Annotated in this window: 100 protein-coding genes, 5 tRNA genes and 2 pseudogenes (1 of these 107 cut by a window edge); 30 read left to right on the forward strand and 77 right to left on the reverse strand. The window is 64.2% G+C overall.

Annotation, left to right across the window (positions count from 1 at the left end; translation table 11 throughout):
• Nucleotides 1-252: 252 nt before the first annotated feature.
• On the reverse strand, nucleotides 253-1,059 hold the full coding sequence (locus tag ACP69S_RS07750; RefSeq protein ID WP_425996002.1) for a CPBP family intramembrane glutamic endopeptidase: 807 nt from the start codon (nucleotides 1,057-1,059) through the stop codon (nucleotides 253-255).
• A 366-nt stretch (nucleotides 1,060-1,425) separates the two neighbouring features.
• On the opposite strand from ACP69S_RS07750, the gene ACP69S_RS07755 reads away from it, so the two are divergent.
• The 4 genes from ACP69S_RS07755 to ACP69S_RS07770 all read left to right on the forward strand — a co-directional run bounded on the left by ACP69S_RS07755 (nucleotide 1,426) and on the right by ACP69S_RS07770 (nucleotide 4,414).
• On the forward strand, nucleotides 1,426-2,142 hold the full coding sequence (locus ACP69S_RS07755; RefSeq protein ID WP_425996003.1) for a hypothetical protein: 717 nt from the start codon (nucleotides 1,426-1,428) through the stop codon (nucleotides 2,140-2,142).
• A 54-nt stretch (nucleotides 2,143-2,196) separates the two neighbouring features.
• A complete protein-coding gene (locus ACP69S_RS07760; RefSeq protein ID WP_425996004.1) occupies nucleotides 2,197-2,601 on the forward strand; it encodes a hypothetical protein in 405 nt (134 codons plus the stop codon).
• A 580-nt stretch (nucleotides 2,602-3,181) separates the two neighbouring features.
• Nucleotides 3,182-3,700, forward strand: coding sequence for a DUF2867 domain-containing protein (locus ACP69S_RS07765; protein ID WP_425996005.1), 519 nt, complete (start codon nucleotides 3,182-3,184; stop codon nucleotides 3,698-3,700).
• Nucleotides 3,701-3,949: 249 nt separating this feature from the next.
• Nucleotides 3,950-4,414: a hypothetical protein gene (locus tag ACP69S_RS07770; protein ID WP_425996006.1), complete on the forward strand. Its 465-nt coding sequence runs from the start codon at nucleotides 3,950-3,952 to the stop codon at nucleotides 4,412-4,414.
• 273 nt (nucleotides 4,415-4,687) lie between these two features.
• Here ACP69S_RS07770 and ACP69S_RS07775 read toward each other — a convergent pair whose 3' ends face one another.
• Both ACP69S_RS07775 and ACP69S_RS07780 read right to left on the reverse strand, forming a co-directional pair.
• The gene (locus tag ACP69S_RS07775; protein WP_425996007.1) at nucleotides 4,688-5,122 is read right to left on the reverse strand and encodes a hypothetical protein; all 435 of its coding nucleotides are present in this window, start codon (nucleotides 5,120-5,122) and stop codon (nucleotides 4,688-4,690) included.
• A 303-nt stretch (nucleotides 5,123-5,425) separates the two neighbouring features.
• On the reverse strand, nucleotides 5,426-5,806 hold the full coding sequence (locus ACP69S_RS07780) for a winged helix-turn-helix transcriptional regulator (RefSeq protein WP_425996008.1): 381 nt from the start codon (nucleotides 5,804-5,806) through the stop codon (nucleotides 5,426-5,428).
• 79 nt (nucleotides 5,807-5,885) lie between these two features.
• On the opposite strand from ACP69S_RS07780, the gene ACP69S_RS07785 reads away from it, so the two are divergent.
• Together ACP69S_RS07785 and ACP69S_RS07790 are read left to right on the forward strand one after the other, a co-directional pair.
• Entirely contained in the window at nucleotides 5,886-6,959 is a 1,074-nt protein-coding gene (locus ACP69S_RS07785; protein ID WP_425996009.1) for an SDR family oxidoreductase, read from the forward strand.
• 325 nt (nucleotides 6,960-7,284) lie between these two features.
• A pseudogene (locus tag ACP69S_RS07790) lies at nucleotides 7,285-8,113 on the forward strand (IS5 family transposase).
• 85 nt (nucleotides 8,114-8,198) lie between these two features.
• Here ACP69S_RS07790 and ACP69S_RS07795 read toward each other — a convergent pair.
• Nucleotides 8,199-9,515: a lipase family alpha/beta hydrolase gene (locus ACP69S_RS07795; protein ID WP_425996010.1), complete on the reverse strand. Its 1,317-nt coding sequence runs from the start codon at nucleotides 9,513-9,515 to the stop codon at nucleotides 8,199-8,201.
• 267 nt (nucleotides 9,516-9,782) lie between these two features.
• Here ACP69S_RS07795 and ACP69S_RS07800 point away from each other — a divergent pair, with 267 nt between their 5' ends.
• Complete coding sequence (locus tag ACP69S_RS07800) at nucleotides 9,783-10,130, forward strand: hypothetical protein (protein WP_425996011.1); 348 nt, start codon at nucleotides 9,783-9,785, stop codon at nucleotides 10,128-10,130.
• A 1,016-nt stretch (nucleotides 10,131-11,146) separates the two neighbouring features.
• Here ACP69S_RS07800 and ACP69S_RS07805 read toward each other — a convergent pair.
• The 7 genes from ACP69S_RS07805 to ACP69S_RS07835 all read right to left on the reverse strand — a co-directional run bounded on the left by ACP69S_RS07805 (nucleotide 11,147) and on the right by ACP69S_RS07835 (nucleotide 18,539).
• Nucleotides 11,147-11,287, reverse strand: coding sequence for a hypothetical protein (locus tag ACP69S_RS07805; RefSeq protein WP_425996012.1), 141 nt, complete (start codon nucleotides 11,285-11,287; stop codon nucleotides 11,147-11,149).
• Between the two features lie 1,378 nt (nucleotides 11,288-12,665).
• Entirely contained in the window at nucleotides 12,666-13,964 is a 1,299-nt protein-coding gene (locus ACP69S_RS07810; protein ID WP_425996013.1) for an ISNCY family transposase, read from the reverse strand.
• Between the two features lie 392 nt (nucleotides 13,965-14,356).
• A complete protein-coding gene (locus ACP69S_RS07815) occupies nucleotides 14,357-15,163 on the reverse strand; it encodes an MBL fold metallo-hydrolase (protein WP_425996014.1) in 807 nt (268 codons plus the stop codon).
• Nucleotides 15,160-15,948 (reverse strand): TatD family hydrolase, encoded by a 789-nt coding sequence (locus tag ACP69S_RS07820; RefSeq protein ID WP_425996015.1) that lies wholly within the window; start codon nucleotides 15,946-15,948, stop codon nucleotides 15,160-15,162. The genes ACP69S_RS07815 and ACP69S_RS07820 overlap by 4 nt, the downstream gene beginning before the upstream one ends.
• Entirely contained in the window at nucleotides 15,945-16,949 is a 1,005-nt protein-coding gene (locus ACP69S_RS07825; protein ID WP_425996016.1) for a DNA polymerase III subunit delta', read from the reverse strand. The genes ACP69S_RS07820 and ACP69S_RS07825 overlap by 4 nt, the downstream gene beginning before the upstream one ends.
• Entirely contained in the window at nucleotides 16,950-17,576 is a 627-nt protein-coding gene (gene tmk / locus ACP69S_RS07830; RefSeq protein ID WP_425996017.1) for a dTMP kinase, read from the reverse strand.
• Nucleotides 17,577-17,630: 54 nt separating this feature from the next.
• Complete coding sequence (locus ACP69S_RS07835) at nucleotides 17,631-18,539, reverse strand: septal ring lytic transglycosylase RlpA family protein (protein WP_425996018.1); 909 nt, start codon at nucleotides 18,537-18,539, stop codon at nucleotides 17,631-17,633.
• Between the two features lie 105 nt (nucleotides 18,540-18,644).
• On the opposite strand from ACP69S_RS07835, the gene ACP69S_RS07840 reads away from it, so the two are divergent.
• The 4 genes from ACP69S_RS07840 (at nucleotide 18,645) to ACP69S_RS07855 (ending at nucleotide 20,667) form a co-directional block, all read left to right on the forward strand.
• Nucleotides 18,645-18,734 (forward strand) — tRNA-Ser (locus ACP69S_RS07840).
• 58 nt (nucleotides 18,735-18,792) lie between these two features.
• A complete protein-coding gene (locus tag ACP69S_RS07845; RefSeq protein ID WP_425996019.1) occupies nucleotides 18,793-19,704 on the forward strand; it encodes a class I SAM-dependent methyltransferase in 912 nt (303 codons plus the stop codon).
• Nucleotides 19,701-20,441, forward strand: coding sequence for a pseudouridine synthase (locus ACP69S_RS07850; RefSeq protein ID WP_425996020.1), 741 nt, complete (start codon nucleotides 19,701-19,703; stop codon nucleotides 20,439-20,441). Before ACP69S_RS07845 ends, ACP69S_RS07850 begins: the two co-directional genes overlap by 4 nt.
• On the forward strand, nucleotides 20,434-20,667 hold the full coding sequence (locus ACP69S_RS07855; protein WP_425996021.1) for a sulfurtransferase TusA family protein: 234 nt from the start codon (nucleotides 20,434-20,436) through the stop codon (nucleotides 20,665-20,667). The genes ACP69S_RS07850 and ACP69S_RS07855 overlap by 8 nt, the downstream gene beginning before the upstream one ends.
• Here the strand turns inward: ACP69S_RS07855 and ACP69S_RS07860 are convergent.
• Together ACP69S_RS07860 and ACP69S_RS07865 are read right to left on the reverse strand one after the other, a co-directional pair.
• The gene (locus ACP69S_RS07860; protein ID WP_425996022.1) at nucleotides 20,639-21,586 is read right to left on the reverse strand and encodes a YihY/virulence factor BrkB family protein; all 948 of its coding nucleotides are present in this window, start codon (nucleotides 21,584-21,586) and stop codon (nucleotides 20,639-20,641) included. The genes ACP69S_RS07855 and ACP69S_RS07860 overlap by 29 nt on opposite strands.
• Nucleotides 21,587-21,817: 231 nt before the next feature.
• Complete coding sequence (locus ACP69S_RS07865; RefSeq protein WP_425996023.1) at nucleotides 21,818-22,945, reverse strand: CaiB/BaiF CoA transferase family protein; 1,128 nt, start codon at nucleotides 22,943-22,945, stop codon at nucleotides 21,818-21,820.
• A gap of 826 nt (nucleotides 22,946-23,771) precedes the next feature.
• Between ACP69S_RS07865 and ACP69S_RS07870 the strand changes: the two genes are divergently transcribed.
• On the forward strand, nucleotides 23,772-25,097 hold the full coding sequence (locus ACP69S_RS07870; RefSeq protein ID WP_425996285.1) for a diguanylate cyclase domain-containing protein: 1,326 nt from the start codon (nucleotides 23,772-23,774) through the stop codon (nucleotides 25,095-25,097).
• Between the two features lie 8 nt (nucleotides 25,098-25,105).
• Nucleotides 25,106-25,744, forward strand: coding sequence for a DsbA family oxidoreductase (locus tag ACP69S_RS07875; protein WP_425996024.1), 639 nt, complete (start codon nucleotides 25,106-25,108; stop codon nucleotides 25,742-25,744).
• Here ACP69S_RS07875 and ACP69S_RS07880 read toward each other — a convergent pair.
• Together ACP69S_RS07880 and ACP69S_RS07885 are read right to left on the reverse strand one after the other, a co-directional pair.
• A pseudogene (locus ACP69S_RS07880) lies at nucleotides 25,741-26,616 on the reverse strand (isocitrate lyase/PEP mutase family protein). The gene ACP69S_RS07875 and the pseudogene ACP69S_RS07880 sit on opposite strands and share 4 nt — an antisense overlap.
• Nucleotides 26,617-26,676: 60 nt before the next feature.
• On the reverse strand, nucleotides 26,677-28,746 hold the full coding sequence (locus ACP69S_RS07885) for a ComEC/Rec2 family competence protein (RefSeq protein WP_425996287.1): 2,070 nt from the start codon (nucleotides 28,744-28,746) through the stop codon (nucleotides 26,677-26,679).
• A gap of 115 nt (nucleotides 28,747-28,861) precedes the next feature.
• Here ACP69S_RS07885 and gltX point away from each other — a divergent pair, with 115 nt between their 5' ends.
• Both gltX and gltA read left to right on the forward strand, forming a co-directional pair.
• A complete protein-coding gene (gltX, locus tag ACP69S_RS07890) occupies nucleotides 28,862-30,283 on the forward strand; it encodes a glutamate--tRNA ligase (protein WP_425996025.1) in 1,422 nt (473 codons plus the stop codon).
• 67 nt (nucleotides 30,284-30,350) lie between these two features.
• Entirely contained in the window at nucleotides 30,351-31,631 is a 1,281-nt protein-coding gene (gene gltA / locus ACP69S_RS07895) for a citrate synthase (RefSeq protein WP_425996026.1), read from the forward strand.
• 61 nt (nucleotides 31,632-31,692) lie between these two features.
• On the opposite strand, the gene ACP69S_RS07900 is transcribed toward gltA, so the two are convergent.
• From ACP69S_RS07900 to sidA, 20 genes are all read right to left on the reverse strand, one after another.
• Complete coding sequence (locus tag ACP69S_RS07900) at nucleotides 31,693-31,959, reverse strand: EscU/YscU/HrcU family type III secretion system export apparatus switch protein (protein ID WP_425996027.1); 267 nt, start codon at nucleotides 31,957-31,959, stop codon at nucleotides 31,693-31,695.
• A complete protein-coding gene (locus ACP69S_RS07905; RefSeq protein WP_425996028.1) occupies nucleotides 31,956-33,689 on the reverse strand; it encodes a flagellar hook-length control protein FliK in 1,734 nt (577 codons plus the stop codon). Before ACP69S_RS07905 ends, ACP69S_RS07900 begins: the two co-directional genes overlap by 4 nt.
• Nucleotides 33,690-33,756: 67 nt before the next feature.
• Nucleotides 33,757-34,944: a lipid-A-disaccharide synthase gene (gene lpxB / locus ACP69S_RS07910; protein ID WP_425996029.1), complete on the reverse strand. Its 1,188-nt coding sequence runs from the start codon at nucleotides 34,942-34,944 to the stop codon at nucleotides 33,757-33,759.
• Entirely contained in the window at nucleotides 34,941-35,783 is an 843-nt protein-coding gene (gene lpxI / locus ACP69S_RS07915) for a UDP-2,3-diacylglucosamine diphosphatase (protein WP_425996030.1), read from the reverse strand. The genes lpxB and lpxI overlap by 4 nt, the downstream gene beginning before the upstream one ends.
• A 9-nt stretch (nucleotides 35,784-35,792) precedes the next feature.
• On the reverse strand, nucleotides 35,793-36,587 hold the full coding sequence (gene lpxA / locus ACP69S_RS07920; RefSeq protein WP_425996031.1) for an acyl-ACP--UDP-N-acetylglucosamine O-acyltransferase: 795 nt from the start codon (nucleotides 36,585-36,587) through the stop codon (nucleotides 35,793-35,795).
• Nucleotides 36,584-37,060, reverse strand: coding sequence for a 3-hydroxyacyl-ACP dehydratase FabZ (gene fabZ, locus ACP69S_RS07925; protein ID WP_425996032.1), 477 nt, complete (start codon nucleotides 37,058-37,060; stop codon nucleotides 36,584-36,586). The genes lpxA and fabZ overlap by 4 nt, the downstream gene beginning before the upstream one ends.
• A gap of 2 nt (nucleotides 37,061-37,062) precedes the next feature.
• Entirely contained in the window at nucleotides 37,063-38,082 is a 1,020-nt protein-coding gene (gene lpxD / locus ACP69S_RS07930; protein ID WP_425996033.1) for a UDP-3-O-(3-hydroxymyristoyl)glucosamine N-acyltransferase, read from the reverse strand.
• Between the two features lie 48 nt (nucleotides 38,083-38,130).
• A complete protein-coding gene (locus ACP69S_RS07935; protein ID WP_425996289.1) occupies nucleotides 38,131-38,760 on the reverse strand; it encodes an OmpH family outer membrane protein in 630 nt (209 codons plus the stop codon).
• Between the two features lie 2 nt (nucleotides 38,761-38,762).
• A complete protein-coding gene (gene bamA, locus ACP69S_RS07940; protein WP_425996291.1) occupies nucleotides 38,763-41,126 on the reverse strand; it encodes an outer membrane protein assembly factor BamA in 2,364 nt (787 codons plus the stop codon).
• Between the two features lie 17 nt (nucleotides 41,127-41,143).
• Nucleotides 41,144-42,628, reverse strand: coding sequence for an RIP metalloprotease RseP (rseP, locus tag ACP69S_RS07945; RefSeq protein WP_425996034.1), 1,485 nt, complete (start codon nucleotides 42,626-42,628; stop codon nucleotides 41,144-41,146).
• 19 nt (nucleotides 42,629-42,647) lie between these two features.
• Nucleotides 42,648-43,847 carry a 1-deoxy-D-xylulose-5-phosphate reductoisomerase gene (dxr, locus tag ACP69S_RS07950; protein WP_425996035.1) on the reverse strand — a complete coding sequence of 400 codons (1,200 nt, stop codon included), beginning with the start codon at nucleotides 43,845-43,847 and terminating at the stop codon, nucleotides 42,648-42,650.
• The gene (locus ACP69S_RS07955) at nucleotides 43,835-44,683 is read right to left on the reverse strand and encodes a phosphatidate cytidylyltransferase (protein ID WP_425996036.1); all 849 of its coding nucleotides are present in this window, start codon (nucleotides 44,681-44,683) and stop codon (nucleotides 43,835-43,837) included. The genes dxr and ACP69S_RS07955 overlap by 13 nt, the downstream gene beginning before the upstream one ends.
• Nucleotides 44,661-45,440: a polyprenyl diphosphate synthase gene (gene uppS / locus ACP69S_RS07960; protein WP_425996037.1), complete on the reverse strand. Its 780-nt coding sequence runs from the start codon at nucleotides 45,438-45,440 to the stop codon at nucleotides 44,661-44,663. Before uppS ends, ACP69S_RS07955 begins: the two co-directional genes overlap by 23 nt.
• Before the next feature lie 45 nt (nucleotides 45,441-45,485).
• Nucleotides 45,486-46,052, reverse strand: coding sequence for a ribosome recycling factor (gene frr / locus ACP69S_RS07965; RefSeq protein ID WP_425996038.1), 567 nt, complete (start codon nucleotides 46,050-46,052; stop codon nucleotides 45,486-45,488).
• 23 nt (nucleotides 46,053-46,075) lie between these two features.
• A complete protein-coding gene (gene pyrH / locus ACP69S_RS07970; protein WP_425996039.1) occupies nucleotides 46,076-46,822 on the reverse strand; it encodes a UMP kinase in 747 nt (248 codons plus the stop codon).
• 210 nt (nucleotides 46,823-47,032) lie between these two features.
• Nucleotides 47,033-47,971, reverse strand: a complete 939-nt coding sequence (gene tsf, locus ACP69S_RS07975) for a translation elongation factor Ts (protein ID WP_425996040.1) — start codon at nucleotides 47,969-47,971, stop codon at nucleotides 47,033-47,035.
• A gap of 94 nt (nucleotides 47,972-48,065) precedes the next feature.
• Nucleotides 48,066-48,965: a 30S ribosomal protein S2 gene (gene rpsB / locus ACP69S_RS07980; protein ID WP_425996041.1), complete on the reverse strand. Its 900-nt coding sequence runs from the start codon at nucleotides 48,963-48,965 to the stop codon at nucleotides 48,066-48,068.
• Between the two features lie 216 nt (nucleotides 48,966-49,181).
• On the reverse strand, nucleotides 49,182-49,973 hold the full coding sequence (locus ACP69S_RS07985; protein WP_425996042.1) for a MerR family transcriptional regulator: 792 nt from the start codon (nucleotides 49,971-49,973) through the stop codon (nucleotides 49,182-49,184).
• A gap of 462 nt (nucleotides 49,974-50,435) precedes the next feature.
• Nucleotides 50,436-53,867, reverse strand: coding sequence for a DNA polymerase III subunit alpha (gene dnaE, locus ACP69S_RS07990; RefSeq protein WP_425996043.1), 3,432 nt, complete (start codon nucleotides 53,865-53,867; stop codon nucleotides 50,436-50,438).
• Nucleotides 53,868-53,891: 24 nt separating this feature from the next.
• Nucleotides 53,892-53,993 carry a cell division inhibitor SidA gene (sidA, locus tag ACP69S_RS07995; protein WP_425996044.1) on the reverse strand — a complete coding sequence of 34 codons (102 nt, stop codon included), beginning with the start codon at nucleotides 53,991-53,993 and terminating at the stop codon, nucleotides 53,892-53,894.
• A gap of 143 nt (nucleotides 53,994-54,136) precedes the next feature.
• Between sidA and ACP69S_RS08000 the strand changes: the two genes are divergently transcribed.
• Complete coding sequence (locus tag ACP69S_RS08000; protein WP_425996045.1) at nucleotides 54,137-55,096, forward strand: nucleoside hydrolase; 960 nt, start codon at nucleotides 54,137-54,139, stop codon at nucleotides 55,094-55,096.
• Between the two features lie 119 nt (nucleotides 55,097-55,215).
• On the opposite strand, the gene ACP69S_RS08005 is transcribed toward ACP69S_RS08000, so the two are convergent.
• The 27 genes from ACP69S_RS08005 to ACP69S_RS08135 all read right to left on the reverse strand — a co-directional run bounded on the left by ACP69S_RS08005 (nucleotide 55,216) and on the right by ACP69S_RS08135 (nucleotide 78,796).
• The gene (locus ACP69S_RS08005; protein ID WP_425996046.1) at nucleotides 55,216-55,902 is read right to left on the reverse strand and encodes an ABC transporter ATP-binding protein; all 687 of its coding nucleotides are present in this window, start codon (nucleotides 55,900-55,902) and stop codon (nucleotides 55,216-55,218) included.
• On the reverse strand, nucleotides 55,895-57,175 hold the full coding sequence (locus ACP69S_RS08010; RefSeq protein WP_425996047.1) for a lipoprotein-releasing ABC transporter permease subunit: 1,281 nt from the start codon (nucleotides 57,173-57,175) through the stop codon (nucleotides 55,895-55,897). Before ACP69S_RS08010 ends, ACP69S_RS08005 begins: the two co-directional genes overlap by 8 nt.
• On the reverse strand, nucleotides 57,175-58,503 hold the full coding sequence (gene proS, locus ACP69S_RS08015) for a proline--tRNA ligase (protein ID WP_425996048.1): 1,329 nt from the start codon (nucleotides 58,501-58,503) through the stop codon (nucleotides 57,175-57,177). The genes ACP69S_RS08010 and proS overlap by 1 nt, the downstream gene beginning before the upstream one ends.
• A 331-nt stretch (nucleotides 58,504-58,834) precedes the next feature.
• Nucleotides 58,835-59,095 carry a DUF1467 family protein gene (locus ACP69S_RS08020; RefSeq protein ID WP_425996049.1) on the reverse strand — a complete coding sequence of 87 codons (261 nt, stop codon included), beginning with the start codon at nucleotides 59,093-59,095 and terminating at the stop codon, nucleotides 58,835-58,837.
• Complete coding sequence (gene mce, locus ACP69S_RS08025; protein ID WP_425996051.1) at nucleotides 59,095-59,514, reverse strand: methylmalonyl-CoA epimerase; 420 nt, start codon at nucleotides 59,512-59,514, stop codon at nucleotides 59,095-59,097. Before mce ends, ACP69S_RS08020 begins: the two co-directional genes overlap by 1 nt.
• Nucleotides 59,515-59,621: 107 nt before the next feature.
• Nucleotides 59,622-61,301, reverse strand: coding sequence for a ribonuclease J (locus ACP69S_RS08030; RefSeq protein WP_425996053.1), 1,680 nt, complete (start codon nucleotides 61,299-61,301; stop codon nucleotides 59,622-59,624).
• Entirely contained in the window at nucleotides 61,301-62,080 is a 780-nt protein-coding gene (locus ACP69S_RS08035) for a type III pantothenate kinase (RefSeq protein ID WP_425996293.1), read from the reverse strand. Before ACP69S_RS08035 ends, ACP69S_RS08030 begins: the two co-directional genes overlap by 1 nt.
• The gene (locus tag ACP69S_RS08040) at nucleotides 62,077-62,838 is read right to left on the reverse strand and encodes a biotin--[acetyl-CoA-carboxylase] ligase (protein ID WP_425996055.1); all 762 of its coding nucleotides are present in this window, start codon (nucleotides 62,836-62,838) and stop codon (nucleotides 62,077-62,079) included. The genes ACP69S_RS08035 and ACP69S_RS08040 overlap by 4 nt, the downstream gene beginning before the upstream one ends.
• A 1-nt stretch (nucleotide 62,839) precedes the next feature.
• Nucleotides 62,840-64,279 (reverse strand): NADH-quinone oxidoreductase subunit NuoN, encoded by a 1,440-nt coding sequence (gene nuoN, locus ACP69S_RS08045; protein ID WP_425996057.1) that lies wholly within the window; start codon nucleotides 64,277-64,279, stop codon nucleotides 62,840-62,842.
• A 7-nt stretch (nucleotides 64,280-64,286) separates the two neighbouring features.
• Nucleotides 64,287-65,771: an NADH-quinone oxidoreductase subunit M gene (locus tag ACP69S_RS08050; RefSeq protein WP_425996059.1), complete on the reverse strand. Its 1,485-nt coding sequence runs from the start codon at nucleotides 65,769-65,771 to the stop codon at nucleotides 64,287-64,289.
• Nucleotides 65,772-65,781: 10 nt separating this feature from the next.
• Nucleotides 65,782-67,866: an NADH-quinone oxidoreductase subunit L gene (gene nuoL / locus ACP69S_RS08055; RefSeq protein ID WP_425996061.1), complete on the reverse strand. Its 2,085-nt coding sequence runs from the start codon at nucleotides 67,864-67,866 to the stop codon at nucleotides 65,782-65,784.
• 8 nt (nucleotides 67,867-67,874) lie between these two features.
• Nucleotides 67,875-68,180, reverse strand: a complete 306-nt coding sequence (gene nuoK / locus ACP69S_RS08060) for an NADH-quinone oxidoreductase subunit NuoK (protein ID WP_425996063.1) — start codon at nucleotides 68,178-68,180, stop codon at nucleotides 67,875-67,877.
• The gene (locus ACP69S_RS08065; RefSeq protein WP_425996065.1) at nucleotides 68,177-68,794 is read right to left on the reverse strand and encodes an NADH-quinone oxidoreductase subunit J; all 618 of its coding nucleotides are present in this window, start codon (nucleotides 68,792-68,794) and stop codon (nucleotides 68,177-68,179) included. Before ACP69S_RS08065 ends, nuoK begins: the two co-directional genes overlap by 4 nt.
• An 83-nt stretch (nucleotides 68,795-68,877) precedes the next feature.
• A complete protein-coding gene (gene nuoI, locus ACP69S_RS08070) occupies nucleotides 68,878-69,369 on the reverse strand; it encodes an NADH-quinone oxidoreductase subunit NuoI (RefSeq protein ID WP_425996067.1) in 492 nt (163 codons plus the stop codon).
• 5 nt (nucleotides 69,370-69,374) lie between these two features.
• Nucleotides 69,375-69,614: a hypothetical protein gene (locus tag ACP69S_RS08075; RefSeq protein WP_425996069.1), complete on the reverse strand. Its 240-nt coding sequence runs from the start codon at nucleotides 69,612-69,614 to the stop codon at nucleotides 69,375-69,377.
• Complete coding sequence (nuoH, locus tag ACP69S_RS08080; protein WP_425996071.1) at nucleotides 69,614-70,681, reverse strand: NADH-quinone oxidoreductase subunit NuoH; 1,068 nt, start codon at nucleotides 70,679-70,681, stop codon at nucleotides 69,614-69,616. Before nuoH ends, ACP69S_RS08075 begins: the two co-directional genes overlap by 1 nt.
• Before the next feature lie 6 nt (nucleotides 70,682-70,687).
• A complete protein-coding gene (nuoG, locus tag ACP69S_RS08085) occupies nucleotides 70,688-72,748 on the reverse strand; it encodes an NADH-quinone oxidoreductase subunit NuoG (RefSeq protein WP_425996073.1) in 2,061 nt (686 codons plus the stop codon).
• A 4-nt stretch (nucleotides 72,749-72,752) separates the two neighbouring features.
• A complete protein-coding gene (nuoF, locus tag ACP69S_RS08090) occupies nucleotides 72,753-74,072 on the reverse strand; it encodes an NADH-quinone oxidoreductase subunit NuoF (protein ID WP_425996075.1) in 1,320 nt (439 codons plus the stop codon).
• Nucleotides 74,073-74,075: 3 nt separating this feature from the next.
• Nucleotides 74,076-74,342, reverse strand: a complete 267-nt coding sequence (locus ACP69S_RS08095; protein WP_425996077.1) for a hypothetical protein — start codon at nucleotides 74,340-74,342, stop codon at nucleotides 74,076-74,078.
• Nucleotides 74,339-74,566, reverse strand: a complete 228-nt coding sequence (locus tag ACP69S_RS08100; protein ID WP_425996079.1) for a hypothetical protein — start codon at nucleotides 74,564-74,566, stop codon at nucleotides 74,339-74,341. Before ACP69S_RS08100 ends, ACP69S_RS08095 begins: the two co-directional genes overlap by 4 nt.
• The gene (gene nuoE, locus ACP69S_RS08105; RefSeq protein ID WP_425996081.1) at nucleotides 74,566-75,252 is read right to left on the reverse strand and encodes an NADH-quinone oxidoreductase subunit NuoE; all 687 of its coding nucleotides are present in this window, start codon (nucleotides 75,250-75,252) and stop codon (nucleotides 74,566-74,568) included. The genes ACP69S_RS08100 and nuoE overlap by 1 nt, the downstream gene beginning before the upstream one ends.
• 3 nt (nucleotides 75,253-75,255) lie before the next feature.
• Nucleotides 75,256-75,588 (reverse strand): nuclear transport factor 2 family protein, encoded by a 333-nt coding sequence (locus tag ACP69S_RS08110; protein ID WP_425996083.1) that lies wholly within the window; start codon nucleotides 75,586-75,588, stop codon nucleotides 75,256-75,258.
• Nucleotides 75,585-76,835, reverse strand: coding sequence for an NADH-quinone oxidoreductase subunit D (locus ACP69S_RS08115; RefSeq protein ID WP_425996084.1), 1,251 nt, complete (start codon nucleotides 76,833-76,835; stop codon nucleotides 75,585-75,587). Before ACP69S_RS08115 ends, ACP69S_RS08110 begins: the two co-directional genes overlap by 4 nt.
• On the reverse strand, nucleotides 76,832-77,233 hold the full coding sequence (locus ACP69S_RS08120; RefSeq protein WP_425996296.1) for a hypothetical protein: 402 nt from the start codon (nucleotides 77,231-77,233) through the stop codon (nucleotides 76,832-76,834). The genes ACP69S_RS08115 and ACP69S_RS08120 overlap by 4 nt, the downstream gene beginning before the upstream one ends.
• 2 nt (nucleotides 77,234-77,235) lie before the next feature.
• Entirely contained in the window at nucleotides 77,236-77,847 is a 612-nt protein-coding gene (locus ACP69S_RS08125) for an NADH-quinone oxidoreductase subunit C (RefSeq protein WP_425996086.1), read from the reverse strand.
• Nucleotides 77,844-78,449 carry a NuoB/complex I 20 kDa subunit family protein gene (locus tag ACP69S_RS08130; protein WP_425996088.1) on the reverse strand — a complete coding sequence of 202 codons (606 nt, stop codon included), beginning with the start codon at nucleotides 78,447-78,449 and terminating at the stop codon, nucleotides 77,844-77,846. Before ACP69S_RS08130 ends, ACP69S_RS08125 begins: the two co-directional genes overlap by 4 nt.
• Complete coding sequence (locus tag ACP69S_RS08135; RefSeq protein WP_425996090.1) at nucleotides 78,419-78,796, reverse strand: NADH-quinone oxidoreductase subunit A; 378 nt, start codon at nucleotides 78,794-78,796, stop codon at nucleotides 78,419-78,421. The genes ACP69S_RS08130 and ACP69S_RS08135 overlap by 31 nt, the downstream gene beginning before the upstream one ends.
• 200 nt (nucleotides 78,797-78,996) lie before the next feature.
• Here ACP69S_RS08135 and ACP69S_RS08140 point away from each other — a divergent pair.
• From ACP69S_RS08140 to ACP69S_RS08150, 3 genes are all read left to right on the forward strand, one after another.
• Nucleotides 78,997-79,073: transfer RNA gene (locus ACP69S_RS08140), tRNA-Asp, on the forward strand.
• A gap of 71 nt (nucleotides 79,074-79,144) precedes the next feature.
• Nucleotides 79,145-79,221 (forward strand) — tRNA-Asp (locus ACP69S_RS08145).
• 112 nt (nucleotides 79,222-79,333) lie between these two features.
• Nucleotides 79,334-80,347, forward strand: coding sequence for an LLM class flavin-dependent oxidoreductase (locus tag ACP69S_RS08150; protein WP_425996092.1), 1,014 nt, complete (start codon nucleotides 79,334-79,336; stop codon nucleotides 80,345-80,347).
• A 4-nt stretch (nucleotides 80,348-80,351) separates the two neighbouring features.
• On the opposite strand, the gene ACP69S_RS08155 is transcribed toward ACP69S_RS08150, so the two are convergent.
• The gene (locus tag ACP69S_RS08155) at nucleotides 80,352-81,551 is read right to left on the reverse strand and encodes a glycosyltransferase family 4 protein (RefSeq protein ID WP_425996298.1); all 1,200 of its coding nucleotides are present in this window, start codon (nucleotides 81,549-81,551) and stop codon (nucleotides 80,352-80,354) included.
• 298 nt (nucleotides 81,552-81,849) lie between these two features.
• Between ACP69S_RS08155 and ACP69S_RS08160 the strand changes: the two genes are divergently transcribed.
• Entirely contained in the window at nucleotides 81,850-83,103 is a 1,254-nt protein-coding gene (locus ACP69S_RS08160; RefSeq protein ID WP_425996094.1) for a nucleotide disphospho-sugar-binding domain-containing protein, read from the forward strand.
• Here ACP69S_RS08160 and ACP69S_RS08165 read toward each other — a convergent pair.
• The 5 genes from ACP69S_RS08165 to clpX form a co-directional block, all read right to left on the reverse strand.
• A complete protein-coding gene (locus ACP69S_RS08165; RefSeq protein ID WP_425996096.1) occupies nucleotides 83,100-84,266 on the reverse strand; it encodes an esterase-like activity of phytase family protein in 1,167 nt (388 codons plus the stop codon). The two genes, ACP69S_RS08160 and ACP69S_RS08165, sit on opposite strands and share 4 nt — an antisense overlap.
• Before the next feature lie 18 nt (nucleotides 84,267-84,284).
• Nucleotides 84,285-84,359: transfer RNA gene (locus ACP69S_RS08170), tRNA-Val, on the reverse strand.
• Between the two features lie 109 nt (nucleotides 84,360-84,468).
• Nucleotides 84,469-84,747, reverse strand: a complete 279-nt coding sequence (locus ACP69S_RS08175) for an HU family DNA-binding protein (protein WP_425996098.1) — start codon at nucleotides 84,745-84,747, stop codon at nucleotides 84,469-84,471.
• Nucleotides 84,748-84,896: 149 nt separating this feature from the next.
• A complete protein-coding gene (gene lon / locus ACP69S_RS08180) occupies nucleotides 84,897-87,296 on the reverse strand; it encodes an endopeptidase La (protein ID WP_425996100.1) in 2,400 nt (799 codons plus the stop codon).
• Nucleotides 87,297-87,685: 389 nt separating this feature from the next.
• Nucleotides 87,686-88,948: an ATP-dependent protease ATP-binding subunit ClpX gene (gene clpX, locus ACP69S_RS08185; RefSeq protein ID WP_425996102.1), complete on the reverse strand. Its 1,263-nt coding sequence runs from the start codon at nucleotides 88,946-88,948 to the stop codon at nucleotides 87,686-87,688.
• A 345-nt stretch (nucleotides 88,949-89,293) separates the two neighbouring features.
• Here clpX and ACP69S_RS08190 point away from each other — a divergent pair, with 345 nt between their 5' ends.
• Entirely contained in the window at nucleotides 89,294-89,965 is a 672-nt protein-coding gene (locus ACP69S_RS08190) for an HAD-IB family hydrolase (protein ID WP_425996104.1), read from the forward strand.
• 65 nt (nucleotides 89,966-90,030) lie between these two features.
• On the opposite strand, the gene ACP69S_RS08195 is transcribed toward ACP69S_RS08190, so the two are convergent.
• The 6 genes from ACP69S_RS08195 to ACP69S_RS08220 all read right to left on the reverse strand — a co-directional run bounded on the left by ACP69S_RS08195 (nucleotide 90,031) and on the right by ACP69S_RS08220 (nucleotide 96,111).
• Nucleotides 90,031-90,657 carry an ATP-dependent Clp protease proteolytic subunit gene (locus ACP69S_RS08195; protein ID WP_425996106.1) on the reverse strand — a complete coding sequence of 209 codons (627 nt, stop codon included), beginning with the start codon at nucleotides 90,655-90,657 and terminating at the stop codon, nucleotides 90,031-90,033.
• 172 nt (nucleotides 90,658-90,829) lie between these two features.
• On the reverse strand, nucleotides 90,830-92,188 hold the full coding sequence (gene tig, locus ACP69S_RS08200) for a trigger factor (RefSeq protein WP_425996300.1): 1,359 nt from the start codon (nucleotides 92,186-92,188) through the stop codon (nucleotides 90,830-90,832).
• A 190-nt stretch (nucleotides 92,189-92,378) separates the two neighbouring features.
• Nucleotides 92,379-92,463 (reverse strand) — tRNA-Leu (locus ACP69S_RS08205).
• 13 nt (nucleotides 92,464-92,476) lie between these two features.
• Nucleotides 92,477-93,976 carry an NAD(P)H-hydrate dehydratase gene (locus ACP69S_RS08210; RefSeq protein ID WP_425996108.1) on the reverse strand — a complete coding sequence of 500 codons (1,500 nt, stop codon included), beginning with the start codon at nucleotides 93,974-93,976 and terminating at the stop codon, nucleotides 92,477-92,479.
• 10 nt (nucleotides 93,977-93,986) lie between these two features.
• Nucleotides 93,987-94,556: a histidine phosphatase family protein gene (locus tag ACP69S_RS08215; RefSeq protein WP_425996110.1), complete on the reverse strand. Its 570-nt coding sequence runs from the start codon at nucleotides 94,554-94,556 to the stop codon at nucleotides 93,987-93,989.
• Nucleotides 94,557-94,560: 4 nt separating this feature from the next.
• On the reverse strand, nucleotides 94,561-96,111 hold the full coding sequence (locus ACP69S_RS08220; RefSeq protein ID WP_425996112.1) for an acetyl-CoA acetyltransferase: 1,551 nt from the start codon (nucleotides 96,109-96,111) through the stop codon (nucleotides 94,561-94,563).
• Between the two features lie 235 nt (nucleotides 96,112-96,346).
• Here ACP69S_RS08220 and ACP69S_RS08225 point away from each other — a divergent pair, with 235 nt between their 5' ends.
• The 3 genes from ACP69S_RS08225 to ACP69S_RS08235 all read left to right on the forward strand — a co-directional run bounded on the left by ACP69S_RS08225 (nucleotide 96,347) and on the right by ACP69S_RS08235 (nucleotide 100,625).
• The gene (locus ACP69S_RS08225; RefSeq protein ID WP_425996302.1) at nucleotides 96,347-96,685 is read left to right on the forward strand and encodes a P-II family nitrogen regulator; all 339 of its coding nucleotides are present in this window, start codon (nucleotides 96,347-96,349) and stop codon (nucleotides 96,683-96,685) included.
• A gap of 45 nt (nucleotides 96,686-96,730) precedes the next feature.
• Entirely contained in the window at nucleotides 96,731-98,140 is a 1,410-nt protein-coding gene (gene glnA, locus ACP69S_RS08230; RefSeq protein ID WP_425996114.1) for a type I glutamate--ammonia ligase, read from the forward strand.
• Between the two features lie 301 nt (nucleotides 98,141-98,441).
• The gene (locus tag ACP69S_RS08235; RefSeq protein WP_425996116.1) at nucleotides 98,442-100,625 is read left to right on the forward strand and encodes a TonB-dependent receptor; all 2,184 of its coding nucleotides are present in this window, start codon (nucleotides 98,442-98,444) and stop codon (nucleotides 100,623-100,625) included.
• A gap of 60 nt (nucleotides 100,626-100,685) precedes the next feature.
• Here ACP69S_RS08235 and ACP69S_RS08240 read toward each other — a convergent pair whose 3' ends face one another.
• Nucleotides 100,686-101,087 (reverse strand): putative quinol monooxygenase, encoded by a 402-nt coding sequence (locus ACP69S_RS08240; protein ID WP_425996118.1) that lies wholly within the window; start codon nucleotides 101,085-101,087, stop codon nucleotides 100,686-100,688.
• A gap of 10 nt (nucleotides 101,088-101,097) precedes the next feature.
• Nucleotides 101,098-101,451, reverse strand: a complete 354-nt coding sequence (locus tag ACP69S_RS08245) for a Kazal-type serine protease inhibitor family protein (RefSeq protein ID WP_425996120.1) — start codon at nucleotides 101,449-101,451, stop codon at nucleotides 101,098-101,100.
• A 165-nt stretch (nucleotides 101,452-101,616) separates the two neighbouring features.
• Here ACP69S_RS08245 and ACP69S_RS08250 point away from each other — a divergent pair, with 165 nt between their 5' ends.
• The 5 genes from ACP69S_RS08250 (at nucleotide 101,617) to ACP69S_RS08270 (ending at nucleotide 110,611) form a co-directional block, all read left to right on the forward strand.
• Nucleotides 101,617-103,086 (forward strand): amidohydrolase, encoded by a 1,470-nt coding sequence (locus ACP69S_RS08250; protein ID WP_425996122.1) that lies wholly within the window; start codon nucleotides 101,617-101,619, stop codon nucleotides 103,084-103,086.
• Complete coding sequence (locus tag ACP69S_RS08255; RefSeq protein ID WP_425996123.1) at nucleotides 103,086-104,453, forward strand: amidohydrolase family protein; 1,368 nt, start codon at nucleotides 103,086-103,088, stop codon at nucleotides 104,451-104,453. Before ACP69S_RS08250 ends, ACP69S_RS08255 begins: the two co-directional genes overlap by 1 nt.
• A gap of 135 nt (nucleotides 104,454-104,588) precedes the next feature.
• Nucleotides 104,589-106,673: a DNA topoisomerase IV subunit B gene (gene parE / locus ACP69S_RS08260; RefSeq protein ID WP_425996124.1), complete on the forward strand. Its 2,085-nt coding sequence runs from the start codon at nucleotides 104,589-104,591 to the stop codon at nucleotides 106,671-106,673.
• An 892-nt stretch (nucleotides 106,674-107,565) separates the two neighbouring features.
• Nucleotides 107,566-107,997 carry a hypothetical protein gene (locus ACP69S_RS08265; RefSeq protein WP_425996126.1) on the forward strand — a complete coding sequence of 144 codons (432 nt, stop codon included), beginning with the start codon at nucleotides 107,566-107,568 and terminating at the stop codon, nucleotides 107,995-107,997.
• Nucleotides 107,998-108,292: 295 nt separating this feature from the next.
• Nucleotides 108,293-110,611, forward strand: a complete 2,319-nt coding sequence (locus ACP69S_RS08270) for a DEAD/DEAH box helicase (protein WP_425996128.1) — start codon at nucleotides 108,293-108,295, stop codon at nucleotides 110,609-110,611.
• Nucleotides 110,612-110,663: 52 nt separating this feature from the next.
• Here the strand turns inward: ACP69S_RS08270 and ACP69S_RS08275 are convergent, their stop codons facing one another.
• A complete protein-coding gene (locus ACP69S_RS08275) occupies nucleotides 110,664-111,845 on the reverse strand; it encodes an NAD(P)/FAD-dependent oxidoreductase (protein ID WP_425996130.1) in 1,182 nt (393 codons plus the stop codon).
• A 118-nt stretch (nucleotides 111,846-111,963) separates the two neighbouring features.
• Between ACP69S_RS08275 and ACP69S_RS08280 the strand changes: the two genes are divergently transcribed.
• Nucleotides 111,964-113,017: the 5' portion of an Hsp70 family protein gene (locus ACP69S_RS08280; RefSeq protein ID WP_425996132.1), read on the forward strand. It continues 284 nt past the right edge of the window; the window shows 1,054 of its 1,338 coding nt (coding positions 1-1,054); it begins with the start codon at nucleotides 111,964-111,966; its stop codon lies beyond the right edge, outside the window.

Consider the following 113,017-nt stretch of genomic DNA (forward strand, 5'->3'; position numbering starts at 1 on the left):
GCGTCGCTTTCGCGGCCAAGGGTTTTGGTCTCATCTTCGTTCCTTCGTCACTACGATGAGACCAAAACCCTCCTCTAAACGGAACCCTCAATCTGTCTCAAAGGCGCTGACGGCGGACACCCTAGCAAGATCCTCATCGAACTGCCTCCGTTTGCAAAGCGAGTGGAAGTCCACCCGATGTGTGGGGCGAGATGGGGGAAATGCAACCTCGCTCCAGTGAACCCTCGATTGGAATGCTGGCGGCTTCCAAACCTAATCGCGAAGCTTGACCGATCGCCGGAGTGACGTTGGCCCCCAGACGAGCACCACTGCGACAGCCAGAGCGCCTATGATGAGGTAGCTGGCGATCTGGTAGTGCGGGGCATAGTGCGATCCAGCCGCAGGAAAGGTGGCGGACCTTCCGGCGTTCAGCAGAGCGTGAAAAAGTACGGCAGCCAAAATGCTCTTCGCCGTATTGTTGAACAGCCATACTATCAACACCCGCACGCCCGCTGCGCCCAGTGCCCACCAAGCCATATCGGTCGTAGTTGCACCGACAGCAGCCATTGAGGGCAGATGGGCCAACCACCACGGTATCGCCAAGATCAGTGCAGCACCCAGCGCGCCACAGCGCGATTGGAGTGGCTCAGTTGCATAGCCGGTCCAGCCGACTTCCTCGCCAATGGCCAAGAGGAAGAATACCGCCAACAACGGCACGCTATTAGCTAATTTGACCTCAGCGACGCCTTCGACGCCGGATACCTGAACAAGGACCCACGTCAGCAGATAGATGAGCGGCGGCAGACCTAAGGTGGCAAATAGCCACCTTAGGTCACAAAGGCCCTTCAGTTCAGAGGTCTGCTTGAGCAGTTTGCCCGCTCCTCGCCACCCCTTCTCGGTTGCCACGAGAATGAGCGCGGCGATCATCGGGACGAAGGCAAGGCCGAGGTCCGCGACCGGTATTTTCATAACCCCCACGACGCCGAGGGATCGACCCGCCCACCCGATGGGGATTGCCAGGGCGAAGAGGAGGACAAAGAATTTCAGCGGCGATCGGGTGGCTGGGAGGACAGGAGTCATGCTCGCCACTTTAGATGGCTGGTGCGGCGTAGACCCTGACTCATTCCTGCGGCTCGCTCGTCAGCTGCAACATTGCCGGCAAGCAGACCTTCCCAGTCCGCCGTGGGTCGTTCGTGGCCGTCGTCGCCGGCACCGAAGGTCCGGAGTCTGGAGCGACCCCAAGTTCTGCTTGTGGCGCAACACGGCCGAAGTCGGACCTCGCTGCCGATATCAATTGTCGGTCTCGGGTAACACACACCCTGAAATGATGGGGATGCACCGCTACCGGCAATGTCCGCCGCCCGCGCCGACAACGGACATGCTGATCGTCTGTTTGGGGTGGTTTGCGGACCTTGGCCTTTCGGCGCGAAGCGGTAACATCGCCGCATGGACCGCTCCTCGATCACTGCTGGAAACACCTTCCCGGTGGTCGGCTCAGCCGCGATCGCCGTGATCGCCCTCGCGCTTTTTGGCTGCACGCCTCGCGAGGAGGTTCGTGAGGCTAGTTGCCCCGCGTTTGCTCATGTCGATCACGCTGCTCTGCCGACACACCTGAACGACGATCCGGCCAACGACACCTTCGATGCGCTGTGGACGCGATGGTCGCAGCGGCGACCTGACATCGCTTGGCGCACGCGCAAGACCGACACGGCGATCCGGCTTGAGACCAGCGATGGAATGATCTCGCATCCCGCTCGGAGAGAGGTCGCCGTCAGGCGATCCTCTCATGGCTGGGAAGTCTACGCGCGATCCTCAAGTTTGGCCGGCCCGGTGATAAGTTGGAGTGCGTGGGTGCCGGTAAGCGTTTCCACCAACACCGCATCGCGGCTCGACACGCTATTGACCGATCCATGCCTATGGAGCGCGCCGCGCTATGTGGATGGCATGGTCCGGCTGAAGAACGGGCGATACGACTCCCGTCCAGATGGACCAACAACACTCTACGACGTGACAGCCGGCAAGCAGCGATGGGGCGGGATGCAGGTCTCTTGGACCGTCGGTGCGCCAGGGGCTCTACGGGGCGCTCTTCTTACCGAGGCCTTCAAAATCCCGGATCATTCCTTGGACGAGATCGGCCCAGATGGGTGGATCGACAAGCCATGATCGGTGCCCCGGAAGAAGACCTAGCCAACTGCCGACAAGGGTGGTGAGCGGACGATGCCTGCGACGCGCTACAAGGACGGGTTGGCCAAGGCGGGGAAAAGCGGCGTGAACAGTAGCGGCATGCTCTACACCGATGCCGGCCTGGTTAGCTTCCTTGTCTACGTCTTTTGGGGCGGCTGGGTGGTGACCCTGGCCGGAGAGGCATTGTCGATCATGGTGATGCGCCAGCCTGGGCGCTTGGTCGTAGGCCTTGCCTTGGCAATCGGATGTTTGGCACCGTTAGCCTACGTGCTGCTTTGGGCACTGTTGGACAGGTTTGCGCCGATCCAACCCAGTTCGTCAGATGCCTCAACGTACGTTGTGATGGCGGGACTGGCAGGCTGCGTGTTCGCCGCGCCGCTCGCGGCGCTGGTGCATGTGCGCGCGCGACGCGATGTAAAAACGCCCCATCCTGACTAGGAGAACGGGCGTCGATCGCGGTGGCGCGGTGGCTCGATGGCACGGTCCGACTTGGGTCGGGTGCAGAAATGAGGGCCGCGCCTGGAACCGGACCTTGGGCCTGCTGACCCAGAGCGGACCTTGCGAAGGTCAGTGAAGGGTGGAAGCCTGAACTCTGCAGATCTGGTTGACACTGGATGACAAATGTAATCTAGGGTGGCCATCCTCAGCGAGAGCCGGGGGCATAGATGATCGTTCGAAACGTCCTCATAGGTCTTGTGGCTGACAACACCCTCCGGCGGAACCACGAAATGCACCCGACGCCCGAAATGTTGGCCCTTTTGCGGTTCGGATCAAGCCGCTTCCCTGCAGATCCGGACCGTGTGCGCCTCGTCGTGCGCCGGGACGCAGGGACGCTGACCAAACTTGACCTAGAGTGCTGGGCGACGCTGCCACGACGGAGCCAAGTCAGCGACTTTCACTGCGTCCGTGGCACTCTCTTGACCCCAGATCAGAGCGACGGGGAGCGGGAGGAGCAGGCGCCGAGACTGGAGCCTATCCTGGCGGTAGTGGCGGCTCGCGATCATGATGAGAGGCTCCCATGAAGGCGATCACCTGCGGATTCCCCATCCACACCCGCTTGCCGAGCTATCTGGAACCAGTCACATTCTGGGACGCCTATACCGTGGATCTCGTCCGGCCCGACCAGACTATGGAGCAGGTCTATCTCGGCATTTTCGGCTACCTTCCGGCAGTGTTTAAGTTCTTGTTGCGGCTACGGAATCGCATCGTCTCGGTGTTCGGCCTTAGCGGTCCAACAGCGGCTGAGCTCCACCAGATCGAGATCAAGTCCAATTATCGGGTTGGCGAAAAAATCGCGTTGTTTACGCTTCTGGAGTCGGCCCAGGACGAAATCATCGCCGGCGGCGACGCCAAGCACCTCGACTTCCGGGTCTCCGTTCTGCGTCACCGCCAGGGCGGTCGCACCCACGTGATCGTGACCACCGTAGTGAAAACCCACAACCTGTTCGGGCGCTGCTACCTCTTCCTAATCAAGCCGTTTCATCGCTACGGGGTGAAGCGCCTGATGTCCGATGCGAGCGCCGCTGGAAGGATTTGAAGCCGCCGCCTGCGGACTGGCTGCCTTCGCGCCCCACCGGGCCTGTCAGGTTAATCCCCCCGGCTCTGTCAGCCCAAACTGATTGCCGGCACTGGCAGAACTGGCAGCCATGGGTCGCAGAACTTACGGCCGCGCCGGACACTCACCCTGGACGCAGCGCCAGAAATTGGACAGGGCGACAGTCTGTTCAGGGTGGAAAGCGGACGAACCAATGCTAAAGCTCACCCTCCGACCAAGGGCGATTAAAGCATGCTGAAGAAATTCTTCGAAAGCTTCAGGACTCCCAAGTGTGAGGACCCATTCTTCGGAACGCTTCTTTTTATGAAGGCCGCTCGTGGGTACCAGTCTTACTGGGAAGGCGAAAAAATCTTCGTTTCGGGTGATGGCGCCGTGGAAATTGGATTGTCCATCGACACGTCGTCTGAATCAGATGGACCTTCTGAGAAGCAACGCGATTTCTTTAGCTGGGTCGAGGCGAATTTCGGTTCGATCTGCTTGGCTATTGATAAGCATCTACAGGCGGATCCGTGGTCTGGACACGTGACCATTAAGCCATTCGCTCAAGAGTTCACTGTCAGTCACCTTTCCATCCCTCTGTGCAACCAAACAAATGAGGAATGGGAGATTTCGTTCGATTCCGGTTCCGACCCAGAGCACCTCTATGCAGCGACGCTCACTGGGCTGACCGTCACGAACATCGCGATGGACGGGTAAAGTCCGCAACGGGTCGGGTGCAGAAATGAGGGCCGCGCCTGGAACCGGACCTTGGGCCTGCTGACCCAGAGCGGACCTTGCGAAGGTCAGTGAAGGGTGGAGGCTGTGTGAAAACGTCGGGCAGAAGCCGCTCACGAAAGAAAACTTTCGCGTCCCGATCGGCCGCCATGCGCGACAAAGCGCCAGATCAGCCATTTCGTGACCCGGTCAACGGGCTCATCCAGGTCCGAAACGGGTTTTTACACAGCCTCGGTGGGAAGCGGACATCAGCCCTCAAGCGAAAGCCAGTGGCCACGCTTCTGGGTCGTTTTGAGCACAGCTCTGACGCTTACGCTTCGGCCGATGCTGGCGAGTGCGCGAAGAGGGTCGGAACAGCCCGCTTGCGAGCTGTCTCGGCTGGCTCAATACAAATCGGCGCGCAACACCTGTCCAACTGCTGGCGCGGGCCACAAACACAAGGGCCGCAAGTTCAACAGCAAGCGCGAAATCGACTGCCGCCGCCAACGGAATGAGTTCGGGCGCCACGACCGCGAAACCAGCAAGCATCAATGCCGCGACCACATACGCAGCCACGGCAATCGGACCCCGATTTAGGCTTTCCGCAGGCCTCTCCACCAAGGCCTTATAAAGCGCATCACCAAGCCACGTGCCCCTGCCGGACAGCACAAGGCCGAATGTCATCGCGAAAAGTAGGGTCAGGATGATCATGGTCGAGCTCCCTAAGCAGCAGGTGGTGATGAAGCTTTGCGTTGCAAGGGAGGCGTATTCCATTCCTAGCATTGACCATTGACGCCCGTCGCCGTGCCTTCAACCGGCTGAAGCGCGAAATGGCAACCTGTTTGGCGGCAGCCAAAGCGGCCTCATTCGAAGGTCCGCTCAGGGTCGGAAGCGGAAAGAAGCGCAAAGGCGGCATCCGGAACTTCGCACTGTGTCCAAGGTCCGGTTCCTGGAGCGATCCCAATGTCTGCTCGTGGCGCTCTGACGAACCCGGATCAATTGAGCAGAGGCTGGTCAGCGCCTTCGTGAGTTCGTCCTGGCCTTCAGTGCGTCAAGAGCGTCGCCATTCTCGCGACCCCAGGCGTAGAGCAGCTCCACCGGTTCGACGAAGCGCTGGCCGAGCGGGGTTAGACCATAGTTTACGCCCGGCGGAACCGTGTCGTGCACCTGCCGCTCGACCAAGCCGCTGACCTCCATGTTGCGTAGCGTCTGGGTCATCATCTTCTTGGACACGCCGGGTAGGCTGCGCAGCAGTGCGCCTGAGCGGCAGCGACCGCCATGCCGGGCATGCAGGGTGTGGAGCACCATGCTGGTCCATTTAGTGGCGAACAGCTCCAGCACCCGGCGCGGCGCGCAGTCCTCGCGCCAGGCTTCGTCCGGGGTTCCGCTGTCCATGGGCTGGGCACCTTTTGGTGCCGTCTGGTGAACGGCCGCCATCATCGCCAAATACGCCTCCTGACGAAGGAGCAATGTCATGACGCATAGCGCATTGGTGGTCGGAGCGACAGGCATCGTGGGGCAGGCCACGGCGCGCCTGCTGGTCGAGGCGGACTGGTCGGTTCTGGGCTTGTCGCGCAGTCCGCTGGTGCAGGCCGGCGTCACCCGGGTCACGGCCAATCTCCATGACGCGGCCGCCCTGGCCGGAGTCTTGGCCGACGCCCGGCCCAGCCGCGTCTTTATCACGACCTGGGCGCGCCAGGACACTGAGGTCGAGAACATCCGGGTCAACAGCGCCATGGTCCGCAATCTGTTGGACGCGCTTAGGCCCGGCGGCTCGGTGCGCCACGTAGCCCTGGTCACCGGACTGAAGCACTATCTGGGTCCGTTCGAGTCTTACGGCCAGGGCGTCCTGCCCCAGACGCCCTTCCGCGAGGATCAAGGCCGGCTAGAGATCGACAACTTCTACTACGCCCAGGAGGACGAGGTCTTCGCCGCGGCCGCCCGAGATGGCTTCACCTGGAGCGTCCATCGCCCGCACACCGTGATCGGCTACGCCGTCGGCAACGCCATGAACATGGGCCAGACGCTGGCAGTTTATGCCAGCCTGTGCCGGGAGACGGGTCGGCCCTTCCGCTTCCCCGGCTCGTCCGCCCAGTGGAATGGCCTTACCGACATGACCGCCGCGGATTTGCTGGCCCGGCACCTGCTTTGGGCCTCAACGACGCCAGCCGCAGCCAACCAGGCCTTCAACGTCGTCAATGGCGACGTCTTCCGCTGGAACTGGATGTGGGGGCGCATCGCCGACTGGTTCGGTCTGGAGCCTGCGCCGTTCGACGGCCAAATCATCCCGCTGGAGCAGCAGATGGCCGGCGACGCGAAGCGGTGGGCCAGCCTGGCAGATCGCCACGGCTTGATCGAGCGCGACATCACACGACTGGCGTCGCCCTGGCACACCGACGCGGACTTGGGCCGCCCTGTGGAAGTGATCGCGGACATGACGCGCAGCCGGCGGCTGGGCTTCGCCGCCTACCAGCCGACAGAGGACGCTTTCATCGCCTTGTTCGAGCGGCTGCGCGAACATCGCCTCATCCCGGGCGACATAGGCTGACGTCCAGGTTCTGGATGAGGGTCGATGTCCTCACCCGGCGCCAGCCGAGCGCCTCGCTGGCGTTCCGGACGCTTTGAAAGCGGACACAACGACGGGCTGATAGGGGTCGGGAACGGAAGGAACCTCGAGGGCGGCATCCGGACCTTCGCACACGGGCGACTGAAGGTCCGCTTCTTGGAGCTATCGCAATGTCCGCTCGTGGCGCAACCTCGCACTAAGCAGCCTCCGGATTGGCTGGTATCTAAGAGGCTGACCCGAAATGAAGTTGGGTGATTTCAGGCACTTGTGATTCTGTTGGAGATGCGAACCAACAACGGAATTTGACATGTGGACCGAAACCACCCGACGCAAGCATGCCCGAAAGGGCCTGCGGTATTCAAGCGATCTGACGGATTGGGAGTGGGCGGTTCTGGAACCGCTGGTCCCGGGCCGGTCTCGGCTTGGGCGGCCGGCGAAGTGGTCGTTGCGGACGATCACCAACGCCCTGCTGTATGTTTTACGCAGCGGCCTGCCGTGGCGGATGCTGCCGGGAGACTTTCCGCCGGTGACGACGGTTCAGCGCTATTTCTACGCCTGGCGCGACAAGGGGCTCTGGCAGACCATCAATCATCTGTTGCTGATGGCCTGCCGTGAGGCGGCGGGGCGCGAGGCCTCGCCCAGCGCCGGAGTGATCGACAGCCAGAGCGTCAAAACCACCGAAAGCGGCGGGCCTTTTGGGTATGACGCGGGCAAGAAGATCAAAGGCCGCAAGCGCCACATCCTCACCAACACACTGGCGGTTTGCTGGTCACAGCCCGGGCCCATACAGCCGATATCCAGGATCGCGACGGCGCGCCCGACGTCCTGACCGCGATCCGATCCAGCTTCCCCTGGCTGCGCCACGTCTTCGCCGACGGCGGCTATGCCGGCGACAAGCTGCGACAAGCCATGGCGGGGCGGGGCGGGGCGACTGGAAGATCGAGATCATCGAACGATCCGACACCGCCAAGGGCTTCGTGCTGCTGCCCCGCCGGTGGGTCGTGGAGCGCACCTTCGCCTGGCTCGGCCGAAACCGCCGCCTGGCCAAGGACTTCGAGGAGACCCTCGACAGCTCAACGGCATGGCTCTTCATGGCCTCTGTCCAGCTCATGATCCGAAGGCTCGCAACCCTCTGATCACAATCAGAAACATTATGAGTCAGACTCTAAGACAATCTGACGACGTTTTGCGCGCCTCGTTGAGGGCGCCGCCGCGCCGAGATTACAGATCGGCCGGCCATTTGCGGGGTTTTCGCGGGCGCTGTCCGCGCCAGTGTCCCGCTGATCCAAGGAACTGGTGAAAGCGTGGCAGGTCATCCGCGCGCGGCTCCTCCGCCGGCTTCGACAAGAAGATCAGGCGCTCGTCGAGCAAGTCGGGCACGCCCTGGCCATCAGCCCAGCTTGATCGCCCGTAGAGGCGCAGCACCACAAATTTGCGAAGTTCATCAACGTCAAAGAGTGCGTAGTGACCGGGACGGCGCGTCTGATCAAAGGTGACGTCCAAAGATAGCCAGTTGCCGCGCTCGGCCTCCTCGGACGGCGCGAAGCGGCCGCCCGCACAGGTCATCTCCTGAGCTTCAATCCATCCGATCGCGTGATCTTCGCCACGGAATCTCAGCCCGGCCAGATAGATGCCCGCAGGCATATGGGTGCGCTGCAGGTGGATACTGGCCGACACCCAGGGATCGATCCACTTGGGGAGCCGCGCACCGAGAATCCTAGCCAGGTGGCGCCAGAACTTAGGACACTGGGGCATGTCGGCGTGGAAACGGTCAGTCTCAAGGCGCGGGACTTCATCGCGCACCATGCACAAATCTGGAATGAAGCCGTCGCCGGCCCAGACCATCAGTTCATTGTGGAGCCCGTCTGGATGGCGGATCAGGGTGGGGTAGGAGACCGAGAAAACGTCCAGCTCCTTCACGCCTGCGAGGTGAAGCGGCACGCCATAGGCCCAAGGCCGTGTCATCGCCGCGATGCTTTTGGTCGGAACCGAGCAATGTGGGTCGCACATCGCCTTCCAGGTCTCGTTGGAAATCCAGCCCATCGGCCGGGCCAGTGCGAATATCCACTCCAGATCGCTACCGTGATGAGGAACGCCCAAGTTGGCGACGAGCACCACGCGCTCGATCCAACTCGGCTTGGCTTGCAACAGCGCTTTGGCCACCAGACCGCCATAACCGTGGCCGATGACAACGATCGGCCCGTCGCCGGGCGGCGCAAAGGCTTTCAGATCGAGAACCGCGTCCATCGGCGCGCGCCGCCAATCGTAGGGCAGGGGAACCAACTGATGCGTCTTAAACCCGACGGCCAGGGCCGTTGATTTCAGCCGCGCCCAGGTTTGTCGAACGCCAAAATGCTCGATGATCTTGCCTGGACGAAGCTTCTTGGCTCCCAGGATCGCGCCCAGCTGCTTGTGAATGCTCCCACGATCGCCCTGATTGCGCAGCAGAGCGTCGGGCCAAACAGGTTTGGCTTTGTCAGGGTCAACCAGTTGGCTATCAAAGATCTCGGGTACAAAGAGCACCGTGGTTGAGGACAAGACGCTCGCCAAGACACCAGCCTTTCATCTTCTCGATCTGCGCGGCGCCGCGCAGGCAAACACCCTAGCCAGGTGACGGTGTCGCCTGATCAAGGCAACGGCGGTCGCGATTGTGGCTCTCGCGTAACAGTGGTCTCAAAAAACGATCCTGCAAGCTGGACACCCTAGGGGCTGGGGGCTCCATCGGCTGGACTCCACTGCATTCGTCCTATTTTAGTAGTTTCCATGGGCTGGCCCTATCCGTGCATCACACACGGAGACCTCGCCATGCCTCGCAAGAATTCCCGAAAATCCCGTCTCTACTCATTCAAGCGGATCGACCTGTCCGGCGCGATGCCGGCCGGTCTTGCTCCGCGTCCTTGGTTGGCGGTCGAGGTCGATTGTATCACCGGGCTTGTGGTCGAAGCGCGCCTCTCCAGCGACCCTATGGCGCTGATGTCCGACAAGGGCTTCTGGAAAAAGCTGCGCGATCACCGCAGCGACGTCCGGCCCGAAGTCTCGCCCGCCAGGTCGCGATCAACGCCGACGCGAGGACGACCCAAGGGCGACAAGTCCCGACCGCGCACCGCAGGAGATGGCGAACCATTCCAGCCCGCGCACCACGAAGCTCTATGATCGCCGGCGCGACGGCATCACTCAGGATGCGATCGAGCGCATCCGCATCGAATAGCCGAAATCCTCGACCACGGATTTGGAAACTCAGGCGCGAGACGCGGGGCTTGATAGTAATGTTCGCTGATTGCGCGCAGTGAGTAGGTGCATGAACACATATCTAGGCCAAGCCTGTGACACTGAGTTGCTTCTGACGCCGGGAAGAGCGCTGTCTGGACCTGAACTCGCTTCGACCGTCCAACAGATTGCCGATAGGTCGGGCGATATCCTCGGATCGAAAGAACACGCTCGCACTTGGCTACAGACGCATTCAATCCCCGCGTTCGGAGAAAAAACGGCTCAGCAGATCATTGCGCAGGGATGGGGCCAGGCGATTTTGGACTACCTAGATGAGCTACGTTACGGCGGCCGCGGCTAGGCCAAGGCGTACTTCGCTCACGACGCGACGAGGCTCTTTCTGCTGGCCACGTTCCGCAGCGCCATTCTCATCATTGGAGTCAGAAATCGGCCTGATAGCGGGTTCAAGCGGGCAATCTCGTCAAAAGCGTGAGAATCTCAGAGTTTGGAGTCTTCGACATCGCACTTCAAAATAGAATCCGCCCGGCTACACTCAGTGTCTACACCGCTTAGAGAAGTCGCGGAGTCTGCCAGTTAGAAATGTCACCTGGCGCTGTGTTTGGGGTCGGGCGGCGGGCGGGCGCGGAGCTATCACACCGCGCAGAGCCCGGCCGGCGACCGTGGCAAGGGCAGGGGTGTTCGCCTTCTTTAATCTCACCGAGCGCGCCGCAGGCGGGCGAGGCTCTGACGGGTTTGCTCGCCGCGAGCGGACGTTCCAAACTTCTCAGAAGGGGTGGGTTCCGGACATTGCCCTCTCAAACGACAAATGTAGTAGAGCTTCAATTTCACTATTCTTCTGTCGAGCCCGCATTAAAGCTCGTTCGTATCAAAAATGGATGCGACGCAATGTTTGAGCAAATAGTCAAGTTTGGCGAAGCGTAGTGCCCGGTTCAGTGTTTTCGCTAACGTTCAAAATTGGCGCTGTCTTGTGCTGGATCCGGTTCCTCGCGGTCGGGTTTGCGGGCGCGCTCACAATTGCGTCTTGCGGACAGCCGCTGGGTAAGGATGTCGAGGCTGCCGGTCGGGATCGGTACCGTCTTCATCAAACGAATGTCCTTGCTAAGTTACCAGCCGCCGCCGCCAAAGAACTTAGGCAAAGCGCGCCCAGCTTCGCCAGGGCGCTTTTTGCAGAAAACGGTCGGCTTATCGCGACGCGGGCGGAGCTTGGCCAAGCAGTCGATCAAATAGAGGTATCTAGCGGGCTCTTCGAGCGAGGCGCGGATGGGACCTGGTCGCCAATTGCCGAACCTCGCATTTTGAAGCCCAAACATGTGCTGAGGACCTCGCGATGCAAGGCTTTCAGGTGGCTTGTCGTCGATGACTCCGGCGACCAAGTTGCAGCAGGCGTCCTTTGCGGGCGCCATCCGATTATCGTCTGGAGCAATGGGGGGGCAAGGGCGATCCAGCTTCCTACGGGCATGGTTGTTGCGTCCGACTTCGACGCAACAGGGGCCCTAACGATCCTCCTGACACGGGTCACTTCCAACGAGACCTTGCTGTTCCGTTACACGCCCCGCTCGCGCGCCTTGGAGCAGATTGCCCGCTTTCAAGGTTTGATCGCCGAGGATGGGTGCCCAAGCATTACAGTCGGTAACGACTATCTTGCCGTGTTTGGGCGAGAACCACCCAGCACTGAGCAGCGCCTTTTCTTGATAAGCCCACAAGGAAAGTTGACTCGGCTAACTGGCGCGCCGCTGAAGTATCGAGGTGCTAAGTGTTCGCTCCTCGGTGAAAATGGCGCCGCACGTGTCGTACGGTGGGGGCGCGATCCCCCTCTCAGCCGTTCGGGCGGAAGTTGGCTGAGCCAACAAATTTCTCTGGACGCAACTGGCCAGCTTATCTTGGAGCCAGAGCGCCGCGTGATGGATTCGAACGCGACCGCAAAGGTTGCTGGTACGTCTCCCGATGGGGTCGCGACCGCGTTCGTCGGAAGCTACGACGAACAACCTGGGACCAGCCCGCTTAGCGAGCTGCAGATCCTTCCTTCGCGTGGCGAGCGTCGTCTAGCTCAAATTGCTGGCTCGGAATGGGCTGGAGCGGACATCAGCGAGGCTATTCCGTTTCGTCCCGGGGAGGTGGCGCTAGTGAGTGAGGCTGCCGCCTACGTGGCCACTCCTCGCGCGGTCTGCAAGTTTCCACTGGACCTCGCAACAATGCGTCGGGGCCATGGAAGCAGCCTTCCGCTCTACGATCGCCGCGGAAGCAGTGTAGCCATCGCTGGTCCCTCGGGTCGAATATTTGTTCTTAGCTTGGATTGCTGAACATGCTGTTGAGCTTCGAGGTCAGGGTGGCTAGATCATTCTCTTGGCGCCGGGGCATTTACTGGGTCTAAGCGTTGTTGCTCAGCGCCCGCCAAGGTCCGACTTGGGTCGGGTGCAGAAATCGGGCCGTCGCCGGAAACCGGACGTTGAGGGTAGGGGCTCAGCCGACCCCGAACATATGGTTGGTCTGATCGCGGCGCTTGGGGCCTCTACTGGTGCGTGCCCCGGGTGGCCCGGCGTCTTGGCTCTGTCGGATGAGGGTGAGAAGGCCACCTAACCGCTTGTTCTCGATCACCGCCGTCTCGGTGACGCGACGAAGCTTGTCGAAGGTCCGGTAGGGCATGCTGCGGCCTTTGTAGCGGATCTCCAGACGGCCATCGGGAAAGTCGACGACCTCGACGCGCCGGCCGATCGCTCCTTGCGCGAACTCGGACGGCTCGATCATGAAAAGGATGTTGTCGTACTGAAGCGTCAACGACTGCGACAGGGTCCGCTCAGCGCGCCAGGTAAAGGCTTCATCCAATCGGTCCCGCGGCGCCATGGGCCGGTGCAGGTCCTTGTCGTTGAATGGCGCCTTGGCGAAGCGCGTGTTGTAGTCGGCCATGAAGCTCGGCAGGAAGGCGTTGCCGTCGTCCATCGAGCTGACGCCGGCGAGCCGCAGCTCCTTCACCAGCCGGTCCTGCAGCGTCTTGTTGGCCCGCTCGACCCGGCCCTTGGCCTGGCTGGAGTTGGCGCAGATGATCTCGATGCTCAGGGCTTTGAGAGCGCGGCCGAACTGGGTCATGCCGTCACCATGGAGGCCGCCGGGCTTGTTCACCCGAAAGACCGCATGCTTGTCGGTATAGAACGCGATCGGCTTGCCGTGGGCCTCCAGGTAGCGCTGGGTGGCGTTGAAGTAGGCGAAGGTCGACTCTGACTGGACGAACTGCAGGTGCATCAGCCGGCTGGTGGCGTCGTCGATGAAGACCAGCAGCGTGCAGCTGTCAGCGCGGTCCTCGAACCAGAAGTGATCGGACCCATCGACCTGGATGAGCTCGCCGACGCATTCTCGCCGATAGCGCGGCTGGTAGACTCTGCCCCGGCGCTTCTGACGATCGGACCAGACGCCTGCTTCCAGCATCCAGGTTCGGAGGGTCTCACGGCCAACATAAATGCTGTGAACCTCTCTAAGCTTCTCGGCGGCCAACGTGGGTCCGAAGTCAGCATACTTCTGTCGAACCAGATCTAGGGCCTGCGCCTTCAGCTCCGCCGGCGCCGCGCGATTGCTAGTTCGTCCACGCTTCTTGGAGATCAGCGCCGTCGCACCTCGCTGCTGGTAAGCCTTGGAGAGGCGCAGGACTTGTCGGCGTTCCAGTCCCAGGAGCTCGCTGGCTGCCGCAACGGTAAGCCTGCCACTGGTCAGATCGCGAAGAACCTCAAGGCGCGTCAGCTCTCTGTCGCTCATGAAATACAACGTCATCCGGAGGACCTCCCGCGTTATCGAGGGAGAGTGACATCTCTAACTGGCACGGGGGTGACATTACTATCCGGCGGCTACACTCATATTGCGTCTAAGGTATATTATCGGAAAATATTCGATAACCAAGATGCGCGCGCAGCCTTGTTGTCACGGGCCACATTTGATGACCCCGTTGGTTGCTGTCCCAAAAACCGTCAGATTTGATGGCCATTTAGCCGCTCGTCAAACGTCGTTTGCTTCGACGCACGTTTAATATCGCGCTGCAGCGTCTTTTGTGAGATCTCGAGCGCGCTGGTAGCCGCGTAATAATCCCGGCGGTCAAAACGAAGGACATTAACTGACGTTTTCAGGACAACTATTTTGGCCCGTGACACCTGCAAAGTGTGGCTTCCTCAGAGGATCATCCGCATTCCATCGAACGCTGGCTCGACGCCTAGCGGAAGTTTCGCGGCCAACCTGTTGAAATCCAGATCGATATGGAGGTTCGTGAGAATCGCGCGGCGCGGCTTGGCGCGAGCGATCCATTCGAGAGCGAGGTCCACATGGGCGTGGGTCGGGTGCGGGGTCCAACGCAGGGCGTCGACGATCCAGACATCAAGGTTTGCGAGCGCCGGCCAGCTTTCTTCCGGGATAGCCGCAACATCGGGCGTGTAGGCTACGCCGCCGAACCGAAAGCCGACAGATCGGATATTGCCGTGATCCAGATCGAAGCTCAGGACAGGGATATGACCGCTTGGCCCGTCCAGGCTCCAGGCCTCGCCGTGGGGCGGCAACGGTTTCGGCTCGCATATGGCCGGATAACCGCCGCGCGTCTCAAAGACATAGTCGAAGCGACGAGTCAGTCCGGCGCGCGTCGCGTCATCCATATAGGTCGGGATCTTGCGGCGATGATTGAGGAAGAACGGCCTTAGATCGTCGATTCCATGGGCCTGATCGGCATGGTCGTGGGTGAAGAGCGCGGCGTCGATCCGTCTGGCTCCAGCGGCGACGGCCTGAAGTCGAAAATCCGGCGAGGTGTCGACCACGACCGTCGTTTCAGAAAGAGGGCCACCCTCCCCCTTTCGACGCACCAGTAGCGAGCACCGTGTGCGCAGATTGCGAGGCTCGGCCGGATCGCAGTCGCCCCAGTCGCCGTCGGCGCGCGGCACGCCGCCAGAGGAGCCCGAACCCAGGATCGTAAATTCCAGCGAACCGGTCACGGGCGCGGAATCCTGTCGAACAATGCGAAGAACGCGTCTTCGGTGCGCGCTTCGGTCTCGGCGCGTGTCCAGCCTCGAATATCGCCAAGTTTATCAACAATGTGAGGAAGATAAGCCGGTTCGTTGCGACGCCCTCGCATCGGTACGGGCGCCAGATAAGGGCAATCGGTCTCGACGATGATCTTCTCGGCCGGCATGTCGCGAATGATCGCCCTGACCGCCTCGGCCGCCTTGAAGGTGGCGATACCCGAGACCGAGAACCAGGCTCCCAGGGCGGCCGCGCGAGCCGCCAGTTCCGGGCCGCTGGTATAGCAGTGCATCAGGAGCTTGAACGCGCCTTGCGCATGCTCCTCTTCCAGGATCTGGGCCATCACCTCGTCGGCTTCGCGGGTGTGGACAACCAGCGGCAAACCCGTTTGGCGAGCGGCGGCGGTATGGGCTCGGAACACTCGAGCCTGCACATCCCGGGGCGAGAAATCGTAATGAAAGTCCAGGCCGCATTCGCCGATCCCGATGACGCGCGGCCGACCGGCCAGCGACACAAGGGTCTCGACCGTTAGATCGGGATTTTCCCTGGCTTCATGGGGGTGGGTGCCGACCGTGCACCAGATGTCGGGCTCGGCCATCGCGATGGCGTGGACCGCCTCGAAAGATGAGACCTTGTCGCAGATGGTGACCATCAGGCCGATGCCGGCGTCGCGGGCGCGGGCGATCACCGCATCGCGGTCTTCGTCGTACTGGTGAGCGTGGAGATTGACGTGGCTGTCGATGAGCATACGGCTCACATCGCCGTCCTGGCCGCCGCACGCAAGTCCGAGATGGCGCTCCAGAAGACATCGGCGCGATCCAGATTGATTGCTTCAGCCTCTCCCGGCCAACGCGACAGGCGACCCCAGACCGAAGCCCAGCGATCCAGGGCGGGCGATGAGCCCGTTGTCGCGAGGCGCGTGGTCATGGCGTGAACCTGATCGGCTAGGCGCTCGAACAACAGCTCGAAACGGGCCGCGCCTTCGCCGCCGCGAAAGGTGTCGGCCATGGCCAACAGGGCTGCTTCGTCGATAGCAGGCAAACCACGCAGGATTTCGCTGGCGGCGTCGTCCATGGCCAGGGCGCCGGAAGAAGCCAACTGCAACGCCCTGCCCGGCGCGCCATGCGCCATCCGGGCCAGACGTTCGGCGTCGCGGTGATCCAGCCCCGCCCGTTGCTCCACCATGCTGGTGGCGGCCTCGACGCCCGGGGCGGGCACGACCAGCCGGCGGCAGCGTGAGCGAATGGTGGGCAGCAGCTTTCCCGGCGCGTGGCTGACCAGCAGGATGACGCCCCGCGACGGCGGCTCCTCCAGTGTCTTGAGCACGGCGTTGGCGGCGTTGACGTTCAGATCGTCGGCAGCGTCGATGATCGCCACGCGATAGGGCGAGACCGCCGGCGAATTGGCAAAGAACTCTGGCAGACGTCGCGCCTCGTCGACCGGGATGGACTTGCGGGCCTTGCCGTCGTCGGTGGCGCGCTCCAGCACCATCAGATCGGGGTGCGAGCGGGCGGCGACCTGTCGACTGACCACGTCGGACGGCGCGGCGCCGAGCAGGCCATGCGCGGGATCGGGTCGCGCGCCCAGCAGGCGGCGGGCCATGCGATAGGCCAGTGTCGCCTTGCCCACGCCTTCCGGGCCGACCAGCAACCAAGCGTGGTGAAGGCGACCTCGCGCCAGGGCGTCGAGGAAGGAGGCTTCGGCATCGCCGAGCCCCTCCAGGCCATAGACATCACGAGGATGAGGAGGCGCGTCCATTCAGAGGTCGAGCCGGGTCGAGACGGCGGCCCAAACCGTCTCAAACACCGCGTCCGGCGTGGCGTTGGCGTCGATCACGGCGCAGCGCTCGGGTTCGCGTTGGGCGATGGCGAGGAAACCGGCGCGCAGGCGCTCATGGAACTCCAGGCCCTTAGATTCAAAGCGCGCCGCACCGCCCCGAGACGCCGCGCGGTCGAGGCCGATCAGGGCAGGAATATCGAAGATCAGTGTTAGGTCCGGGATCGAACCTGCCAGGACATGATCCTCAAGCGCTGCGATCAGGGAGGCCGGCGCATCGCCACCAGCGCCCTGATAGGCGCGGGTGGAGTCGGCGAACCGGTCGCACAGCACCATCGCACCGCGAGCCAGGGCGGGACGGATGACGCGCTCCAGATGGTCGCGCCGTGCAGCATACATCAGGAGGGTCTCGGTGACCGCCGACCAGCGGTCCGCGTCGCCATTGACCAGCAGGTCGCGGATCGTCTCGGCGCCAGGGCTTCCGCCCGGTTCGCGGGTCAGCACGACGTCAAAGCCGGCCGCCGTCAGGCGATCGGCCAGGCGACGGATCTGGGTGGACTTTCCAGCCCCCTCCCCGCCCTCGAAACTGATGAATGAACCGCGTGTCACCGGCCTCAATTCGACCGGATCGCGACGCTTGTCCAGTGGCCTCGCGACGCGCGATCAGGGACGCAGAACAGTCGCCCCGGAATAGCCCAGCGCCACGACGCGATCACGCAGCGACCAAGCCTGACCTTCATCCTCGCCGGCCGAAACGGTGACGCGGTAAAGGGTGCCGCTGGCGCGCGCCATGGGCTCGATCACGGCCAGCCCGGCGCTTTGCAACTGAGCGACCGCCCGTTCGGCATTTTCCCGGCTCGAGAACGATCCCGCCTGAACTTTGAAACCAGCTTGACGGCTCGGGATCACTTGCACGCGCACCGGCGGGGGCTCGTCTGGCCAAGCCATTGGGCCGGCATCAAGCGGAGGATCCCGGCGCGGCGGTTGCGGCTGCGGCGCCTGCGCATACCGTCGGGTGTCGAATGCGGTCTTTGGCGCGGGACCGATGTAGCGAACCCGAACGCGCGCGACACCCTGACGGCGATAGCCCAGCTTGTCGGCCGCCGCGCGCGAGAGGTCGATCACCCGGTCGCCCACGAACGGTCCCCGATCATTAACACGCACCACCATCTTGCGGCCGTTGTCGAGGTTGGTCACCTCGACAAGGCTAGGTAAGGGCAAGGTCTTGTGGGCCGCCGACAGGGCGTCCATGTCGAAGATCTCGCCGTTGGCCGTACTGCGGTTGTGGAATTGCTCGCCATACCAAGAGCCAACACCTTTGATGTCGTAGTCGGGATCGGCTTGAGGATAATACCAGATGCCTCTGATCTGATATGGCTTTTCCGTTCCTCTCAAAGGTTTTCCAGACGGTGACACCATGGGGCCGCGTGGCGAGGATGCGACGTGACGCTTGTTGTCGATACGCGTGTCGAGGCGCGGCTTTGGGGTCGCGCAGGCGACGAGACTCGCGGCGACAAGGGCCACGAGGCTTGCAAGGCGCAGGCCGCGCCAGAGATGCTGTTCCACAACCATGCTGACGTCTTTCCGACGCGGGCGAGCCCTTCCGAGCGTAGATGATGCATCAGTTGTTTTGAAGTCTGGTTAAGGTGACAGCGCGCTGTTATAGCCGCTCGCTCCGGACAGATGGCCGAGTGGTTTAAGGCAGCGGTCTTGAAAACCGCCGTAGGTGAAAGTCTACCGTGGGTTCGAATCCCACTCTGTCCGCCACCCCTTCCCCGCCGCGCTGGACTCGCAGAATCTGGCGCGGCGGAAGTCCAGGATTCCGATGTCTACAGCTCGCACCGCGTTCTACGGCCTGGCCGATCACGATCTGGCTCCGGTCGCCGCCGACGCGATTCAGGTCTCTCCTATGGTGATCGGCGCGACGGATCTGGCTGCGATCCCGGACCAATCCCTGGACGCCATTACGATTCGCGCCCCGGCCGGCGTCGTCGAGCGACGCTTCGTCCTTGCACATGCGCTACGGGCACTGGCTGTCGAAGGTCGTCTGACGGCGTTTGGTCCAAAGGATCGCGGTGGGTTGCGCCTGAAAAAGGAGCTGGAGGCCTTCGGTTGCGTCGTTGGCGAAAGCTCTAAGAAACACAACCGTATCTGCGTCGCTCTTCGTCCTGTGGAACCGGCAGGGCTAAGCGAGGCAATCGAAGCCGGCGCGCCTCGACGGGCGTCCGATGACCTGTGGACTCAACCCGGCGTCTTCAGCTGGGATCGCCTGGACCCGGGCACGGCCTTGCTGCTGAACACCCTGCCACCGCTGTCCGGCGTCGGCGCAGACTTCGGATGCGGCATCGGCTGGCTGGCGCGCAGCGTTCTGGCGTCGCCGAAAGTGACCAAGCTGACCCTGGTCGACCTGGATCGACGCGCCATCGACGCAGCCTGCCGCAATATCGAAGATTCCCGCGCTGAATTCGTCTGGGACGATGTTCGCCAGGCCGCCGCGTCGCTGGAAAAGCTCGACTTCGTCGCCACCAATCCGCCGTTCCACGAGACCGGCGGCGAGGATCGGTCTCTGGGTCAGGCCTTCATCAAGACGGCCGCCGCCAGCCTGCGCAAGGGCGGTGACCTGTGGATTGTCGCCAATCGCCACCTGCCCTACGAGGCGATCCTGAACGAACACTTCGCCAAGGTGCGTCTCGCCGGCGAGACCAATGGCTACAAGGTCTACGAGGCCCGCAAGTGACCAAGGCCCTGATGGCCCGCCTTGACCGGCTGTTGGCCAATCTGGGCTACGGTAGTCGCAAGGATGTCCAGGCGTTGATCTCCGGCGGCAAGGTGGTGCTGGACGGCAATATTCTGAAAGACGTCGGGACCAAGGTCGCTGTAACCGCCGATCTTCCCCAGCGCATGATGATCAGGGACCGCCCTGTCGATCCGCCTGCCCCGCTGGTGCTGATCATGCACAAGCCGCTCGGCGTGGTGTGCTCGCACAAGGAAGACGGCGAGCGGATCTACGGCCTGCTGCCCAAGCGCTGGCAGATCCGCGATCCGGGTCTCTCGACTGTGGGGCGGCTGGACAAGGACACCTCGGGCCTGATCCTGATCACCGACGACGGGGACTATCTGCACCGGGTGATCTCGCCCAGGCGCCATGTGCCCAAGACCTATCTGGCGACCTTGGATCGCCCGCTAAAGGGTTCCGAAGGCTCGCTGTTCTCGTCCGGCGAACTGATGCTCGAAGGCGAAGAAAAGCCGTTGCTGCCGGCCGAACTGGCCGTGATCGACCCGCACCACGCCCGCCTGACCATCACCGAGGGGCGCTATCATCAGGTGCGGCGGATGTTTGCGGCCGCCGGCAACCACGTGGTCGAACTTCATCGTGAGAGCGTCGGCGGCCTGGTTCTGCCTGAAGACCTGGAGCCCGGACAGCACCGGATACTGAGCGCCGCCGAGGCGGAGAAGGTCTTCGGCGATGAATGAGCCGATCCTGGTCGATGCCCGGGGCCATCGTTGCCCGGTGCCGACACTCCGCCTGAGACGGGCCCTGGAAACCGCGCCGGCAGGCGGTCAGGTGCGATTGATCGCCGATGATCCGATGGCGCGCATTGACGTGCCGCACTTCGCCGTCAGCGCCGGCGCTGCGGTGATCTCGATCACCGACGAAGACGCCGGAGCGATCAGCTTTTTGGTGTTGAAGGCGTCTTGAGCGTCACCCCGCGCCGGCCCTCGACGAGCACGCGGGGACGTTCGTCCAGGGCGATCTCCACTTCCGTGGCCAGGGCCCCGCCAAGAAAGATCGCGTTTACGCTCCACGACAGCCAGATCAGGAAGATGATCACTGCCGAGATCGAGCCGTAGGTGGCGCCCAACTGCGCAACCTTCTCGACATAGAAGGCGCTGGCCGAGGACATAAACAGGCAGAGCACAGCTGCGGCGAGGCCGCCGGCTATCGAAGCTCGCCACCCGACCGGCGCGCGGGACATGGCGTAGCGATAGATTAGCGTCATGCCGATCACCACGCCCAGGCTGGCCCATGTCCACTCGCTCTGGATCCATGAGACGCCTTCCAGCGGGCGCAGATGCAGGGCGCTGCCGAGCAGTCGGAAGGTCAGGAAGACGCCCGACATCACAAATAGCAGCGCGAAGGCCGCGATCAGGACAAACAGAGCCATCAGGTTGAAACCGACAAAGCCGCGCTGATCTTCTTCGTTGTGGATGAAGGACAGGCCAGCCAGAAGCGCCTTGAACCCCCGATGGGCCGCGTAGGCGCCGATTACCAGAACGACCGCGCTTTGGGCCGACACGGCCTGCTCCGGCGCGTGGGCCAGGCGGGTAAGCTCGCTTTCAAACATCGCTCGTGCGCCTGACGGCATCAGATCAGCGAGGTTCTTGGCTTGCGCCGCAGCCTGCTCGGACGTCAGCAGCAGGCTGTAGAGGCCGATGAGAATCGCCAGACCCGGAAAGACCGCCAGCAGAGCGAAGAACGACACGCCGCCGACATAGAGCATGACGTCGCGCCCCCAGAGCCGCGACAGAGCCAGGCCCAGGACGCGCAGGACCTCTCGCGCCCAGTGGATCGGATCCAGATCTAGGTCGCGCCAGCGGATGGGTTGGGGGTCTTGCATCGGCCGGAACCTGCCCGCGCCGGGCGCCGGGCGCAACCCCGGGCCGAGACGACCCCCAAGCAAAACGACAAAGACGCGCCGCCTCAGGGAAGGCGACGCGTCTCCGCAGGACAAAGCCTGAAACCGAACGCCACATCGAGGGACGGATGGCGCGACGCCCGGTATGCAATCAATCTAGTGCCCGGCGGCTGAACCCACGCTGAACGGCGGCGATAGGCTGAGCGACAGCTTTCAGAGCGCTCCGCTGGACTTCAGATGCGCAATAGCCTCGGCCGAGAAACCCCAGTCGGCCAGTGCCGTGTCATTGTCGCCGCCAACCTTGGGCGGAGGCCCCTGAATCTTGCCGGGCGTCGCCGAGAAGCGCGGTGCAGGCGCGGGCTGCATGACACCCGAGACCTCGACGAAGGTTTCCCGCGCGGCGTTGTGTGCGTGCTTGGGAGCCTCTTCCATCGACAGGACCGGCGCAAAACAGACGTCAGTGCCGCCCATCAGGTCGCACCATTCATCGCGGGTCTTGGTGGCGATCACGGCGGCGAGCTTGTCGCGAAGCTCGGGCCATTCCTCGCGGCTCATCTGGTGCTGGAACTGCGGATCGGTGATGCCGGTCTTTTCCAGCAGCAGCAGATAAAACTGCGGCTCGATCGATCCGATGGAGATCCAGCCGCCGTCGCTGCATTGATAGGTGTCGTAGAAGTGGGCGCCGCCGTCGAGCAGGTTGGACCGCCGCCCCTCGCTCCACATGCCGCCGGCCTTGAAGCCATAGAACATCGCCATCAGCGAGGCTGCGCCGTCGCTCATGGCGCAATCGATGACCTGCCCCTGCCCGGTGGCGCGGGCGTGGATCACGCCAGCCAACAGGCCGAAGGCCAGATAGAGCGCCCCGCCACCAAAATCGCCGACCAGGTTCAGGGGCGGCACGGGCTTGTCCGTCGTGCCGATGGCGTCCAGCGCGCCGGTGATGGCGATGTAGTTCATGTCGTGGCCGGCGGCCTTGGCGTAGGGGCCAAACTGCCCCCAGCCCGTCATCCGGCCATAGACGAGCTTTGGATTGCGGGCCAAGGCGACGTCCGGACCCAGGCCAAGCCGCTCCATGACCCCGGGACGGAAGCCCTCGATCAGGCCGTCGGCGCTTTCCAGGAGTTTCAGACAAGTCTCGATGGAAGCAGGATTTTTCAGGTCCAGCGCTACCGACCTGCGTCCGCGTGCGGTGACATCCGCCGGAGAACCTCGCCCCGCTCCCTTGCGGTCGATCCGCACGACATCAGCGCCGAGGTCGGACAGCAGCATGCCGCAAAACGGACCCGGGCCGATCCCGGCGAACTCCACGATCTTCAATCCTGAAAGCGGCCCCTGGCCCATGGCGTCCTCCATATCGACCTTTCAATGCGGTCGTTCGAATGGGTTAGACCGGCGCTGACGTTCGGTCATGCAAGGGGTTACAGGAAACCCACTTTTCCTTTGATGGGGAAGGTAAGAAGACATGAGGCTTCGGCCTCACGCGGCATTGGCCGCTGAGCTGGTCGGGGAGGCGCGAAGCGGCCGGGGCGAACCCGGATGACCGTGATGTGTTTTTTGCGTTTCGGTTCGACCTGTCCGCTTCGCCAAGCTGTTCTTGACCGTGAGGATCGGGGCACACGAGCGTGAGTTTCAGCTCTGATTCCCAATTAACCCCCGGACGGGCGCGCATCTCGTCGATCGGCTATCCGTCTCGACGCCGACGATGTGCGATAGGCGGCTTCTGACCCCCGCCCTCCTTTATTCCGCGCTGTCTCACCTGCGAGTGGTCCGGTGGTCCCGGATCAATCCAACGAACAGACCACCATCGTCCCCGCCGCGTGACCGCGTGGCCCCGCTCAGCTTCATCACCCGTCGCCGCATCAGGCCGGTACCAGGCGCCCTCCCCCTGCGACGGGGACAGCTATGATTATGCGGGAGGTTTGAACGCTGAGGATTGGCGCGCTCCATTTAATTTCAAGCCATTGATCTCGAACAGGTTTGTCTCGCGAACGCGGATGATGGAAGCGCGTCTATCCCCGTGCTCGACCCAATCGGCGGCATGTCACGACTGTCTCGTCCCTGCGGCGTTCCATCCCTATCTCCGGCTAGAGCCTCTGCTATGTTGCAGCGTCGAATCTGGATGGTCGATGTCGATCTAGGTTCGACGGGTTTCGGGTCGGAGGTAAGTGTGGCGGTAGACGCCCGAATCCTAATCGTGGCGCGCGACGATTTGCGCGCAGGCCCCCTGGCCGAGGGGCTGGATCGGCTCGGCTGGCGTACGATCACCGCGCGGGGGCCTTATGCCGCCCTCGCCGCGCTCGGCGACCTGCCCATCGAGGCCGTGATCGTCGATCTGGCCAGCGCTGGCCCGGACACCCGATCGCTGGCCCGGCGCCTGAAGGCGGCCGTCGCGCCGCGCCGACTGCCCGTGATCGCCATCGGCGAACTCGACGGCGGACAGCAGAGCCAGGCCTTCGACCTCACCCTCTCGCCCCCCCTGCATCCGTCACAGGCGGCTTTGCGGCTGGAATCGCTGGTTCGCACAGCCATTGCCGAGGAAGAGTTCGAGCTGCGGCTCGAAACCTTCGGCGAGCGCGGCCGCCGGATGGACCTGCCCGAGCCGCAACCCTCTCCGTTCCGCATCCTGGCGGTCGGCGAACCGGCCCCGCAGTTCCTGGCCCTGTCCAACGCCCTCAAGCGCAGCGGCGCCGAGGTGGTTGGCGCCTTCACCGCCTATACCGCCTTCGACTACCTGCACGAGCGGGCCTTCGACTCCGTGGTGCTTTGGGCCGGAGACAATCAGCAGGAAGCCCTGTCGATCGCGGCCGGCATGCGCCGCAACACGCGTCTCTTCCACATCCCGGCCATGCTCTATCTGAAGGCCGAGAGCTATGTGACCATGTCGGAGGCCTTCCATCGGGGCGTTTCCGACGTCGCATCCCCTGAGACGGCCGAGGTCGAGACCGCACGCCGCGTGATGGAGCTGGCCCGCAACTATCGGCGGGGCGAGTCGATCCGGGGCGCGCTGGAGAAGGCGCGCAGCTCGGGTCTGATGGACGCCGCCACGGGCCTCTTCACCCGCGACCTGTTCGCCGCCCACCTGGCGCGCCTGACGGCCGCAGCCCGCGAGCGATCGCGTCCGCTGTCGATCTGCGTCCTGCGGGTCGCCGACAAGCCCGAGGCCGTCTGGGCCCGGCAGAACGGCTGGCTGGATCGCGCCATTCCGCAGATCGGCTCGATGGTCGGGCGCTTGGTCCGTGTCGAAGACACCGCCGCCCGCCTGGCGCCCGAGGTCTTCGCTTTGGCCCTGCCGGCGACCAACCAGAACGCCGCCCGCGCCGCTGCCGAGCGCATCGCGGCCGTCATAGGCTGCACCGCCTTCGACGCCGGCGAGGACCGCCCGCCGTTCGTCTGCGAGTTCGACATCGGCGTCGCTCAGATCGAGGGCGGCGAAGGCGCGGTCAAGGCCCTGGAACGCGCCGCCGCCCGGGCGCTGCAACGCGAAGCCAGCTGAGAAGCGCGATGAGCCAGCCCATGATCGTGGACGTGGTCGCCGATGTGGTCTGCCCTTGGTGCTATCTGGGCTGGCGACGCGTGAAGGCGGCCGTGGCCCTGCGTCCGGATATCGAGGCCAAGCTGATCTGGAGGCCCTATCAGCTGGACCCGACGCTTCCCGAGGAAGGCGTGGATCGCAAGGCTTACATGGCGGCCAAGTTCAAGGACCCGGAGCGCCTGAAGGTCGTTCACGAGGCCTTGGTCTCTGGCGGCGCCGACGATGGGATCACCTTCGACTTTGCAGCCATCGACAAGTCTCCCAACACCAACGCCGCGCATCGACTGATCCGTTGGGCGCTCACGGCTGGCGTTCAGGATCTCGTGGTCGAGGCGCTGTTTGCGGCCTATTTCACGCATGGCCGCGACATCGGCGATCCCATGGTCTTGGCCGATATCGCCGAAACCGCTGGCATGGAGCGGCTGGTGGTGCTGCAGTTGCTATCAGAGGGCGCCGACAAGGAGTCGGTGGCTCGCGAGCATTCCATGGCGGTGCAAGGCGGCGTGACCGGGGTGCCCTATGTGATCTTTGGCGGCAAGGTCGCGGTCGTCGGGGCGGAATCACCTGAACGGATCGCCGAAGCCATCGATCAGGCGATCGGCGCCTAGGGCAACTTTCCCTCTTCGGCCAGCATACGGGCCGCCGCGTCGAATCCAGCCCAGGCGGCGCCCGCCAAGGCCGCGCCGACACTGACCCGACGCACGCCGACATCCGCCAGCGGCGCGACCGATTGGCCGGGCCAGGCCATCAGGACGTTCACAGGCCTGGGAGCGACGGCCTTGACGATCTCCGCGACAGAAGCGAGGTCGATCACGCCGGGCGCGTACAAACAGTCGGCGCCGGCCTCGGCATAGGCCACCAGACGGTCGATGGTCGGCGACAGATCCTCGCGCCCGATCAGGAAGCCTTCAGTTCGCCCGACCAGGATCACATCCTCGCCGCTGGCGTCGATGGCGGCTCGCGCAGCCTTGATCCGCTCGACCGCGACTGAAGGTTCATAGAGATCACGGCCGATGCGATCCTCAATGGACAGGCCAGCGACGCCCGTCTCAATGGCAAGTCGCACGCTCTCCGCGACGCCTCCGGGATCATCAGCAAAACCCGCCTCGAAATCTGCGTTCACTGGGAGATCGGTGGCCGCGCAGAGCATACGCAGGTGGTCCAGGACCTGATCGCGCGTTAGAGCATTTTCCGATAAGTGTGAAACGGTTATCGGATCGAAAAATGCTCTAAACTTTTGATTTAGAGCCCTTTTCGCCCGACCCTGATGAAGCCATCAGGTCGGAAAGGGCTCTAGCCCGCCATCTTCCTGACCCAGCGCCCATGCCGGACCGGCGCTGGTCGAGGCCAGCGCCTTGTAGCCCAGCTTCTGCAGGCGCTTGGCGCTCCCTGCGTCCCACGGATTGGGCAGGGTGAAACAGCCGTCGTCATGCCGGGCGCGGAAGGCCGCGCGGCGGGTGGCGAGATCGATCGACGACATGGAATCCTCCGAATTTCGCCAGACATACCGGCTGGTCGTGACAGCGAGTGACAGTAGCTGTCAGCGCGAGGCCGACCATGGTCGCCGCCCTCGCAGCGGCTGCGCCCATACAACCCACCATCCGGTATCGCGTCGATAGAGTTCCGCCGCGCCGCCAAGGGCGAAGTCCTGAGCGCTGAGGACTGTGCGATTCGCGCAGCTGGATGGGGTCGCGCCCGCGAAACCTCCCCGCAGGACGATGATTTCAGCGCTCGTGCAGAGCTCGCCGAGCGTCTGCGCCGGAACATCCTTGCGGCTCCACGAGAGGGCGATGGCGACCGGGGCGGCGTCATCTGGCCGACAGGCATAGCCCGAACAGGCAAACCCCCGCGTCTCGCCAATCACCAGGCCGCGCCGCCGCGCCCAGAGCTCGGCGCCGAAGCGCCGGTTGTCTGGTCGCAGGAGGATCGCTTCACCGCCGCGCCGAACAGCAGCCGTCGCGCCGTCAGCGGCGATCCAGACGTCCGGCGCGGTCGGCCGAGGCCAAAGAGCGACAGCCAGGGCCAACGGGGCGCCAAGCCAGCGTAGACGTCCGCTCCAGAGGCACAGGATCATCAGGCCAATGAAGGCAACCACGAGGGTAAAAGGCGGCGCGCTGGCGATCACGGCTTGCCCACCAAGCGCCTCGAACTTCCGGGCGACAGAGACCATGGCCTCGACGCCCCATCCGGCGATCAGAAGGAAGGGCTCGCCCCAGCCCACGCTTTCAAGAGCCGTACCGATGGCCAGGAATGGCATGATCACAAAGGACGACAGGGGAGCCACGATCAGATTGGCCGGCAAGCCCCAGATCGCCACGCGGTTGAAGTGCTGCATGGCGAAAGGGCCGGTGGCCAAGCCTGCGACAAAGCTCGCGCCTACACTGACCGCAAGCCAGGCTCCGACGGCTTGGATCGCTCGGATCGGCCAGGGCACCGAGATCTCGCGCATCGGCCTCGGCCAGGCTTCGGCCAAGGCGATCAAGGCCGCAGTCGCCGCGAACGACATCTGGAACCCTGGCGCGCCAGCCGCCTCTGGCTGCCGCGCCAGGATAATCAGCGCCGCCAAGGCCAGGCCGTGGAGTGTCACGGCCTGGCGGTCGAACAGTATGGCCGCGAAGGCTACGCCGGCGGTGATGGCCGCGCGCTCGGCCGGTGGCGGCGCGCCGGAGATCACGAGATAGAGGGCTACGGCGACAAGACCCGCAACGGCCGCGATCTTCTTGCCGGGGGCGCGCAAAGCCAGCCACGGCCACGCCGCGATCACAAGCCGGGTCAGGCCGAAGACGAAGCCGCCGACGATGGCCATGTGCAGGCCCGAAATCGAGAGGATATGCGCCAGGCCCGAGGCGCGCATGGCTTCGGTCTGCTCGGGCGTGACCCAGGCCTCGTGGCCGGTGACCATGGCCGCGCCGATGCCGCCGCTTTCCGGACCCATGTGGGAGACGATCCGCTCGGCCAGCCGCCAGCGAAAGGCGTTGACCGCCATCGTTGCCCGCAGTCGCCAGGGCGGCGGATCCAGCTGAGTCCTATCGATGTCGCCCAGTGAAAATCCAACGCCTCCGATGGCGTTGAACCAGGCGTCCCGCGCGAAGTCGTAGGAGCCTGGCGCAGCCGGAGGCGGCGGTGGCCCGAGAATCGCCCGCATCCGCACCGCGTCGCCCGGCTCGACCAGATCGATGGAGTCGATGGTGACCCGGACCCGTATTGGTGTCTTGTTCGGCGCAAGGCCACTGACGGCGACAGGCGCGATGAGCAATCGAGGTCCGCCCGCGCCCGGACTGACGACATCGACCACGAAACCTTCCAGCCGGCGGGGCGCACGCTCGCCGTCGATCACCGGCGCGCTGACTTGATCACTGCGGATCTTCGCCGCCAGCCCGCCGGCCATCGTGAAGGCGAACAAAGCGGCCAGAATGGTCAGGATTCGTGGCGAGGAACGCGACAGCCACCAGAGCGCCACCCCGGTTCCGGTGAGGAGCCCGAGGACCGGTAGCGGAAGCTCGACCGGAGCCTCAAGATATGCGGCCGCGCCCAACCCGAACCAGACCGGACTCCACAGAACCCAGCGATCCAGATTCGCGCTCGTCTCGTCGCGCAGGGCGCGGAACATCGTCGCCGGACTAGGCCATGCGCGAACCGCCGTGCTAAGACGCGCCGCCCAAGCCGCGCCTCGGCGCGCGATCCCGGCCGTCTCGGCGGCGTCCTGCCTTTCAGCATTGAGTTCGATGTCGAACCCCTCCTCCACCGACCGCGCCGTGGTCACGCGCTTCGCCCCATCGCCTACCGGCTTTCTGCATATCGGCGGCGCACGCACAGCGCTGTTCAACTGGTTATATGCACGCCATACGGGTGGGAAGTTCCTTCTTCGCGTCGAGGACACCGATCGCGAGCGCTCGACCGAAGCCGCCGTCGCGGCGATCTTCGAGGGGCTGGACTGGCTGGGCCTGACATCGGACGAAGAACCGGTGTTTCAGCACACCCGCGCGCCGCGCCACGCTGAGGTAGTCAAGCAATTGCTGGAGCGCGGCCGCGCCTATCGCTGCTGGATGACGGTCGAGGAACTGGAAGTCGCGCGCGAGAAAGCCCGCGCCGAAGGCCATGCGATCCGCTCGCCCTGGCGCGACGCGCCTCCGCCCGCCGATCCGTCGGCGCCGCACGTGATCCGCTTCAAGGGGCCGGCCGACGGCGAGACCCTGGTCGACGACCTCGTGAAGGGGCCCGTGACCTTCAAGAACACCGACCTCGACGATCTTGTGCTGCTGCGAGCTGACGGCGCGCCGACCTATAACCTCGCCGTGGTGGTCGACGACCACGACATGGGCGTCACCCACGTGATCCGGGGCGACGACCATCTGAACAACGCCGCCCGCCAGACCCTGATCTATCAGGCGATGGACTGGGAACTGCCGGCCTTCGCCCATATCCCCCTGATCCACGGCCCCGACGGCGCCAAGCTGTCGAAGCGTCACGGCGCCCAAGCGGTCGGCGAGTTCGCGGACATGGGCTATATCCCCGAGGGCCTGCGCAACTATCTGGCGCGTCTGGGCTGGGGTCACGGCGACGACGAGGTCTTCAACGACGATCAGGCCATCGACTGGTTCGACGTCAAGGACGTGGTCAAGGCCCCCGCTCGCCTCGACTGGGCCAAGCTCAACCACATCAACAGCCAGCACCTCCGCGTGGCCGACGATTCTCGCCTGGCCGGCCTGGTCCTGAAGGCGCTGGTGGCCCAGGGCGCCAGTCTGCCCTCGGACGCCGCAGCTCGTCTGCTGGCGGTCGTGCCGCAGGTCAAGGAAGGGGCCAAGACGATCCTGGAGTTGGCCGAGCACTGCGCATTTGCGCTGAAAGTCCGTCGGCTGGAGCTTGAGGAGAAGACCCTCAAGCAATTGAACGAGGAGACGATCGATCGTCTGACGCGTCTGCGTGACCGCTTGGCTCAGACGCCAGTTTGGAGCGTCGACGAACTCGGAACCCTGTTGAAATCCTTCGCGGAATCCGAGGGTGTCGGCTTTGGCAAGTTCGGCCCGCCACTGCGTGGCGTCTTGACCGGCGGCGCCCAGGCGCCCGACCTGAATAAGATCATGACTGCGTTAGGTCGGGAGGAGAGCCTCGGCCGTCTTGACGACGCGCTAGCTGTGCGCGCATGAGGCGCCTATAACGCACTCGCGAAATGAAACTTGGACTGCTCGTTCCATCGATGAAGGGGTTTCCCGCATGACCGATAAAGCCACACTGACGATCGGCGACAAGAGCTACGATCTGCCGATCCTCAAGGGCAGCACCGGTCCGGACGTCGTCGATGTCCGGAAATTCTACGGCGACAGCGACCTCTTCACGTTCGATCCTGGCTTCACCTCGACCGCATCCTGCGAAAGCAAGATCACCTATATCGACGGCGACGCCGGTATTTTGCTGCACCGCGGCTATCCGATCGACCAGTTGGCCGAGAAGTCCTCGTTCCTGGAAGTTTGCCATCTGCTGCTGAACGGCGAACTGCCGACGGCTGAGGAATTCGCCAAGTTCGAGCACAACATCACCTACCACACGATGTTGCACGCCCAGTTCGACAGCTTCTTCCAGGGCTTCCGTCGCGATGCTCACCCGATGGCGATCATGACGGGCGCCGTCGGCGCCCTGTCGGCCTTCTATGCCGACAGCCTGAATGTCGACGATCCCAAGCAACGCGAGATCAGCGCCCATCGCCTGATCGCCAAGATGCCGACCATCGCCGCGCGCGCCTTCCAGTACAGCGTCGGTCGGCCGTTCGTGACACCGCGCAACGAACTGAGCTACTCGGAAAACTTCCTGCGCATGTGCTTCTCGGTGCCGGCCGAGGACTGGGTTCCCAATCCCGTCCTGACGCGCGCCATGGACCGCATCTTCATCCTGCACGCCGACCACGAGCAGAATGCCTCGACCTCGACCGTTCGCCTGGCCGGTTCGTCGGGCGCTCACCCGTTCGCCTGCATCGCCGCAGGCATCGCCTGCCTGTGGGGCCCGTCGCATGGCGGCGCCAACCAGGAAGCCCTGGAGATGCTCGAGGAAATCGGCACGGTCGAGAACATCCCCGCCTATGTGCAGGGCGTGAAGGACAAGAAGTACAAGCTGATGGGCTTTGGCCACCGCGTGTACAAGAACTTCGACCCGCGCGCCAAGGTCATGCAGAAGACCTGCTACGAGGTCCTCGAGCAGTTGGGCATCAACGATCCCCTGTTGGAAGTGGCGATGGAGCTGGAGAAGGTCGCGCTCAGCGATCCCTATTTCATCGACCGCAAGCTCTATCCGAACATCGACTTTTATTCGGGCATCACCCTGCGCGCGATGGGCTTCCCGACCAACATGTTCACCGTGCTGTTCGCCCTGGCCCGCACCGTCGGCTGGATCAGCCAGTGGAAGGAAATGTTCGAGGACCCCTCGCGCAAGATCGGCCGTCCGCGCCAGCTCTATACGGGCGCGACACAGCGCGACTACGCGCCGTTCGAAAATCGCGGTTAGGCCCTCGATCCGAACCCAATTGGAAGAGCCCCGTCGCAAGGCGGGGCTTTTTCTTTGCCCGCTACGGCTTGAGCAGAAAGCTGAGAATCTCGGCGATCGCTCGGTAAAGAGCCTCGGGAATTTCCTCGTCGATCTCGATGATCGACAGGGCCTGGGCCAAGGCGGGGTTCTCCTCGATGGGCACGCCATGTTCGCGCGCCGTCTCGACGATCTTCTCGCCAAGCCAGCCCTGACCAGACGCCACGACCCTGGGTGCATCGACGCCTTCGTAGAACAAGGCGACGGCGATCTTGCCGCGCCCCCTGACGCCGCCGATCAGTCCCGTCATGACGCCTGATCCACGAACTGACCTGGCGCCATTGCAGCCACGGCAGGCGAGCCCGCGTGGAACGCGACCTCCGGCGACAGCTCGGCCTCGCGAAGGGCCGCGCTCAACGCCGCCTCCCCGGCCTGAAGACGCGCCATAGCATCCGGGCGCTCCGCCCACAGGCCCACGCGCGTACAGGCGCCGGTGAGCGCGATCTGCACATGGACCGGCCCCAGGGGCTCAACGTCCAGCGAGAAGCGGGCGCGCCAGGTCCGTTCGACCTCGCGCCCGGAATCTGAGCCCCCGCCGCCCCCATCGCGACTGACCTCAAACTGCGCGACAGCAACACCCTGAGGGGTCTGGAACGGCAGATCGAACACCCAGCGCGAGCCCTTGGTCTCGGTTGGCCGCTCAGCCTCGCCGCGTGGTTCTGGCAGCGAGGCGATCTGCAGGAGCTCCTGGCGCGCGATGGCGCCATCTGCGCCCTTCAACAACCGTCGCGCCAGATCGGCCGGGGCCAAGCCTTCCGGAAGATCTGATGGGACGGCTGCCTGCGCCGATGTCGGGCCGCCAGCATAGGGCGGAGGCGGCCGGGAAGGCCCACGCGCATGGGCAAGTGGGAGGCCTGGCCGAAGATCCCGCCCGACCTCGTCCCCCTCCTTATCGGCCAGCGGCAGAGACTCTGCGACCTCGTCCTCAATCATCCCGACCATCAGAAAAGGCTGAGGCTGCAGGGCGGCTGCAGCGCGGTGCGCTGCGGCCGGTGCGGGCGTCGCCATGGCGTTCTGCTGTACGGCCGGCGCAGGCGGAGACCCAGGACTGTCCGTGACAGGAGGCGCCTGCGCCGAAGCCGACGCCGACGCCCCCGAGATCGATTGCTGGACGGGCATTCCAGGATTCGGCGCCCGAGCCCCGCCAGGCGCCGCCGATCGCCCTGGCTCGGCATTTGATCCCACTGCATCACGGCGCACCGCATCGACGTCGCCATCGACCTGGTCAGGCGCCTGAAAGCCCGCAGCGCTCTGCGTGTAGGTCGCACGGCTGGCGGGGTCCTGTCGCGGAGGCCCGATTTGCGGGGCGACTGTGGCCTGTTGCGGCGCCGGTTCAGCCACAGGCATCTTGGCCAACCATGTGGAGACAACAGCGCGAAATACCAGGAGCGCGGCCTTCATGTCGTTGGGCGACGATGGAATGGATGCCGTGGGGATCGCCGCGCCTTCTGTCGTCGCGGCGCGCGCCAGATGGGCTTCCAGAAAAACCCCGGAGCCCTGGACAGCCGAGCGCATGACCGCCGCCGTGACAGGCCGCTGGGTCGGGATGGCGCTTTCGAGCACGGCCCTGGCAGCCTGACGCACGGGCCCAGGTGTTTCCGGCCTGACGATTGCAGCCTCGATGTCGGCCATGGTCGCCGCCAACCCGGACTGAACGGGCGCCGCGTGAGCGGCCGCCGACCGCGCGGCGGCGACAAGTCGGTCGCTGACCGAGAATACAGGCGGAACGTGAGCTGGAGCGGCGGCTTTACTGCCGTTGAGGGCGGCATTTGCGTCGGTGGTGGCCGCCGCAGCGCCGGTGACCACATCGCCACCGTCGGAATCAAGGTGCGCACCCGCCGCGATCTGACCAAGCGTGGATATGTTCGCCGCTACAGCCGCCCGGGCGAGCGCCGCCAGGGCCGTCGCGGGCTCGGGCCGGCCGCCCGATGCCGGGACCGGCGTGATCGGCGTTACTGGGGCTGTCGGATCGATCGCCAAAGCTGGTCTCCAGCCGCGCGGGCCGCGAAGAACAGAATTATCCTAGTTTGCGTCGATGAAGCGGACCTTAAGCCGCTTCAGACGCCGACCGCGCTCTGCCCAGAAAGGCGATCAAGGCCTCGGCGGCGGCTTCCGACGGGTCGGGCATTCCACGTCCCATCCGGTCGAGCGCGGCGCTCTGCTCCGCGATCTGCGCGGCGCGGAGATCGGGATTGTCGAGTCGGGCAGCTGTCGCCCGCGCCAGCCCCCCACCCGTCATCGCATCCTGAAGATATTCAGGCGCAACGGCTTTGTCCGCCGCGATGTTCAGCAGGGTCACCCAGCCCGGTTTGAACAGCAGCTTCAGCAGGCCATAGGTGATGGCTCCCGTGCGATAGCCCACGACCATCGGGCAGCCCGCGAGGGCAAGTTCGGTCGTCACGGTGCCGCTGCAAGCCAGGGCGACCGTTCCGGCGACCATGGCGTCGTCCTTGAGCGCCTCGTCCTCGATGACGTGGGCGCGGAAGGGCCAGCCCGCCACGCGCGCCTTCACGGCCTCGGCGACGGTGGAAGCGGCCGGCACAACCACGGCGAGGTTTGAACGAGTCTCCTTCAGCCAGCGGACAGCATCCTCGAAGACCGGCATCACGCGCTCGATCTCGGAAGGCCGGCTGCCTGGCAAGACGAGAAGGATCGGCTCGTCCGCCGTAACGCCGATGGCGGCGCGCAGCCGAGCCGGATCGGCCTTGCTGAAATCCTTGGCCAAGGCCGAGTTGCCGACGAAAACGCTTTCCAAGCCTGCACGGTCGAAGAACGGCTTGTCCATCGGCTGGATCGACAGAAGGAAATCCACCGCCTTGGCCAGCGCCCTCGCCCGCCCGGGTCGGTATGCCCAGACCTGGGGCGCGACGTATTTCACCAGCGGCAGCGCGGGGGTTTGCCTGCGCAGGGCCTGAGCCAGCCGGATATTGAAGCCCCACGAGTCGATCAGCACGGCGACGTCGGGCTTTTCCCGCTCCGCCAAAGCCAGGGTGTCCTTCAGGCGCGCCATGGCCCGGGGATAGGCCTTGAGGCTTTCGACGATACCGATGATCGAGAGTTGGGCGATATCGAAGGGGCTCTTGATTCCCTCGGCAGCCATCTTTGCGCCACCCACGCCCACGAAGCGTACCGCCTCATCGCCCAGGCGGCGCTTCAAAGCCTTGGCGAGGCCCGCGCCCAATGCGTCGCCGGATGCTTCGGCCGCCACCAGCATGACAGTCAGCGGACGGGTCACGCCGGGCCGCCGGGTTCCACTCCCAGTATGAACAGCCCGAGATCGTCGGCGCAGGCGATCACCGCCTCGCGGTCCACGACCAGCAGACGGCCAGCTTCACCGACGATGCCGGCCAGGCCAGCGCGCGCCGCGCGTTGCAGGGTGGCGACGCCGATAGTCGGCAGATCAACCCGGGTTTCCTGAATCGGCTTGGGCGCCTTGGCCAGCACGCCGCGCCGCTCTTCAGCCGAGCCACGAATGGCCAGGGGCAGGTCGGCGACTCGTCGAAGCATAGCGTCGGTGCCCTCCTGGGCCTCGACCGCCAGCACCAAGCCCTCGCAGACGACAGCGCCTTGCCCAACGTCCAGCTTGCCGATTTCGCGCGCCACCAGCAGCGCGCGCTCGATGTCCGGCAGGTCTTGAGGCCGGGGCGCATGGGCGCCGAGCGCGCCAAGCGGCAAGGTCATCTCACCCACGACCTCGTGCGCGCCCTCTATGGCGAAGCCCTCCTTCTCGAATTCCAGCAGCAGGCGACGCAGCAAGGCGTCATCACCCTGGCGCGCGGCCTTGATCAGGCCGGGAATGACGGCGACGCCGCGCAGGTCGGGCATGATGGCCGCGAAATCGGGACGCTCGACCGTGCCGGCGAAGCAGACGACTTCGCACCCTTCGGCCTTAAGCGCCTTGAACACCTTGCCGAACTCGCCAAGGCCGACCTCAATGCCGCGATAGCGGGTCAGGACGGGATCGGCGAAACTTCTCAGGCGCATCACGGCGAACGGCCGTCCGGCGGCCTCGCAGTGAGCCGCCAGTTCGACGGGAAGCGCGCCCCCGCCGGCGATCAGACCGAGCTTACGCATCAGAAGAGCCTAGACCTCGCGCTCGGGCAGGCAAAGCGGCCGGTTATTGTCCGACCGGATGAAGTCGACGATCTCCATCACCTCGATATTGCCGGCGTGGATTTCGGCGACGTCCTCCAGGCGCTCCTGGAACGTGCCCTCGTCGGCGAACAGCAGGCGGTAGGCGGCGCGCAGGGCGTTGATCGCCTCGCGACTGAAGCCCCGGCGCTTGAGGCCGACCAGGTTCAAGCCTTCGAGGTGTGCGTGGTTGCCCCAAACGGAGCCATACGGGATCACGTCCTTGGTCACGATCCCGCCGCCCCCGACGAACGCGTAGCGGCCGATACGGCTGAACTGGTGCACCGCGCAGAGACCGCCCATGAACACGAAATCGCCGACGGTCACATGGCCGCCGAGCGTGGCGTTGTTGGCGAAGGTCACGCGATCACCCACCGTGCAATCGTGCGCCACATGCGCGCCGACCATGTAGAGACTGTCGGACCCGACCCTGGTCACGCCGCCGCCGCCGACCGTGCCGGTCTGCATCGTCACGTGCTCGCGGATCAGATTGCGTTCGCCGATCTCCAGCCGCGTATCCTCGCCCTTGTGGGCCAGATGCTGCGGAGGAGCGCCCAGCACGGCGAAGGGATAGATGGTGCAGCCGGCGCCTATCGACGTCGCACCATCGAGGACCACGTGGGAGATCAGGCGCACGCCGTCACCCAGACGCACCTTGGGGCCGACAGTGCAGAAAGGGCCGATCTCGACATCGGCTCCCAGCGCGGCGCCGGGGGCGATCAGGGCTGTCGGGTGGATCTGGCTCATTTGGTCGGCGTCTCGACCACCATGGCCGCAAACTCGGCTTCGGCGGCGACCTTGTCGTTCACCTTGGCCACGCCCTTGAACTTGAAGATGGTCGAGCGGGAACGGGTCACCTCGACCTCCATGCGGATCACATCGCCGGGGCGCACGGGATTGCGGAAGCGGGCGTTGTCGACCGACATGAAGAAGATGGTCTTGCCTTCGGTATCGACCTCCAGCGACTTGCTCATCAGGATCGCGCCGGTCTGGGCCATGGCTTCGATGATCAGGACGCCCGGCATCACCGGATTGCCCGGGAAGTGTCCCTGGAAGAACGGTTCATTGATCGTCACGCACTTGATGCCGATGATCGACTGATGTGGCCGGTAGTCCTCGGCGCGATCCACCAGCAGGAAGGGATAGCGGTGCGGAATCCTGGCCAGGATTTCGGCGATATCGATATCGGTTTGCGCTGGTTCGGCGACGTCTTGGCTCATATTTAGCCCCTTGTTCCCCGGCCGCCCGCCACGCGCGACAGCCATGCGGTCTCCCGGAGCCACCGCTTGAGCGGCCGAGCCGGAAACCCTGTCCATGTTTCGCCCGCAGGCACGTTCTTGAACACCGACGCCGAGGCGCCAATGCTCGCTCCCGAGCCGATGGTCAAATGATCGGCGACGCCGGCCTTGCCGCCAAACGCCACCCCGTCGCCGACAACCGTGCTTCCCGAAAGCCCCGTATAAGCCGCCAGCACGCAATTGCGACCCAGGCGGACGTTGTGCGCGACATGCACCAGATTGTCGATCTTGGTGTTCTCGCCGATCGTCGTATCGGTAAAGGCGCCTCGGTCGATGCAACTGTTGGAGCCAACCGTGACGCCATCCTGGATCACCACCCGGCCGAGTTGGGGAAGATCCACGATACCCCTTGCTCCGGCAGCGGCGCCGAAACCCGCCTCGCCGATCACCGCGCCCGCATGGATGCTGACCCGGTCACCAATGATCGCAAAGCCGACCACGGCGTTAGCCCCGATCAGGCAGTCGCGGCCGATCGCGACACCCGGGCCGATCACCGCGCCCGGCGACAGATAGGTCCCGCGTCCGATCCTCGCCCCCTGCCCCACGCTCACGCCGGGTGAAAGCCTCACGCCGTCTTCCAGCTCGCAATCAGGATGGATCGAAGCCGACAGCGGCTCGTGGCGGCGCGGCGCATGCAGCCGGGCCGCGGCGGCGGCCCAGGCGGCTTGCGGATAGGCCGTCAGCAACGCCGCGCAACCCGGCGCGAGCAGACCGCGATGCTCCGGGCGAACAAAACAGGCGCCGGCTTGGGTGGCGGCGGCCGCGTCGCTGCGTTTGGCGTCAGAAAAGAAAGTGATAGCCCGCCCGTCGGCAGCGTCGAGCGGCGCGACGTGGGTTACGGAGCGCGACGCGAAACCAGCGTCGGCGAGCTCCGCCACGCCAAGGCCGGCGAGCTCCTGGAGTGACGCCGGACCCATGTCATCGAAAAATCGCGGGTCCGGCATCTAGTCCTCTCGGCGACTGGCCCGAGCGCGAGGCTCGGGCCGACTCGCTTACTTCTTGGGCGGCGTCAGAGCTTGAGCGCCGGCGGCCGCTTGGTCCAGACGTTCGCGGTCGAAGGTCAGGGTCTTGATGCGGGCGTCGAGGGCCACGACGACGGCGTCGGTGATGTCCATGGACGGGTTGGCCAGCAGCACCGACTCGCGGTCCAGCAGCATGCCGCAGGTGCGTTGTTGGTAGACCTGCTTGATGGCCGGATCGAGCTCTTGGTAGACGCGCGACAGGGCCTTCTGCTCAGTGGCTTCGACTTCCTTCTGGCGCAGTTGGCCCTTGCGCTGCCAGGCGTTGGCCTTGACCTGCAGGCCGGCGGCCTGTTGCTCAAGCGCGCCTTGATCCATCGTGGCCTTCTTGGCGTCCAGCGCCTTGGCTTCGTTGTCGAGTGTGCCGCGTTCGCCCGTCAGTTCGGCGTTCACCTGCGCGATGATGGTCTTCAGGCGGGCGTCGACGGCCTTGCCGACAGCCGATGAGCCGACGGCGCGCTGGCTCGAGAAGATGCAAACGCCAGCAAGCGGCGCGCCGTGCGAAATCGCAGGGGCGGCGGGAGCCGTCTGGGCCATGGCGCTGGTCGACATGGCGATGGCGACGACGCCGGAAGCTGCCGCGGACAGGAACTTGGAAGTCATGATCATTGGAACCTTGTGGAGGTGGAGAACCGGAACGTTTCGGTCCGGTCATAGTCTTCCTTGGAAAGGATCTTGCTGAAGTCGAACCGGATCGGACCCATGGGCGACTTCCAGTCGATGCTGATGCCCGCCGAGGCGCGAAGACCCAGATCATCGCGAATATTGGGATCGAACACGCCGACCGAGGACTGGCGGTCAACGTCATCCAGAAGGCCGGCCGTACCAACGTCACTGAACACAGAGGCCTTGATGCCGTACTGTTCTGGCAGGAAGGTCGGGACGGTCAGCTCGAACGAACTGATGGCGTAAAGCTTCGCACCCATCGAATTGCTCTGGGTCGAGATATCGCGCGGGCCGATACCGGCTGTTTCAAAGCCGCGGAAGCTGGTGCCGCCCCGGTAAAAGCGATCATTGATCCGAACGTTATCGCCCCCCCAGCCTTCGATATAGCCCGCCGAGCCGGTCGCGCTGAAGATGAAGTCCTTGTTGAAGCCCCAGTACCAGCCAGCGGCGGTTTCGGTCTTCAGGTACTTCACGTCGCCGCCAAAGCCCGCCAGATCCTGGTTCAGGTCGGCGAACCAGCCGCGTGTGGGCTGGATGGGGTCATTGCGCTTGTCGATCCGCAGGCCGTAGCCGACCAGCGACGTCATATAGGCGCCGCGCTGCAGGCAGAGGATCTGCGAAACCGAACCGCTGTCGCACAGGCCGTCCGACACACTGACTTCGTCGCGACGCAGCGTGTAGCGCATGCTCATCGAGGCGTTCTGGGTCAGCGGGAAGCCGACGCGAACGTTACCCCCAACCGAGCGGGTGTCATAGGCGGCGTAGTCGCTCAGATCGTAGCGGAATGAGTAGACGTCGACGCCGGCCACCAGGTTGCGGTTCAGGAACCGCGGCTCGGTGAAAGCGAAGTCGATCTGCTGACGCAGCGAGCCGACGGAAATCCGTCCGCGCATGTTCTGGCCGCGACCCCGGAAGTTCCGCTCGGTGATGCCGACGTCAAGCACCAGCTTGTCGACCGAGCTGTAGCCGGCGCTGAACGAGAGCTCGCCCGTGGGCTGCTCCTCGACCTTGACCCGCAGGGCCGTGCGGTCCGGCGCGCTGCCGGGCACTTCCTCGATCTCGACTTCCTTGAAGAAGCCAAGGCGTCGGATGTTGTTTTTGGAGCGGTCGACCAGCACGCGATTATAGGCGTCGCCCTCGGCCACTTCGAGTTCGCGGCGCAGCACGTAGTCGAGAGTGCGGGTGTTGCCGACGATGTCGATGCGATCGACATAGACGCGCGGGCCCTCGCGAACCTGGAAGACCACGTCGACCGTGTTGGTCTCGCGATTGGGCACGTAGCGCGGACGCACGTCCACGAAGGCGAAGCCGGCGGCGCCCGCCGCGAAGGTCAGGGCGTCTGTGGCCTGCTCGATGCGCTCGTCTTCATAGAGCTGACCGGTGCGGATCGGCAGAATCTGGGCCAGCAGCGTGCCGTCCAGCTTTTTTAGTTCTGTTTCGACAGTGATCTTGCCGAACTTGTACTTGGGACCCTCGTCCAGGGTGTAGGTGACAGCAAACCCGTTCTTGTCCGGCGCCAGTTCGGCCATCGACGAGACGACGCGGAAGTCGAAATAGCCGCGGTTGCGATAATGTTTGCGCAGTTGTTCGCGGTCGTACTCGATCCGGTCCGGGTCGTAGTTGTCGTTGCTGGTCAGGAACTTGTACCAGTGCGACTCCTTGGTCACGATCACGTCGCGCAGATCGTTGTCCGAATATTCGGAATTGCCAAGGAAGTTTATGCCGAGAACACCGCTCTTGGGACCTTCGTTGATCTCGAACACCAGATCGACGCGTTTTTGCGGCAGTTCGACGACCTTGGGCGTCACGGTCGCCGAGATGCGACCCGAACGACGATAAAGTTCGATGATCCGCTGAACGTCGGCCTGAACCTTGGCGCGCGTGAAGATGCCGCGTGGACGGATCTGCACTTCGTCCTTCAGCTTGTCTTCCTTCAGGGACGAATTCCCCTCGAACACCACCTGATTGATGATCGGGTTCTCGACGACCTTCACGATCAGGTCGCCCGACACCATCTCGATCTTCACGTCGGCGAAGAGGTCGGTGCGCGCGAGGGTCTTCAGCGCCAGGTCGAGGCGCGCGGCGTCGACCGTGTCGCCGAGCTGGATCGGCAGGTAGGACATCACAGTGCCCTGCTCGATCCGTTCGTTGCCTTGCACGACGATCCGCTGCACGACGCCGGTTTGCGCCGCTTGAGCGAAAGCCGCAGCGGGCGCGACCATCGCGGTCGAACCGAAAAGAAGCGCCACACCGGTGGCGAACGCGGCGCTATGGGCGCGAATTTTGTTCATGGGACCAATCATGGACGGAAGGCGACCGCTCAAGAGAACAGCTCGCCGAAAAATTTGAAGACGCTTAGGCGCTGCAGATCATTCCAGGTCGCGAACAACATGAAACTCAGCAACAGCGCAAGACCAACCCTGTAGCCGGCCGCTTGAAGACGCGCGCCAAGCGGTCGCCGGGCGATCGCTTCATACGCGTAGAACATCAGATGCCCCCCATCCAGAACCGGGATCGGTAACAGGTTCATGAAGCCTACGCTGACTGAGAGGACCGCCGACAACCAGATCAGCGCGACAGCCGAGCCCAGCAGCATCGAGGGCAAGTCCGTGGCGCCCGCCGCGCCGGCCTGGGCCAGTTGACCCGAGGTCTTGGCGATGCCGATGGGGCCGCTGATCTGTTCGGCCGAAACTTCAAGACGGATCACGCGGCCCAGATAATAGACCGTCGTCTCAAGCACGTCCCAGGTCCGAGCGAAGCCACCCACGATCGCCTCGATCGGATTGTAGCGGACGCGCTGGATGTCGCTGCTGGGCACGCCGCCGGCCACCCCGAGAAGCATTCGGGTCTTGGGCTTGCCGTCGGCGTCTGGGCGGGTCAGCAGCGTGGGCGTTGCGATAATCTCGACGATCTCGCCGCCCCGATAGACCCCGAAGGCGATAGGATTGCCGCCGCGCTTGGCCACATGACGGGTCAGGTCTTCGAAGCTGCCAACAGCAGCGCCATCGGCGCGCTGGATGACATCCCCGCGGCGCAGCCCGGCCTTTTCAGCAGGAGAGCCCGGCTCGACACTGGCGATCAGTGGCGGAGCGCCAAAGCCGAGAACGCCGGCCTTCTGGCTGCCACCGAAGCCATCGGAGATATCGACGAGCGCGGGAGTGGCCACCAGCTCAAGGGTCTTGTCGCCGCGTTCGACCTGGAAACGGATCGGAACATCGCTGCGAAGGAGCGCATAGTTGTCCAGTTCGCCAAAGCTCTTCACCTTGCGGCCATCAGCCGAGAGGATCACGTCGCCTTGTCGGAAACCGGCGGCAGCGGCCGGACTGCCTGCATTGACTCCAGTGATCACCGGTCGGCGCACTGTCTCGCCGAATACGCCCAGCAGGACCGCAAACAGCGTGATCGCCAGGACGAAGTTGGCCAGAGGCCCCGCCGCGACGATGAACGCCCTCTGCCACAAAGGCTTGAAGTGCAGGTAGCGATTTACTGCTTCGCTGCCCTCGCGACGCTCGATGTCGGTGCGCATGCTCGCCAGGTCTTCCTTGTCAGGAACGCTGGCGGCGTTCTCATCGCCGGCGAAGCGAACATAGCCGCCCAAGGGCAGCCATCCAATCTGCCATTGAACGCCAGCCCGGTCCCGCCAGGAGAAGATGGCGCGGCCAAAACCGATCGAGAATCGGTCGATCTCCACGTTGCAGGCCTTGGCGGCCCAGAAGTGTCCAAGCTCGTGAACGGTCACGACCACCAGGATCACCAGCGGGAAGGCGATGATGTAGGCGGCCGCCGATTGTATGAAGCCGAGCATGTCGGATTTCTTCTCGTCTTCAGTTGTGGCGTTGAACTTGGCGTACAACCTCGGCCGCAATGCGGCGAGCGCTCGCGTCAGTCGTCATGGCACTCTCGACTGGATCGGCATCGGCTTCCATCAGGACCCCCAGGCTGTTCATGCGTTCCAGGGTCCCAGCCACCGAGGCGGCAATATCGAGAAAGCCGATCTGACGGTCAAGGAACGCCGCCACGGCGACTTCATTGGCTGCGTTCATAGCAGCCGGAGCGCCGCCGCCTAGCCGCATCGCCTCTCGGGCGATGCTAATCGACGGAAAACGTTCCAGATCAGGTTGTTCGAAGGTCAGCTGGCCATAGGCGGCCAGATCCAGCCGGGGCGCGGGCCATGGCAGGCGATCCGGCCAGGCGAAGGCGCAAGCGATCGGAGTGCGCATGTCGGGCGGTCCAAGCTGGGCCAGGGTCGAACCGTCGGCATACTCAACCAAGCTGTGAATCACGGACTGCGGATGGATCACGGCCTCGATGCGCTCTTCCGGGGTGTCGAACAGATAGGAGGCCTCGATCATCTCGAGGCCCTTGTTCATCATGGATGCGGAATCGACCGAAATCTTGGCGCCCATCGACCAGTTTGGGTGGGCAATGGCCTGTTCGGGCGTAGCGATCGCCATCTGCTCCCGAGTCCAGGTGCGGAACGGACCACCCGACGCCGTCAAGATCAATCGCGACACACGCTGGATACAGGCCGGCTGCAGCACCTGGAAAATAGCCGAGTGCTCGGAATCGACAGGGATCACCGATCCGCCTGCCTCGCGGGCGATTCGCAGCAGAGCCGGCCCTGCGCAGACCAAGCTTTCCTTGTTGGCCAGGGCGATGACGGCTCCGGTGCGCGCCGCCGCCAGGGTGGGGGCCAGGCCGGCCGCGCCAACAATGGCCGACATCACCCAATCGGCGCCCATGGCCGCGGCCTCGACAACCGCCGCCGTCCCCGCCGCAGCGCGAACGCCCGTGTCCTTGAGCCCATCGCGCAGCGCGCCAAGCAGGCCTTCGTCCTCGATCACCGCGACAGCGGGACGCCAGCGTAGGGCCTGCTCGATCAAGCGCTCGACATTGCGACCAGCGGTCAGCGCCAGGATGTCGACCTCGACACCAGCCGCCTCGAAAAGCCCCAGGGTAGAAACACCGATCGAACCCGTGGAGCCCAGAACCACGACCTTACGGACGGCCGTCAATGGGCCCATCCGTAGAGATAGATCAGGCGCACTCCGGCAATGACGATGGCGGCGAACATCAAGCCATCGACGCGGTCAAGCAAACCGCCGTGACCGGGGATCAAGTCTCCTGAATCCTTCACGCCGAATCGACGCTTCAGGATCGACTCCCAGAGGTCGCCCATCATCGTCGACAGGCCGCCCAGGAAGCCGATAAACGCGGCCACGGGCCAGGTCAGGTTCATGTCCGGCAGGGCCGGCAGCAGTCCGGACAGGGCGTCTATTCCGACTGCGGCGATCGCCGCCGCTACCAAGCCTCCAAAGAAACCGGACCATGTCTTGTTGGGCGAGAACTTGGGCCACAGCTTGGGACCCTTCAGGATGCTCCCGGTGACGTAGGCAAAAATGTCGGCGAACCAGGTGACGGCGAACAGCAAAAGCGTCCAGCTCAGGCCGGCGTCCAGCACTCTCAGCCAGACCAGGGCGATGCAGGCCGGGGCGATATAGATCACACCATAGGCGGCGTCGGCTCGGCGCTCGACAGCGCCACGGGCGATCAGGGCGGCCAGAATCGCGCCTGCGGCCAGCAGAGGCCACGTAAGATAATAGTGCCCTCGGAACGCAGCCACGACGGCCACCAGAACCGCGACACCGATCGCCAGGGCCACACCTCGCGGCGCGCGCGGCGCGCTCATCATCCCCCACTCGCGAGCGAGCAAGGCGGCGCAGACCGCGACGAGGGCCAAGAACCACACGCCGCCGAACCACACGGCGGACACGACCGTGGGTACGAGCACGGTGGCTGAAAGCACCCGCACCCGAAGATTCTTCCAGTTGAAGCGCTTAGCCGGCGACGGCGACGTCATCGGCCGCAATGCCTCCATAGCGTCGGTCGCGCCTGCGGTATTCCGCAATGGCCGCCGAGAGCGCTTCAGATCCGTAGTCAGGCCAGAGCACGTCCTGAAAGACGAGCTCGGCATAGGCGCATTCCCACAGCAGGAAGTTGGAAATCCGCTGCTCTCCGCTGGTGCGCACGATCAAATCGGGGGCCGGTGCGGTGGATGTCGATAGAAAGCCTTCGAAGGCTGCTTCATCGAGATCGGCGGCCTTGGCCTCGCCCCGCTCCACCGCTTCCGCAAAGGCGCGTGCTGCGTCGGCGATATCGGCGCGGCCGCCATAGTTGAAGGCCACCTGAAGCGTGAACTTGTTGTTGCTGGCCGTGCGGCGCTCAGCGCGCTCGATGATTTCCTGAATGTCCGCCGCCAAACCGGTCCGGCGGCCGATGATCCGCACCCGGACGCCTTCACGCGCCAGACGCTCCAGGTCCGATTCGACATAGGCCTTGAGCAGCCCCATCAACTCGGAAACCTCGTGCGCCGGCCGGCTCCAGTTCTCGGTCGAAAAACCGAAAACGGTCAGGACGCCCACGCCCAGGTCCGGCGCGGCCTCGACCGTGCGCTTCAGCGCATTGACGCCGGCGCGATGACCGAGCGCGCGCGGCATTCCGCGCCGCTTAGCCCAGCGACCGTTTCCGTCCATGATGATGGCCACATGCAGAGAGCGGTTCGACGCGTCGCCCCCAGCGCGCGCCGAAACATCCTGCAGGCCGGTCGTCGCCGACATTTGCTTCAAGCCTTCCCTAACCGTACCCGTTACTCAGGTCGGCGCCTAAACCTGCATGATCTCTTGCTCTTTGATTTTCAAGGCCTCGTCGACCTTCTTGATGGCCTCGTCGGTCATCTTCTGGACCTCGGTTTCCATCTTCTTCAGCTCGTCCTCGCTGATGACGCTCGCCTTCTCGGCCTTCTTGAGGTCGTCATTGGCGTCGCGACGGATGTTGCGCACAGCGACCTTCTGGGCCTCGGCGTACTTGCCGGCGATCTTGGAAAGGTCCTTGCGGCGCTCTTCGGTCAGCGGCGGGATAGGGATACGCAGGTTGTTGCCTTCGACGACCGGGTTCAGGCCGAGATCCGAATTGCGGATCGCCTTTTCCACAGCAGAGACAACGCCCTTGTCCCAGATGTTGACGTTGATCTGGCGCGGCTCAGGCACGCTGATCGAGGCGACGGTGTTCAGTTGCACCATCGATCCGTAAGCGCTGACCATGATCTGATCGAGCAGACTGGATGAGGCGCGACCGGTGCGAAGACCGGCGAAATCTTCCTTCAGAGCCTGCACGGACTTCTCCATGCGCTCCTTGTAGCGGGACAGGTCGGGTTTTTCGGCGGCGGCCATGGCTTGGGCTCTCTTCGCTTGAGTTAGGCGGCGGCGTCTTGGGCGACGACGGTAAAAGTGCCCTCGCCACGCAGGACGTTCAGCAGATTGCCGCGCCCCTTGATGGAGAAGACCACGATCGGGATGTTGCTGTCGCGCATCAAGGCGACGGCGGAGGCGTCCATGACCCGCAGGTCCTTGGCCAGCACGTCCATATAGGTCAGGCGGTCGTAGCGCTGGGCGCTGGCGTCTTTCTTGGGGTCGGCGGTGTAGACGCCGTCGACGCTGGTGCCCTTGAACAGGGCGTCGCACTGCATTTCAGCGGCGCGCAGGGCAGCGGCGGTGTCTGTGGTGAAGAACGGATTGCCAGTACCGGCCGCGAAGATCACCACCCTACCCTTTTCCAGGTGGCGCTGGGCGCGACGGCGGATGTAGGGCTCGCAAACCGTGGCCATCGGAATGGCCGACTGCACGCGGGTGGAGACACCGACGCGCTCGAGCGCGTCCTGCATGGCCAGGGCGTTCATGACCGTGGCCAGCATGCCCATATAGTCAGCGCTGGAACGCTCCATGCCCTTGGCCGCGCCGGCCATGCCGCGGAAGATGTTGCCGCCGCCGATGACAATGCAAAGCTCGACGCCGGACTTGACGATCTGGGCGATGTCCTCGGCCACGGACTGAACGGTGTTGGTGTCGATGCCATAGGGCGTATCGCCCATCAGCACTTCGCCCGACACCTTCAGGAGCACGCGACGGAAAGGCTTCTGCGTGATGGTGCTGGGTTCGGACATGGACCGGGCTCTTCCTGAGTCGTCGGCACGCAACATAGTGCGCGTTCGTCAAAAGTGGGATCGGTTTTGCGCACGCCTCGCCGCAGATGGCCGCGGGACGGCCGAAATGACCGCAGGCAGGCGCAAGAAGGGCGCGGCGCGCGTCAAACGCGCCGCGCCCTTCAAGGACAGAAGCCGCGCGCCGCCGAAGCGATGCGCGAACTCGATATCTTAGGCTTGGCCAGCCATCGCGGCGACTTCAGCGGCGAAATCGCCAACCGGAGCCTTCTCGACGCCTTCGCCCAGACCCAGGCGCACGAAGCCCTTCACGGTCAGCGTGGAACCCAGTTCCTTGCCGGTTTCGGCGACCAGTTGCTCGACGGTCTGGTCCGGGTTCATGACGAAGGCTTGCTTCAGCAGCACGACTTCTTCCAGGAACTTGCGAATCCGGCCTTCGACCATCTTCTCGACGACGCCGGCGGGCTTGCCCGACTCCAACGCCTGCTCGGTAAAGATGGCGCGTTCCTTTTCGATGGCGGCCTGGTCCAGGTCGTCCGGCGACAGCGATAGCGGCGAGGTCGCAGCGACGTGCATGGCGATCTTGCGGCCCAGTTCAACGATCTTGGCCTGGTCGCCAGCGCCTTCGATAGCCACCAGCACGCCGATGCGGCCCAGTTCCGGGGCCGTGGCGTTGTGGATGTAGGTGGCGATGGCACCTTCCGTGACGCTGAAGCGAGCCGAACGACGCAGAACCATGTTCTCGCCGATGGTGGCGATCAGATTGGTCAGGACATCCGAGACGACTTCGCCGTCCGAGGTCTTGCCGGCAATGATGGCGTCGACGCCTTCGTTGTCCAGGCCGACGGCCGCGATCTTGCGGACTGCGTTCTGGAACAGCTCGTTGCGACCCAGGAAGTCGGTCTCGGCGTTCACTTCGACAGCCGAGGCGGTCATGCCGGCGCCGTCCTTGCGAACGGCGACGCCCACGAGGCCTTCAGCGGCGACGCGATCAGCCTTTTTGGCGGCCTTGGACAGGCCCTTTGTGCGCAGCCAGTCGATAGACGCGTCGATGTCGCCCGCGTTCTCTTGCAGCGCCTTCTTGCAGTCCATCATGCCGACGCCGGACTTTTCGCGCAGTTCTTTAACCAGCGCAGCCGTGATCTCAGCCATGGAAAATCTCCATATTCAAACGGTTAGCGACCGGGCTTGATAGCCCGGTCGCATGTCAGGGTCACAACGGTCGCTCGAAGGCGACCGCTGGAAATCAGCTCGCGGCCGGCTCGGCGGCGACGGCTTCGATCGCCTCGGCGGTCGCTTCTTGAGCGGCCTCGGGAGCGGCTTCCGGGGCAGCTGCTTCCGGGGCAGTAGCTTCCGGGGCGGCGGCTTCAGCAGCCACCGGCTCCGGGGTCAGTTCGCGGGCCAAGGTCGGTTCCATCGGAGCGACCGAAGCGCCCAGATCGACGCCCGACGAAGCTTGGCCTGCGGCCAGGCCGTCGAGAACGGCGTCGGCGATCAGGTCGCAGTACAGCTGCAGGGCGCGAGCGGCGTCGTCGTTACCCGGGATGGGATAGGTGATGCCGTCCGGATCGCAGTTGGTGTCCAGGATCGCGATGACCGGGATGTTCAGCTTGCGGGCCTCGAGGATCGCGATCGCTTCCTTGTTGGTGTCGATCACGAACATGATGTCGGGGATGCCGCCCATGTCCTTGATACCGCCCAGCGACAGTTCAAGCTTGTCGCGCTCGCGAGTCAGCTGCAGCAGCTCCTTCTTGGAACGGCCGGAGCCTTCGCCGACCATGATGCCTTCGAGTTCGCGCAGACGTGCGATCGAGCCCGAGACGGTGCGCCAGTTGGTCAGCGTGCCGCCGAGCCAACGGTGGTTCACATAATATTGGGCGCAGCGCTTGGCGGCGGTGGCGACCGGATCGGAAGCCTGACGCTTGGTGCCGACGAACAGCACGCGACCGCCGGCGGCGGCGACTTCACGCACCTTCACCAGGGCCTGGTGCAGGAGCGGAATCGACTGCGACAGGTCGATAATGTGGATGTTCGAACGCGAACCAAAGATGAAGCGGTCCATCTTCGGGTTCCAGCGGTGCGTCTGGTGGCCAAAGTGGGCGCCAGCTTCCAGGAGCTGACGCATGGAGAATTCGGGAAGCGCCATGAGGCCTATAATCCTTTTTCCGGTTGAACCTCCGCGGACACCCCCGACCCAGACATCTGGAGCGGGACCGGAACGGCAGCGCCGGGATGTCTCCCCGGGTCACAGCCGAACGTCCGCGTGTGGAATGGCGCGCAGATAGGCGCGATTGGACTAAAAAGCAAGCCTTGTCGGGCCGTCAAGCAGCGGAAGGCGCGCTGACGGCCCGACGGTCCCCGGCTAGGCGCCCTCCGGCTCGGACGTCTTCAGGGCTTCGCCCGCGCGACCAACAAAGGCCCACAGTTCGGCGTCGATCGGCAGCCGGCCCGCATCGGGCCCATCCATGGCGTCCTTCCAGACCGCCTGTACCTTGGCCGCGATTGCGGGATCGCCTTGCGTAAACTTGCGAACCTCCGAACGCCAGTGGCGGGCTAGGTTCAACGCCGCGGGCGAAACTGGGTCGCCGAGCGCCATCAGCCGCCGGGCCTCTTCCATGAGAACCGGCCAGGCTCCCATGAGATCGGTTCCATCGGCGGCGGCGTCACGCTTGCGGCGCGCGAACGCGGCCATTTCCTCGGGGGTATAGTGTTTAGCAAAATGCGGTTCGAACACCGCCTTCCAGCCATCGTCGGTCAGGGTCTCGCTCATGGTCGTCTCCCGAGTGAGCGTTGTCAGATCGTCGATGGAGAGCGCCGCGCCGGACGCCAATTTCGCCTGAGCGGCTCGGATCAGATCCAGGGCGCGCGATACCCTCTCGGTTTCGGCACGGAGCGCGGTTTCCTGGACCGCTAGGATCTCGGCCAGAGGCGGCGCGCCGCCTGACAGCAGATCGCTGATCCGGGCCAGCGGCAGACCCAGGCGTTTGAGCGCAAGAATCTGGTACACTCGCGCCAGCTGATCGGGTCCATAGGCGCGCCATCCGGCGTTGGTGCGCAACGGTTTCACCAGCCCTCGTTCTTCATAGAGGCGCAGGGCCTTGACCGTCACGCCTAGACGGCGCGCTGTTTCGGATGGGCTGAGATAAACGTCCAAGACCGGGCTCTCCCTTCGACCCACGACCTTCTGGGACCGGACCCAAGGGACGGGTCAAGGGCTATCAACCAGTTTAAAACGCCTTGCCGTTTACCTGGGTCGGTTCCAGGGCAAAGACATCGACATCGTCCTGACAGCGTACATCGATCGCCGCCATGCGCACGCCACCTGGGCCTTCACCGCGCGCGAACGACTCGATCCCGCAGTCGGAACAAAACAGGTGAGTAATCTTGCCGGTGTTGAAGTTGTACTCGGTCAGCGCGTCCTGCCCCTGCAGGAAGTTGAAATCCGCTTCTGAGGCGAAGGCCAGGACCGAGCCCAGCTTTCCGCAGCGCGAGCAATTGCAGGTGATCAGATCTTCAAGCCCGACCTCGGCCTCGAACCGAACCCTGCCGCACTGACAACCGCCTTGATGCCTGGCGACAACTGCTCTCCTTGCTGGGCGACACGTCGAAAAGCGCGTCAGACGTCTTCCAGAAGCGCCACCCCGGGAGCAGTCTTCAAGGCGCCGCGAAGGGAAGCATCCAGGGTGTAACGCCCAGGCAGCTTCAGCTCGATCTCCCGACCGCCGCCGATCGCGGCGATGAAGCTGATCTCGCCGCCCTTCTGCGACACCGCTGGCTCCAGGCGCTTTCTCAGGGCTTCGATCTCGGTTGCCGAGGGCGACAGGTGGACGCGCAGGCCCGCCACCACGTTTTCGATAGCCTTCTCGATAGGTTCGGCATCGTCGCCGAAGAAGCGCACCTCGCCATCCCGGGCCTTGGCGCGCACCTTGATCGCCACCGACTTGCCCGGTTCCAGAACCTCGCGGCACTTGCGTAGAGCTTCAGGCGGGAACAACACCTCGTATTCGCCAGTCGGATCCGACAGCGAGACGAAGGCGAAACGCTCACCGCTTTGCGAGGCCCGTTCCTGACGCCTGCGCACTACACCGCACATCCGGAAGGCTTCCATGCCGGCCTCGGCCTGGGGGATCACCTCGGTCAGCATCGCGGTGCGCTTGCGACGCAGCACGCCGACCATGTCCTCGAGAGGGTGACCTGTCAGATAGAAACCAACCGCGGCCAGTTCCTCATCGAGCAGATCGACCTGGTTCCAGGGCTCGGTCTTCTTCAGCCGGGGTCGGCCAGCCGCCGGATCGCCGCCGAACAAGGCGTGCTGGCCGCCCTGGCGATCGGCGGCGATGCTCTGGCTGTGCGCAATCAGGACGTCGGACGAGGCCAGGATCTGGGCGCGATTCCTATGGAAGGAATCGAAGGCCCCTGCCCGCGCCAGATTTTCGATGGCCCGCTTGTTGACCTGCTTGGGATCTACACGCTCGACGAAGTCAAAGATGTCACGGAACGGCCCGCCCTCCGCGCGCACGGCGACCAGATGCTTCATGGCTTCCAGGCCCACGTTGCGAACAGCGCCCAGGGCGTAGAGCACCTCCCCGTTTTCGACTTCGAAGTCGGCGCCCGAGCGATTGACGTCCGGAGCGCGCACCGTGAGGCCGAACCGGCGGGCGTCCTGATGGAACACGGCCAGCTTGTCGGTGTTGGAAATATCCAGGCTCATCGACGCGGCCAAGAACTCGACCGGTGTGTTGGCCTTCAACCAGGCTGTTTGATAGGCGATCAGAGCATAGGCGGCCGCGTGGCTCTTGTTGAAGCCATAACCGGCGAACTTGGCCACCAGTTCGAAGATTGAACCTGATTGTTCCTCCGGAACGTTCTTCTGCTTGGCCCCATCGACGAAACGGATCTTCTGGAGATCCATTTCCTCCTTCTTCTTCTTGCCCATGGCCCGGCGCAGAAGATCGGCTTCGCCCAAACTGTAGCCCGCCAGGATCTGGGCGATCTGCATCACCTGTTCCTGATAAACGATGACGCCGTAGGTCTCCTTGAGCACCGTCTCAAGCGAGGGATGCAAGGTGTCGACGGGTTTGCGGCCGAACTTGCAATCGACGAAGGTGTCGATGTTGTCCATCGGCCCCGGCCGATAGAGCGAGATCAGCGCGGTGATCTCCTCGATGGAGGCGCAACGCATCTTGCGCAGCGTATCGCGCATGCCCTGGCTTTCCAGCTGGAACACGCCGACCGTCTGGCCTGAGGCAAGGAGCTCGTAGGTCTTGGCGTCGTCGAAGGGTAGCTTGGTCAAATCGACGTCCGCACCACGCTTCTTCAGGTGCTTCACGGCGCGATCCAGCACCGTCAGGGTCTTCAGGCCCAGAAAGTCGAACTTCACCAGCCCGGCGCTTTCGACCCACTTCATGTTGAACTGGGTGGCGGGCAGATCCGAGCGCGGATCCTTGTAGAGCGGCGTCAGCTGGGTCAGGGGCCTGTCGCCGATGACCAAACCGGCGGCATGGGTCGAGGCGTTGCGGAAGAGACCTTCCAGCTGCAGCGCGACGTCGAGACAGGCCGAGACGTTGCCGTCTTCCTTCTTGGCCTGCTTGAGGCGCGGCTCCAGTTCGATGGCCTGGGCCAGGGTCACCGGCGCGGCCGGATTGTTCGGAACCATCTTGCAGAGCCGGTCGACGAGACCAAGCGGAAGTTGCATTACCCGTCCGACGTCGCGCAGCACAGCACGAGCCTGCAGCGAACCGAAGGTGATGATCTGAGCCACGCGGTCGCGGCCATACTTCTCCTGGACGTAGACGATGACCTCTTCGCGTCGCTCCTGGCAGAAGTCTATATCGAAGTCGGGCATCGAGACCCGCTCGGGATTCAGGAAGCGCTCGAACAGCAGGCCGAAGCGCAAGGGGTCGAGATCAGTGATGGTCAGCACCCAGGCGACCAGCGACCCGGCGCCCGAACCCCGGCCGGGACCGACGGGGATGCCGTGTGACTTCGCCCATTTGATGAAGTCCGACACGATCAGGAAGTAGCCCGGGAAGCCCATCTTGATGATGATGCCGAGCTCGAATTCCAGGCGGTCCCAATAGACCTGCTCGTCGACCGCCAGCACGTTGTCGGCGAGCCTGGCTCGCAGACCCTCCCGCGCCTGATGCGTCAACTCTTCCGGCTCGCTGCGACCGGCGCCGGTCGGGAAGCTTGGGAGGATGGGGTCGCGCTTCTTGACCAGAAAGGCGCAGCGTCGGGCGATATCGAGGGTGTTGTCGCAGGCTTCCGGCAGGTCCGAGAACAGCTTGCGCATGTCGGCCGCAGGCTTGAACCAGTGCTCCGGCGTCACGCGACGCCGTTCATCCTGGCCTACGAACGCGCCATCGGAAATGCACAGCAGGGCGTCGTGGGCGTCGTAGAGTTCGGCCTTGGCGAAATAGACATCGTTGGTCGCAACCAGCGGCGCGTCATGCTCGTAGGCCCAGTTGACCAGACCCGGCTCGGCGGCGGCCTGACGCGGCAGGCCATGCCGCTGTAATTCGACATAGAACCTGTCGTCGAACACCCGGCTCATTTCCGCGAGAGCCTGAATCGCTTCGGCGCTCTTTCCCGCGGCGAACAGCGCGTCCACTGGACCATCGGTCCCGCCAGACAACAGGATCAGTCCCTCTGCGTGCTGTACCACCTTGGCCCAAGGCACGATCGGTTCGGCCAGTTCGCCGCTTTCGAGATAGGCGATGGACGACAGTTCGGAAAGGTTGAGATAGCCCCGCTCGTTCTGGGCCAGGAGCGTAATCGTCGGTGCGCGCGCCCAGCGCTCGGTCGGCCCCGCTCCAATGCCGGATACAGGCAGAGCGCATCCGATAATGGGCTGAATGCCTGCGTCCTTGGCGTATGAGGAATATTCCAGCGCCCCAAACAGATTGGCTCGATCCGTCAGGCCCGCCGCTGGCATCCCCGCCGCTTCGGCCAGTTTGCCGATGACATCAGCCTTGATGGCGCCTTCCAGCAATGAATAGGCCGAGCGAACCCGAAGGTGGACGAACCCCTGCCCTTCGCTGCCCGACATAACTCACGCCTCCAATCAATCGACTCAGGCCACCAACTGAGCGACCGAGCACATCATCCAGACGAAGCTGGCGACGGACACAAGAGCCAAAGACTCTCTCGCGATACGGATCACAGGAACCTCCACAATCGTTGCTTGTTTGTTCTATATTCGCCTTTCGTTCTGTTCACAAGATGTTCCGCGACCATCCACCACATTTTCTTCGGGCGAGTCATTCGAAAGCCCGGCCAGCCCTTTGCCAGGACCGGCGGATCAGGTCAGATCAAGCCATGCGCCTGATCATCGATACCGACACCGCCGGGGACGATGTGTTCTCCCTGATGCTGGCCCTCACCCGTCCCGGCGTCGCTGTGGAGGCGATCACGATCGCCCACGGCAATGCCGGCTTCGTCCAGCACGCTGAGAATGCTTTGGTCACGCTGGAGAGATGCGGAAAGGCTAGAGCAACGCCCGTCTATATGGGAGCCCAAACTCCGTTCTCGCGCGCGCCGCTGGATGCGGCTTACGTGTTCGGCGCTGACGGGATGAGCAACGTCGGCTTCCCCCTCGCCGCCCAGCGTCCGGCCGACGGTCACGCGGTCGACGAGATCGTTCGCAGAGTGGTGGCTGCGCCGGGTGAGATCACGCTCATCGCCCAGGCGCCGCTAACCAACATAGCTCTCGCCTATCTGCGTGAGCCGCGCATCGCCCAAGCCGTGAAGCATCTCTGGATCATGGGCGGCACGGACAACGGCGTCGGCAATGTGACGCCGGCGGCCGAGTACAATTTCTATGTCGATCCTGAAGCCGCCAAGATCGTGATCAACGCCGGCTTCAACCTGTCGATCGTTACCTGGACCGAGACGCTGCGCGACGGCTTGCTGGATGTTTTGCAGCTGGCCGAACTGGAGGCTCTCGAAACCCCACGGGCCAGCTTCTTCACCGACGTCAATCGTGCGTCCCTCGCCTTTGCACAGGAAACCGAGGGTCTGAACGGCAGTCTGCATCCCGATGCGCTGACCTGCGCGGTGGCGCTGGATGAAAGTCTGATCCTCGAAGCCGACCATGCCGTGGTCGATGTCGAGACACTCGGCGAACTGACGCGAGGCTATCTGAGCGTCTCGCACGCGATCCTGCCCGATATCGAGATCGCCGATCCCGCGCTCAAGCGCAGGCCGCCTAACGCCCGCGTGATCAAGAAGATCGACCAGGCTGGCTTCTTCGCCGCGATGCGTCGAGCACTGCTTTAGCCGGCGCTAGAGCATTTTCCGATAAGTGTGAAACGGTTATCGGATCGAAAAATGCTCTAAACTTTTGATTTAGAGCCTTTTTCGCCCACCCTGATGAAGCCATCAGGTCGGAAAGGGCTCTAGAAGGTCTGAGGCTCCAGGTGCCCGTCCCGGAGCGCGAAGACCCGATCCATATAGCGGGCCAGATCCATGTTGTGCGTCGCAATCAGCGCGGCGACACCTTGGCCGCGCGCCAGGCTATAGAGCGACTGGAATACCGCGGCCGAGGTCGCCGGATCCAGATTGCCGGTCGGCTCGTCAGCCAGCAGCAGCTGAGGCTTGTTGGCGAGCGCCCTGGCGATAGCCACGCGCTGTTGTTCGCCGCCAGACATCTGGGCGGGCTGGTGGTTGACGCGAGCGTTGAGGCCAAGCTCGGTCAACAGCTCCAGAGCCCGCGCCTCGGCGTCGGCCCGAGTACGTCCGGCGATCATGCCGGGCATGGCCACGTTCTCGAGCGCGCTAAACTCAGGCAGCAGGTGGTGGAACTGATAGACGAACCCCACAGTGCCCAGACGGATGCGGGTGCGCACCCGCTCCGAGAGTTTCGAGCAGTCGCGACCACCCAGAGCCACGAGACCCGCGTCGGGGCGTTCCAGCAAACCGGCCGAATGCAGAAGGGATGACTTGCCCGAACCCGACGGACCTATCAGTCCGACGACCTCGCCGGGGTAGACGTCAATATCGACGCCGCGCAGGACAGGCAGATCCCCGGCTTCGGTCTTGTAGACGCGTTCGACGCCGCGCAGCGACAGCACGGGATCACTCATAGCGCAGCGCCTCCACTGGATCGATGCGCGAGGCGCGCCAGGCTGGCGGCAAGGTCGCGGCGACGCTCATCAGAGCCGAAAGGCCGACGATGCTGCCGACCTCCGACCAGTCGATCTTGGCCGGAATGTGCGAGAGCATATAGACGTCGGCGCTGAAGACGGCGGTTCCCGTGACCCATTCCACGAAGTTCTGGATCGGGGTGATATAGGCGCAAAATAAGACGCCCAGCAGCAGACCTGCGAGAGTTCCGGCCACGCCGATCGAGGCCCCAGCCATCACGAAGATGCGCAGGATCGAGGCTTGGCCAGCCCCTATCGTCCGAAGAATGGCGATGTCCTTGCCCTTGTTTTTCACCAGCATAACCAGGCTGGAGATGATGTTCAGCGTGGCGATGGCAACGATGCAGAACAGGATCAGGCGCATCACCTTCCGCTCGACCTGCAGGGCCGTGAAATAGCTGTGGTTCTTGTCCATCCAGTCGGCGACCAGCGCGCCCGGACCACTGGCGGCCTCGACGGCGGGCTTCAGCGTCTTGGCGTCGTCGGGATCTTCGACCTTGATCTCGACATAGTCGACCGAGGTGTCGCGCCCAAAGAACAGCTGCGATTGCTCCAGCGGCATATAGACGTAGGCCTCGTCGAACTGGCTCATGCCGACGCTGAAGATGCCGCCGACGATGTAGTCCTTTTCGCGCGTCGAGGTCCCAAACGCCGTCGCCGGGCCAGAAGGCGAGATCAGGGTAATGGCGTCTCCCGGCGCGACGCCGAGATTGATGGCCATCCGGTCGCCGATCAGGACGAGATCGCCGCCAAACTCGCCCTGGCCGAAGCCGGCCATCGAGCCCTTCTTGATATTCTCGGCGATGATCTTCAGGCCGCGCAGATCGCGAGGCGTGACGCCGCGCACAATGGCGCCCGTCACTTGGCTCGGACCGATGACCATCGCCTGGGCCTCGACCACAGGCACGGCCTGGATCACGCCCGGCACGGCGCGGATGCGGCTGATGACGCCATCCCGGTCGGGACCATTGATCAGCGGCGATTGGGCGTAGAGGTGGCCATTGAAGCCAAGTATCCGACCCAGCAATTCAGCCCGGAAACCGTTCATCACGCTCATGACGGTGATCAGAGCGAAGACGGCCAGCATCACCGCGCAGAACGAGATCACTGAAATCAGGGCGACGCCGCCGTTCTTGCGTTTGGCGAACAGATACCGCCGCGCGACGGACCGCTCCCAACGGCTGAACGGTCCGGCCGCCCTGAGATCGCTCATTACCCAGCCTTGCTTTGAGTGAGGCCCGCCAGGACGGACTCAAGCGATGCGGTCGAGCGTTCACCAGTCGCCCGGTTCTTGATCTCGACCACACCCTCCGCGATGCCCTTTGGACCGATGATCATCTGCCAGGGCAGACCGATCAGATCCATGGTCGCGAACTTCGCGCCGCCACGAGCGTCGGTGTCGTCATACAGCACCGTCTTGCCGGCCGATGTCAGCGCCTTGTAGGCGGTGGCACAGGCTGCATCGCAGGCCGCATCCCCTTGGCGCATGTTGATGATGCCGACATCGAAGGGCGCCACGGATTCCGGCCAGATAATGCCGGCATCGTCATGGCTGGCCTCGATGATCGCGCCCAGCAGGCGCGAAACGCCGACGCCGTAGGAGCCCATCTGAACAGGAACGTCCTTGCCGTCCGGGCCAGTGACCAGGGCGCGCATCGGCTCGGAATACTTGGTCCCGAACGAGAAGATGTGGCCGACCTCAATGCCGCGCGCCGAGAGGCGGTCGCCCTCGGGCACCTGGGCGAACGCGGCTTCGTCGTGCATTTCTTCGGTCGCGGCATAGAGCGCCGTGCGCTGATCGACCAGTGGTTGGAGATCGCCGTACCAGTCGACGTCGGGACCAGGCACCGCCATCTCGACCAAATCCTTGTGGCAGAACACGGCGCTTTCGCCAGTGTCGGCCAGGACGATGAACTCGTGGCTCAGGTCGCCGCCGATCGGGCCGGTGTCGGCGCGCATCGGCACGGCCTTCAGCCCCATGCGCGAAAACAGGTTCAGATAGGCCACGAACATGCGGTTGTAGGACTTGCGCGCGCCCTCGGCGTCGAGGTCGAAGCTGTAGGCGTCCTTCATCAGGAACTCACGGCCGCGCATCACGCCGAAGCGCGGGCGGGTCTCGTCGCGGAACTTCCACTGGATGTTGTAGAGGTTCTTGGGAAGTTCCTTGTAGCTCTTCACCGAGGCGCGGAAGATGTCGGTGACCACTTCCTCGGCCGTGGGGCCGAAGAGCAGCTCGCGCTTGTGGCGATCGGTGATGCGCAGCATCTCGGGACCGTAGGCGTCGTAGCGGCCCGACTCGCGCCACAGGTCGGCCAGCTGCAGGGTCGGCATCAGGAGCTCGATAGCGCCCGCGCGGTCCATCTCTTCGCGAACGATCTGCTCGATGCGGTTCAGCACCCGCAGGCCCAGCGGCAGCCAGGCATAGATGCCCGCCGCTTCCTGGCGGATCATGCCGGCGCGCAGCATCAGTTGGTGCGACACGATCTGGGCGTCGGAGGGCGCTTCTTTCAGCACGGGCAGGAAATAGCGCGACAGGCGCATCAGAAAGACGTCTCCGAGAAAATGCGAGGGCCTGAGATAGCCTCTTGGCCGTCAGCTTGGCAACGCGCGCGGCGAAAAGATGACCGGAACGCGTGCTCGGGACGAAAAGAAGGCCGCGCGATCCTCGCGCAGCCTTGAAAGTCATCGTCGGGGAAGACGCCACAGAGTGAGATCAGGAGTGCTGATCTCGTAGGAACACCTTAGGCCTCCGAACATGTGTTGGGGCACGCGCATGCGGCCCGCGCGGCGCATTAGGGCATTTCGCCCAAGGCTTGAGCGATTGCGGGGAGAAAGATCGCGCGACGCCCAAGGGTTGGGCGCCGCCGACCTTCTAGTAGGTGGCGGGCAACGTGGGCAGCTGGATCAGGTTGAAGCGAATGATCAGCCAAAGCACGGCGAACACCGCAGCCGACACCCAGGTGGTGGTGAAGAACTTGCGCTTCAGATTCGGGTTCACCGGCGCGCCGGGATCACCGCCGCCTGGAGGCTTGATTCCCATCTCATGATAGCTGCGCGAGCCCAAGGGCAGGACGACGAACAGAACCGTCCACCAGATGGTCAGGAAAATCGCGATGCCGGTGATCGGGCCCATCAGTGATGCGCGTCCTTTGGCGTCTCCATGAGTTCGACCAGCAGGCCGCCCATGTCCTTGGGGTGAACGAAGATGATCAGCGTACCATGCGCCCCAATGCGCGGCTCGCCTAGAACAGTGGCGCCCTTGGCGACAAGGGCGTCGCGGGCTTCGTAGATGTTCTCGACCTCGAAGCAGATGTGGTGCTGGCCGCCCTTGGGGTTTTTGGCGAGAAAGCCATGGATCGGGGATTTTTCGCCATAGGGCTCGATCAGCTCGATCTGGCTGTTGGGCAGGTTGACGAAACAGACCCAGACGCCCTGCTCCGGCATCGCCCATTTCTCGGTGACCGAGGTGGCGCCTAGCAGGTCACGGTACATCTTCAGCGACTCGTCGATCGACGGCGTGGCGACGCCCACATGGTTTAGCTTGCCGATCATGATCCTGCTCCCGCGCGTTTGTTGTTTGGGCGAAGGCCTAACACCTGTGCTGCGGTGCGAAAAGAGCCGCCCGCAATGGTTTGTACCCGGGCGGCTCCTGTCTGAGATCAGACGCGCAGGACCGTGGTCTCGACGACTGGCTTGCGCTCCCAGATTCGGAACGCCGCCTTCTTCACGGCGCGGGAGATGGCGTTCTCGATCGCCTCGTCCTGCTCCTTCTGGTCACCGCCCAGGCGCTTGAAGGCGGTCTCGGCCTCTTCGGCCAGATCGTCCATGGCTTCGCCGAGCGGATACTCGTTGTCGCCGGCCAAGCCTAGACCCCGAACCTGCGGACCCGAGACGATACGGTTCTTGCCGTCCAGAACAATCGACACAGCCAGCATGCCGTTGAACGCCACGTGGCGACGTTCGCGCAGAGCCTGACCATTCTCGGCCGTGACCACCCCGCCATCGACATAGAGCCGGCCAGCAGGAACCTCTTCGATGATTTCGGCGCGGCCTGGGGCCAAGCGCACCATGTCGCCGTTGCGCGGAGTCACCTGCTGCGGAACCTGAAGGTCACGCGCGAAGGCGGCGTGCTCGATCAGGTGGCGGCGCTCGCCATGGGTCGGGACGGCGATCTCGGGACGCGCCCACTGGTACATCTGCTTCAGCTCGTCGCGGCACGGGTGGCCGCTGACGTGGATGCCGGGGGTGTCGCGTTCGGTGTGCAGACGCACGCCGCGATCGGCCAGCTTGTTCTGCAGATTGCGGATCGGGATCTCGTTGCCCGGGATGACACGCGAGCTGAAGACCACGTGGTCGCCTTGCGACAGCTTCACATGCGGATGGGTGCCTTCGGCGATACGCGACAGAGCCGCCCTCGCCTCGCCCTGGCTGCCGGTGCAGAGGAACAGGACCTCGTTCTCGGGCAGGTACTTGGCTTGGTCGTCGGTGATGAAGGGCTCGACGCCTACCAGCAGACCGACCGAGCGCGCCGCGGCGCTCATGCGATGCATCGAACGGCCGGCCAGGCAGACCTTGCGGCCGGCAGCCTGGGCGGCGCGGATCACGGTGTCCATACGGGCGACGTTCGAGGCGAAGCAGGCCACGGCGATCTTGCCCGTCAGACCGGCGATCAGCCGGTTCATCGCCACGCGTACGTCGGCTTCCGAACCCGCCACGCCGTCGACGAACACGTTGGTGCTGTCGCAGACCATGGCGAGGATGCCCTCGTCGCCTAGCTTGCGGATGGCGTCGATGTCGGTGGCTTCACCCAGTTGGGGATCGGGATCGATCTTCCAGTCGCCGGTGTGGAGGATCGTACCCAGCGGTGTCTTGATCGCCAGGCCGTTCGGCTCGGGGATCGAGTGGGTGAGCGTGATCATTTCCAGATCGAACGGGCCGATCGAGAACTTGCCGCCCAGCGGCACTTCGGTGATCGACACCTCATCCAGCAGCCGCGCGTCGCGCAGCTTTTCGCGCAGCAGGAAGGCCGTGAACGGGGTGGCGTAGACCGGCGCCTTCAGGCGGGGCCACAGCCAGTGCACCGCGCCCAGGTGGTCTTCATGCGCGTGGGTAAGGACGATGCCGAGAATATCGTCGGCATAGGCCTCGATATATTCGGGATCCGGCAGGATGATCTCGACGCCGGGCGTCGTCTGGTCGCCGAAGGTGACGCCCAGATCGACCACGATCCACTTGCGAGCGTGAGCCGGGCCAAAGCCATACAGGTTGAAGTTCATACCGATCTCGTTCGACCCGCCGAGCGGCAGGAAGACGAGTTCGTCTTGGGAGGATTTTGTCATCAGGTCTCTGAGATGGTGTTGCGGCGGTGAATTTCGAGGAGACCACGAATGGTCAGGTCGGGATCGAAGTGGTCGATGCTGTCGGTTGCGCCCTCGAACAGGGATGCGACGCCGCCAGTGGCGACCACGGTCATGGGTTCGGCGCGTTCGGCCTTGATACGGGTGATCAGGCCTTCGATCAGGGCGATATAGCCCCAGAAGACACCTGACTGCATGGCGCCCACCGTATCCTTGCCAACCACGCGGGCCGGTCTTTGAATGGCGATACGCGGCAGTTTAGCGGCTGCTTCGTGCAGGGCCTGCATGGAAAGATTGATGCCGGGCGCGATGATGCCGCCTTCGAAGGCGCCGTCGGCGGCCACGATGTCGAAGGTGGTCGCCGTACCGCTGTCGATAACGATCAGCGGACCCGGATAGACCATGTTGGCGCCCACGGCGTTGACGAGGCGGTCAGCGCCCGCCTCGGAGGGCTTTTCAATGCGGACATCGACGCCCAGCTTGGCGTTCTCGCCGATCACCAAGGGCTCGACGTTCAGATAGCGGCGCGACAGGTTGCGCAGGTTGAAGATCGATTGCGGCACGACGCTGGAGATGATGCAGGCGTCGATGGCCCGAAAGCCCAGCCCCTGCATCGACAGCAGTTGCGACAGCCACACGACATATTCGTCGGCCGTACGCGTGCTTTCGGTGGCCGAGCGCCATTGGGCGATCCAGCTCTGGCCATCATGGATGGCGAACATGGTGTTGGTATTGCCCTGCTCGATCGCCAGCAGCATCAGTTCGCCTCGCCGAAGAAGACATCGCCGGCCGTGATGCGCCGCAACCGGCCGTCAGGCAACCGAAGCCTCAGGGCGCCGTCGCCGTCGAGGCCCTCGGCGACGCCCTCGACGGTCTCAGTTCCCAGCCGCGCCACGCAGGGTTCGCCCAGGCCATGGGCGCGCGCCGTCCAGGCATCGGCGATGGCGGGAAAGCCCAGCGAGAGCCATACTTGCGACCAGCGCTCGAACGCTTCGGCGAGGACTTCGACGGCATCGACCGGGGACGGCGGCGGCGCGGCGCGATGGGTCGTCAGGGCCGTGGCGGGGCGCTCGCTGTCGATCGGCTTGCGGGCCAGGTTGACGCCAACGCCGACCGCGATCCACAGCCCGCCGGTCGGGCGACTTCCTGACTCGACCAGGATGCCGCTGACCTTCAGCCCGCCCAGCATTGGGTCATTGGGCCATTTCAAGCTGACCAGCGACGCTGGCGCATAAGCAGCCAGAAGATCCGCCACGGCCAGGGCCGCGACGAACGAGACCTGAGCGGCTTCTGCGGGCGGCTTGTCAGTGGAAAACAGCAAGGTGGCGGCGAGGTTGCCTTCGCCCGTCTCCCAGGCGCGCCCCCGCCGACCGCGGCCAGCGGTCTGGCGCAAACCCAGTAGCCACAGCGGCCCCGCCTCGCCCGCTTCAGCACGGCGACGGGCCTCGGCGTTGGTGGAGTCGATCTCGTCGAGAACGACGACGGGCGGCCCTTTGGAAAGTGAGGGAACGCCCGTCACGTCACGCGTGGCCAAAGGCCGCGGCAGCGGCCTTGGCTGCCGGATCGAGCCAGACCAGCGCGACCAGCACCACCGGGAAGGCGAACAGGGCGGCGGCGAAGCCCACCGCACGCGCCGCCGGAGCCGGAGCGTCCACGGCGCCCTTGGAGGCGTCGAACCAGATGCTCTTGATCAGGCGTAGATAGTAAAAGGCGCCGACGACGCTGCCGATCAGACCGAGCACGGCGGCCCATTGCATCATCACATCGCCCGTGCCGAGCGCTGCCTTGAACACGTAGAACTTCGACCAGAAGCCCGAGAACGGCGGCAGGCCCAGGGCCGACAGCGAAAACGCGGTCATGGCCAGGGCGATTCCCGGGCGTTCCTTGATCAGGCCGGCCATGTCCTCGATGGTTTCCATCGGCTTGCCATCGCGGCTCAGGGCCTGCAGGCAAGCGAAGAAGCCGGTGACGTCGACCATGTAGAGGATCATGAAGACCAGCATGGCGTGCAGGCCCGTCTCACCACCGGTAGCGACGCCCAGCAGGGCGTAGCCGACATTGGCGATCGAGCTATAGGCCCACAGGCGCTTGAGGTTGGTCTGGGCCAGACCCGCGAAGGCGCCGACGAAGACCGAGATCAAGGCGGCGATCACCAGGACCTGACGCCATTGGGCCACCGAATCCGGGAAGGCGTCGCCCAGCACCCGGGCGAACATCATCATGGCGGCCAGCTTTGGCGCCGCGGCGAAGAAGCCGACGACCGGGGTCGGGGCGCCCTCATAAACGTCCGGCGTCCACATGTGGAAAGGCGCGGCCGAGACCTTGAATGCCAGGCCGCAGATCAGGAACACCAGACCAAACAGCAGACCCATGCCGTGCGCGTCGTGAGCGGCGGCGGCAATGTCGGCGAAGCGGGTCGAGCCCGCGAAGCCGTAGATCAGCGACGACCCGTAGAGCAGAAGACCCGACGACAGAGCGCCGAGCACGAAATACTTCAAGCCGGCCTCCGAGGCCTTGGCGTCGTCGCGACGGAAAGCCGCCAGGACATAGAGAGCCAGGGACTGCAGTTCGACGCCCATATAGAGGCTGATCAGGTCGCCGGCCGAGGCGGTGACGCCCATGCCAAGCGCCGCCAGGATCACCAGTACTGCATATTCGAACTTCTGATCGCCGCGCTGGGCCAGCCAGCGATCACCCAGGACGATGCCGATGGCGCTCGAGACGAAGATCGCCACCTTGGCGTAAGTCGCCGCCGCGTCGGCTGAATAGACGCCGTTGAAGGCGTGGCCATGCGGACCGACGACGGCCGCGACGGCGGCCGCGATCAGGGCCGCGACGCTGGCCAGGGTGAACGCGGCCGTGACGCGCCCCTGAAAGGCGCCCCAGACCAGCAGGACGAGGGCCGAAACCGCGAGGATGACCTCGGGCAGGATCAGCGAAAGATTGGCTGAAAGCGTCATCAGTCCCTCACCCGGCCACGGCGGCGCGCCAGGCGCCGACCAGCGCGTCGACGGACGACGCGGTCAGGTCAAATACGAAATTCGGATAGATGCCGAGCACCAGGGTCGAGATGATCAGCGGGGTGAAGATCAGGATCTCGCGCTTGTCGAGATCGGTGATCGTCTTAAGCTCGGGGTTGACGATCTCGCCGAACATCACCCGGCGATAGAGCGTCAGAGCGTACACGGCCGACAGGATCACACCGCTGGTCGCGACCAGAGCCGTCCAGGTCGAGGCCTGGTAGACACCCGTCAGGGTCAGGATTTCGCCGACGAAGCCCGAAGTGCCCGGCAGCCCGACATTCCCCATGGTGAACAGCAGGAAGGTCGCCGCGTACCAGGGCATCCGGTTGGTCAGGCCGCCGTAGAAGGCGATCTCGCGGGTGTGCATGCGATCATAAACCACGCCGACGCAGAGGAAGAGCGCGCCGGAGATCACCCCGTGGCTCAGCATCTGGAAGATGGCGCCCTGCTCGCCCGCTGCGTTGCCCGAGAAGATGCCCATGGTCACGAAGCCCATGTGGGCCACCGACGAATAGGCGATCAGCTTCTTGATGTCGGTCTGACGGAAGGCGACCAGCGAGGTGTAGACAATGGCGATGGCCGACATCGCAAACACCAGTGGCTGGAACATCTCCGACGCATTCGGGAACATTGGCAGGCTGAAGCGCATGAAGCCGTAGCCGCCCATCTTCAGCAGGACACCCGCCAGGATGACCGAACCGGCCGTGGGCGCCTCGACGTGGGCGTCGGGAAGCCAGGTGTGGACCGGCCACATTGGCATCTTCACAGCGAACGAAGCGAAGAAGGCCAGCCACAGCCAAGTCTGGAGCCACGGGGCGAACTTGAAGGTCATCAGTTCGGGGATCGAAGACGTGCCCGAGATGGTGATCATCGCCAGGATCGCGGCCAGCATCAGCACCGAGCCGAGCAGCGTGTAGAGGAAGAACTTGTAGGCCGCGTAGATGCGTCGCTTGCCACCCCAGATCCCGATGATCAGGAACATGGGCACCAGGCCGCCTTCGAAGAACAGATAGAAGAGGATCAGGTCCAGCGCGCAGAACACGCCGATGACCAGGGTCTCCAGCACCAGGAAGCAGATCAGGTATTCGACGAGCCGCTTCTCGATGGAGCGCCAGCTGGCGAGGATACAGATCGGCAGCAGGAACGCCGTCAGCAGGACGAACAGGATCGAGATCCCGTCCACGCCCATGCGGTAGTGCAGGCCCGCGAACCAGGCGAAGTCTTCCACGAACTGGAAGCCAGGGTTTGCCGCGTCAAACTGCGCGACCATCACGATCGACAGCGCGAAGGTGACCAGGGTGGTCGCCAGGGCGATCCACTTGGCCATGTTGTCGGTGGCCGCGTTATCGCCCTTGATGGCGCGGACCGCCAGAAGGACGGCCACGCCGGCGAGTGGGGCGAAGGTGGTGAGGCTGAGAAGGCCGGTCATCGATCCGTCCTCAACGGAAGGCGTAAAGAGCGAAGCCAAGCAGGCCGGCGACGCCGAGCAGCATGACAAACGCATAGTGATAGACGTAGCCGGTCTGGAGCTTGCCGGTCCGGCGGCCGACCTCGTAGCTGACGGCGCTGACGCCATCCGGCCCGAAGCCGTCGATGATCTTCTGGTCTCCGCCCTTCCAGAACAGGTCGCCGAGGAACTTGGCGAACCGTACGAACGTGGCCTGGTACAGCTCGTCGAAGAACCACTTGTTGTAGAAGAACACGTAGAGCGGGCCGTTGCGGGCCGCTAGCTTGGCGCCTAGACCTTCCTTCAGCACGTAGACGTAGAAGGCGCCCAGTAGACCCAGGACGGAGGCGACCAACGGCGACCACTTCACCCAGGTCGGAACCTCGTGGGCGTCGTGCAGCACATGGTTGGTCGGCGCATTGTAGATCGCGCCGCGCCAGAACTCTTCTTGGTGGCGCCCCACGAAGAAGTCGACGAACACGAACCCCGCGAAGATGGCGCCGATCGACAATACGACCAGCGGGAACAGCATGATCAGCGGGCTCTCATGCGGCTTGTGACCATGGCTGTGGCCATGATCGCCGTGAGCGTGAGCGTCTGGGAGCGGCTCGTCATGGGTCTCGATCTGGGCGTGCGAGGCGTGGTCGTCATGGCCATGGGCGGCATGAGCATCGTGGCCATGATCGTCATGACCCCAGCGCGCATGGCCGTTGAAGGTGAAGAAGGCCAGCCGCCAGGAATAGAAAGCGGTCAGGCCGGCCACCAGCAGGCCGATCACGAAGGCGAACATCGCGATCGAGTTCTCACCACCAGCGGCGAAGGCCGCCTCGATGATGGTGTCCTTCGAGTAGAAGCCGGCGAAGCCCAGGTGCAACGGCGGGAAGCCGAGGCCCGTGATGGCGATGGTGCCGATGGTCATGGCGATGAAGGTCACCGGCAACAGCTTGGCCAGAGCGCCGTACTTCCGCATGTCCTGCTCGTGGTGCATGCCGTGGATCACCGAACCGGCGCCCAGGAACAGCAGCGCCTTGAAGAACGCGTGGGTGAACAGGTGGAACATCGCCGCCTGATACGCGCCAATGCCGGCCGCGAAGAACATGTAGCCCAGCTGCGAACAGGTCGAATAGGCGATGACCCGCTTGATGTCGTTCTGGGTCAGGCCAACCGTGGCCGCGAACAGGGCCGTGATCGCGCCGATCACCGTGACGATGTTCTTGGCGACAGGCGCATATTCGAACATTGGCGACAGCAGGCACAGCATGTAGACGCCGGCGGTGACCATGGTCGCCGCGTGGATCAGGGCCGAGACCGGGGTCGGGCCTTCCATGGCGTCCGGCAGCCAAGTGTGCAGGAAGAACTGCGCCGACTTGCCCATCGCGCCGATGAACAGCAGGAAGCAGGCGATATCCATCAGCGGCCAAGTGTGGCCCGCGAACTCCCAGGTGCGGCCGGCGGCGCCGGCGATTTGCGGGAAGAGCTCGGCGAACTGGATCGTACCGAACGCCCAGTAGGTGGTCATGATGCCCAGGGCGAAACCGAAGTCGCCAACGCGGTTGACCACGAATGCCTTGATGGCGGCGGCGCTGGCGGTCGGCTTCTTGAACCAGAAACCAATCAGCAGATACGAGGCCAAGCCCACGCCTTCCCAGCCGAAGAACAGCTGCATGAAGTCGGCGGCGGTGACCAGCGACAGCATGGCGAAGGTGAACAGCGACAGGTACGCGAAGAAGCGCGGCTTGCTGTCATCCTCGGCCATGTAGCCCCAGGAATAGATGTGCACGAGGGCCGAAACCGTCGTGACCACGATCAGCATCACCGCCGACAGGGCGTCGATGCGGATCGACCAGTTGGAAACGAAATCGCCGATATGGATGAACGGCAGCAGGGTGACCGTGAAGGCCTGCATGTGGCCCCAGGTCCACTGGCTGAACGTGTACCAGGACAGGCCGCAGGCCATCACAAGAGCGCCGGTGGTGATCGCCTGGGATGCGACATCGCCGATGCGACGCCCGAACAGGCCCGCGATGATCGCCGCGAGCAGCGGGGCGAAGAGAATAATGGTGACTATCGTCTGCATGACGTCGCTTAGCCCTTCATCATGCTGGCGTCGTCGACCGCGATGTCGCCGCGGTTTCGGAAGAAGGTGACGAGAATGGCCAGGCCGACGGCCGCTTCAGCCGCGGCGACGGTCAGCACGAACATCGCGAAGATCTGGCCGACTACGTCGTGCAGATAGACCGAGAACGAGACCAGATTGATGTTCACCGCCAACAGGATCAGCTCGATCGACATCAGGATGACGATGATATTCTTGCGGTTCACGAAGATGCCGAAGACGCCGATCGTGAAGAGGATCGCGGCGACAACGAGATAGTGCGACAGGCCGATCATTCGGAGATCCCCTCACCCGGTTTGATCTGGACCAGTTCCATGCCGGTCTTCGGCGAACGGGCCACCTGATTGGCGATGTTCTGGCGACGAACGCCTGGCTTGTGGCGCAGGGTCAGCACGATGGCGCCGATCATGGCCACCAGCAGGACAAGGCCCGCCAGCTGGAAGAAGAAGGCGTAGTCGGTGTAGAGCACCCGGCCGATCGCCTCGGTGTTGCTCACGCCTTCTGGCGAGGCCATCGGATTGGCGTTCTGGCCCGCCTTGCCATTGGTGGCCACCGTCGCGGCGACGAAGATCATCTCCAGCGTCAGCACGCCCGCCACCAGACCGCCGATCGGCAGGTACTGGCCAAAGCCCTTGCGCAGTTCCTCGAAGTCGACGTCCAGCATCATGACCACGAACAGGAACAGCACCGCGACCGCGCCCACATAGACGACGATCAGCAGCATCGCGAGGAACTCCGCGCCCAGCAGGACGAAGAGACCGGCGGCCGAGAAGAAGGCGGTGATCAGGAATAGCACCGAGTGCACGGGATTTCGCGCCGAGACGACGAGGATACCCGCCGCCAGCGTTGTGAAAGCCAGCAAATAGAAAGCGATCGCCTGCAAGGCCATTGGCCCAGGTGCTCCCCTGAAAACTACATCCATGACGACATCGCCGAATGGCGCGCCGTCCCCTTCGGATTCGCCGCCCGTCCTTAACGGTAAGGCGCGTCCAACTCCAGATTCTTCGCGATCAAGCGTTCCCAGCGGTCGCCGTTATCGAGAAGACGTTCCTTGTCGTAATAGAGCTCTTCGCGCGTCTCGGTCGCGAATTCGAGGTTTGGCCCCTCCACGATGGCGTCCACCGGGCAGGCCTCCTGGCACAGGCCGCAATAGATGCACTTGACCATATCGATGTCGTAGCGGGTCGTGCGGCGGCTGCCGTCCTCGCGCGGTTCGGCCTCAATGGTGATCGCCTGGGCGGGGCAGATGGCCTCGCACAGTTTGCACGCGATGCAGCGCTCTTCGCCCGACGGATAGCGACGCAGCGCGTGCTCGCCCCGGAAGCGCGGCGACTGCGGGTTGCGCTCGTTCGGATAGATCACGGTTTTCTTCGGCGCGATCATGTACTTCATCGCGAGGCCAAAGGCGCCGGCGAAGTCGAGAAGGGCCGCGCCCTTAATCGCCTGGGAAATGCGTTGCATCATGGCCGTCAATCACCCTTCGGAATGACGCAGGTGTAGTTTGAAAGCTGGGCGGGATCTCCCCCGTCCTGCTTGGCTTGCAGAGTTCCGCCCTCGGCCTTGCACTTGTCACCGGCCCGGCGGAGCTCGTCGTAGTTCACGACGCCACGCCCCAGAGAATAGGACCTGTCCGGCGCCATCGTGGCCGAACAGGCGGCGAGCGAGGCGAAGGTCAGACCCAATAGGGCGATGGCGGCTTGGCGGTTCATCACGCGCCCGGACCGAACACGCGCCAGGCCGAAACCAGAACCACGAGCACCAGCGCGGTCGGCAGGAACACCTTCCAGCCCAGACGCATCAGTTGATCGTAGCGGTAACGGGGCACGATGGCCTTGGCCATGGCGATCATGAAGAACCAGAAGCAGATCTTGGCGAAGAACACCAAGGCCAGGAAGAAGTTACCCCACCAACCCCAGCTCACCAGGAAGTCGGTCGGGAAACCCGGGTTCCAGCCGCCGAAGAACAGGACGCTGATCATCGCGCACATCAGGACGATGTTCGAATATTCGGCGACCATGAACAGCAGGTACGGTGTCGAGCTGTATTCGACCTGATAGCCGGCCACGAGTTCGGATTCGGCTTCCGGAAGGTCGAAGGGCGGGCGGTTCGTCTCGGCCAAGGCCGAAATGTAGAACATGCCCATGGCCACCACCATGACCGGCAACAGGACAATGTTCTTGAGGCCGCCGCCGAAGACGTTCCAGTTCCAGAACCAGCCGGACTGCGCTTGCACGATGGTCGTCAGGTTCATCGAGCCGGCCAGCAGGATCACTGTAATAATGATCAGGCCGATCGAGACCTCATACGAAACCATCTGCGCCGCCGAGCGTAGCGCGCCCAGGAACGGGTACTTCGAATTCGAAGCCCAGCCGCCCATGATGATGCCGTAGACGCCCAGTGAGCTCATCGCCAGCAGGTAGAGGATGCCGACGTTCAGGTTGGAGACGACCCAGCCGGGCGCGAACGGAATGGCCGCCCAGCCGACAAAGGCCAAGACCAAGCTCAGCAGCGGCGCCAGGATGAACACCACCTTGTCGGCGCCCGACGGGATGATGATCTCCTTCAGTACGAACTTGAAGAAGTCGGCGAAGGACTGCAGCAGGCCGAACGGCCCCACTACGTTGGGGCCCTTGCGCATCTGCACGCCGGCCCAGATCTTGCGGTCGGCCAGCAGCAGGAAGGCTAGGCTGAGCAGCACCCAAATCACGACCAGCAGGATGCCGCCCGTTGTCAGCAGGGTCCAGGTTACGGCAGGGTTGGAGAAGAACTCGCTCATGTCTGCCTACTCCGCCGCGATCTTGGCTGCGCCCGAGGTCACGGCCGCGCACTCGGCCATGGTCACGCTGGCGCGCGCGATGGGATTGGTCAGGTGGAAGGCCTTGATGGCGTTCTCAAAAGGCGTGTCGGCCAGTTCACCCGCGCCGCCGAGGGCCGCGATGTCGAACACGGTGGGGGTCGAGCCCGGCGCGTAGTCGATCTGGCCAAAGGTCGGGTGGTCGGCGAACAGCTTGGCGCGCAGCTGGTCCAGGCTGTCATAGGGCAGCTTATGGCCGAGGATCTCGGACAGGGCCCGCAGGATCGACCAGTCTTCCTTGGCCTCGCCCTTCGGAAACACCGCTCGTTCGCCCATCTGGACGCGTCCTTCGGTGTTCACATAGAGGCCGTTCTTCTCGGTATAGGCCGCGCCCGGCAGGATGACGTCGGCCTTGTGTGCGCCGGCGTCGCCGTGGGTGCCCAGATAGATCTTGAAGGCGTGCAAAGTCGCGGTTTCACACTCGTCGGCGCCCAGCAGGAAGAGCACGTCCAGCGCGCCCGGCTTCAACATCTGACCGGCAGTCAGGCCGCCCTCGCCCGGGACGAAGCCCATGTCGAGGCCGGCCACGCGGGCGGCAGCGGTGTGCAGGACGTTCCAGCCGTTCCAGCCGGCCTTCACAACGTTGAACGCCTTGGCCACGCCAGCGGCGGCCTTGAGCACCGCCGCGCCATCGGCGCGAGTCAGGGCGCCCTGGCCGACGATGATCGCGGGGCGCTCGGCGTTTTTCAGGGCGGCGACGAAGTCGGATTTGCTGTTGGAGAGGCCCGACAGGGTCTTCGGACCAGCGCCGAGGTAGTCGTATTCGTAGGTCAGGTCGCCCTGCTCGCCGATCACGCCGATGCGGACCTTGCCCGCCAGCCACTGCTTGCGCAGGCGGGTGTTCAGCACCGGGGCCTCGACTCGCGGGTTTGTGCCAATCAGCAGCACGACGTCAGCGTTCTCGATGCCGGCGATCGTCGAGTTGAAAATCCAGCTCTCGCGCGGACCCGAGCCCAGAGCCACGCCGTCCTGGCGGGCGTCGAGGTTCTTCACGCTCAGGGCGGTGAAGAGGTCCTTGGTCGCCTTCAGGCTTTCGGCGTCCTGCAGGTCGCCGGCGATGACGCCGATGCGGTCAGCTGAGGTCGCCTTGATCTTCTCGGCCACGGCCGTGAAGGCTTGCCCCCAGGTCGCGGGTTGCAGACGTCCGGCGACGCGGACATAGGGGCGGTCAAGACGCTGACGCTGCAGACCGTCGACGGCGTAGCGTGTCTTGTCGGAGATCCACTCCTCGTTGACGTCCTCGTTGACGCGCGGCAGCACGCGAAGCACCGCATTGCCACGAGCGTCGACGCGGATGGCCGAGCCAAGCGCGTCCATGACGTCGACGCTCTCGGTCTTCGTCAGCTCCCAAGGCCGCGCCTCGAAGGCGTAGGGCTTGGAAGTCAGGGCGCCAACCGGGCAGAGGTCGATCACATTTGCCGACAGTTCCGACGTCACCGCCGCGCCCAGATAGGTCGTGATTTCAACGTCTTCGCCGCGCGAGATTAGGCCGATTTCCGGCGAGCCGGCGACTTCGGTGATGAAGCGGACGCAGCGCGTGCATTGGATGCAGCGCGTCATCGCGGTCTTGATCAGCGGGCCCATGGCCTTTTCTTCGACCGCGCGCTTGTTCTCTTCATAGCGGCTGTCGTCGCGGCCATAGCCCATGGCCTGGTCCTGTAGATCGCACTCGCCGCCCTGGTCGCAGATCGGACAATCCAGCGGGTGGTTGATGAGCAGGAACTCCATCACCCCTTCGCGGGCCTTCTTGACCATCGGGGTCTTGGTGAAGATCTCCTGGCCCTCAGCGGCCGGCAGGGCGCAGGACGCCTGCGGCTTCGGCGGGCCGGGCTTCACCTCGACCAGGCACATGCGGCAGTTGCCGGCGATGCTGAGGCGCTCGTGGTAGCAGAAGCGCGGAATCTCTTCCCCGGCCAGTTCTGCGACCTGCAGAACCGTCATGCCGGGCTCGAACTCGACCTCGACGCCGTTGACCTTGGCGATAGCCATTTCGTTACTCCGCCGCGATCAGCTTGGCGCCCTGCACGTGCAGGCGACCGCTACGATAGGATGCGATCCGGTCTTCCACCTCGTGGCGGAAGTGCCGGAACAGGCCCTGGATCGGCCAGGCGGCCGCATCGCCTAGGGCGCAGATGGTGTGACCCTCGACCTGGGTCGTGACGTCCAGCAGGGTGTCGATCTCTTTGGGATCGGCCTCGCCGGTGACCATGCGTTCCATGACCCGCCACATCCAGCCGGTGCCTTCGCGGCAAGGCGTGCACTGGCCGCAACTCTCGTGCTTGTAGAAGTACGACAGGCGGGCGATGGCGCGGACCAGATCGGTGTCCTTGTCCATCACGATGACAGCGGCGGTGCCCAGGCCCGAACGCAGGGCGCGCAGGGCGTCGAAATCCATCGGCAAGTCTTCGCACTGCTCGGCGGGGATCATCGGTACCGACGAGCCGCCCGGGATCACGGCCTTCAGGTTGCCCCAGCCGCCCCGGATGCCGCCGCAGTGATCCTCGATCAGCTGGCGGAACGGGATGCTCATGGCCTCTTCGACATTGCAGGGCGTGTTGACGTGCCCGCTCACGCAGAAGAGCTTGGTGCCGGTGTTATTGGGGCGGCCAAAGCCCGCGAACCAGGCCGCGCCGCGACGCAGAATGGTGCCGGCGACGGCGATGCTCTCGACGTTGTTCACGGTCGTAGGCATGCCGTATAGGCCCGCGCCGGCTGGGAACGGCGGCTTCAGGCGCGGCTGACCCTTCTTGCCTTCCAGGCTTTCCAGCAGAGCCGTCTCTTCGCCGCAGATATAGGCGCCGGCGCCGTGGTGGACGTAGATATCGAAGTCCCAGCCATGGACGTTGTTCTTGCCCACCAGCTTGGCCTCGTAGGCCTGCTTGATGGCGGCTTCCAGCACTTCGCGCTCGCGGACGTATTCGCCGCGAATATAGATGTAGCAGGCGTGGGCCAGCATGGCGCGCGAGGCGATCAGACAGCCCTCGATCAGGAGGTGCGGGTCATGCCGCATGATCTCCCGGTCCTTACAGGTGCCCGGTTCGGATTCGTCGGCGTTGACGACCAGATAGTGCGGACGACCGTCCTTCACTTCCTTGGGCATGAACGACCACTTCAGGCCGGTGCCGAAGCCAGCCCCGCCCCGACCGCGAAGGCCGGAGTTCTTCATGTTGTCGATGATCCACTCGCGACCCGCGTCCAGGATATCCTTGGTGCCATTCCAGCAGCCGCGCTTCTTCGCGCCCTCAAGGCCCCAATCGTGGAGACCATAGAGGTTCGTGAAAATGCGGTCCTTGTCTTCGAGGATACCGACCATGACTCAGCTTTGCGGATCGAATGGATGGGCGCGCACATACCGCGTCCGACGAAGGATGACATAGGCGAAAAGCAGCCAACCGGCGGCAATCGTCACGAGACCGAGAACCACAGCCCATTGCGGAGCCCCTGCGACGGTCCGCCCCCAGATCAGAAGCAGAGCGCCGAGCAGGCAAACCACGAAGCCGACGCCGCGTTCGCGGCGGCCAATGCTGCGAATGGTGTCGATATGGGCCGCCTTGCGCGTATTGAAGTCGCTGTCGTCGATCATGACGAAGCCCCCTCTTCCCGCTTTACGGCGCGCATCCAGCCCAGCACGAACCAGATCTGCGCGCCAAGACCGGCGGCGACCAGCACCAGGAAGGCCCACAGCAGCCAGCCGACGCCCATCGCCACATGACCGACGATCGCCGCGCCAGCCAGCACGAAGCAGACCGCGTCGATGGCGAGCATCGTGGTCAGTCGCTTCTTCTGAAGGACGGCGTCGGCGTTCATCAGGCGGTCGGCTCCGTAGCCGGGGCCGTCTTGGGCTTTTCGGGCAGGTTCGGGATTTTGATCTTCTTGGCCAGCGAGCCGTCGAAGAGCTTCGGTTCGGTCAAGGTCTTGATCGAGTCCTTGGGCTCGGAGGACTTGCGGCCTTCGTAGCTGCCCGGCTGGGGCGACTTGCCGGCGGCGAAGTCATCGAGGATCTGGGCCAGGCTCTCCGGCGTCAGGTCCTCATAATAATAGTCGTTGATAGCGGCCATCGGCGCATTGCAGCAGGCGCCAAGGCACTCAACCTCTTCCCAGCTGAACTTGCCGTCGGCCGAGATGTGATGGGCCTCGCCGATCTTGTCTTTTAGCACCCTGCGCAGGTCGAGCGCGCCGCGCAGCTGGCAGGGTGTGGTGCCGCACAGCTGGACGAAGGCGACCTTGCCGACGGGCTGCAGCTGGAACATCACGTAGAAGGTCGCGACTTCCAGCACCCGGATGACAGGCATCTCGAGCTGGCTGGCGATCTCCCGGATCGCGGGCTCGGGAATCCAGCCTTCCTGCTTCTGGGCCAGCCAGAGCATGGGGATCACCGCAGACTGCTTGCGCTCGGCGGGGTATTTGGCTTTCCACCAGTCAGCCTTGGCCTGGCTCTCCTGGGAGAACGCAAAGCTCGCGGGCTGTTCCTTGGCGAGACGACGAACGGACATGCGTCAGGCTTTCACGAAATCGACGCGGGCGATCTTATCGCCGGCGAAGGTGTAGATGGCGGCGACCTCGAAAGGCGTCGCGTCGGGCGAGCGGAAGACCCGCTCATGGTCGATGACCTTGTTGCCGATCACCACACGCGACAGCAATTCGGCGCGGTTCTGCGGAAACTGGGCGAACAGGCCGACATGACGCTGGCGAAAGGCGGCGACGCCATGCAGGTTCGGCTCGGCGTTCAGGTCGGCGACCATCATGTCGTCAGCAAAGTGCCGGCACAGCGCATCGACATCCTGGGCGTTATAGGCGTCTAGCTGGCTTTGAACGGCAGCCGCGATCAACGGTCGATCTCCCCGAACACGATGTCCAGCGAGCCGAGGATGGCCGAGACGTCGGCCAGCATGTGGCCGCGGCTCATCCAGTCCATGGCCGCGAGGTGCGGGAAGCCCGGCGCCCGGATCTTGCAGCGGTAGGGCTTGTTCGTGCCGTCAGAGACCACGAACACACCGAATTCGCCTTTTGGAGCCTCGACGCAGGCATAGACCTCGCCGGCCGGCGTGCGGAAACCTTCGGTGTAGAGCTTGAAGTGATGGATCAGGGCTTCCATCGACCGTTTCATCTCGGCACGACGCGGCGGGGCGACCTTGTTGTCCTCGGTCATCACCGGGCCCGGCGTCTTGCGAAGCATGCCGCAGGCTTGACGGATGATCTTCGTCGACTCGCGCATCTCCTGCATGCGGCACAGATAGCGATCGTAGCAGTCGCCGTTCTTGCCCAGCGGAATGTCGAATTCGAACTCGTTGTAGCACTCGTAAGGTTGGTTCCGGCGCAGGTCCCAGGCGATGCCCGAACCCCGCACCATCACGCCCGAGAAGCCCCATTCGATCGCTTCTTCACGCGTCACAACAGCGATATCGACATTGCGCTGCTTGAAGATGCGGTTGTCGGTGATCAGGCCTTCGATGTCGTCGCAGATTTTCGGGAAGGCCTTGGCCCACGTGTCGATGTCTTCGATCAGCTGCGGCGGCAGGTCCTGGTGGACGCCGCCCGGACGGAAATAGTTGGCGTGCAGGCGCGAGCCGCTGGCGCGTTCGTAGAATACCATCAGCTTTTCGCGCTCCTCGAAGCCCCAGAGCGGCGGCGTCAGGGCGCCGACGTCCATAGCCTGGGTCGTCACGTTCAGCAGATGGCTCAGCACCCGACCGATTTCCGAATAGAGCACCCGGATCAGCGAACCGCGCCTGGGCACCTCGACGCCCAGCAGCTTCTCGATGGCCAGGCAGAAGGCATGCTCCTGGTTCATCGGCGCCACGTAGTCGAGGCGGTCGAAGTACGGGATGTTCTGCAAGTAGGTGCGCGCTTCCATCAGCTTCTCGGTGCCGCGATGCAGCAGGCCGATATGCGGATCGACGCGTTCGACGACTTCGCCGTCCAGCTCCAGCACCAGGCGCAGCACGCCGTGCGCGGCCGGGTGCTGCGGGCCGAAATTGATGTTGAACTTGCGCACCGGCGTTTCCGGGATCGCCGGAACCGTCGGCTCATCGCGAACGAGGTCGGTCACCGCCGCGGGAGTGTCTTGGCCAGTCATAATTGCGGGCCTTCCTTACGCTGCTCGATGCTGAGGGAAACGAGCAGTCCGGCAACCAGCAGGACGGCGCCCAGCAGCGAGATGATGGTGGTGGCGACGCTCCAGGACTGAGAGATCGCCGCTTGCGACAGCGGCAGGGCCAGCAGCACGGAGGCCGCGCCCAGCAGCGCGCTGCGCAACTCGGCCACTTCCATCCGCCGCAAACCGGCTCCGATCGCCAAGGTCATAACCGCGATCATGATCGCTATGCCAAGGCCCTTGTTCTGCTCGACCGAGATAACCGGCGCGCGCGTGAACCAGCCCGTCAGCCGCATGCCGATGGTCATCAGGAACGCGGTGGAAAACGTCACCAGAAAGAACGCGGTGGCGGAACGGAACGTCGGCCTGCGCAAACCCATGATCATGCATCCCCTGCTCTTTTCTCGGCCTTCTCGTCGCCTGGCAGGGCATACTTCGCGCCTTCCCAAGGGGAGAGGAAATCGAACGCACGGAACTCGGTAATCTTGACGGGTTCGTAGACGACGCGCTTCAGCTGGTCGTCGTAGCGAACTTCCACATAGCCCGTCATCGGGAAGTCCTTCCGCAGCGGATGGCCGTGGAAGCCGTAGTCGGTCAAGATCCGGCGCAAGTCCGGATGACCGTCGAAGAAGATGCCGTACATGTCGAACGCTTCGCGCTCGAACCAGTTGGCGACTTCGAACACGGGCGTGATCGTCGGGACCGGCGTTTCCTCGTCGGTCGAGACTTTCAGGCGGATGCGATGGTTCTTCACCAGTGACAGCAGGTGATAGACGACGTCGAAACGCGCGGGGCGCTCTGGGTAATCAACGCCGGCTAGGTCGATCAGCTGGTGGAACCGGCAAGCCGCATCGTCCCGTAGGAAGATCAGGGTGTCGCACACAGTCGCCGTGCGGGCGACGATGGTTAGCTCGCCGAACGCTACCGAATGACCCAGCACGCCCGGGCAACGGGCAACTATGTCCTGGCCGAGAAGTTCGAGGGCTTCGCTCATCGCTCGATCGTCCCCGTGCGCCGGATCTTCTTCTGCAGCTGCAGAACGCCATAGACCAAAGCCTCGGCAGTTGGCGGGCAACCTGGGACATAGATGTCCACCGGCACCACGCGGTCGCAGCCGCGAACGACGCTGTAGCTGTAATAGTAGTAGCCACCGCCATTTGCGCAGCTGCCCATCGAAATGACGTAGCGCGGCTCGGGCATCTGGTCATAGACCTTGCGCAGAGCCGGAGCCATCTTGTTGGTCAGAGTGCCCGCGACAATCATCACGTCGCTCTGACGCGGGCTCGCGCGGGGCGCGAAGCCGTAACGCTCTAGATCGTAACGCGGCATTGAGGCCTGCATCATTTCCACGGCGCAGCATGCCAGGCCGAACGTCATCCACATCAGCGAGCCGGTGCGCGCCCAGGTGATGAGATCGTCGGCGGCGGCCGTGATGAAGCCCTTGTCCGCCAACTGGCCTGAGATGCCGTCAAAGAACGGATCGTGAAGCTTGGCGTCATAGCCCTGCACCGTCGAACGGCCGGCCGAACCAGCCGGGACGAGGGGCGAGCTATTGGCGGGAATGATCACTCCCATTCGAGGGCGCCCTTCTTCCATTCATAGATGAAGCCGACAGTCAGGATGCCCAGGAACACCATCATCGACCAGAAAGCGAAGGCGGCCACGCCATGCGGCAGCTTCATCAGGGTGACGGCCCACGGGAACAGGAACGCCACCTCCAGATCGAAGATGATGAAGAGGATCGACACCAGATAGAATCGGACGTCGAACTTCATGCGCGCATCGTCAAAAGCGTTGAAGCCGCATTCGTAGGCGGACAGCTTTTCCGGGTCCGGCGCTCTGGGCGCCAGGACCGCGGCAGCGGCGAGAAAAGCGACGCCGATAATGGTCGCGATCCCCAGGAAGATCACGATCGGCAGATACTGGAGAAGGAAGGCGTTCATGACAGCCCTTGGCTTGAATCGAGCGGGTTGTAGCCCATGCCCGCCGACGCTTCAAACGCCCGCGACACATTGAGAAACGGTCGCAACTATTCCTCTTCCACAGCTTCGACGACATGGCCGTTGACACGAGTCCGCGCCCGACATATCAGACGCGCCTCGCCGAAGGGCGGGTCGCACTTTCGCTTCGGCGAAGGCCTAATGCGGATGTAGCTCAGTTGGTTAGAGCGCCGGCCTGTCACGCCGGAGGTCGCGGGTTCAAGTCCCGTCATTCGCGCCACCTTGCAAAAGGTGGTTGTGCTTCCCTTTCAGACGGCGAATACGGACGACTGTCGCGCCTTGGCGCACGACGCGGATGTAGCTCAGTTGGTTAGAGCGCCGGCCTGTCACGCCGGAGGTCGCGGGTTCAAGTCCCGTCATTCGCGCCAACGTCCGGCGCCTTCTCCCAGAATTCAAGCTTTCAGGCCGATTGGTCAGCTATATTGCGTCGTGTGACGGCCAAGGCTTGAGGTTGGTCTGGTCCGACACGATGTTGCATCGATGTCAGCAGCGTCCTCCCCCGTGTTTTCCGTTCTCGACCTCGCGCCCGTCCCGATGGGCTCCACCGTGGGCGACGCTCTCCGCAATAGCCTCGACTTGGCCCGGCATGCCGAAAGGCTCGGTTTTCACCGCTACTGGCTGGCCGAGCACCACAACATGCCGGGAATCGCCAGCGCCGCCACGGCCGTGGCGATTGGCCACGTCGCGTCAGGCACCTCGACGATTCGGGTCGGGTCGGGTGGGATCATGCTTCCAAATCACGCGCCCCTGATGGTCGCGGAGGCGTTCGGCACCCTGGCCGCGCTCTATCCCGGTCGCATCGATCTGGGTTTGGGCCGTGCGCCGGGCACCGATCAGGCCACGATGAGGGCTCTCCGGCGCTACATGGGCGCAGTTGATTCGTTTGCTCAGGACGTCGTGGAGCTTCAGGCTTGGTTCCAGCCAGCGACGCCGGACCAGTCAGTGCGCGCCGTGCCGGGTGAAGGTCAGGATGTACCGCTGTGGCTGCTCGGCTCCAGCACCTACAGCGCGCAGCTGGCCGCGGCGCTCGGCCTGCCATTCGCCTTCGCCGCCCATTTCGCGCCGGACCAGCTCGTGGACGCGATCGCGCTATATCGCCGACACTTCAAACCTTCTGACGCCCTCGCCTCGCCCTATGTCATGGTCTGCATCGGCGTATGCGCGGCCGAGACCGACGAAGAGGCAAAACGGCTGTCGTCCTCGACCCAGCAACAGTTCTTGGCCCTCCGGAGAGGCAGGCCGGGTCTGATGCCCCCACCGGTGGACGACATCACCCTGATCGCTTCACCGGCTGAGCTGGCTGGTCTTGAGCACACTTTCCGCTATTCGGCAGTGGGCTCTCCCGAAACGGTTCGGAACAAGATCGAGGCCGTGCTGGCCCTGACTGGCGCTGACGAACTGATGGCGGCTTCGCAGATCCACAGCCATACCGCCCGGGTTCGCAGCTACGAGATCTTGGCCGAGATTCGCGGCCAACTTGCCCAGGCCGCCTGATTCCTTAGTGCCGGATGACGGGCGCGGCGCCTGAAAAACCCGTCGCGCCTGTCAGGCCGCCATAGATCTGGCACAGGGTCCGGAAGACTGAATCCCAGCCGTGCCGCTCTTCTGCGCGGCGTCGGGCCGCCTGACCCAAGGCTTCCGCACCGCGCGTGAACACCGACTCGACGGCCTCAGCCATGGCGCTGGCCTCCGACGCGGACGCAAGTTCGCCGACCGATGCATCGACCGATTCAGCCACGCCTCCCGACGCCACGCCGATGACCGGCAACCCGCACGCCATGGCCTCCAGCACGACCAGACCGAATGGCTCGTTGTCGTTAGCGTGCACGAAAGCGTCGCAGCCGGCCAATATGGCCGCCAACGCCTGGGGATCGCGCTGGTAGTCCATGCAGATCACGCGGTCGCTGACGGGCGCGCCGCTGCCGGCCCCGATCAGCAACAGCACATAGGGCTCCCCGAGGCGCTCGACGGCTTCCACAAGAATTTCCAGTCGCTTCTCCCGCGCAGGCCGGCCGGCGAAGACTAGAATTCGGTGGTCAGGCCTCAAGCCCAGAGATGCGCGCAGTCCGGCCCGGTCGCCGCGCCGGGGATGGAAGATGTTCACATCGACGCCGAGTGGCAGGCCAATGGCGTTGGAGACGCCGGCCTCTATCAATCGGCCGGCAATGAAGCGACTGGGCGCCACCGCCTGGTCGAACTGGCTGTAGATCGCCGCCCAGCGCTTCTGCACCGGCTTCTCCGCCCATTCTCCGATGTGCAGCGCGGCCAGCGCGCCCAGGTCTGTGTGACAGAAGCCCACGACCGGCACGCCCAAAGCGTCGCCTGCCCGTAAGGCCGCCAAACCGGGGGTATAGGGATCTCCCGCCTCGATGATGTGCGGCCTCTGGCGGATCAGCCGTTCCATCCAGGCTTGTTTGACGACCGGCCAGCGATATCCGTCGCCAAACGGCAAAGGCGCGGCATAGATCGACACGCGTCCCTGTCCGTCATGCGCGTCGCGGGCGCCGGGAACGACCAGCGTGTGGTGGACGGAAGGCCGGTTGGCCGTCAGCCAGGCCCGTTTCGAATTGAGATAGCGGCGCACTCCCCCACTTCGCGGAGCGTACAGCATCGTCGTATCGACCAGACGGACGGTTTCGTCCGACGAGGGGCTGGCATCCGGAACACCGTGAAAGCCAAACGGTCGGTCCGATCTCAAGTCCACCACGCCGAATCCTCAATGTTACCCAGACCGCGCTATTCGGCCTCAGAACGATAAAGCTTTCGCGACAGCTAGAGTTCCTCGTCGCTGCGGCGCAGTTTCACCCCAACGCCGCGCCACGCCAAGGCCCCCTGCGAAGCAGCATCTCGACCGCGCGTCCACATTCCGCAGTTCTGTCGCCAACCACCGGTTTGGGGGCCTCGCGATCCGCAGCGTACAACCAGCAGGTTTTGATCGCTCTTGGCAAGACGAAGCATGACCGCGTAAGGCCAAGGCTTGACCGAACGGGGACCGAATGGCGCGTTATCTATTCACCACCTGGGAAGGCGGCGGACATGTGCAGCCGCTATTTCTGGTCGCGCGCGATCTGCAGGACCGCGGCCATACGGTTCTGATCCTCAGCGATGTCTGCAACGACGTGGACGCCGCCGCTCTGGGCCTGACTTTCCGACCTTGGACGACCGCGCCGAGCCAAACTGGAAAACGCCGCGAAGACGATCGTCTGAAGGATCACGAGGCCGACAATCCCCTGGAGGTGATCCAGCGCCTCATCGACCTGGTCATGGCCGGTCCTGCCCTGGCCTATGCGCGGGACACGCTTGCTGTTGTCGACGCCTTCAAGCCGAACGCCATTGTCAGCCAAGAGCTTCTGCTGGGCGTCATGGCGGCCGCAGAGGCGCGCGCCCTGCCTCTGGCCCTGTTCGCCGCCAATATCTGGTCGCTCCCGACATTGTCGAGATTTCCGCCCTTTGGCGCGGGCATGCTCCCGGCGACCTCGGACGAAGAGCACGCCATGCACGCCATGGTCACCCAGATGAGCCGGGGACTTTTCCAGATCGGCCTGCCCGCTCTGAATGCCGCGCGAGCCGAGCTTGGCCTGTCCCCGCTGAACGATCTGTTTGCTCAACTCGACACCGCCCACTCGATTCTGATCGCCACCAGTCGGGCCTTCGATTTCGCGCCGGACCTCTTGCCCGTTCCATTCGCCTATGCGGGTCCCTATCTGGCCGATCCTGTCTGGGCTGAGCCTGCGGCCGTTCCTCCGGGTGACGCGCCGCTGGTGCTGGTCTCGTTTTCGAGCCTCTATCAAGCGCAGGAAGCGACGCTGAAGACCGTCATCGCCGCGGTGGGCCGCCTGCCGGTTCGCGGACTGGTCACGACCGGACCGACCCTCGATCCGATCGAATTCCCCGCCCCCGATAATGTCAGCGTGGTTCGCAGCGCCCCGCATCAGGCTTTACTGGACCAGACTGCGGTGTTCGTGACCCACGCAGGCCACGGCTCGACGCTGCGACCGCTGATGGCCGGGGTGCCAATTCTGTGCCTGCCAATGGGACGTGACCAGCACGACAACGCCGCCCGTGTCGTCGCCCGGCAGGCCGGACTGCGCCTTGCGCCCGACGCGAGCGTCGAGGCAATTGCGGCCGCTATCACGGACTTGCTTGAGAACGACAGCTATCGTCAGGCGGCAAACGTGCTCGGCGCCGCCATCCGCATCGATCAGGCCAATCGATCGGCGGCGGCATTGCTGGAGGATCTGGTCGCCTAGACCGAAAACGGCCGGTCGAAATCGATCCTGAAGAAGGCGGTTTCCGCCCCCTCCACGCCAAAGTCATTGTCTGTGCACAGGACGAGCGAGCGATCGGACAGGATCGCCATGCCCTCCAGGTCGGGCACGATGGCTGGCCAATCGTCTGTCGAGAGAAGCAGGGTCTTGCTCAAAACGCGCTGGGTCAGGGCCACGTGATAGATCTTGGCCGTGCGCGAAATCCGTTCCAGCACCAGAAGCTGTCCGGAACCGACTGACGCCGCTTCGCAGATTTTCAGGTCCTCGGCGTCCACGAGGCCCGCTTCGGCGTCGCGCGCGAAACTTGACGGTGCATCAAACGGATAGAAGTGCTCGCCGACGATACTGCCGGTGTCGATATCCAGAGACCATAATCGAGCGTGGCCGAGCGGCGCGGCGGCGTGTTCATCGCTTGCCTCCAGCGGGCTCTGGAGCAGGACGTGAAGGCGGCGCTCATCGTGGGAAAGCGCCAGGGCTTCAAAGCCCCTGTTCAGGCGCCGCTTGGCCGCCAGCCCGGGCAGCACCCCGGCAACCGGAAATGCCGCACCCTGCAAGGACGCCTCGCAACCCGACGGGACCCAACGGACAAGCACCGTTCCATCCGCCCCGACCTTCATCAGCGATGGCCCATATTCTTCCGCCACCCAGAAGGAGCCGTCCGCAAGCGCGACGACGGCTTCGGTATCCGCGCCGGATGTGTGGGCGCCTAAAGGTGCTCCGGCCAGATCGAACGCCGGCTCCATGCTTGCCGTGTCGCCGCCGGGAAGCGGCAGCCCGTTAAAAGCGGCGCCCGTTTGGTCGGTGAACGGCACGATGCGGAGACAGGCAATAGAGTGGCCATCAAGCTGAAGCTCGGCCAGCATAGGGCCTAAAGCCGGCCGCGGCATGATCTTGGCCCCTTCGATGCCTGCGAGGGCCTTCAGGTGGTCGAGACCGTAGCGCCCCACGGCAAGCCCGACCTTCAGATTGGGTCCGCGATCCCCCAAGGCCCAGAGACGCCCCGGCGGGTCGCTCGCCCTGCGCGCCAGCCCCGAACCCAGACCCAGGGTGATCCGCAGTTGGCCGCCTGGCGTGTCGATGTCGTCAAGAACCCTGTCGGTCCAGGCGAGGCGCGTGACGGTGATCGCATCGCCAGGGTTTGGCATTCTGGATCCGAAGAATTTTGGTGGGCGGTGAGGGGATCGAACCCCCGACCCTCTCCGTGTAAAGGAGACGCTCTACCGCTGAGCTAACCGCCCCAAAAGTCGAGCCGGCCTTCTAGCCGCCGGCGCGAGCCGCGCAAAGCGCGAAAAGAAAAAAGGACGGCGCACCGCAAAGCGCTCCGCCCTCTTGTCTCTAAAAAACGGATCAGCCGTTGAGCGTGGTCTTCAGGCCTTCGCCGACCTGGAAACGCGCGGTCTTGGACGCCGGACGGTTCACAGTCTCGCCGGTGCGCGGGTTGCGCGCGGTGCCCGCCGCACGGGCCACGGCCTTGAACGTGCCAAAGCCGACGAGGCGCACGTCGTTGCCCGACTTCAGAGAGTCGGTAACGGATTCGATGAAGGCTTCCAGGGCGTCCTTGGCCTGATTTTTATTGATGCCCGCCTTCTCGGCGATCGCCGTGACGAGTTCGGCTTTTGTGGTCATTTTTTTCTCCCAGCCAATAAAGCGGCGGCGCTTCGCAAAAGCAGACGCCACTTCGCTCGGACGGGATTATGGCGGCGGAAAATGCCCCGTCAAATGAAGGCGGCGCGGGAATCTCCCGCGCCGCTCAACTTATCAACAATAACTTACGTTCAGTGGGTCAGAATGGCGTCAGCATCGCCCTCATCGACCTTCGCAGTTGCAGCAATCGGCTCATCGGCCTCATTCCACTCTACAGGGGTCAGAGGCCCCGTCAGAGCGTGCTTGAGCACCTCGTCGATCGTGGAGACCGGAATGATCTCCAGGCCGTCCTTCACCGACTGCGGCACGTCGACCAGATCCTTCTCGTTCTCCTGAGGGATCAGAACCGTCTTCACGCCAGAGCGCAGAGCCGCCAGCAACTTCTCCTTGAGGCCGCCGATAGCAGTTACCCGGCCGCGCAGAGTGATCTCGCCGGTCATGGCGATATCCTTGCGGATCGGGATACCGGTCAGTACCGAGACCATGGCCAGGGCCATGGCGGCGCCGGCCGAAGGGCCGTCCTTAGGGGTAGCGCCGTCCGGCACGTGGATGTGGACGTCGGTCTTTTCGAAGATCGGCGGCTTTACGCCAAAGTGCATGGCCCGCGAGCGAACGTAGGACTGGGCCGCCGAGATCGACTCCTTCATCACCTCCTTGAGGTTGCCAGTCACGGTCATGCGACCCTTGCCCGGCATCTTCACGGCTTCGATGGTCAAAATGTCGCCGCCGAACTCGGTCCAGGCCAAACCGGTAACAATACCGACCTGATCGACCTCGTCGGTCTCGCCATAGCGGTACTTCTTGACGCCCGAATATTTGGCCAGGCGCTCGTCGTCGATGGTAATCGACGTGATCTTTTCGCGCCCAAGATCACGAACGGTTTTGCGCGCCAGAGCGCCCAGTTCCCGCTCCAGAGACCGCACGCCGGCTTCCCGGGTATAGTAGCGGATCAAGTCGCGGATCGCCTTTTCGGGCACCACGAACTCGGCTTCCTTCAGACCGTGGTCCTTGGTCAGCTTGGGCAGGATGTGGCGCTTGGCGATCTCCAGCTTCTCATCCTCGGTGTAGCCGGCGATGCGAATGATCTCCATGCGGTCCAGCAGCGGCTGAGGCATGTTGAGGCTGTTGGCCGTCGTGACGAACATCACCTGGCTGAGGTCGTAGTCGACTTCCAGATAGTGGTCGCCGAACGCCGAGTTCTGTGAGGGATCCAACACTTCGAGCAGGGCCGACGCGGGATCACCACGATAATCGTTGCCCATCTTGTCGATCTCGTCCAGCAGGACGAAGGCGTTGGTGGTCTTGGCCTTTTTCATCGACTGGATGACCTTGCCGGGCATCGAGCCGATATAGGTGCGGCGGTGACCACGGATCTCGGCCTCGTCGCGCACGCCGCCGAGGCTCATGCGCACGAACTCGCGACCGGTGGCCTTGGCCAGCGACTTGCCGAGCGAGGTCTTGCCGACGCCGGGAGGGCCGACGAGGCAGAGGATTGGCCCCTTCAGCGAGTTGGTGCGGGCCTGGACGGCCAGATACTCGAGAATACGTTCCTTGACCTTCTCCAGACCATAGTGGTCCTCGTCGAGGATGCCTTCGGCCTCGACGAGGTCGATCTTCTTGGTCTTGGCCTTGCCCCAGGGAATCGACAGCATCCAGTCGAGATAGTTGCGCACGACGGTGCTCTCGGCCGACATCGGGCTCATATTGCGCAGCTTCTTCAGCTCGCCTTCGGCCTTGGTGCGGGCTTCCTTGGAGAGCCTGGTCTTCTTGATGCGCTTCTCGAGATCGATGAGCTCGTCGCGCTGATCGTCGGGATCACCCAGCTCGCGCTGGATCGCCTTCATCTGTTCGTTGAGATAATATTCGCGCTGGGTCTTCTCCATTTGGCGCTTCACGCGCGAGCGGATCTTCTTTTCGACCTGCAGGACGCTGATCTCGCCCTCCATGAGGGCGAAGACCTTCTCCAGGCGTTTGACGATGTCGAAGATTTCCAGCAGGTGCTGCTTGTCGCCGATCTTCACCGACAGGTGCGCGGCGATGCTGTCGGCCAGCTTTCCGGGCTCAGCGATCTGCGGGATCGACGCCAGGGCCTCCGGCGGCACCTTCTTGTTGAGTTTGACGTAGTTCTCGAACTGCTCGACCACGGCGCGCGACAGAGCCTCGGCCTCGGGGCCGACGCCCTCGTCCTCGCTCACTTCACCGATCTGGGCCTCGTAAAAGGATTCCTGATCGGTGAACTTGACCACGGCGGCGCGGCCCTTGCCCTCGACCAGCACCTTGACGGTGCCGTCGGGCAACTTCAGCAGTTGCAGGACCGTGGCCAGAACGCCGACATCATAGATATCGCCCGGCGACGGGTCATCGTCCGCCGAGTTCTTCTGGGTCACCAGCAGGATCTGCTTGTCGCCGCGCATCACCTCTTCGAGGGCGCGAACGGATTTGTCCCGCCCAACGAAGAGCGGCACCACCATGTGCGGGAAAACCACGATGTCCCGCAAAGGCAAAACTGGAAGCGTGCGAAGTTCAGACATAATGCTCTTACTCCCGGCCGTCGCGGCGTCCGCGCTCGGCCATGCGGGCCGCCGTTACTCAGACGATGCGCCTGAGTCGATCAGCTCGTCCGTCCGGGACTGGACGGAATGTCCGTATTTATGTGGACGTTTCGCAACCGCGTTCAAGCTGAGTCGCCTGATAGCGGCGACAGGTCGCGCATAAGTGGCCAAGCTGAAGGGGATATGCCCCTAAAGCCCGCCGTTACGCAATTTCGTTGCAAGCCAAAGCTTTGATACGACCATAGTCGGCCGGACTGGCCTGTGGCGCCGGCGCATCAAGCGGGTCATGAATATGGCTATCGGGCTACGACGGCATGAAAAAGGCGCGCTCGAGAGAGCGCGCCTTGATCGTCAGGAAGCGATTCGCGTCAGGCCGACGCGGCGCCGCCCTTCTTTTCCGCATAGATCAGTAGTGGCTGGGCCCGACCTTCGACAACTTCGGCATTGACCACCACTTCTTCGACGCCCTCGTAGTTGGGCAGTTCGAACATGGTCTCCAGCAGGATGCCTTCCATGATCGAACGCAGGCCCCGCGCGCCGGTCTTGCGGGCGATGGCCTTCGTGGCGACGCCGCTGAGGGCGTCTTCGGTGAAGGTCAGGCCGATGTTCTCCATCTCGAACAGGCGCTGGTACTGCTTGACGAAGGCGTTCTTCGGCTCGGTCAGGATCTTGACCAGGGCGACCTCGTCGAGGTCCTCCAGGGTCGCGACCACAGGCAGGCGGCCGATGAATTCCGGGATCAAGCCAAAGCGTTGGAGGTCGTCCGGCTCGACATTGCGCAGGATCTCGCCTGTGCGACGCTCTTCCGGATCGGCGACCTTGGCCCCGAAGCCGATCGACTTGCCCTGGCCGCGCGCCGAGATGATGCGCTCCAGACCCGCGAACGCCCCGCCGCAGATGAACAGGATGTTCGTGGTGTCGACCTGCAGAAACTCCTGCTGCGGATGCTTGCGCCCGCCCTGCGGCGGCACGGAGGCGACGGTGCCTTCCATGATCTTCAGCAGAGCTTGCTGCACGCCTTCGCCCGACACGTCGCGTGTGATCGACGGATTGTCGGACTTGCGGCTGATCTTGTCGATTTCGTCGATATAGACGATGCCCCGCTGCGCCCGTTCGACATTGTAGTCGGCGGCCTGCAGCAGCTTCAGCACGATATTCTCGACATCCTCACCCACATAACCGGCTTCGGTCAGGGTGGTGGCGTCGGCCATCGTGAACGGCACGTCGATGATTCGGGCCAGGGTCTGGGCCAGAAGCGTCTTGCCGGTACCGGTCGGGCCGACCAGCAGGATGTTGGATTTGGCCAGTTCGACGTCGTTGTTCTTCGACGCGTGGTTCAGGCGCTTGTAGTGGTTGTGCACCGCGACAGCGAGCACCTTCTTGGCATGTCCTTGGCCGATCACGTAATCGTCCAGAACTTCGCAGATTTCGCGCGGCGTCGGAACGCCATCCTTCGACTTCACGAAAGCAATCTTGTGCTCTTCGCGAATGATGTCCATGCAGAGCTCGACGCATTCATCACAAATGAACACCGTCGGTCCCGCGATGAGCTTACGCACCTCATGCTGGCTCTTTCCGCAGAAAGAACAATACAGAGTGCTCTTGGTATCGCCGCTCGCGGCTTTCGTCATGGTCGCTTCTCACGCTATGGCGGCGACGGCTACGGCCGTGACGCCCGCTCCTGGCTCACAGGCCGCCACCGAAGGGACAGCTTACATGCTGGGAGTTGTCTAATCCTTGACATTCCCCGATCCGGCCGCAGTTCACAAGCCTTGGAGGCTTTTTCGAGCGCCTGGCGAGAAAATGGACCGTGCCGTGTCATGGTTTTCGAGTCTAAAATGGGGACCATGGCCAACGGTGCAACCGTTCTCGGATCCTGGCCCTTCCATAGAAGCGGAAGACTTTAGAGACCATGCGGGAATCGTGATCGAACGGCCACTTGTTTAACAGGACGCGCGGGACGCGCGCGGAGAAGAATGGCGAAGCGCTCATTGATGGCCAAGGGCCTGACGGCCTCAATGCCGATGACAGGCGACATGGCCGACGCGCCGGCGCTTGTGGCCTTCGACTTCGACGGCACCCTGACGGTCCGCGACAGCTTCAACGCCTTCCTCAAATGGCGCGCTGGCCCCGCACGCTGGACTGCTGGCGTGCTGCGCCTTTCGCCAGCTTTGCTGCGCTATGTCTTCAATCGCAATCGCGGCAAGCTTAAGGCAGCGGCAGTCCGGGAATTCCTGAAAGGTGCGACCCAGGCGGAGATCGAGGCTGACGCACGCACCTTCGCCGAATTGCACGCCCCTTCCCTCTTCCGACCCGACGCCCTCGCTGTCTGGCGCCGTTGGCGGGCCAAGGGCGCGCGCATGGTCATTGTCACCGCTTCGCCAGACATCACGGTCGCGCCGTTCGCGCGCGGCTTGGGCGCCGACATGCTGATCGGCACCCGCCTGGCCTTCGACCAGAACGACCGCGCCCTCGGGGTGCTGGCTGGCCCCAACTGCCGAGCCAAGGAGAAGGTCGTCCGCTTGAAGGAAGCCTTCGGCGAAGACGTTCGCCTCACAGCCGCCTATGGCGACACGTCCGGCGACGCCGAGATGCTGGCAATCGCCGACGAGCGCGGCTACCGCGTGTTCCGTGGCAAGCCACTTTAAAGCTGGCACGAAAAAGCCGCCGACCTTGCGGCCGACGGCTTGATCAAATCTGCGAGGGCCAGGACCTAGACCTTGGCGTCGGTCTCGTCGCGCGTCTCATTGATGTGGTCGATCAGACCCCAGTCCTTGGCTTCCTCGGCGCTCATGAAGTGGTCGCGATCAAGGGTGCGCTCAACCTCTTCATAGGTCCGGCCGCAATGCTTGACGTAGATCTCGTTCAGGCGGCGCTTGGTCTTGATGATGTCCTCGGCGTGCCGCTCGATGTCCGAGGCCTGGCCGCGGAAACCGCCCGACGGCTGGTGCACCATGATCCGTGAGTTCGGCAGCGAGATGCGCTGACCCGGCGCGCCGGCGCAGAGCAGCAAGCTGCCCATCGAAGCGGCCATGCCCATGCACACGGTCGAAACCGGGCTCTTGATGTATTGCATGGTGTCGTAGATCGCCAGGCCAGCCGTCACCACGCCGCCCGGCGAGTTGATGTACATAGCGATCTCCTTCTTGGGGTTCTCGGACTCCAGGAAGAGAAGCTGAGCGCAGATCAGGCTGGCCATACCGTCTTCGACGGGGCCAGTCAGGAAAATGATCCGCTCCTTCAGCAGGCGCGAGAAAATGTCGAACGCGCGCTCGCCGCGGCTGGTCTGTTCGACCACCATCGGCACGAGGTTCATCGCCGTTGCAACCGGATCGTACATGGGGTTCGCCCTTTTTCGCGTTTTGGGGCCACACGAATCAGACCTCGCGCGGCGTCGCCAACGCATATCGCGTGGCCCTTAACAGGTTGCAAGGAGCCGGAGCCACGCTTGAGGCAAAGAAAAAGGCGCGGCCCTCGCGAGCCGCGCCCTGTCTCGTCGGATGATGGAGGCCTTAGCCGCCGTAGCCTTCCGGCAGATCGTCTTCTTCCAGGAGCTCGTCCTTGGAGACTTCCTTTTCCTCGATCTTGGCCTTGCCGAAGATCAGGTCGACGACCTTGTCCTCATAGATCGGGGCGCGCAGCGCGGCCTGCAGGTCGGTGCGCTGGCGATACATGTCGAACACCTGCTGGGCTTGCGCGCCGTATTGGCGAGCTTCGCGCATGATGGCGTCGGTCAGTTCCTGGTCGGTCACGACCACGTCGTTCTTGCGGCCGATCTCGGCGAGCACCAGGCCCAGACGCACGCGGCGCTCAGCGATCTTGCGGTACTCGTCCTTCAGCTGGTCTTCGGTCTTGTCGGCGTCTTCCGGCGGCAGGCCGCCTTGGGTCTTGTCGGCCTGAACCTGTTGCCAGATACCGGCGAACTCGGCGTCGACCATGCGCGGCGGCAGCGGGAAGTCGTGGCTGGTGTCCAGAACGTCCAGCAGCGCGCGCTTCAGCTTGAAGCGCGACGAGTTGTCATAGCGACCCGACAGGTTGGACTTCAGCAGTTCCTTCAGGGCGGCGAGGTCCGACAGACCCAGGCGCTTGGCCAGCTCGTCATCGGCTTCGGCGTCCACCGGCGCGCGCACTTCCTTGACGGTCGTGGCGAATTCGGCGGACTTACCGGCCAGATCCTTGGCCTGGTAATCTTCCGGGAAGGTGACCTTCACGGTGATGGCGTCGTCCGGTTTGGAGCCGACCAGTTGCTCTTCGAAGCCCGGAATGAATTGGCCCGAACCCAGAACAAGTTCCGCACCTTCGGCCTTGCCGCCGGCGAATTCGACGCCATCGACGGTGCCGACGAAGTCGATCAGCAATTGATCGCCGTCCTTGGCCTTCAGGCTCTTGCCCTTACGCGGCTCATAGGTGCGGGCTTGCTTGGCCAGTTCGGCCAGGGCCTCGTCGACCTCGACATCGGCGACCTTGTAGACCGGCTTGGTCAGCTCGATGCTGGCCGGGTCGATCGGTTCGAAGTCGGGCATGATTTCGATGGCCAAGTCGAACGCGAGGTCTTCGCCACCCGCGACAACCTTGTCCATGTCCGACGACGGCTTCAGCTCTGGCTGACCAGCAGGGCGCAGCTTGTTGTCGTCCAGAACCTTTTGAGTCGTCTCGTTGAGCGCCTGCTCTACTACTTCACCCATCAGCGCCTTGCCGTACAGACGGCGAACGTGAGCGGCGGGGACCTTGCCGGGGCGGAAGCCCTTGACGTTCATTTGCGGCGCGACTTCGGCGATCCGCGCTTCGAGACGCGTAGCCAACTCGGCGGCCGGAACGGTCACTCCATAAACGCGGCTAAGGCCTTCGCCCGACTTTTCAACGATCTGCATCGACATTGTCATATTCTCGGACCTGCGACGCGCGCGTCGGGGGTCCGCCCTGGGGTCAAAAACATCGACGCCGCCCGCGAGGCCGGGGCGGCGAAAGAGCGCCCTTATGTCACGACGTGCGCGACCATCCAAGAGCGCCAGCGGCAAAAGTCGCGCCCACCGTCTTGCAGGCAGGAGCGACCCGTAGATCTGGTGCGGATGAGAGGACTCGAACCTCCACGCCTCTCGGCGCCAGAACCTAAATCTGGTGCGTCTACCAGTTTCGCCACATCCGCGTGGTGGCAGGCCTTACGGAGTTCGCCGATCCAACGCAAGTCCGCCCCGCGTCTGGTCGCGATGCCGGGGCAGAAGTCGAGCGAGCACTGCGGGAGCCAAACCCGGCAAATCCTCAGAAATCAATCCAGGGCCATGCGCGCCGCCGCATTCGGCGTGGATCCAGGCTCCGGCGCAGGCCGCCTCGTAACTCTCCATTCCCTGGGCGATCAGTCCGCCGATGAACCCGGCCAGGACATCACCCGATCCCGCAGTCGCCAACCAAGGCGAGCCGTTGAGCGAAACCGCTGCTCGGCCATCCGGCGCGGCCACCACGGTATCGGGGCCCTTCAGCAGCACGACAGCGCCAGCCCGGCGCGCGGCTTCGCGTGCAGCCGCCACCCGCTCGACCGAGCCACCCAGAAGCCCCGGAAAAACCCGCTCGAACTCCCCCGGATGCGGCGTAAGAACATCATCGCGGTCCAGCGCCGAAAACAGCGCGCCCGGGTCGTGGCGAAAGCTTGTCAGGGCATCGGCGTCGACTACCAACGCTGCGCCAGTACGGGCCAGGGCGAACAGGTTTCGCATTGTCATATCACCCACGCCGCTGGCCGGGCCGATGACAACGGCGTCGGCAGCCTCTCCCGCCGCGTGCAGATCAGCCTCGCCTTCGAAGGGCGCCAGCATCACCGCCTCCAGATGCGCGGCGTTCACCGCCAGCGCACTTGGCGGCGACAATAGAGTGACGACACCCGCCCCGATCCGAAGGCCGGCACGAGCCGCCAGGCGCGCCGCCCCCGTGTTCCAGGCATCGCCGCTGACCACCTTCAACCGGCCTCGCCGATACTTGTGCGCGTCCAGAACAGGCCAGGGAAACCCAGATTGCCAGAGCTCCGGCGTATTCTCGTACAGGCCAAAGATGTCTCCCGACCCGCCCAGACCGATGTCGGCGACGATCACCTCACCGCAAGCAGCGCGCCCCTCCATCAGACAATGGGCCAGCTTGCGTCGATGGAAGGTTACGGTGAGGTCGGCGCGGAACGCGGTCTCTCCAAGGGCCCGGCCTGTATCGCCAGATACCCCGCTGGGTATGTCTATCGCGATGACGGGCTTGGTCAGCAAGCCGCTGGCGCGCGCCAGTCTGGCGACATCGCCTTCGAGCGGGCGCGACAGGCCTGCGCCAAACAGCGCGTCTATATAGAGATCCGCCCGGGTCGGTTCCGCCGACAAGGGGCCGGTTTCGCCTTTCCAGCGGGCGGCGGCGCGCCTCGCGGCTTCGGTGACGGGTCGCGCGGAAGCTTCCACACGAACCGACCAGCCTTTGCGGCGCAGATGACGCGCAGCGACATAGCCATCGCCGCCGTTGTCGCCGGGGCCGCACCAGATCACGACAGGCCGATGTGAGAACCTGACCCTCACCGCTTCGGCAACCGCGATCCCGGCCCGCTCCATCAAGGTGTCGATCGAAATGCCGCGCGCGACGGCGGCGCGGTCCGCCGCGGTCATCTCGGCGACGGTCATGATCTCGCGCGGCACGACGACTCCTTCAAAGCACTTGGCTCTGAGCTTCGCGTCCTTTCTCATTGAGGATCAAGCGCCCATCGCGGATATCGAATGTCGTGATCGAGCAGTGGTCCGGCCTGAATGCCGCCACCCTCGCCTCTCCTGTCGCCACGCTCACAGCGGCGTTGAGCGCCACGAAGTGACTGAACACCGCCGTGTTGGGATATTCAGCTACGGCCGCCGCAACACTCCTGGCCCAGGCCTCATAGTCAAGATCGCCGACAATCTGCCTCCATTCGCCGCCGAACGCGGCGCGCAGCCAGGCAGGACGGTCGGCGGCCGGCATCGCCGTCGGCGTCGGAATCTCGCCTACGCGCGGATCGATCACCAACTCGACACCCAACGCGCGGGCCATCGGCTCGGCCGTCTCGCGGCATCGACGCAGCGGCGACGAGGCGACACGCTTCGGCCGTTCGCTCTCAGGCAAAGCCATCAAAACTTCCACCGCCTCGACGGACTGCTGTCGGCCGATTTCATCCAGACCGGGATCATCCTCCGCCCCACCCCAGGTCGAGGCCGGTCGGCCGTGGCGAATGACATGGACGCGCGTCATGGATTTAATCCGGAATAAATAGGTTTCGAACGCCGTCGGGGTGCGGGCCGACCGTCCCCGTTCTGCCGACGCCTTCTCGCGCTTCCAGATTTAACAGGGTCTCGGCATCTTCAGGCGTGTGAGCCACGAACCGCCGGCCCGCTCCGTCACGGCCGATCACTATCCCCATCCGGACACCTTCACGGGCGTGGACGACAGTGTAGGTCTCGATCACCGCGGGTCCGGTCGGGCGCTCGACGATCTCCGGGTGCGGCAAGGCGTCGATACGCTCCTGGATCATCAACGGCGCCTCGCGGATCCAGTCACCCTCCACAGGCTTGGTCGAGTAGATGCCGATCGACTGCTTGGTCAGGAACCAGCCATTGGCTGTGCAGAGACCGTAGGCGCCGGGTCGGGCTCTGAGCCGGGTCATCATCTCGGCGATGGAATGCAGGGCGTAATTGTTTCCCGGCCCACCAAAATAAGGCAGACCGCCGGTGACGGTCAGGCCGCGCGGATCGTCCAGTGCCAGGCCCAATTCTTGCGCCGCCACCTGAACGGCGGACGGGAAGCAGGAATAGAGGTCGATGATGTCGATGTCGGCCAAGCCCACGCCCGCCATCTGAAAGGCGCGCTCGCCGGTTAGCCGAATGGACGGGCTCGAATAGAAATCCTGGCGGTCCATCGGGTGCCAGAGATCAGCGGCGTCGGCGCAGCCGTGCAGATAGATCCACTTGTCTTCCGATACGCCCAGCTCGCGCGCCTTGCGCACGCTGCAGATCAGCACGGCGGCCGACTGGTCCACCTCCATGATGGCGTTGAGATACTTCGGATAGGGAAAGCTGATCATCCGGTTGCGATCTGTGACGCTCACAAGCTCCTCCGGTGATCGCTCGACCGGGAACCACGCATTTGGATTGGCGGCCGCCATTTTGCTGAACGGCGAGAACAGCGCGCCCAGCCGAGCCTGATGATCGTGCAGGGAACGCCCATCTCGCGCACGCAGCGCGTTTTCGAACAACGGATAGGTGTTGACCGGATAGCCCAGCCCGTGTGCGGCCTCCTGCGGCGTCACACCGGGACGCGGATCACCGATGCGGACTGGCGGGTCCGTGATGTCGTCGCCCCAGCCGCCGAACCCCAGGCCGGCCTTCAGGCGCTTCGTCAGCGAACCGAGAAACTCGGCGCCGGTCACCAGAGCCAGCTCAGACTGGCCCTTGGAAATCCGTTCGCAGACCACGTTCACGGCTTGCTGAGGGCTGTTGCCGCCAGTCTCAGTATAAACGCTCCATGCGGGTTGAGCGCCCAACCCCCTCGCCAAGCTGGCCGGCGGATTGACCAACCGAGGCAGGGGAAGCTTTGAAAGTCCGCCGGGCGCATCGATACTGAAAGCGATCACTGCCACCGCGTCGAGTTCAGCAAGAACCGACCCCAAGAGCCCGGCATCACCAACGGCACGGTCCGCCGCAATCTTCAGCAGTTCCAGTGGAGACGGCGAGTTTTCGATTTCGCCACGATAGGTGAACTGGCCGGCGCCAATCAAAACCGGCGTGTCGTCACGCATGTTCACCCCCATTCAAACGCTCGTTGGGGTCGATCCTAAGGTCGAAACGGGGCACCGCAAGGCGATTTGGGCAACAAACCCGCATTGATCAAATTTTGAGCTCACTGTGCATAAATTTTGATCATCGTTCCCGATCTACATCGATGGGGCCTTTTCCGACCGACCAAAGCTTGCGAGTCCCCCGAGGGGCGTGATCGGTGCCGCACATCAACGGCGCGGCGCGCCAGCGGGCCCGAAAGTGGAACCGATGAAGAAGATTGAAGCCATCATCAAGCCGTTCAAGCTCGATGAGGTGAAGGAGGCCCTTCAGGAGATGGGCGTCCAGGGCATGACCGTGCTCGAAGCCAAGGGCTATGGCCGTCAGAAGGGCCATACCGAGCTTTATCGCGGCGCAGAGTACGTCGTGGACTTCCTCCCCAAGATCAAGATGGAGGTGGTCGTCGAGGACAGCCAGCTGGAACCCGCGCTGGAGGCCATCACACGCGCCGCGCGTACCGGCCGCATCGGCGACGGCAAGATTTTCGTCTCGGAGATCGCGGAAGTCATCCGCATCCGAACCGGAGAAAGCGGCCCCGCAGCCGTCTAGGCGCGGAAGGTCAGACACTTACGAGGCTCAAGAAGGGGATACGGAATGAGCACCGCCAAACATATCCTGGATATGATCAAGGAGAAGGACGTCAAGTACGTTGACGTTCGCTTCACCGACGTTCGTGGCAAGTTGCAGCATGTCACGTTCGACATCGACCTGGTCGATGACGACTTCCTCAATGACGGCACCATGTTCGACGGCTCGTCGATCGCCGGCTGGAAGGCGATCAACGAGTCGGACATGAAACTGCGTCCCGATCTGTCGAGCGCGATCATCGATCCGTTCTACCAGCAGACGACGCTGGCCCTGTTCTGCGACGTGGTGAACCCCGACAGCGGCACACCCTACAACCGCGACCCCCGCTCGATCGCCAAGGCCGCCCTGGCCTATGTGAAATCGTCGGGCATCGGCGACACCGTCTATTTCGGTCCCGAAGCCGAGTTCTTCATCTTCGACGACGTGAAGTGGGACACCCAGCCCAACAGCACTGGCTACTCGTTCGACTCCGTCGAGCTTCCAGGCAACTCGGCCAAGACCTACGCTGAAGGCAACATGGGCCACCGCCCTGGCCCCAAGGGCGGCTATTTCCCGGTGAACCCGGTCGACAGCGCTCAAGACCTGCGCGGCGAGATGCTGGCCGTCATGGGCGAGCTGGGCATGAAGCCGGAAAAGCACCACCACGAAGTGGCGCCCGCCCAGCACGAACTCGGCCTGAAGTTCGACACCATGGTCGTGATGGCCGACCGCATGCAGCTCTACAAGTACGTGATCCACAACGTTGCTCACGCCTACGGCAAGACGGCCACCTTCATGGCCAAGCCGATGTTCGGCGACAACGGCTCGGGCATGCACGTCCACCAGTCGATCTGGGGTGACGGTCAGCCGCTGTTCGCTGGCGACAAGTACGCCGGCCTGTCAGATATGTGCCTGTGGTACATTGGCGGCATCATCAAGCACGCCAAGGCGATCAACGCGTTCTCGAACTCGACCACGAATTCGTACAAGCGCCTGGTGCCCGGCTACGAAGCCCCGGTGAAGCTGGCCTATTCGGCCCGCAACCGTTCGGCCTCGATCCGCATCCCGCACGTCGACTCGCCGAAGGCCAAGCGTCTGGAAGCCCGCTTCCCCGACCCGATGGGCAACCCCTATCTGACCTTCGTGGCGCTGCTGATGGCCGGCCTGGACGGCATCAACAACAAGATCGATCCGGGCCAGCCCGCCGACAAGAACCTCTATGACCTGCCACCGCGCGAGCAGAAGAAAATCCCCGAAGTCTGCGGCTCGCTCCGCGAGGCTCTCGAGAACCTCGACAAAGACCGCGCCTTCCTGAAGGCCGGCGGCGTCATGGATGACGACTTCATCGACAGCTACATCGAGCTGAAGATGGAAGAGGTAATGCGTCTGCAACTGCACCCGCACCCCGTCGAATTCGACATGTACTACAAGTGCTGACTTGAACGACGCCTAGAACTGTTGATCGGGGCCGGAGCGCAATCTCCGGCCCTTTTTATTTGAGATCGGCTGTTGAGCCACCCGCCGTAACTTGGGAATGGTTTCTTACTTGCGGGCGCCGACTGGGCAAAATTGTCGCAACTTCGCAACAGAAGGGTCGCAATCGGCCCGATCCAGGCGAAATCGCGTGGCGAATGATATCGCGAAGGAGCCAACTGAGCTTATCGCAACCGCAACGGAATCACGCGAGCGCCCCGCAGAGTCGGCGACGCGGAACTCGGATCAGCATCAGGATCTCTCCATGCACTCTTCCAATCGCACTCTTCGTCAAGCCCTCAGCCTGTCTTGCGGGATCGCCGCCTTGGGCGTCGCGCTTGCGACCGCGCCCACCGCCATGGCGCAGGAAACCCAGGTCGGCGAAGTCATCGTCACCGCTCAGAAGCGCAGCGAAAACCTGCAGGACGTGCCGGTTTCGGTGACCGCTCTGGGTGGCGAGCGTCTGCAATCGACCTTCGCCGCTGGCGACGACATCCTGGCTCTGTCCGCCAAGGCCCCCGGCCTCTATGCGGAGTCCTCCAACGGCCGCGCCGCCCCGCGCTTCTACATCCGTGGTCTGGGCAACAGCGACTTCGACCTGGCCGCCTCGCAACCCGTGTCGATCATCCAGGACGACGTGGTTCTGGAGAACGTCGTGCTTAAGAGCTCGCCGATCTTCGACATCGAGCAGGTCGAAGTGCTGCGCGGCCCGCAGGGCACGCTGTTTGGCCGCAACACCACGGCCGGCATCGTCAAGTTCAGCTCGGTCAAGCCGAGCGAAGAGACCAAGGCCCGCGCCGCTGCGTCTTATGGCAGCTTCAACACCCTGACCTTCGATGGAGGCCTCGGCGGCGCATTGGTTCCCGGCAAGGTCGCGGCTCGCGCCTCGCTGCTGGTCCAGCATCGCGATGACTGGATCAATAACGCCTTCACCGGCAAGAAGGACGCGCTCGGCGGCTTCGACGAGAAGGCTGCACGCCTGCAGGTGCTGTTCACGCCGACCGAAGCGCTGAGCGCCCTGTTCAACGTCCACGGCCGCGACCTGGATGGCACTTCGGCGACGTTCCGCGCCAACGTGCTGACCAAGGGCTCCAATAAGCTCAACGCCAACTATGATCGCGACACGGTCTATTTCGACGCCGGCGCCGGCAACCCCCAGAAGTACAAGGGCTGGGGCACCTCGGCCAACATCGGCTACGACTTCGGCGACGTCACCCTGACCTCGATCACCGCCTATGAAGAGACGCATGGCTCGAGCCGCGGCGACATCGACGGCGGCAACCTGACCGGTCCGGGCTTCATCCCCTTCCCGTCGGAAAGCACTGACGGCATCAAGAAGCTGGACCAGGTCACCCAGGAAATCCGCCTGGCCAGCGACACCGACGGTCCGTTCAGCTGGCAGGTCGGCGGCTTCTATTTCGACACCAGCTATCAAATCCGCACCGACCCGGGTTTCGCGCCGCCCACCACGCTCGAGCAGGGGAACACCTCCTGGGCCGTGTTCGGCCAAGCCTCGTACAAGGCGACCGAAGCCCTGACCCTGACGGGCGGCCTGCGCTACACCAGCGACGACAAGGACCTGCGCGTTGTTTCCGGTCCCAACGCGGTCGCGCCGGTGTCGGTCTCCGACGAAAAGGTCAGCTGGGACCTCAGCGCGTTCTATAACGTGGCCGAAAACGTCAGCGTCTACGGCAAGGTGGCCTCGGGCTTCCGCGGTCCGTCGATCCAGGGCCGCGACATCGCTTTCTTCTCGCCGGCCTCGGTCGCGCAGTCGGAAACGATCATGTCGTATGAAGTCGGCCTGAAAAGCGAGCTGATGGACCGCCGCGTTCGCCTGAACGGCGCGCTGTTCACCTACACCATCGACGATCCGCAGTTCAGCGCGGTCGGCGGCGGCTCCAACTCCAATCGCCTGATCAACGCCAACAAGGCAGAGGCCTACGGCATCGAGCTGGACGGCGAGTTCGTGGTCTCCGAGAATCTCGTCCTGACGGCCGGCTACAGCTACGCCAAGACCAAGATCAAGGACTCCACGCTGGCCACCGCGGTCTGCGCCCAGTGCACCGTCACCGACCCGCTTAACACTGCCGGCCAAGCGCTGATCAACGGCAATCCGTTCCCCAACGCCCCCGAATACACCTTCGACGTCACGGCCCGTTACGCTGTGCCGTTCGGCGCGGACGGCGAGCTGTTCGCCTACACCGACTGGAAGATGCAGGGCATGACGAACTTCTTCCTCCACGAGTCCAAGGAGTTCTACAGCGAGGGCGATTTCGAGGGCGGCCTGAAGCTCGGCTACGCCAAGCTGGACGGATCGTGGGAAGCGGCGCTGTTCGCCCGCAACATCACCGACGAAGACAACCTCAAGGGCGCGATCGACTTCAACAACCTGACCGCCTTCGTCAACGAGCCGCGCGTCATTGGCCTGTCGCTGAACGTCAAGATGTAGTCGATCCCTGCATCGGGAACGACCAAGGGCCGCGGAGCAATCCGCGGCCCTTTTTCATGATCAGGCCTTGGCCAGACCGACGCCGCCGACGGGCACGGTCTCGAACCGCTGCCCAAAGCCGGTGATGATCGGCCGCGCCTTGGTGATCGCCGCCTGCACCGACGGAAGCTTCAATGACGCTGTGTGATGCTCGGCGTCCGTCCAGACTTCGGTGATCCAAATGGCGTCGGCATTGGTCGCGTCCTTGGCCACGATGTAGCTGAGGCAGCCCGGCATGGCCTGCGTGCCTTCGCCCAGAATGGCGATCAACTCGTCCCGCTTGCCGGGCGCGGCCATCATCTGGCCGATCAGTCCATACATCGATGCCTGCTCCTTGCTGATGGCGGCCAGCGGCGCTCCAGATGCCGCAACAGCGACCCCGGCCGCCAGAACGTTTCGCCTGTCGATCTCGAAATCCTTCAAGTTAATCCCCCTATGGCTTGCACTCGCCAGCCGCCGAAACGCTGACCCCCGCAGCGCCTGCCGTGCAGGCATTGCCATAGGTCTTGCCGTCGCAGCCACAGACAGGGCGATATTCCCGCGTGCACATCGTCGGCCGCTTGCGGCAAATGCCCGAGGCGTCGGCGATCACCCGGCATTGCTCGGCCTGCATTTGACAGGACAAACCTTCCGCGCACTGGAAGCCGGCGATCCCGCCGCACATGCCGCCCTCGGCGACCGGCGCGCGGGACATCGGCGGCGGCGAAGGCGGCGCGCTGGCGCCAGGGCTTTCGCAGGCCAGCAGCAGCACCGTGGTCAAGGCCAGGATCCAGGAACGCAGCGCCATCGGTCGATCTCCATTCGTCATGATCTTCGAAGCCAAAGCATGATGACGCGCCTTGCGCCAGACGACAGACAATTTTCACGGATCGAACAATACGGGCCGCCGCTCTCTTGCCTGGTGGAGTTTTTTCGTCTGTCCTGCCCGCCTGTTCGAGAGTCGGGGTTTTTCATGATTGGATGGCGTTACACGGCCGGGGCCGTAAGCCTGCTCGCGCTAGGTCTTTCTGCCTGCGCTACAACGAGCGGAGCCGGCGCCAAGCCCGGCGGCACAGCGGCCAAGCCGGCCGAAAAAGTCGACAACAAGCCGCTGCCCAAGGGGCTGGATGGCTCCACCTCCTCGGGCTTCCCGTCGACCTATACGCCCCTGCCGTCGCGCGCCACGGCCATCGTCGGCGCGACGGTGCTGACGGCGACTGGCCAGCAAATCGAGAACGGCGTGGTTTTCGTCTCTGGCGGCAAGATCGTTTCCGTCGGCGGTCCCGAAACCCCGGTTCCCGCCGACATCGCCGTCATCGACGCCAAGGGCAAGTGGCTGACACCCGGCATCATCGATGCTCACAGCCACCTGGGCGTCTATCCTTCGCCCGGCGTCCAGGCCAAGTCGGATGGCAACGAGGCCACCGACCCCAATACCGCCCAAGTCTGGTCCGAGCACTCGGTCTGGCCGCAGGACCCCGGCTTCAATCGGGCACGGGCTGGCGGCGTGACCACGCTGCTTATCCTTCCCGGCTCGGCCAACCTGTTCGGCGGCCGCTCGGTGACGCTGAAGAACGTGCCCTCGACCACCATGCAGGGCATGAAGTTCCCGAACGCCCCCTACGGCCTGAAGATGGCCTGCGGCGAGAACCCCAAGCGGGTCTATGGCGGCAAGCAGCGCTCGCCGGCGACTGCCATGGGCAATGTCGCGGGTTATCGCGCCGCGTGGATCGACGCGGCCGACTATGCCCGCAAATGGGACGATTACCGCGCCAAGAAAGAGAAGGGCGAGAAGGCCGACCCGGTCAAACGTGATCTGCGCCTTGAGACCCTGGCCGGCGTTCTGAAAGGCGAGATCCTCGTTCAGAACCACTGCTATCGCGGCGACGAGATGGCCGTGATGATCGATATTGCCAAGGAGTTTGGCTACAAGATCACGATGTTCCACCACGCCATCGAGTCCTACAAGGTCGGCGCTCTGCTGGCCAAGGAAGACATCTGTTCGGCCACCTGGGCCTCGTGGACCGGCTTCAAGATGGAAAGCCTGGACGGCATCGACGCCAATCCGGCCATCGTCTGGAAGGCGGGCGCCTGCGTCGTCATCCACTCCGATGACCCGATCATGACCCAGCGCCTGAACCAGGAAGCCGCCATCGCCATGACGGCCGGCAACCGTCTGGGCTACGGCATCACCCGGGCCGAGGCGATCAAGTGGATCACGGCCAACCCGGCGAAAGCCATGGGCATCGCCGACAAGACCGGCGCCATCGAGCCCGGCAAGGCCGCCGACCTGGTGATCTGGAGCAGAGATCCGTTCAGCGTCTACGCCCAGGCCGAGAAGGTCTATGTCGACGGCGCCCTGACTTATGATCGGCATGATCCGCGCTACCAGCCCAAGTCCGACTTCGAGCTTGGCCAAACCGGCCAGGGAGCGTTCAACTGATGATCCGGTCCTTCCTTCTGACAAGCGCCGCCTGCGCCGCCCTCGCGGCCCCGGCCGCCGCCCAAAACCCCGCTTCGGGGACCATTGCCATCGTCAACGCCCGGCTTGAGCCGATTAGCGGCCCGGCCATCGCCTCGGGCACGATTATCCTGCGCGACGGCAAGATCGCCGCGCTGGGCGCCGGGGTCATGGCTCCAGCCGGGGCGACGGTAATCGACGCCAAGGGCGGGGTCGTCACCCCCGGCCTGATCGCCCCATCGTCCAACCTGACCGCTTCCGAGATCAGCGGTGTTCGGGAAACCCGCGACGACGGCACCGGCACGGCGCTGTCGGCCGCATTCGACATTTCCTATAGCGTCAACCCTGCCTCGCCGATGATCGGCCTGGCCCGGGATGGCGGGATTACGGCTTCGGCGGTGACGCCGGTTCTGTCCGGCGTCGGCGGAGGTTCGCACGAGCATGCCGACGACGGCGTGGTCGAGGAGATGACGGCCGGCGCTTCGGGCTCGGGTGATCCGCCCCTGTTCGGCGGCCAGGCCGCGTTTGTCCGCCTGCAGGCCGGCGACAGCGATCTGGTCGAGGCTTCCAAGCTTGCGGTCACGGTCTCGCTGGGCGAATCCGGGGCCCGCGCGGCCGGCGGTTCGCGCGGCGCCTCGATCGTGCTGATCAAGTCGGCCCTTGAGGACGCCCGCGCCTTCGCCCGCAATCGCGCCGCCTTTGAGCAGGGCGCCACCCGCGACTACGGTCTTTCGCGCCTGGACCTCCAGGCCCTGATCCCGGTCGTTCAAGGCAAAACTCCGCTGCTGGTCCGCGTCCACCGCGCCTCCGACATCCGCCTGGCCCTCAAGCTGGCGGCCGAGGAAAAGGTCCGGATCATCCTGGAAGGCGCCGAGGAAGGCTGGGTCGTGGCGGCCGAGATCGCCAGGGCCGGCTTTCCGGTGATCCTCGATAGCCAGGCCAACCTGCCCGACAGCTTCGAGACCCTGGGCTCGCGTCTCGACAACGCGGCCAAGCTGCACGCCGCCGGCGTGACGGTGGCGATCAATGGGGCGCGGGACTTCAACAACCTTCGCCAAGAACGGCTGAACGCCGGTCTCGCCGTCGCCAACGGCCTGCCCTATGCGGCGGGCTTGGCCTCCGTGACCCTGGTCCCCGCGAAGATCTGGGGCATGGACGGCAAGATCGGCTCGCTGGAAGTCGGCAAGGCCGCCGACGTCGTACTGTGGACCGGCGATCCTCTGGAGACCACGACCTGGGCCGAGAAGGTTTTCATCGCCGGCGTCGAACAGCCGAAGGACAGCCGCCAGACCCAGCTGCGCGACCGCTATGCGGCTCCGGATAACGGGATGCCGGTCGCCTACCGGTAGGAGATTCAAGGTCCTCCTCCAGAAGGGGGAAGACCTTACTCCCCAACAAATCCCCAGCCGCGACGACACGCCTCTTTTCAGCGGACTCCCGGAAGCCCATACGAAGCTTCCACAGAATCGACGCATGTTCCCGTAATGTCCTCCAAAGACGTCCCCCAAGCCTCCCTGTTCGACGACGCTCTGTCGCCGCCGCCCGCTGCGCCGCTGCCGGCTCGCGAGCCGCAGGTCGAAGCGCCGGCCCGCGCTGCTGCGCCGCCGCCGCCGTCTGCCAGCCCCACCCCCTCGTCGGGCGGCTATACGGCCATCGACATCGAGGTGCTGGAAGGCCTGGAGCCGGTCCGCAAGCGGCCGGGCATGTACATCGGCGGCACCGACGAGCGGGCCCTGCACCACCTGTTCGCTGAAGTGCTGGACAACTCGATGGACGAGGCCGTGGCCGGCTTCGCCAAGACCATCGAGGTCAGGCTCGACGCCGACGGCTATCTGTCGGTCAAGGACGACGGCCGGGGCATGCCGGTCGACCCGCACCCCAAGTACCCCGGCAAGTCGGCGCTGGAGGTCATTATGACCATCCTGCACGCCGGCGGTAAGTTCAGCGGCAAGGCCTATGAGACCTCCGGCGGTCTGCACGGCGTCGGCGCGTCGGTCGTCAACGCCCTGTCCGAGCGGATCGAGGTCACCGTCTGGCGCGACGGGTTCGAGCACCTTCAGGTCTTCTCGCGCGGCAAGCCGCTGGGCCCGGTCGAGAAAATCGGTCCCAGCAAAAAGCGCGGCACCATGGTGCGCTTCCTGCCCGACGAGCAGATCTTCGGCGAGGGCGTGGCCTTCAAGCCGGCCCGCCTGTACCGCATGGCCCGCTCCAAGGCCTATCTGTTTCGCGGCGTGCAGATCAAATGGGCCTGCGCCGCCGAGCGCATCCACGATCAGACACCCGCCGAGGCCACGTTCCACTTCCCCAATGGCCTGGCCGACTTCCTTGCCGAGCGTACCAAGGGTCTTGAAACCGTCACGCCCGACAGCTTCGCCGGCCGCATCGAGCGCCAGGGCGAGGCCGGCGCGGTCGAGTGGGCCATCGCCTGGACGCCGCGTGGTTTCGGCGAACATGACGGCTTCATGCAGTCGTATTGCAACACCGTGCCCACCCCCGAGGGCGGAACCCACGAGAGCGGCCTGCGCGCCGCCCTGACCCGGGGCCTCAAGGCCTATGCCGAGCTGAAGGGCGAGAAACGGGCGGCGATCATCACCGCCGACGACGTCATCGCTCAGGCTGGCGCCCTGATCTCGGTCTTCATCCGCAATCCGGAATTCCAGGGCCAGACCAAGGAAAAGCTCTCCTCCAGCGAAGCCCAGCGCTTCGTCGAGGCGGCCCTGCGCGACCCGTTCGACCACTGGCTGACCGCCTCGCCGAGGAACGCCCAGGCGCTGCTGGACTTCGTCGTCGAGCGCGCCGAGGAACGCCTCAAGCGCCGCAAGGACAAGGAAGTGTCCCGCGCCTCGGCGACCCGCAAGCTGCGCCTGCCGGGCAAGCTGGCCGACTGCGCCGGCGGCGCGGTCGACGGCGCCGAGCTGTTCATCGTCGAAGGCGACAGCGCCGGCGGCTCGGCCAAACAGGCCCGCAACCGCAAGAACCAGGCGATCCTGCCCCTGCGCGGCAAGATCCTCAACGTCGCCTCGGCCACCGGCGAGAAGATGAGCGCCAACAAGGAGCTCTCCGACCTGATGCTGGCCCTTGGCGTGCAGGGCGGCGCCAAGTACCGCGAGGAGGATCTGCGCTACGAGCGGATCATCATCATGACCGACGCAGACGTCGACGGCGCCCACATCGCCTCCCTGCTGATCACCTTCTTCTATCGCACCATGCCCGAGATGATCCGGGGCGGGCACCTGTTCCTGGCCCTGCCGCCGCTGTACCGCCTCAGCCACGGCGGCAAGACCGTCTATGCCCGCGACGACGCCCACAAGGACCAGCTGCTGGCCACGACCTTCAAGAACAAGAAGCCCGAGATCGGCCGCTTCAAGGGCCTGGGCGAGATGATGGCCGCCCAGCTGAAGGAGACCACCATGGACCCGGCGGTCCGCACCCTGGCGCGGGTCACCCTGCCGCGCTCGGAAGAGGCGGTGGAGTCGCTGGTCGAAACCCTGATGGGTCGCAAGCCCGAACTGCGGTTCAGGTTCATCCAGGAGAATGCTGAGTTCGCGGTAGCGGATCTGGACGTTTAGGCGGCAGATCCTTCCCCTGACGGGGGGAGGTGGTCGCGGAGCGAACGGAGGGGGAAGTCGCGAGACGTTCATGGCAGCCCCTCTCCGTCGCCCTTCAGGCGACACCTCTCCCACGGGGAGAGGATTTTGGTCACGCCGCCGCGACCTCGCGCTTTCGCTGCGATGGTCATGGAAAGAGTCGCGGAGCGTCCGGACCACGTCCGGATGTGTGAGTAGCAAATACCGTTTCGACGAAGCCGTCCGCTCCGCGTCATCGTTATCCGTCGGCGTCCCGTCGGGTGGCCCTGTTGAGGCCTTACCGGGAGCCGAGCCGCTCCGTTTCCGGAGCCGCTCGGCGGTCGAGGCGGGCGAGCCTGAAGGCTAAATCACACCCGTCTATCCTCACCCACGCCAACGGCGGGCGGGTCCTGCAACGCCAGGATCCCCGGACCGGTCGAGTATCCCCCTCGACCCCAGTCCCGCTCGATCACACCCCGCCGCCGCAATGGTCGCTGGCCTTGCGCCCTTTCCTCGCGACGAGGTGGGTCAAGAATACGCGAGGTTTCAGGAGGGCTGCGTCGATTGTCTGGGCGCCCGTGCGGATCCTCCCCCTAGCGGGGGAGGTGTCGGCGAAGCCGACGGAGGGGGAAGTTCTGCTGAATCAATGCGGTCTTCCCCCTCCGGCCCCCATTGTCATGGGGACCGCCTCCCCCGCCAGGGGGAGGATCTAGGGCTCAATCCCCGTCTCCATCCGGGGACGGCGCGATCGCTATCCCCGTGGTCGGCCGAAAAGCAGGTCGCCCTCAGCCCTTCCAGAATTAACAGGAGGGCTCGTTTGGCGCCCGCTGTTGACTCACAGATTTACCAGCGTAATTCTCTAGTATCTTACACCCGTAATCCATCGGAGACCCCCATGCGCCTCATAGCTCTGTCGGCCGTCGCGCCGCTCATGCTCGCCACCCCTGCTCTCGCCGCGCCCGCAGCCGTCCGCCTGACCGTTGGCGGCGTCTTCGGAGACGCGGCCGCGCCAGTTCAGGTGATCGTCCTGCTGCTGGCGGTCGCCATCGTCGCCGCGCCGGTCCTGTTGGCCCTCCGCCGCCCCGCCGCGCTCTCTGCTCTCGCCAAGGGCGCGCCGCTGCTGGCAGGGGCCGCCAGCCTGTTCACCCTGCTGGCCGGCGCGGTCGGGATCGCCAACAGTCCGGTCGTCCCGTCCCTGACTGTGATGGCCCCGGGCTTTGCGGAAATGCTGTTCCTGATGGTGCTGGGACTGCTGGCGACCTTCTCGGCCGTGGTCTGCCGCGAACTGGCCAAGCCGCGTTCCCACGCTTTCACCACCGCCGAATAGTCGCTGAAAAGGCGCGGGGCCGCACGGTTCCAGTCTCGCGCGCCTCTCCTGCCCCCTGCGGCGAATCCGCCGCACCTGGTGGGAATTTCCGGGTCGCCCTTGCAATCCCGACCAATTTAGCCTCCTAAAGCGGCCCGCAGATCCCTTTTCGCCCGCGCCTCATCGGCAAGGCGGCCAAACGGGTCTATATTTCACGAGATAAGACCAAGAACACGGTCCATTTGGGGGTCGTATTTGGTCGTGGCGCGGGCCGCACGTGTGTGTGTGCCGTCCGCTTGAACCGAATTGGACCTATATGCCCTTCCCCGCCTCCCACCCCGCTCTTGAGCGGGCTCTAGCTGCTCAAGGTTATGCTGAGCCCACCCCCGTCCAGGCCGCTGTCCTGGAAGACGAAGCCTTAGGCCGCGACCTGCTGGTCAGCGCCCAGACCGGCTCGGGCAAGACCGTCGCCTTTGGCCTGGCCGCCGCGACCACCCTGCTGGGCGACGCCGAAAAGTTCTCCAAAGCCGGCCCACCGATGTGCCTGGTCATCGCCCCGACCCGCGAACTGGCTATCCAGGTCAATCGCGAGCTGACGTGGCTGTACGCCGACGCCGGCGCCGTGGTCGTCAACTGCGTAGGCGGCATGGATGCGCGTCGCGAACAGCGGGCCCTCAACTGGGGCGCCCACATCGTCGTCGGCACCCCCGGCCGTCTGCGCGACCACATCGAGCGCGGCCACCTGGACCTGTCGGAGCTGAAGGTCGCCGTCCTCGACGAGGCTGACGAGATGCTCGACATGGGCTTCCGCGAAGACCTGGAATTCATTCTCGACGCCGCCCCGGCCGAACGCCGCACCCTGCTGTTCTCGGCCACCCTGGCGCGCGACATCGTGCAACTGGCCAAGAGCTATCAGAACGACGCCCTGCGCATCGACACCGTGGGCCGCAACGAACCGCACCGCGACATCGAATATCGCGCCGTGCGGGTCGCGCCGAACGAGATCGAGCACGCGATCGTCAACCTGCTGCGCTATTTTGAAAGCCCCGGCGCCCTGGTGTTCTGCAACACCCGCGAAAGCGTCCGCGCCATGCACAGCAAGCTGCGCGAGCGCGGCTTCGCAGTCGTCGGCCTGTCGGGCGAGCTGTCGCAACGCGAACGCGCCGACGCCTTGCAAGCCCTGCGTGACGGTCACGCCCGCGTCTGCGTCGCCACCGACGTCGCCGCGCGCGGCCTCGACCTGCCGGACCTCGGCCTGGTCATCCACGCCGAACTGCCGGTCAACAAGGCCACCCTGCTTCACCGTTCGGGCCGCACTGGCCGGGCCGGCAAGAAGGGCGTCTCGGCCCTGGTAGTGCCCTACACCCGCCGCCGCAAGGCCGAGCAACTGCTGATGGCGGCCGGCGTCGAAGGCCACTGGGGCGGCGCCCCGACCGCCGACGAAATCCGCGTCAAGGACACCGAGCGCTTGCTCGACGATCCGATTTTCGCTGAGGTCTCGACCGAGGAAGACGCGGCCCTCGCCGAGGTGATGCTGGAAAGGCGCACGCCGCTGGAGCTGGCCTCGGCCCTGATCCGCACGCGCCGCGCCAAGCTGCCGGCCCCGGAAGAAATCTATGACGACCCGCGTCACGGCGCCGACCCTGGCCCCCGCAGCCGCGAGCCGCGTGAGCTCGGCAATGACCGCGACTTTGGCGGTGACCGTCCCGAGCGCGAGCTGCGCAGCGACATGGCCGGCGCCGAGTGGTTCCGCCTCAACACCGGTCGTCGCAACAACGCCGACCCCAAGTGGCTGATCCCGCTGATCTGCCGCTTGGGTCACGTGACCAAGAAGGACATCGGCTCGATCCGGATCTTCGACTACGACACCAAGTTCGAGATCTCGGCAGAGGCCGCAGTGAAGTTCGGCGCGGCGGTGCAGGCCACCGTCCGTGACGACGTCGCCATCACCCCGACGGCTGCTCCTGCCGCCCGCGAGAGCGGTCCGCGGAAGGAATATGCGCCCCGTGCCCCCCGCGAAAATGGGCCTCGTGACGACGCTGCGCCGCGCGAGTTCAAGCCGCGCCCGCAGCGCGAGAATGGGCCTCGTGATGAAGCTCCGCGTTCGCCGCGCGCCAACGCGCCGGGCTCGCGCGACAGCACGCCGCGTCCTTCGACCTATAGCGACGACGGTTTCAGCACCGCCAAGCCGTATGGCAAGGGCGAGGAGCCAAAGGGCGACTACAAGGCCCGCCCGCCCCGTGCTCCGGCGCCTCGCGACCGCGACAACGCCGCGCCGCGTGACTTCAAGCCGCGCACCGAGTTCAAGCGTGATGACGCTCCTCGGGACTTCAAGCCCCGCGCGCCGCGTGACGACGCGCCGCGTCCCTATTCGCCGGCCGACACCGAAGGCGGCGCCAAGCGCGCCTACAAGCCGCGCACCGAAGGCCGCGACGATGGTCCCAAGCGCGACTTCAAGCCCCGCACCGCCGGCGCGCCCAAGGCGTTCGGCGACAAGGCTGCGGGTCCGCAGACGACCTATTCGCCCAAGCCGCGCGGCGATGGGCCGGCCAAGCCGTTCAAGGGCCCCAAGCCCTTCAAGGCCAAAAGCTTCGACGGCGGCAAGCCGGCCGGTAAGCCCTTCAAGAAGAAGTAGTTTGGGATAGCAAGCCCTCCCCCTTCAGGGGGAGGGCTTTTTCTTTGGTCGTTTAGACCGCTTGGCCCGCTGACCAGCCCGAGGCCCAGGCCCACTGGAAATTGAACCCGCCCAGCCAGCCGGTGACGTCCACGACCTCGCCGATGAAATAGAGACCGGGCACTTCCGTGGCCTGCAGGGTCCGCGAGTCCAGGTCGTTGGTGTCGACGCCGCCAAGGGTGACTTCCGCCGTGCGATAGCCTTCCGAGCCGACCGGCTTGAACGTCCAGGCGTTCACGGCGGCGGCCAGGCGGCCCAGCACCTTGTCCGAACAGTCAGCGATATTGCCCTGAGCGCCCTCGTCGTCGGAGACGATCTGCGCCACGCGCTGCGGCAGCAGGGTCGCCATCACGGTCGAGACCGCCCGGCGCGGCGTGGCGGTGCGCGCCGCCTTCAGAGCCGCCAAGGCGTCCACGCCCGGGGCCATATCGACCCGGATCTCGTCGCCCTCGCGCCAGTAGGACGAGATCTGCAGGATCGAGGGACCCGACAGGCCGCGGTGGGTGAACAGCATGCCTTCCTGGAACTTGGTCTTGCCGTGGGCGACCACGGCGTCCAGCGCCACGCCCGACAGCGGAACCAGACGCTCCAGCGTCTTGATCTCGAAAGTCAGTGGCACCAGCGCCGGACGGGTTTCGACAATGCCGACGCCGAACTGCCTGGCGATCTCGTAGCCAAAGCCGGTCGCGCCCATCTTGGGGATCGACTTGCCGCCACAGGCGACCACCAGCGACTGACAGCGCACATTGGCGCCGCTGGACAGCGCCAACTCGAACCCGCCCTCGACCCGCGCTATGCTGTCGGCGCCGGTTTCCAGCCGAAGTTCGCAGCGTGCGGCCTCCATCTCGGTCAGCAACATGGTGATGATCTGCTTGGCCGAGCCATCGCAGAACAGCTGCCCCAGGGTCTTCTCGTGGAAGGCGATGGCGTACCTGTTGACCAGGGCGATGAAGTCGCTGGGCCGATAGCGGCGCAGAGCCGAGACGCAGAACTTCGGATTGGCCGACAGGAAATTGGCCGGCGCGGTGTGGATATTGGTGAAGTTACAGCGCCCGCCGCCGCTGATGCGGATCTTCTCGCCGGGCTCCTTGGCGTGATCGACCACCAGCACAGAGCGCCCGCGCTTGCCGGCCTCGATGGCGCACATCATGCCGGCCGCCCCGGCCCCGATTACGACGACGTCAAACTGTTCCATCGCGTTCTTCGACAGGAGGCGCCGGGCGAAGTCAATCGAAGGGGATGCCAGACACCCTTGAACCTGAGCCCGTCAGCCGCTAGGAAGCACGCCCCCCGCCCGAGACTTGGTTGAGCCCATGACGTCCGTCGTTCCGCCGACGATCGGCATCGATTTCGGCACCACCAACACCGTCGTCTCGATGACGTACGGCGACGGCTCCGCGCGCTTGGTTCGGTTCCCGACCAATGAAGGCGACCTGTTCGCCTTCCGCTCGGCGCTCAGCTTCCACAGCGTCCAGGGCCATGGCGGCGAGGCCAATGAGCGGGTGGTCGAGGCCGGCCCCTGGGCGATCGAGGCCTATCTGGAGGATCCGCTGGAGACGCGGTTCATCCAGTCGTTCAAGAGCTTCGCGGCCAGCGCGGCCTTCACCGAGACCCGCATCCTCAACAAGCGCTACCTGTTCGAGGACCTGCTGGCCGCCTTCCTGCTGAAGGTGCGCGAGCACGCCGGTCCGGCCATGGCCGACCTGCCGCCCCGCGTCATCGTCGGACGGCCCGTGACCTTCGCCGGCGGCAATCCCGACGAGACCCTCGCCCTGCAGCGCTACGAGGCTGCGTTCGCGCGCCTGGGCTTCAACGACATCCGCTATTCCTATGAGCCGGTCGGCGCGGCCTTCTTCTTCGCCCGCCAGCTGAAGCAGGACGCCACCGTGCTGGTCGCCGACTTCGGCGGCGGCACCAGCGACTTTTCCCTAGTGCGGTTCGAGCGCAAGGCCGATGGCACGCTGGCCTCGACGCCCCTTGGTCATTCCGGCGTCGGCGTGGCGGGCGACGCCTTCGACTACCGGATCATCGACCAGCTGGTCTCGCCAGCCCTGGGCAAGGGCTCGCTTTACAAGGCCTTCGACAACCGCCTGCCCATCCCGCAGCGCTACTACACCGCCTTCGCCCGTTGGGATCAGCTGGCCCTGCTGCGTGCTTCGCGCGACATGCGCGACATTCGCTCGCTGGAAAAGACGGCGATGGAGCCCGACAAAATCCGCCGCCTGATCGAGGTCCTGGACGACAATCACGGTTACGCCCTCTACCGCTCGGTGTCGGGACTAAAGGAGGCCCTGTCAGCCAACGAACGCGCCATCTTCCGCTTCGCGGCGGGGTCGATCCTGATCGAGCAGGAGGTCGAGCGCTCCA

It is taken from the genome of Caulobacter sp. DWR1-3-2b1, assembly GCF_049895765.1.
Classification (GTDB): Bacteria; Pseudomonadota; Alphaproteobacteria; order Caulobacterales; family Caulobacteraceae; genus Caulobacter.

What these genes read in the sequence shown, in the direction of transcription:
- clpX (WP_425996102.1), bottom strand. Translation starts at nt 88,948, where the DNA reads ATGACGAAAGCCGCGAGCGGCGATACCAAGAGCACTCTGTATTGTTCT.
- nuoF (WP_425996075.1), bottom strand. Translation starts at nt 74,072, where the DNA reads ATGGTCGGTATCCTCGAAGACAAGGACCGCATTTTCACGAACCTCTAT.
- ACP69S_RS07955 (WP_425996036.1), bottom strand. Translation starts at nt 44,683, where the DNA reads ATGACGTCGCCGTCGCCGGCTAAGCGCTTCAACTGGAAGAATCTTCGG.
- ACP69S_RS08275 (WP_425996130.1), bottom strand. Translation starts at nt 111,845, where the DNA reads ATGGAACAGTTTGACGTCGTCGTAATCGGGGCCGGGGCGGCCGGCATG.
- gltX (WP_425996025.1), top strand. Translation starts at nt 28,862, where the DNA reads ATGTCGAACCCCTCCTCCACCGACCGCGCCGTGGTCACGCGCTTCGCC.
- ACP69S_RS07775 (WP_425996007.1), bottom strand. Translation starts at nt 5,122, where the DNA reads ATGATCATCCTGACCCTACTTTTCGCGATGACATTCGGCCTTGTGCTG.
- lon (WP_425996100.1), bottom strand. Translation starts at nt 87,296, where the DNA reads ATGTCTGAACTTCGCACGCTTCCAGTTTTGCCTTTGCGGGACATCGTG.
- ACP69S_RS07885 (WP_425996287.1), bottom strand. Translation starts at nt 28,746, where the DNA reads ATGTTCCGCGCCCTGCGCGACGAGACGAGCGCGAATCTGGATCGCTGG.
- ACP69S_RS08150 (WP_425996092.1), top strand. Translation starts at nt 79,334, where the DNA reads ATGTCAGCAGCGTCCTCCCCCGTGTTTTCCGTTCTCGACCTCGCGCCC.
- dnaE (WP_425996043.1), bottom strand. Translation starts at nt 53,867, where the DNA reads ATGTCGGGCAGCGAAGGGCAGGGGTTCGTCCACCTTCGGGTTCGCTCG.
- nuoK (WP_425996063.1), bottom strand. Translation starts at nt 68,180, where the DNA reads ATGATCGGCCTGTCGCACTATCTCGTTGTCGCCGCGATCCTCTTCACG.
- ACP69S_RS07875 (WP_425996024.1), top strand. Translation starts at nt 25,106, where the DNA reads ATGAGCCAGCCCATGATCGTGGACGTGGTCGCCGATGTGGTCTGCCCT.
- fabZ (WP_425996032.1), bottom strand. Translation starts at nt 37,060, where the DNA reads ATGAGCCAAGACGTCGCCGAACCAGCGCAAACCGATATCGATATCGCC.
- lpxI (WP_425996030.1), bottom strand. Translation starts at nt 35,783, where the DNA reads ATGCGTAAGCTCGGTCTGATCGCCGGCGGGGGCGCGCTTCCCGTCGAA.
- ACP69S_RS08220 (WP_425996112.1), bottom strand. Translation starts at nt 96,111, where the DNA reads ATGGGGGTGAACATGCGTGACGACACGCCGGTTTTGATTGGCGCCGGC.
- nuoE (WP_425996081.1), bottom strand. Translation starts at nt 75,252, where the DNA reads ATGTCCGTTCGTCGTCTCGCCAAGGAACAGCCCGCGAGCTTTGCGTTC.
- bamA (WP_425996291.1), bottom strand. Translation starts at nt 41,126, where the DNA reads ATGATTGGTCCCATGAACAAAATTCGCGCCCATAGCGCCGCGTTCGCC.
- ACP69S_RS07780 (WP_425996008.1), bottom strand. Translation starts at nt 5,806, where the DNA reads ATGGACAGCGGAACCCCGGACGAAGCCTGGCGCGAGGACTGCGCGCCG.
- tsf (WP_425996040.1), bottom strand. Translation starts at nt 47,971, where the DNA reads ATGGCTGAGATCACGGCTGCGCTGGTTAAAGAACTGCGCGAAAAGTCC.
- ACP69S_RS08020 (WP_425996049.1), bottom strand. Translation starts at nt 59,095, where the DNA reads ATGGGCCCGATCACCGGCATCGCGATTTTCCTGACCATCTGGTGGACG.
- uppS (WP_425996037.1), bottom strand. Translation starts at nt 45,440, where the DNA reads ATGTCGGCGACGACCGGCCTGCAGGATGTTTCGGCGCGCGCTGGGGGC.
- ACP69S_RS08190 (WP_425996104.1), top strand. Translation starts at nt 89,294, where the DNA reads ATGGCGAAGCGCTCATTGATGGCCAAGGGCCTGACGGCCTCAATGCCG.
- ACP69S_RS08245 (WP_425996120.1), bottom strand. Translation starts at nt 101,451, where the DNA reads ATGGCGCTGCGTTCCTGGATCCTGGCCTTGACCACGGTGCTGCTGCTG.
- ACP69S_RS07865 (WP_425996023.1), bottom strand. Translation starts at nt 22,945, where the DNA reads ATGGGCCAGGGGCCGCTTTCAGGATTGAAGATCGTGGAGTTCGCCGGG.
- ACP69S_RS07900 (WP_425996027.1), bottom strand. Translation starts at nt 31,959, where the DNA reads ATGACGGGACTGATCGGCGGCGTCAGGGGGCGCGGCAAGATCGCCGTC.
- pyrH (WP_425996039.1), bottom strand. Translation starts at nt 46,822, where the DNA reads ATGTCCGAACCCAGCACCATCACGCAGAAGCCTTTCCGTCGCGTGCTC.
- rseP (WP_425996034.1), bottom strand. Translation starts at nt 42,628, where the DNA reads ATGCTCGGCTTCATACAATCGGCGGCCGCCTACATCATCGCCTTCCCG.
- ACP69S_RS08130 (WP_425996088.1), bottom strand. Translation starts at nt 78,449, where the DNA reads ATGGAAGAAGGGCGCCCTCGAATGGGAGTGATCATTCCCGCCAATAGC.
- frr (WP_425996038.1), bottom strand. Translation starts at nt 46,052, where the DNA reads ATGGCCGCCGCCGAAAAACCCGACCTGTCCCGCTACAAGGAGCGCATG.
- proS (WP_425996048.1), bottom strand. Translation starts at nt 58,503, where the DNA reads ATGCGCCTGTCGCGCTATTTCCTGCCCGTGCTGAAAGAAGCGCCCTCC.
- rpsB (WP_425996041.1), bottom strand. Translation starts at nt 48,965, where the DNA reads ATGGCGCTTCCCGAATTCTCCATGCGTCAGCTCCTGGAAGCTGGCGCC.
- ACP69S_RS08065 (WP_425996065.1), bottom strand. Translation starts at nt 68,794, where the DNA reads ATGGCCTTGCAGGCGATCGCTTTCTATTTGCTGGCTTTCACAACGCTG.
- ACP69S_RS07835 (WP_425996018.1), bottom strand. Translation starts at nt 18,539, where the DNA reads ATGGTTGTGGAACAGCATCTCTGGCGCGGCCTGCGCCTTGCAAGCCTC.
- lpxD (WP_425996033.1), bottom strand. Translation starts at nt 38,082, where the DNA reads ATGCCGGACCCGCGATTTTTCGATGACATGGGTCCGGCGTCACTCCAG.
- ACP69S_RS08030 (WP_425996053.1), bottom strand. Translation starts at nt 61,301, where the DNA reads ATGACAAAATCCTCCCAAGACGAACTCGTCTTCCTGCCGCTCGGCGGG.
- ACP69S_RS07760 (WP_425996004.1), top strand. Translation starts at nt 2,197, where the DNA reads ATGCCTGCGACGCGCTACAAGGACGGGTTGGCCAAGGCGGGGAAAAGC.
- ACP69S_RS08010 (WP_425996047.1), bottom strand. Translation starts at nt 57,175, where the DNA reads ATGAGCGATCTCAGGGCGGCCGGACCGTTCAGCCGTTGGGAGCGGTCC.
- ACP69S_RS07770 (WP_425996006.1), top strand. Translation starts at nt 3,950, where the DNA reads ATGCTGAAGAAATTCTTCGAAAGCTTCAGGACTCCCAAGTGTGAGGAC.
- ACP69S_RS08255 (WP_425996123.1), top strand. Translation starts at nt 103,086, where the DNA reads ATGATCCGGTCCTTCCTTCTGACAAGCGCCGCCTGCGCCGCCCTCGCG.
- ACP69S_RS07765 (WP_425996005.1), top strand. Translation starts at nt 3,182, where the DNA reads ATGAAGGCGATCACCTGCGGATTCCCCATCCACACCCGCTTGCCGAGC.
- ACP69S_RS07855 (WP_425996021.1), top strand. Translation starts at nt 20,434, where the DNA reads ATGAATGAGCCGATCCTGGTCGATGCCCGGGGCCATCGTTGCCCGGTG.
- ACP69S_RS08005 (WP_425996046.1), bottom strand. Translation starts at nt 55,902, where the DNA reads ATGAGTGATCCCGTGCTGTCGCTGCGCGGCGTCGAACGCGTCTACAAG.
- mce (WP_425996051.1), bottom strand. Translation starts at nt 59,514, where the DNA reads ATGATCGGCAAGCTAAACCATGTGGGCGTCGCCACGCCGTCGATCGAC.
- ACP69S_RS08215 (WP_425996110.1), bottom strand. Translation starts at nt 94,556, where the DNA reads ATGACGCGCGTCCATGTCATTCGCCACGGCCGACCGGCCTCGACCTGG.
- nuoN (WP_425996057.1), bottom strand. Translation starts at nt 64,279, where the DNA reads ATGACGCTTTCAGCCAATCTTTCGCTGATCCTGCCCGAGGTCATCCTC.
- ACP69S_RS07845 (WP_425996019.1), top strand. Translation starts at nt 18,793, where the DNA reads ATGTCTACAGCTCGCACCGCGTTCTACGGCCTGGCCGATCACGATCTG.
- nuoI (WP_425996067.1), bottom strand. Translation starts at nt 69,369, where the DNA reads ATGATGCAACGCATTTCCCAGGCGATTAAGGGCGCGGCCCTTCTCGAC.
- ACP69S_RS08075 (WP_425996069.1), bottom strand. Translation starts at nt 69,614, where the DNA reads ATGAACCGCCAAGCCGCCATCGCCCTATTGGGTCTGACCTTCGCCTCG.
- ACP69S_RS08225 (WP_425996302.1), top strand. Translation starts at nt 96,347, where the DNA reads ATGAAGAAGATTGAAGCCATCATCAAGCCGTTCAAGCTCGATGAGGTG.
- ACP69S_RS08250 (WP_425996122.1), top strand. Translation starts at nt 101,617, where the DNA reads ATGATTGGATGGCGTTACACGGCCGGGGCCGTAAGCCTGCTCGCGCTA.
- ACP69S_RS08175 (WP_425996098.1), bottom strand. Translation starts at nt 84,747, where the DNA reads ATGACCACAAAAGCCGAACTCGTCACGGCGATCGCCGAGAAGGCGGGC.
- nuoL (WP_425996061.1), bottom strand. Translation starts at nt 67,866, where the DNA reads ATGCAGACGATAGTCACCATTATTCTCTTCGCCCCGCTGCTCGCGGCG.
- ACP69S_RS08195 (WP_425996106.1), bottom strand. Translation starts at nt 90,657, where the DNA reads ATGTACGATCCGGTTGCAACGGCGATGAACCTCGTGCCGATGGTGGTC.
- ACP69S_RS07800 (WP_425996011.1), top strand. Translation starts at nt 9,783, where the DNA reads ATGCCTCGCAAGAATTCCCGAAAATCCCGTCTCTACTCATTCAAGCGG.
- ACP69S_RS08235 (WP_425996116.1), top strand. Translation starts at nt 98,442, where the DNA reads ATGCACTCTTCCAATCGCACTCTTCGTCAAGCCCTCAGCCTGTCTTGC.
- ACP69S_RS08265 (WP_425996126.1), top strand. Translation starts at nt 107,566, where the DNA reads ATGCGCCTCATAGCTCTGTCGGCCGTCGCGCCGCTCATGCTCGCCACC.
- ACP69S_RS08115 (WP_425996084.1), bottom strand. Translation starts at nt 76,835, where the DNA reads ATGACTGGCCAAGACACTCCCGCGGCGGTGACCGACCTCGTTCGCGAT.
- ACP69S_RS07750 (WP_425996002.1), bottom strand. Translation starts at nt 1,059, where the DNA reads ATGACTCCTGTCCTCCCAGCCACCCGATCGCCGCTGAAATTCTTTGTC.
- lpxA (WP_425996031.1), bottom strand. Translation starts at nt 36,587, where the DNA reads ATGAGCCAGATCCACCCGACAGCCCTGATCGCCCCCGGCGCCGCGCTG.
- ACP69S_RS08165 (WP_425996096.1), bottom strand. Translation starts at nt 84,266, where the DNA reads ATGCCAAACCCTGGCGATGCGATCACCGTCACGCGCCTCGCCTGGACC.
- ACP69S_RS08000 (WP_425996045.1), top strand. Translation starts at nt 54,137, where the DNA reads ATGCGCCTGATCATCGATACCGACACCGCCGGGGACGATGTGTTCTCC.
- ACP69S_RS08135 (WP_425996090.1), bottom strand. Translation starts at nt 78,796, where the DNA reads ATGAACGCCTTCCTTCTCCAGTATCTGCCGATCGTGATCTTCCTGGGG.
- ACP69S_RS07785 (WP_425996009.1), top strand. Translation starts at nt 5,886, where the DNA reads ATGACGCATAGCGCATTGGTGGTCGGAGCGACAGGCATCGTGGGGCAG.
- ACP69S_RS08270 (WP_425996128.1), top strand. Translation starts at nt 108,293, where the DNA reads ATGCCCTTCCCCGCCTCCCACCCCGCTCTTGAGCGGGCTCTAGCTGCT.
- tig (WP_425996300.1), bottom strand. Translation starts at nt 92,188, where the DNA reads ATGCAGATCGTTGAAAAGTCGGGCGAAGGCCTTAGCCGCGTTTATGGA.
- ACP69S_RS08050 (WP_425996059.1), bottom strand. Translation starts at nt 65,771, where the DNA reads ATGACCGGCCTTCTCAGCCTCACCACCTTCGCCCCACTCGCCGGCGTG.
- ACP69S_RS08160 (WP_425996094.1), top strand. Translation starts at nt 81,850, where the DNA reads ATGGCGCGTTATCTATTCACCACCTGGGAAGGCGGCGGACATGTGCAG.
- gltA (WP_425996026.1), top strand. Translation starts at nt 30,351, where the DNA reads ATGACCGATAAAGCCACACTGACGATCGGCGACAAGAGCTACGATCTG.
- ACP69S_RS08120 (WP_425996296.1), bottom strand. Translation starts at nt 77,233, where the DNA reads ATGGGTTTGCGCAGGCCGACGTTCCGTTCCGCCACCGCGTTCTTTCTG.
- ACP69S_RS08125 (WP_425996086.1), bottom strand. Translation starts at nt 77,847, where the DNA reads ATGAGCGAAGCCCTCGAACTTCTCGGCCAGGACATAGTTGCCCGTTGC.
- parE (WP_425996124.1), top strand. Translation starts at nt 104,589, where the DNA reads ATGTCCTCCAAAGACGTCCCCCAAGCCTCCCTGTTCGACGACGCTCTG.
- ACP69S_RS08100 (WP_425996079.1), bottom strand. Translation starts at nt 74,566, where the DNA reads ATGAACGCCGACGCCGTCCTTCAGAAGAAGCGACTGACCACGATGCTC.
- ACP69S_RS07755 (WP_425996003.1), top strand. Translation starts at nt 1,426, where the DNA reads ATGGACCGCTCCTCGATCACTGCTGGAAACACCTTCCCGGTGGTCGGC.
- dxr (WP_425996035.1), bottom strand. Translation starts at nt 43,847, where the DNA reads ATGGGCCCATTGACGGCCGTCCGTAAGGTCGTGGTTCTGGGCTCCACG.
- ACP69S_RS07810 (WP_425996013.1), bottom strand. Translation starts at nt 13,964, where the DNA reads ATGACGTTGTATTTCATGAGCGACAGAGAGCTGACGCGCCTTGAGGTT.
- ACP69S_RS07860 (WP_425996022.1), bottom strand. Translation starts at nt 21,586, where the DNA reads ATGCAAGACCCCCAACCCATCCGCTGGCGCGACCTAGATCTGGATCCG.
- ACP69S_RS07825 (WP_425996016.1), bottom strand. Translation starts at nt 16,949, where the DNA reads ATGGACGCGCCTCCTCATCCTCGTGATGTCTATGGCCTGGAGGGGCTC.
- ACP69S_RS08095 (WP_425996077.1), bottom strand. Translation starts at nt 74,342, where the DNA reads ATGATCGACGACAGCGACTTCAATACGCGCAAGGCGGCCCATATCGAC.
- nuoG (WP_425996073.1), bottom strand. Translation starts at nt 72,748, where the DNA reads ATGGCTATCGCCAAGGTCAACGGCGTCGAGGTCGAGTTCGAGCCCGGC.
- nuoH (WP_425996071.1), bottom strand. Translation starts at nt 70,681, where the DNA reads ATGAGCGAGTTCTTCTCCAACCCTGCCGTAACCTGGACCCTGCTGACA.
- glnA (WP_425996114.1), top strand. Translation starts at nt 96,731, where the DNA reads ATGAGCACCGCCAAACATATCCTGGATATGATCAAGGAGAAGGACGTC.
- ACP69S_RS07935 (WP_425996289.1), bottom strand. Translation starts at nt 38,760, where the DNA reads ATGACTTCCAAGTTCCTGTCCGCGGCAGCTTCCGGCGTCGTCGCCATC.
- ACP69S_RS07805 (WP_425996012.1), bottom strand. Translation starts at nt 11,287, where the DNA reads ATGAAGACGGTACCGATCCCGACCGGCAGCCTCGACATCCTTACCCAG.